96 protein-coding genes and 1 tRNA gene (2 of these 97 cut by a window edge) are annotated in these 113549 nt (G+C 71.8%); 49 read left to right on the top strand and 48 right to left on the bottom strand.

Features of this window, described 5'->3' with window-relative positions; all coding sequences use genetic code 11:
• Window positions 1-357, bottom strand: partial view of a Glu/Leu/Phe/Val dehydrogenase gene (locus AB0K18_RS19290; protein ID WP_364915641.1) — the start only. It extends 921 nt beyond the left edge of the window; the window shows 357 of its 1278 coding nt (coding positions 1-357); it begins with the start codon at window positions 355-357; the stop codon falls past the left edge of the window.
• A gap of 214 nt (window positions 358-571) precedes the next feature.
• Here AB0K18_RS19290 and AB0K18_RS19285 point away from each other — a divergent pair, with 214 nt between their 5' ends.
• Both AB0K18_RS19285 and AB0K18_RS19280 read left to right on the top strand, forming a co-directional pair.
• Window positions 572-2122: an alkaline phosphatase D family protein gene (locus tag AB0K18_RS19285; RefSeq protein ID WP_364915639.1), complete on the top strand. Its 1551-nt coding sequence runs from the start codon at window positions 572-574 to the stop codon at window positions 2120-2122.
• A 16-nt stretch (window positions 2123-2138) separates the two neighbouring features.
• Window positions 2139-2855, top strand: coding sequence for a class I SAM-dependent methyltransferase (locus tag AB0K18_RS19280; RefSeq protein WP_364915637.1), 717 nt, complete (start codon window positions 2139-2141; stop codon window positions 2853-2855).
• A gap of 40 nt (window positions 2856-2895) precedes the next feature.
• On the opposite strand, the gene rocD is transcribed toward AB0K18_RS19280, so the two are convergent.
• The 3 genes from rocD to AB0K18_RS19265 form a co-directional block, all read right to left on the bottom strand.
• Window positions 2896-4113: an ornithine--oxo-acid transaminase gene (gene rocD, locus AB0K18_RS19275; protein WP_364558159.1), complete on the bottom strand. Its 1218-nt coding sequence runs from the start codon at window positions 4111-4113 to the stop codon at window positions 2896-2898.
• Window position 4114: 1 nt separating this feature from the next.
• Window positions 4115-4912 (bottom strand): dimethylargininase, encoded by a 798-nt coding sequence (gene ddaH / locus AB0K18_RS19270; protein WP_364915635.1) that lies wholly within the window; start codon window positions 4910-4912, stop codon window positions 4115-4117.
• 125 nt (window positions 4913-5037) lie between these two features.
• Entirely contained in the window at window positions 5038-5523 is a 486-nt protein-coding gene (locus AB0K18_RS19265; protein WP_345399260.1) for an Lrp/AsnC family transcriptional regulator, read from the bottom strand.
• Window positions 5524-5616: 93 nt separating this feature from the next.
• On the opposite strand from AB0K18_RS19265, the gene AB0K18_RS19260 reads away from it, so the two are divergent.
• Window positions 5617-7971 carry a GH1 family beta-glucosidase gene (locus AB0K18_RS19260; protein ID WP_364915634.1) on the top strand — a complete coding sequence of 785 codons (2355 nt, stop codon included), beginning with the start codon at window positions 5617-5619 and terminating at the stop codon, window positions 7969-7971.
• Here AB0K18_RS19260 and AB0K18_RS19255 read toward each other — a convergent pair.
• Window positions 7968-8933, bottom strand: coding sequence for a 2-oxoglutarate and iron-dependent oxygenase domain-containing protein (locus AB0K18_RS19255; RefSeq protein ID WP_364915632.1), 966 nt, complete (start codon window positions 8931-8933; stop codon window positions 7968-7970). The genes AB0K18_RS19260 and AB0K18_RS19255 overlap by 4 nt on opposite strands.
• A 99-nt stretch (window positions 8934-9032) precedes the next feature.
• Here AB0K18_RS19255 and AB0K18_RS19250 point away from each other — a divergent pair, with 99 nt between their 5' ends.
• Window positions 9033-10217 (top strand): hypothetical protein, encoded by a 1185-nt coding sequence (locus tag AB0K18_RS19250; protein WP_364915630.1) that lies wholly within the window; start codon window positions 9033-9035, stop codon window positions 10215-10217.
• Window positions 10218-10255: 38 nt separating this feature from the next.
• On the opposite strand, the gene AB0K18_RS19245 is transcribed toward AB0K18_RS19250, so the two are convergent.
• From AB0K18_RS19245 to AB0K18_RS19225, 5 genes are all read right to left on the bottom strand, one after another.
• On the bottom strand, window positions 10256-11647 hold the full coding sequence (locus AB0K18_RS19245) for a glycoside hydrolase family 16 protein (protein ID WP_364915627.1): 1392 nt from the start codon (window positions 11645-11647) through the stop codon (window positions 10256-10258).
• A 157-nt stretch (window positions 11648-11804) separates the two neighbouring features.
• Complete coding sequence (locus AB0K18_RS19240) at window positions 11805-12521, bottom strand: vWA domain-containing protein (protein ID WP_364915624.1); 717 nt, start codon at window positions 12519-12521, stop codon at window positions 11805-11807.
• The gene (locus AB0K18_RS19235) at window positions 12521-13267 is read right to left on the bottom strand and encodes a hypothetical protein (protein ID WP_364915622.1); all 747 of its coding nucleotides are present in this window, start codon (window positions 13265-13267) and stop codon (window positions 12521-12523) included. The genes AB0K18_RS19240 and AB0K18_RS19235 overlap by 1 nt, the downstream gene beginning before the upstream one ends.
• Window positions 13268-13399: 132 nt before the next feature.
• On the bottom strand, window positions 13400-14119 hold the full coding sequence (locus tag AB0K18_RS19230; RefSeq protein ID WP_355419138.1) for a DUF5941 domain-containing protein: 720 nt from the start codon (window positions 14117-14119) through the stop codon (window positions 13400-13402).
• A complete protein-coding gene (locus tag AB0K18_RS19225) occupies window positions 14116-15672 on the bottom strand; it encodes a CDP-alcohol phosphatidyltransferase family protein (RefSeq protein ID WP_364915620.1) in 1557 nt (518 codons plus the stop codon). The genes AB0K18_RS19230 and AB0K18_RS19225 overlap by 4 nt, the downstream gene beginning before the upstream one ends.
• A gap of 151 nt (window positions 15673-15823) precedes the next feature.
• Between AB0K18_RS19225 and recO the strand changes: the two genes are divergently transcribed.
• Together recO and AB0K18_RS19215 are read left to right on the top strand one after the other, a co-directional pair.
• A complete protein-coding gene (gene recO, locus AB0K18_RS19220; protein ID WP_364915618.1) occupies window positions 15824-16558 on the top strand; it encodes a DNA repair protein RecO in 735 nt (244 codons plus the stop codon).
• A complete protein-coding gene (locus AB0K18_RS19215; protein WP_364915616.1) occupies window positions 16501-17328 on the top strand; it encodes an isoprenyl transferase in 828 nt (275 codons plus the stop codon). Before recO ends, AB0K18_RS19215 begins: the two co-directional genes overlap by 58 nt.
• A gap of 201 nt (window positions 17329-17529) precedes the next feature.
• Here the strand turns inward: AB0K18_RS19215 and AB0K18_RS19210 are convergent, their stop codons facing one another.
• Window positions 17530-18711: an XRE family transcriptional regulator gene (locus AB0K18_RS19210; protein WP_364915614.1), complete on the bottom strand. Its 1182-nt coding sequence runs from the start codon at window positions 18709-18711 to the stop codon at window positions 17530-17532.
• An 81-nt stretch (window positions 18712-18792) separates the two neighbouring features.
• Window positions 18793-19341 (bottom strand): CGNR zinc finger domain-containing protein, encoded by a 549-nt coding sequence (locus AB0K18_RS19205; RefSeq protein WP_364915612.1) that lies wholly within the window; start codon window positions 19339-19341, stop codon window positions 18793-18795.
• Window positions 19342-19433: 92 nt separating this feature from the next.
• Here AB0K18_RS19205 and AB0K18_RS19200 point away from each other — a divergent pair, with 92 nt between their 5' ends.
• Window positions 19434-20405, top strand: coding sequence for a DMT family transporter (locus tag AB0K18_RS19200; RefSeq protein WP_364915610.1), 972 nt, complete (start codon window positions 19434-19436; stop codon window positions 20403-20405).
• On the opposite strand, the gene AB0K18_RS19195 is transcribed toward AB0K18_RS19200, so the two are convergent.
• The 9 genes from AB0K18_RS19195 to AB0K18_RS19155 form a co-directional block, all read right to left on the bottom strand.
• Complete coding sequence (locus tag AB0K18_RS19195; protein ID WP_345399302.1) at window positions 20392-20781, bottom strand: transcriptional repressor; 390 nt, start codon at window positions 20779-20781, stop codon at window positions 20392-20394. The genes AB0K18_RS19200 and AB0K18_RS19195 overlap by 14 nt on opposite strands.
• The gene (locus AB0K18_RS19190; RefSeq protein ID WP_364377846.1) at window positions 20778-21650 is read right to left on the bottom strand and encodes a metal ABC transporter permease; all 873 of its coding nucleotides are present in this window, start codon (window positions 21648-21650) and stop codon (window positions 20778-20780) included. The genes AB0K18_RS19195 and AB0K18_RS19190 overlap by 4 nt, the downstream gene beginning before the upstream one ends.
• Window positions 21650-22429 (bottom strand): metal ABC transporter ATP-binding protein, encoded by a 780-nt coding sequence (locus tag AB0K18_RS19185; protein WP_364915608.1) that lies wholly within the window; start codon window positions 22427-22429, stop codon window positions 21650-21652. The genes AB0K18_RS19190 and AB0K18_RS19185 overlap by 1 nt, the downstream gene beginning before the upstream one ends.
• Window positions 22426-23361, bottom strand: a complete 936-nt coding sequence (locus AB0K18_RS19180) for a metal ABC transporter substrate-binding protein (RefSeq protein ID WP_364915606.1) — start codon at window positions 23359-23361, stop codon at window positions 22426-22428. Before AB0K18_RS19180 ends, AB0K18_RS19185 begins: the two co-directional genes overlap by 4 nt.
• Before the next feature lie 317 nt (window positions 23362-23678).
• Entirely contained in the window at window positions 23679-24551 is an 873-nt protein-coding gene (fdhD, locus tag AB0K18_RS19175; protein ID WP_364915604.1) for a formate dehydrogenase accessory sulfurtransferase FdhD, read from the bottom strand.
• A complete protein-coding gene (locus AB0K18_RS19170) occupies window positions 24544-25386 on the bottom strand; it encodes a 2Fe-2S iron-sulfur cluster-binding protein (RefSeq protein WP_364915603.1) in 843 nt (280 codons plus the stop codon). The genes fdhD and AB0K18_RS19170 overlap by 8 nt, the downstream gene beginning before the upstream one ends.
• Window positions 25383-27212, bottom strand: a complete 1830-nt coding sequence (locus AB0K18_RS19165; protein ID WP_364915601.1) for an NAD(P)H-dependent oxidoreductase subunit E — start codon at window positions 27210-27212, stop codon at window positions 25383-25385. Before AB0K18_RS19165 ends, AB0K18_RS19170 begins: the two co-directional genes overlap by 4 nt.
• Before the next feature lie 4 nt (window positions 27213-27216).
• Window positions 27217-29118, bottom strand: a complete 1902-nt coding sequence (locus tag AB0K18_RS19160; protein WP_364915599.1) for a molybdopterin-dependent oxidoreductase — start codon at window positions 29116-29118, stop codon at window positions 27217-27219.
• Between the two features lie 38 nt (window positions 29119-29156).
• A complete protein-coding gene (locus tag AB0K18_RS19155; protein WP_364915597.1) occupies window positions 29157-30134 on the bottom strand; it encodes a 2-dehydropantoate 2-reductase in 978 nt (325 codons plus the stop codon).
• Window positions 30135-30327: 193 nt separating this feature from the next.
• Here AB0K18_RS19155 and AB0K18_RS19150 point away from each other — a divergent pair, with 193 nt between their 5' ends.
• The 7 genes from AB0K18_RS19150 to AB0K18_RS19120 all read left to right on the top strand — a co-directional run bounded on the left by AB0K18_RS19150 (window position 30328) and on the right by AB0K18_RS19120 (window position 39770).
• Window positions 30328-31578, top strand: a complete 1251-nt coding sequence (locus tag AB0K18_RS19150) for a molybdopterin molybdotransferase MoeA (protein WP_364915595.1) — start codon at window positions 30328-30330, stop codon at window positions 31576-31578.
• Window positions 31579-31672: 94 nt separating this feature from the next.
• Window positions 31673-33346 (top strand): thiamine pyrophosphate-binding protein, encoded by a 1674-nt coding sequence (locus AB0K18_RS19145; RefSeq protein WP_364915593.1) that lies wholly within the window; start codon window positions 31673-31675, stop codon window positions 33344-33346.
• 15 nt (window positions 33347-33361) lie between these two features.
• Window positions 33362-34585: a formyl-CoA transferase gene (frc, locus tag AB0K18_RS19140; RefSeq protein ID WP_364915944.1), complete on the top strand. Its 1224-nt coding sequence runs from the start codon at window positions 33362-33364 to the stop codon at window positions 34583-34585.
• Window positions 34585-36699 carry an acetate--CoA ligase family protein gene (locus tag AB0K18_RS19135; protein ID WP_364915591.1) on the top strand — a complete coding sequence of 705 codons (2115 nt, stop codon included), beginning with the start codon at window positions 34585-34587 and terminating at the stop codon, window positions 36697-36699. The genes frc and AB0K18_RS19135 overlap by 1 nt, the downstream gene beginning before the upstream one ends.
• A gap of 79 nt (window positions 36700-36778) precedes the next feature.
• Window positions 36779-38269, top strand: a complete 1491-nt coding sequence (locus tag AB0K18_RS19130) for an Nramp family divalent metal transporter (protein ID WP_364915589.1) — start codon at window positions 36779-36781, stop codon at window positions 38267-38269.
• Window positions 38269-38757: a hypothetical protein gene (locus AB0K18_RS19125; RefSeq protein ID WP_364915587.1), complete on the top strand. Its 489-nt coding sequence runs from the start codon at window positions 38269-38271 to the stop codon at window positions 38755-38757. Before AB0K18_RS19130 ends, AB0K18_RS19125 begins: the two co-directional genes overlap by 1 nt.
• Before the next feature lie 8 nt (window positions 38758-38765).
• Complete coding sequence (locus AB0K18_RS19120) at window positions 38766-39770, top strand: TerC family protein (protein WP_364915585.1); 1005 nt, start codon at window positions 38766-38768, stop codon at window positions 39768-39770.
• Between the two features lie 73 nt (window positions 39771-39843).
• On the opposite strand, the gene AB0K18_RS19115 is transcribed toward AB0K18_RS19120, so the two are convergent.
• The 3 genes from AB0K18_RS19115 to AB0K18_RS19105 all read right to left on the bottom strand — a co-directional run bounded on the left by AB0K18_RS19115 (window position 39844) and on the right by AB0K18_RS19105 (window position 42276).
• On the bottom strand, window positions 39844-40020 hold the full coding sequence (locus AB0K18_RS19115; protein WP_345399337.1) for a hypothetical protein: 177 nt from the start codon (window positions 40018-40020) through the stop codon (window positions 39844-39846).
• 180 nt (window positions 40021-40200) lie between these two features.
• Window positions 40201-40938, bottom strand: coding sequence for a GntR family transcriptional regulator (locus tag AB0K18_RS19110; protein WP_345409626.1), 738 nt, complete (start codon window positions 40936-40938; stop codon window positions 40201-40203).
• Window positions 40939-41094: 156 nt separating this feature from the next.
• Complete coding sequence (locus AB0K18_RS19105; protein ID WP_364915582.1) at window positions 41095-42276, bottom strand: MFS transporter; 1182 nt, start codon at window positions 42274-42276, stop codon at window positions 41095-41097.
• A 161-nt stretch (window positions 42277-42437) separates the two neighbouring features.
• On the opposite strand from AB0K18_RS19105, the gene sucC reads away from it, so the two are divergent.
• From sucC to AB0K18_RS19075, 6 genes are read left to right on the top strand one after another with little or no spacing between them, the layout of a single operon-like run.
• Window positions 42438-43571 (top strand): ADP-forming succinate--CoA ligase subunit beta, encoded by a 1134-nt coding sequence (gene sucC, locus AB0K18_RS19100; protein ID WP_364915580.1) that lies wholly within the window; start codon window positions 42438-42440, stop codon window positions 43569-43571.
• Entirely contained in the window at window positions 43572-44459 is an 888-nt protein-coding gene (gene sucD / locus AB0K18_RS19095) for a succinate--CoA ligase subunit alpha (RefSeq protein ID WP_364915578.1), read from the top strand. It begins immediately after the preceding gene.
• Window positions 44456-45253: a TIM barrel protein gene (locus AB0K18_RS19090; protein WP_364915576.1), complete on the top strand. Its 798-nt coding sequence runs from the start codon at window positions 44456-44458 to the stop codon at window positions 45251-45253. Before sucD ends, AB0K18_RS19090 begins: the two co-directional genes overlap by 4 nt.
• The gene (locus AB0K18_RS19085; protein WP_364915574.1) at window positions 45250-46110 is read left to right on the top strand and encodes an NAD(P)-dependent oxidoreductase; all 861 of its coding nucleotides are present in this window, start codon (window positions 45250-45252) and stop codon (window positions 46108-46110) included. Before AB0K18_RS19090 ends, AB0K18_RS19085 begins: the two co-directional genes overlap by 4 nt.
• Complete coding sequence (gene gcl / locus AB0K18_RS19080; protein ID WP_364915572.1) at window positions 46107-47828, top strand: glyoxylate carboligase; 1722 nt, start codon at window positions 46107-46109, stop codon at window positions 47826-47828. The genes AB0K18_RS19085 and gcl overlap by 4 nt, the downstream gene beginning before the upstream one ends.
• Before the next feature lie 6 nt (window positions 47829-47834).
• Entirely contained in the window at window positions 47835-49388 is a 1554-nt protein-coding gene (locus AB0K18_RS19075) for an aldehyde dehydrogenase family protein (protein WP_364915570.1), read from the top strand.
• On the opposite strand, the gene AB0K18_RS19070 is transcribed toward AB0K18_RS19075, so the two are convergent.
• The gene (locus AB0K18_RS19070; RefSeq protein ID WP_364915568.1) at window positions 49385-49765 is read right to left on the bottom strand and encodes a DUF6703 family protein; all 381 of its coding nucleotides are present in this window, start codon (window positions 49763-49765) and stop codon (window positions 49385-49387) included. The genes AB0K18_RS19075 and AB0K18_RS19070 overlap by 4 nt on opposite strands.
• A gap of 59 nt (window positions 49766-49824) precedes the next feature.
• Here AB0K18_RS19070 and AB0K18_RS19065 point away from each other — a divergent pair, with 59 nt between their 5' ends.
• The 10 genes from AB0K18_RS19065 (at window position 49825) to ppdK (ending at window position 60745) form a co-directional block, all read left to right on the top strand.
• Window positions 49825-50166: an antibiotic biosynthesis monooxygenase gene (locus AB0K18_RS19065; protein ID WP_364915565.1), complete on the top strand. Its 342-nt coding sequence runs from the start codon at window positions 49825-49827 to the stop codon at window positions 50164-50166.
• Between the two features lie 97 nt (window positions 50167-50263).
• Entirely contained in the window at window positions 50264-51649 is a 1386-nt protein-coding gene (locus tag AB0K18_RS19060; protein WP_364915563.1) for a glycine--tRNA ligase, read from the top strand.
• 184 nt (window positions 51650-51833) lie between these two features.
• Entirely contained in the window at window positions 51834-51980 is a 147-nt protein-coding gene (locus AB0K18_RS19055; RefSeq protein ID WP_364558261.1) for a hypothetical protein, read from the top strand.
• Window positions 51977-52960, top strand: coding sequence for a MoxR family ATPase (locus tag AB0K18_RS19050; RefSeq protein ID WP_364915561.1), 984 nt, complete (start codon window positions 51977-51979; stop codon window positions 52958-52960). The genes AB0K18_RS19055 and AB0K18_RS19050 overlap by 4 nt, the downstream gene beginning before the upstream one ends.
• A complete protein-coding gene (locus tag AB0K18_RS19045) occupies window positions 52957-53910 on the top strand; it encodes a DUF58 domain-containing protein (RefSeq protein ID WP_364915559.1) in 954 nt (317 codons plus the stop codon). The genes AB0K18_RS19050 and AB0K18_RS19045 overlap by 4 nt, the downstream gene beginning before the upstream one ends.
• Window positions 53907-54851 carry a VWA domain-containing protein gene (locus AB0K18_RS19040; protein ID WP_364915557.1) on the top strand — a complete coding sequence of 315 codons (945 nt, stop codon included), beginning with the start codon at window positions 53907-53909 and terminating at the stop codon, window positions 54849-54851. The genes AB0K18_RS19045 and AB0K18_RS19040 overlap by 4 nt, the downstream gene beginning before the upstream one ends.
• A 425-nt stretch (window positions 54852-55276) precedes the next feature.
• Entirely contained in the window at window positions 55277-55924 is a 648-nt protein-coding gene (locus AB0K18_RS19035; protein ID WP_364915555.1) for a trypsin-like peptidase domain-containing protein, read from the top strand.
• A gap of 10 nt (window positions 55925-55934) precedes the next feature.
• On the top strand, window positions 55935-56603 hold the full coding sequence (locus AB0K18_RS19030) for a response regulator transcription factor (RefSeq protein ID WP_364377568.1): 669 nt from the start codon (window positions 55935-55937) through the stop codon (window positions 56601-56603).
• Entirely contained in the window at window positions 56600-57778 is a 1179-nt protein-coding gene (locus tag AB0K18_RS19025) for a HAMP domain-containing sensor histidine kinase (RefSeq protein ID WP_364915554.1), read from the top strand. Before AB0K18_RS19030 ends, AB0K18_RS19025 begins: the two co-directional genes overlap by 4 nt.
• Before the next feature lie 330 nt (window positions 57779-58108).
• Entirely contained in the window at window positions 58109-60745 is a 2637-nt protein-coding gene (ppdK, locus tag AB0K18_RS19020; protein WP_364915552.1) for a pyruvate, phosphate dikinase, read from the top strand.
• A 135-nt stretch (window positions 60746-60880) separates the two neighbouring features.
• On the opposite strand, the gene AB0K18_RS19015 is transcribed toward ppdK, so the two are convergent.
• Window positions 60881-61657 carry an alpha/beta hydrolase gene (locus AB0K18_RS19015; RefSeq protein WP_364915550.1) on the bottom strand — a complete coding sequence of 259 codons (777 nt, stop codon included), beginning with the start codon at window positions 61655-61657 and terminating at the stop codon, window positions 60881-60883.
• A gap of 57 nt (window positions 61658-61714) precedes the next feature.
• Between AB0K18_RS19015 and AB0K18_RS19010 the strand changes: the two genes are divergently transcribed.
• A complete protein-coding gene (locus AB0K18_RS19010) occupies window positions 61715-62176 on the top strand; it encodes a MarR family transcriptional regulator (RefSeq protein ID WP_364915548.1) in 462 nt (153 codons plus the stop codon).
• Between the two features lie 82 nt (window positions 62177-62258).
• On the opposite strand, the gene AB0K18_RS19005 is transcribed toward AB0K18_RS19010, so the two are convergent.
• From AB0K18_RS19005 to AB0K18_RS18990, 4 genes are all read right to left on the bottom strand, one after another.
• Complete coding sequence (locus AB0K18_RS19005; protein ID WP_364915546.1) at window positions 62259-62801, bottom strand: GNAT family protein; 543 nt, start codon at window positions 62799-62801, stop codon at window positions 62259-62261.
• A 74-nt stretch (window positions 62802-62875) separates the two neighbouring features.
• On the bottom strand, window positions 62876-64243 hold the full coding sequence (locus AB0K18_RS19000; protein WP_364915544.1) for a DUF4832 domain-containing protein: 1368 nt from the start codon (window positions 64241-64243) through the stop codon (window positions 62876-62878).
• Between the two features lie 141 nt (window positions 64244-64384).
• The gene (locus AB0K18_RS18995) at window positions 64385-65062 is read right to left on the bottom strand and encodes a hypothetical protein (RefSeq protein ID WP_364915542.1); all 678 of its coding nucleotides are present in this window, start codon (window positions 65060-65062) and stop codon (window positions 64385-64387) included.
• A gap of 115 nt (window positions 65063-65177) precedes the next feature.
• Window positions 65178-66677 (bottom strand): M48 family metallopeptidase, encoded by a 1500-nt coding sequence (locus AB0K18_RS18990; RefSeq protein ID WP_364915540.1) that lies wholly within the window; start codon window positions 66675-66677, stop codon window positions 65178-65180.
• Between the two features lie 80 nt (window positions 66678-66757).
• On the opposite strand from AB0K18_RS18990, the gene AB0K18_RS18985 reads away from it, so the two are divergent.
• Together AB0K18_RS18985 and AB0K18_RS18980 are read left to right on the top strand one after the other, a co-directional pair.
• A complete protein-coding gene (locus AB0K18_RS18985; protein ID WP_364915538.1) occupies window positions 66758-67978 on the top strand; it encodes a deoxyguanosinetriphosphate triphosphohydrolase in 1221 nt (406 codons plus the stop codon).
• A 70-nt stretch (window positions 67979-68048) separates the two neighbouring features.
• Window positions 68049-69206, top strand: a complete 1158-nt coding sequence (locus tag AB0K18_RS18980) for an FAD-dependent oxidoreductase (protein WP_364915537.1) — start codon at window positions 68049-68051, stop codon at window positions 69204-69206.
• On the opposite strand, the gene AB0K18_RS18975 is transcribed toward AB0K18_RS18980, so the two are convergent.
• Entirely contained in the window at window positions 69172-70089 is a 918-nt protein-coding gene (locus AB0K18_RS18975) for a M23 family metallopeptidase (protein WP_364915535.1), read from the bottom strand. The two genes, AB0K18_RS18980 and AB0K18_RS18975, sit on opposite strands and share 35 nt — an antisense overlap.
• Before the next feature lie 208 nt (window positions 70090-70297).
• Between AB0K18_RS18975 and dnaG the strand changes: the two genes are divergently transcribed.
• Together dnaG and rpoD are read left to right on the top strand one after the other, a co-directional pair.
• Complete coding sequence (gene dnaG / locus AB0K18_RS18970; RefSeq protein ID WP_364915533.1) at window positions 70298-72139, top strand: DNA primase; 1842 nt, start codon at window positions 70298-70300, stop codon at window positions 72137-72139.
• Window positions 72140-72460: 321 nt separating this feature from the next.
• A complete protein-coding gene (gene rpoD / locus AB0K18_RS18965; RefSeq protein WP_364915941.1) occupies window positions 72461-73597 on the top strand; it encodes an RNA polymerase sigma factor RpoD in 1137 nt (378 codons plus the stop codon).
• Window positions 73598-73641: 44 nt separating this feature from the next.
• Here rpoD and AB0K18_RS18960 read toward each other — a convergent pair whose 3' ends face one another.
• Genes AB0K18_RS18960 through AB0K18_RS18930 form a run of 7 tightly spaced genes read right to left on the bottom strand, consistent with a single transcriptional unit; the run spans window position 73642 to window position 81899 of the window.
• Window positions 73642-74448: a transporter substrate-binding domain-containing protein gene (locus AB0K18_RS18960; RefSeq protein ID WP_364915531.1), complete on the bottom strand. Its 807-nt coding sequence runs from the start codon at window positions 74446-74448 to the stop codon at window positions 73642-73644.
• Complete coding sequence (locus AB0K18_RS18955; RefSeq protein ID WP_364915529.1) at window positions 74445-75827, bottom strand: hypothetical protein; 1383 nt, start codon at window positions 75825-75827, stop codon at window positions 74445-74447. Before AB0K18_RS18955 ends, AB0K18_RS18960 begins: the two co-directional genes overlap by 4 nt.
• A complete protein-coding gene (locus tag AB0K18_RS18950) occupies window positions 75824-76480 on the bottom strand; it encodes an FHA domain-containing protein (protein WP_364915527.1) in 657 nt (218 codons plus the stop codon). Before AB0K18_RS18950 ends, AB0K18_RS18955 begins: the two co-directional genes overlap by 4 nt.
• Window positions 76480-77766 carry a VWA domain-containing protein gene (locus AB0K18_RS18945; RefSeq protein WP_364915525.1) on the bottom strand — a complete coding sequence of 429 codons (1287 nt, stop codon included), beginning with the start codon at window positions 77764-77766 and terminating at the stop codon, window positions 76480-76482. Before AB0K18_RS18945 ends, AB0K18_RS18950 begins: the two co-directional genes overlap by 1 nt.
• Window positions 77759-78598: a protein phosphatase 2C domain-containing protein gene (locus AB0K18_RS18940; protein WP_364915522.1), complete on the bottom strand. Its 840-nt coding sequence runs from the start codon at window positions 78596-78598 to the stop codon at window positions 77759-77761. The genes AB0K18_RS18945 and AB0K18_RS18940 overlap by 8 nt, the downstream gene beginning before the upstream one ends.
• The gene (locus tag AB0K18_RS18935) at window positions 78598-80724 is read right to left on the bottom strand and encodes a tetratricopeptide repeat protein (RefSeq protein WP_364915520.1); all 2127 of its coding nucleotides are present in this window, start codon (window positions 80722-80724) and stop codon (window positions 78598-78600) included. The genes AB0K18_RS18940 and AB0K18_RS18935 overlap by 1 nt, the downstream gene beginning before the upstream one ends.
• Window positions 80724-81899: a hypothetical protein gene (locus AB0K18_RS18930; RefSeq protein ID WP_364915518.1), complete on the bottom strand. Its 1176-nt coding sequence runs from the start codon at window positions 81897-81899 to the stop codon at window positions 80724-80726. The genes AB0K18_RS18935 and AB0K18_RS18930 overlap by 1 nt, the downstream gene beginning before the upstream one ends.
• Before the next feature lie 176 nt (window positions 81900-82075).
• On the opposite strand from AB0K18_RS18930, the gene AB0K18_RS18925 reads away from it, so the two are divergent.
• Genes AB0K18_RS18925 through AB0K18_RS18915 form a run of 3 tightly spaced genes read left to right on the top strand, consistent with a single transcriptional unit; the run spans window position 82076 to window position 84011 of the window.
• The gene (locus AB0K18_RS18925) at window positions 82076-82234 is read left to right on the top strand and encodes a hypothetical protein (protein ID WP_364915516.1); all 159 of its coding nucleotides are present in this window, start codon (window positions 82076-82078) and stop codon (window positions 82232-82234) included.
• A 29-nt stretch (window positions 82235-82263) separates the two neighbouring features.
• Entirely contained in the window at window positions 82264-83541 is a 1278-nt protein-coding gene (locus AB0K18_RS18920) for a hypothetical protein (RefSeq protein ID WP_364915514.1), read from the top strand.
• Complete coding sequence (locus AB0K18_RS18915) at window positions 83538-84011, top strand: hypothetical protein (protein ID WP_364558334.1); 474 nt, start codon at window positions 83538-83540, stop codon at window positions 84009-84011. The genes AB0K18_RS18920 and AB0K18_RS18915 overlap by 4 nt, the downstream gene beginning before the upstream one ends.
• Window positions 84012-84143: 132 nt before the next feature.
• Here the strand turns inward: AB0K18_RS18915 and AB0K18_RS18910 are convergent, their stop codons facing one another.
• The gene (locus tag AB0K18_RS18910; protein WP_364915513.1) at window positions 84144-84461 is read right to left on the bottom strand and encodes a YtxH domain-containing protein; all 318 of its coding nucleotides are present in this window, start codon (window positions 84459-84461) and stop codon (window positions 84144-84146) included.
• Window positions 84462-84587: 126 nt separating this feature from the next.
• Between AB0K18_RS18910 and AB0K18_RS18905 the strand changes: the two genes are divergently transcribed.
• The 4 genes from AB0K18_RS18905 (at window position 84588) to AB0K18_RS18890 (ending at window position 87475) form a co-directional block, all read left to right on the top strand.
• Window positions 84588-84662 (top strand) — tRNA-Asn (locus tag AB0K18_RS18905).
• 165 nt (window positions 84663-84827) lie between these two features.
• Window positions 84828-85241 carry a hypothetical protein gene (locus AB0K18_RS18900; RefSeq protein WP_364915511.1) on the top strand — a complete coding sequence of 138 codons (414 nt, stop codon included), beginning with the start codon at window positions 84828-84830 and terminating at the stop codon, window positions 85239-85241.
• Between the two features lie 262 nt (window positions 85242-85503).
• Window positions 85504-86658 carry a nitric oxide synthase oxygenase gene (locus AB0K18_RS18895; protein ID WP_364915509.1) on the top strand — a complete coding sequence of 385 codons (1155 nt, stop codon included), beginning with the start codon at window positions 85504-85506 and terminating at the stop codon, window positions 86656-86658.
• Window positions 86659-86698: 40 nt separating this feature from the next.
• Window positions 86699-87475, top strand: coding sequence for an enoyl-CoA hydratase-related protein (locus AB0K18_RS18890; RefSeq protein WP_364915507.1), 777 nt, complete (start codon window positions 86699-86701; stop codon window positions 87473-87475).
• A 104-nt stretch (window positions 87476-87579) separates the two neighbouring features.
• Here AB0K18_RS18890 and galK read toward each other — a convergent pair whose 3' ends face one another.
• Window positions 87580-88695, bottom strand: coding sequence for a galactokinase (galK, locus tag AB0K18_RS18885; protein WP_364915505.1), 1116 nt, complete (start codon window positions 88693-88695; stop codon window positions 87580-87582).
• A 43-nt stretch (window positions 88696-88738) separates the two neighbouring features.
• Here galK and AB0K18_RS18880 point away from each other — a divergent pair, with 43 nt between their 5' ends.
• On the top strand, window positions 88739-89578 hold the full coding sequence (locus tag AB0K18_RS18880) for a pyridoxal-phosphate dependent enzyme (protein ID WP_364915503.1): 840 nt from the start codon (window positions 88739-88741) through the stop codon (window positions 89576-89578).
• On the opposite strand, the gene AB0K18_RS18875 is transcribed toward AB0K18_RS18880, so the two are convergent.
• The 3 genes from AB0K18_RS18875 to AB0K18_RS18865 form a co-directional block, all read right to left on the bottom strand.
• A complete protein-coding gene (locus AB0K18_RS18875; RefSeq protein WP_364915501.1) occupies window positions 89512-90195 on the bottom strand; it encodes a DUF6766 family protein in 684 nt (227 codons plus the stop codon). The two genes, AB0K18_RS18880 and AB0K18_RS18875, sit on opposite strands and share 67 nt — an antisense overlap.
• Before the next feature lie 67 nt (window positions 90196-90262).
• Window positions 90263-90640, bottom strand: coding sequence for a hypothetical protein (locus AB0K18_RS18870; RefSeq protein ID WP_364915499.1), 378 nt, complete (start codon window positions 90638-90640; stop codon window positions 90263-90265).
• 40 nt (window positions 90641-90680) lie between these two features.
• A complete protein-coding gene (locus AB0K18_RS18865; protein ID WP_364915497.1) occupies window positions 90681-91226 on the bottom strand; it encodes a hypothetical protein in 546 nt (181 codons plus the stop codon).
• 121 nt (window positions 91227-91347) lie between these two features.
• Here AB0K18_RS18865 and AB0K18_RS18860 point away from each other — a divergent pair, with 121 nt between their 5' ends.
• The 3 genes from AB0K18_RS18860 to AB0K18_RS18850 all read left to right on the top strand — a co-directional run bounded on the left by AB0K18_RS18860 (window position 91348) and on the right by AB0K18_RS18850 (window position 99532).
• Window positions 91348-96291, top strand: a complete 4944-nt coding sequence (locus tag AB0K18_RS18860; protein ID WP_364915495.1) for a tetratricopeptide repeat protein — start codon at window positions 91348-91350, stop codon at window positions 96289-96291.
• A gap of 63 nt (window positions 96292-96354) precedes the next feature.
• Window positions 96355-97047: a helix-turn-helix domain-containing protein gene (locus AB0K18_RS18855; RefSeq protein WP_364915493.1), complete on the top strand. Its 693-nt coding sequence runs from the start codon at window positions 96355-96357 to the stop codon at window positions 97045-97047.
• Between the two features lies 1 nt (window position 97048).
• Window positions 97049-99532 (top strand): PEP/pyruvate-binding domain-containing protein, encoded by a 2484-nt coding sequence (locus AB0K18_RS18850; RefSeq protein ID WP_364915491.1) that lies wholly within the window; start codon window positions 97049-97051, stop codon window positions 99530-99532.
• 64 nt (window positions 99533-99596) lie between these two features.
• Here the strand turns inward: AB0K18_RS18850 and AB0K18_RS18845 are convergent, their stop codons facing one another.
• The gene (locus AB0K18_RS18845; RefSeq protein ID WP_364915489.1) at window positions 99597-100415 is read right to left on the bottom strand and encodes a hypothetical protein; all 819 of its coding nucleotides are present in this window, start codon (window positions 100413-100415) and stop codon (window positions 99597-99599) included.
• A gap of 350 nt (window positions 100416-100765) precedes the next feature.
• On the opposite strand from AB0K18_RS18845, the gene AB0K18_RS18840 reads away from it, so the two are divergent.
• From AB0K18_RS18840 to AB0K18_RS18830, 3 genes are all read left to right on the top strand, one after another.
• On the top strand, window positions 100766-102154 hold the full coding sequence (locus AB0K18_RS18840) for a glycoside hydrolase family 43 protein (protein ID WP_364915487.1): 1389 nt from the start codon (window positions 100766-100768) through the stop codon (window positions 102152-102154).
• The gene (locus AB0K18_RS18835; protein WP_364915486.1) at window positions 102151-105384 is read left to right on the top strand and encodes a hypothetical protein; all 3234 of its coding nucleotides are present in this window, start codon (window positions 102151-102153) and stop codon (window positions 105382-105384) included. The genes AB0K18_RS18840 and AB0K18_RS18835 overlap by 4 nt, the downstream gene beginning before the upstream one ends.
• Before the next feature lie 160 nt (window positions 105385-105544).
• Window positions 105545-107860 carry a hypothetical protein gene (locus AB0K18_RS18830; protein WP_364915484.1) on the top strand — a complete coding sequence of 772 codons (2316 nt, stop codon included), beginning with the start codon at window positions 105545-105547 and terminating at the stop codon, window positions 107858-107860.
• A gap of 9 nt (window positions 107861-107869) precedes the next feature.
• Here the strand turns inward: AB0K18_RS18830 and AB0K18_RS18825 are convergent, their stop codons facing one another.
• The 4 genes from AB0K18_RS18825 to AB0K18_RS18810 form a co-directional block, all read right to left on the bottom strand.
• Complete coding sequence (locus AB0K18_RS18825) at window positions 107870-108592, bottom strand: SDR family oxidoreductase (RefSeq protein ID WP_364915482.1); 723 nt, start codon at window positions 108590-108592, stop codon at window positions 107870-107872.
• Window positions 108589-109464 (bottom strand): oxidoreductase, encoded by an 876-nt coding sequence (locus AB0K18_RS18820; RefSeq protein ID WP_364915480.1) that lies wholly within the window; start codon window positions 109462-109464, stop codon window positions 108589-108591. The genes AB0K18_RS18825 and AB0K18_RS18820 overlap by 4 nt, the downstream gene beginning before the upstream one ends.
• A 114-nt stretch (window positions 109465-109578) precedes the next feature.
• On the bottom strand, window positions 109579-110397 hold the full coding sequence (locus AB0K18_RS18815) for a helix-turn-helix transcriptional regulator (protein ID WP_364915478.1): 819 nt from the start codon (window positions 110395-110397) through the stop codon (window positions 109579-109581).
• A gap of 109 nt (window positions 110398-110506) precedes the next feature.
• Window positions 110507-113549, bottom strand: partial view of a hypothetical protein gene (locus tag AB0K18_RS18810; RefSeq protein WP_364915476.1) — the 3' portion only. 1394 nt of this gene lie beyond the right edge of the window; the window shows 3043 of its 4437 coding nt (coding positions 1395-4437); its start codon lies off the right edge, out of view; its stop codon occupies window positions 110507-110509.

Below are 113549 nucleotides of genomic sequence, written 5' to 3'. Positions count from 1 at the left end.
GCCTTTGGCGCCGCCGTACGGGATGCCGACCAGTGCGCACTTCCACGTCATCCACATGGCGAGTGCGGTGACCTCGTGGATGTCGGTCGCCGGATGAAAGCGGATGCCGCCCTTGGCGGGCCCGCGCGAGACGTTGTGCTGGACCCGGAAGCCCTGGACGACGTCCAGGCTGCCGTCCTCGCGCCGCACCGGGACCGAGACGGTCAGCGAGCGGCGGGGCGTGGCCAGCATCGTGCGGAGCCCGTCGTCCAGGCCGAGGTGCGCGGCGGCCCGGTCGAGCTGGTGCAGGGCGGAGTCGAGGGCTTGACGGCCCGGGGTGATCAGGGCCGGCGTCGTTGACGGCACCATGATGCTCATGGAAGAAATTCCTCCTGTTATGTACGCCCTATTGCGGGAAAAGGCGCCATTGCCATTCCCTTTGGGCGTTGTTGTTACGATCATCCTAGAGCGGGTGGTTTGACCTTGCCTAGTTGTCGATGAGATCCAGGCCGGTGATCGAGATGCCGCGGTCGTGCCACTCTGGCAGGCTTACGAGCGCAGAGTGTGCCGAAACGTCGAATCGGGGGGTGACATGACCGCACTCGTGGTGGGGCCGATGCTCAGATACGTCGACTCCGTCAGCGCCTCGATCTGGGTGGAGACCGCCGAACCCTGCACGGTCGCCGTCGAGGCGGACGGCAGGACTTACCGGTCGCCTACCTTCACCGTGCACGGTCACCACTACGCGATCGTGGATCTCGTTGAGTTGTCCCAGGATATCGCGTCGTACACGGTCAGTTGCGACGGGGAGCAGGTATGGCCACCGGCGGGTCGCCCGCCGAGCCGCATCCGGCTGCTGCCCGCCGCGGGGGTGCGGCGGCTGGCGTTCGGATCGTGCCGCACCAGCGTGCCCCACGACGCCTTCCACGTGCGTACGCACGGTGACGACGTGCTGCGCGCCTACGGCGAGCACCTCGCCCAGGCCGGCGAGGACGAGTGGCCCGACCTGCTGCTGCTCCTCGGCGACCAGGTCTACGCCGACAGCCCGTCGCCCGACATGCTGGCCTTCATCCGCTCCCGCAGGGGCGACACCGAGCCCCAGGGGGAGATCGCCGACTTCGAGGAGTACGCCGAGCTCTACCGCCAGGCGTGGACCGAGACCGAGATCCGCTGGCTGCTGTCCACCGTGCCGACGGCGATGATCTTCGACGACCACGACCTGCGCGACGACTGGAACACCTCCCAGCCCTGGCGCGAGCAGATGGCCAGGACGCCGTGGTGGCAGCGCCGGGTCGTCGCCGGCCTCGGCGCCTACTGGGTCTACCAGCACCTCGGCAACCTCTCACCGGCCGAGCGCGCCGAGGACCCGCTGCTCGCCCAATTGATGGCCGGCGACGGGGGAGCGGCGCTCGACGCGTTCGCCGAGAAGGCCGACGCCGAGCCCAGCAGCAACCGCTGGAGCTACGCCCGCGACCTCGGCAGCGCCCTGCTGATCATGGTCGACACCCGGTGCGCCAGGCAGCTCACCCCCGGCGACCGTCGCATGCTCGACGCCGAGGAGTGGGCGTGGCTGGAGGAGGAGGTGCGCAAGCCCGCCGAGCGGCTCATCATCGGCTCGTCGATCCCGTTCCTGCTGCCCGAGGGCGTCCACGGCGTCCAGAACTGGAACGAGGCCCTGGCCGACGGCAAGTGGGGGCCGCTCGTCCGCCGCTGGTCGGAGACGTTCAGGCAGGCCATCGACCTGGAGCACTGGGCGGCCTTCCGCCGCTCGTTCGAGGACCTCGCCCGGCTGCTCGTCGCGCTCGGCAAGCCGGCCTACATCCTGTCGGGCGACGTCCACTACTCCTACCTCGCCAAGGCCGACCGCGGGCAGGTCTTCCAGCTCGTCTGCTCGCCCATCCGCAACCCGCTCAGCCGGATGCTGCGCTGGGCCAACGTCTTCACCCAGTTCTCCATCGCCACCCTGGTCGGCAGCCTGCTGGCGCGCCTGGCCGGCGTCCCGCGCCCGCCGTTCCGCTGGCGCATCACCAAGGGCCCCTGGTTCCAGAACGCGCTGGCCACGCTCGACCTGCCGAACACGGTCACCTGGTACGGCTCCACCGGCGAGGTCGTCGCACCCATCGACACCACCGAGCTGCGCTGACCCTAAGATCGGCCGCATGCTTGCCGATCCCTATGCCCCTGCCGTGCCCTTCTACGACCTCTTCCACGAGGACGGCCACGTGCCGGCGATCCGCGAGTCGCTGCCGCCGCTGCTCGCCGGAGTGCGGCGTGGCGTCCTGGAGATCGGCGCGGGCACCGGCCTGATCACCGAGGTCATCGCCCGTGCCACGCGGGGTGAGATCTACGCCGTCGAGCCGTCGCCCGGCATGCGCTCGGTGCTGGTCAACCGGCTGGCCCACGACCCCGAGCTGCTGCGCCGGGTGACCGTGCTGCCCTGCGGCGGGCTGGAGGCGAAGGTGGACGAGCCCGCCGAGGCGGTCGTGATGATCTCGGTGCTGCAGAGCTTCACCGCCGCCGAGCGGCCCGAGCTGTGGCGGGTGCTGGCCGGGCAGCTGGAGCGGGACGGGCGGCTGGTGTTCAACTGGCGTGACCGCGACCTGCCCAGGCCGGAGGACGGGCCGGGGGTCATGGGGTCGTACGCCGTGGGGCGGCACACGTACGAGGTGGCCGGGCAGGTGCTCGACGTCACCGGTGACAGCGTCACCTCGCGCTTCCTCTACCGGGTCAGGCAGGGCGGCCTGCTCCTCAGCGAGGACGAGGTGGTGAGCACCGTCCACCGGCCGGCCGGCGCGGTGCTGGCGGCCGAGCTGAAGGAGGCGGGCTTCGTCCAGGACGACGCCCCCGACGGCATGCAGGTGTGGCGCGCCTCCTGAGCGCGCGTGAGGGCCGGAGGCGTGACCTCCGGCCCCCGCGTCACCTGCTCTGCAGCTCGTAGACGGCGTCCACGAGCTGGTCGAGCGCCCAGTGGAGGTCGTCCTCCGAGACCACGATGGGCGGGGCCAGCCGGATCGTGGAGCCGTGGGTGTCCTTGGCCAGCACGCCGCGCTTCAGCAGCGCCTTCGACACCTCCCGCCCGGTGCCGACATCGGGGTGGATGTCCACGCCCGCCCACAGCCCGCGCCCGCGCACCTCGATCACCGCGCCGTGCCCCACCAGCTCGCGCAGCCTGCCGAGCATCAGCTCGCCCAGCTTGGCGGCCCTGGCCTGGAACTCGCCGGTGTTGAGTATCTCGATCACGGCGTTGGCGACCGCGCAGGCCAGCGGGTTGCCGCCGAACGTGGAGCCGTGCTGGCCCGGATGGATGACGCCGAGCACGTCGCGGTCGGCCGCGATGGCCGACACCGGCACCACGCCGCCGCCGAGCGCCTTGCCCATGACGTAGATGTCGGGTACGACGCCCTCGTGGTCGCAGGCGAACGTGTGGCCGGTGCGCCCGAGCCCCGACTGGATCTCGTCGGCGATCAGCAGCACGCCCTCGGCCGAGCACAGCTCCCGCAGCTCGGTCAGGTAACCGTCCGGCGGCACCAGCACCCCGGCCTCGCCCTGGATCGGCTCGACCAGCACGGCCACCGTCGCCGCGTCCATGGCCTCGCGGACCGCCTCGGCGGAGCCGTACGGGACGATGCGGAAGCCCGGCGTGTACGGGCCGAAGCCGTCGTGCGCGTCGGGATCGGTGGAGAAGCTGATGATCGTCGTCGTACGGCCGTGGAAGTTGCCGTCCATGACGATGATGTTGGCCTGGTCGGGCTCGACGCCCTTGACCTCGTAACCCCACTTGCGGGCCACCTTGATCGCGGTCTCGACGGCCTCGGCGCCGGTGTTCATGGGCAGGACCATGTCCTTGCCCGTCAGGTCGCCGAGCCCGGCGCAGAACTGCGCGAACTGGTCATGGTAGAAGGCGCGGCTGGTCAGCGTGAGCCGCTCGAGCTGCTCGCGCGCCGCCTCGATGATCTTCGGGTGGCGGTGGCCGAAGTTCAGCGACGAGTAGCCGGACAGGCAGTCGAGGTAACGCTTGCCCTCGACGTCGGTGACCCACGCGCCGTCGGCCTCGTGGATGACGACGGGCAGTGGATGGTAGTTGTGCGCGCTGCGGCGCTCGCTTATCTCGATCAGCTCTGCGCTGGTGATCATGTCAGTTGTCCCCCCTGATCTCCAGTGTGCAGCACTTGGGGCCGCCACCCGCCTTGCGAAGCTCCGACAGGTCGACGGGGATCACCTCGTACCCGCGCCGCTTGAGTTCCAACTGCAGGTCGGTCGCCTCGGCGTTGATGACCACGTTCGTGCCGTCGCTGACCGCGTTGAGACCGAGCACCTCGGCGTCCTGGGCGGTCGCGAGCACCGCGTCGGGGAACATGCGGCGCAGCACCGCGAGGCTCCCGGGCGAGAACGCCTCGGGGTAGTAGGCCACGTTGCGCCCGTCGAGCGGGAACAGCGCCGTGTCCAGGTGGTAGAAGCGCGGGTCCACCAGCGTCAGCGAGACGACCGGGCGGCCGAGGTACTCCTGCGCCTCCTGGTGGGCCACCACGTCCGTACGGAAGCCGGTGCCGGCCAGGATGACCTCGTCGAGGGTGAGGAAGTCGCCCTCGCCCTCGTTGACGTGCGCCGGCTCCATCCCCGGGTAGCCGCGCTCGGCGAACCAGCGCAGGTAGGCGGGCCCCTCCGCGGCGCGCTGCGGATAGGCGAAGCGGGCGCCGTAGACGCGGCCGCCCGCGACCAGCGCGCCGTTCGCGGCGAACACCATGTCGGGCAGGCCGTCGATCGGCTCGATCAGGCTCACCTCGTGCCCGAGCTCCTCGTACGCCGACTTCAGGCCCTCCCACTGCCGGACCGCGATGTCACGGTCGGCGCCCGCCTCAGGATGCATCCACGGGTTGATGGCGTACTCGACCGCGAAATAGTCCGGGCGACACATGAGGAAGTGTTTGGGCATGCAGCCCTCCATCGGCTCTCTAAGCAGGGAAAACTCCACGATGCGGAGATGAGGACAGCCTAAGAACGCCCATTCGGGCGGCCAAGGGCTTGACATTGCGCGTTCACGCGAATCCGTTGCTTGTCTCAGCCCATCAACGGGGATTCGTTGCGCGCCTCCGGCACCGAGGCGCCCGGTGGTGTGTCGATGAGCCGCGACAGCACGATCGCGCTCTTGGTCCGCACCACGAACGTCTCCGCCGCGATGCGCTCGATCACCCGCTCCACGTGCCGCACGTCGGTGGCCCTGATGTGCAGCAGCGCGTCGGCCTCGCCGGTGATCGTGGCCGCCGCCACCACTTCCGGGAACTTCGCCACCGCCAGCGCGATGTCCGACGGCTTGGTCTTGCCCTGGCAGAACAGCTCGACGTACGCCTCCGTCGTCCAGCCCAGCGCCTGCGGCGCCACCCGCGCGCTGAACCCGGTGATCGCCCCCGCCTGCCGCAACCGGTCGACCCTGCGCTTGACCGCCGAGGCGCTCAGCCCGACCCGGTGGCCGATCTCGGCATAGGTCTGGCGGGCGTCGTCCACGAGCGCCGCGATGATGTCACGATCGAGCCGGTCCAGTTCCACGCGCTCTGTATACCTCCTGGCCAGGCTGGCGCGCGACGAGGGGCGCGCGGGAGACTGGGCCGGCTGATCGTTGATTGGAAGGTATCCGCAGAAATGAGCACCGCAAGCTTCCCCGAGGGCTTCGAGTGGGGAGTGTCGACGTCGGCCTTCCAGATCGAGGGGGCCACGAACATCGACGGCCGCGGCCCGTCGATCTGGGACACCTTCTCCGTGGACCGGGTGGAGACGTGCGACCACTACCACCGCTATCCGGAGGACGTCCGGTTGATGCGGGAGCTGGGCCTCGGCTCCTACCGGTTCTCGATGAGCTGGCCGCGGATCTCCCCCGACGGCGGCGGCAAGCTCAACGCGGCCGGGCTGGACTTCTACGACCGGCTGGTGGACGAGCTGATCGGCGCCGGCATCAGGCCGTACGCGACGCTCTACCACTGGGACCTGCCGCAGGCGCTGGAAGATCGCGGCGGCTGGCCGTCGCGTGACACGGCGCTGCGCTTCGCCGACTACGCCGCCGCCGTGCACCAGCGGCTCGGCGACCGGGTGCGCACCTGGTTTACGCTGAACGAGCCGTGGGTGGCCGCCTTCCTCGGCTACGGCGCCGGCATCCACGCGCCCGGGCGCACGTCGGCCGCCGAGGCGTTCGCCGCCGCCCACCACATGCTGCTCGGCCACGGCCTGGCCGTGCGGGCGCTGCGCGAGGCGGGCGCCGCCGAAGTGGGCGTCGTGCTCAACATCTCGCCCGTCATGACCCCCGCCCAGGTCAGCGATCCCGGCCGGCGGGCGTCGGAGGAGGACGCGGCGGCCGTCGCCAGGATCGACACGCTGGTCAACCGGCAGTTCCTGGAGCCCATGCTGCGCGGGGCGTACCCGGAGGAGCTGCTGCCGGTCATCGAGCGGCACGGCGGGCTCGGCCACGTCCACGACGGCGACCTGGAGACCATCGGGCAGCCCATCGACCTGCTCGGCGTCAACTACTACGCGCCGCTCGTCGTGCAGGCCCAGCCCAGCGAGCCCGCCGACCCCGCCTACCCGGGCAGCGAGGGCGTGCTGTTCTGCACGGTGCCCACCGCCGTCACCGCCATGGGCTGGCCCATCGTGCCCGGCTGCCTGTCGCAGCTGCTGGGCCGGCTCACCCGCGAGTACCCCGGGCTCGAACTCATGATCACCGAGAACGGCGCCGACTTCGTGGACGTGGTGACCGGCGACGGCATCCACGACGTCGATCGCATCAGCTTCATCGAGGAGCACCTGCGCGCCCTGCGCGCCGCGCTCGACGCGGGCGCCGACGTACGCGGCTACCTCGCCTGGACGCTGCTCGACAACCTCGAATGGGTGGACGGCTACCAGCGCAAGTTCGGCCTCGTGCACGTCGACTTCGCCACGCAGCGGCGGCGGCTCAAGGACAGCGCCCTGTGGTACCGCGACGTCGTACGCCGCAACGGCCTGGCCGAGACCCCGCCCAAGCGCCCCACGCTGGAGACCGTGGCCGCTCGCGCCGGCGTCTCCCGGGCCACCGTCTCCCGCGTCGTCAACGGCGAGTCGTCGGTGAGCCCCGAGGTCAGGACCGCCGTCATGCGGGCCGTCAACGAGCTCGGCTACGTGCCCAACCTGGCCGCCCGCAGCCTCGTCACCCGCAGGACCAACGCGGTCGCGCTCGTGCTGTCGGTGCCCAGGCAGGGCGGCGGCGACGCGCTGACCGCGGCCGTCGTCCAATACGTCACCAGCCTGCTCGAAGGCGCCGGCAAGCAGATCACGCTCATGCTCGCCGACACCGCGGAGAGCCACCGGCGCATCGTCGCCCACGTGGAGGCGCGGCTGGCCGACGGCGTCGTGCTGCTGCCGCCCGACCGGGCCGACACGCTGGCCGAGCGGCTATCCCGCACCGGGGTGCCGGTGGTGCTGCTGGGCAAGCCGGAGATCGCGTCGCTGGTGCCGTACGTGGACGTGGACAACGCGGGCGGCGCGGCGGCGGCCACCGAGCACCTGCTGGAGCGGGGGCGGCGGCGCGTCGGCATGGTGTGCGGGCCGATGGACCTGGTGACCGTCCAGGACCGGCTGGCCGGGCACCGGGCGGCGCTTCGGCGGGCGGGCCTGCAGCCGCACCTGGCGCCCGCCGACGACCTCACCAGGGCCGCGGGCGCCGGCGCGATGCGGCGGCTGCTCGCCGACGACCCCGCGCTCGACGCCGTGTTCGCCGCGACCGACCAGCTCGCCATCGGCGCCATGCGGGCGCTGCGCGAGGCGGGGCGGCGGGTGCCGGACGACGTGGCGGTGGTGGGCTTCGACGACATCGACGCCGCCTCGGCCACCACGCCCGCGCTCACCACCGTCCGGGTGCCGGTCGCCGACCAGGCGCTGGCGCTGGCCCGGCTGCTGCTGTCGCGCCTTGAGGGCCGCCACACCACCTCGGTCGTGCTGCCCGCCCGGCTCGTCGTGCGCGAGTCGGCCTAGATCTGCCGCTCGAACAGCTCGGGGAAGACCTTCGACACCTTCGCCAGCAGGTACTCGCCGTACGTGCCGGTGAAGTCGACCTGGCCGTCCCAGCGGCGGCCCGGCGCGTACGGCAGGGGCGGCACCTCGCTGTCCCAGCCCGGGTCGAAGAAGAACGGGAAGCTGAGCCGCTCGTTGCCGCTGCGGTTGCGCACGCGGTGCGGCGTCGAGCGGTAGCGGCCGCCGGTGAGCTTGTCGAGCATGTCGCCGATGTTGCACACGAACGTGCCCTCCAGCGGCGGCGCCTCCACCCAGCCCGATCGCGTGTGCACCTGGAGGCCGCCGTTGGCGTCCTGGAGGAGGAGGGTGAGCAGGCCGTAGTCGGTGTGCTCGCCGACACCCCACGTGTCGGGGTCGTCCGGCGGGCCAGGCGGGTAGTGGAAGATCCGGAACAGGATGGTCGGGTCGGCCGTGTAGCCCGTACGGAAGTAGCCCTCGTCCAGCCCCAGGCTGAGCGCGACGCCCGCCATGACCGCCTGGCCGACCTCCGTCATCTTGTCCAGGTAGTCCAGCACCGCCGCGCGCAGCTCGGGCACCTGGGCGGGGAACAGGTTGGGGCCGTGCAGCGGGTGCGGCCCCGGCGGCTCCTCGGCGCCGAAGTAGACGCCCTCCTTCAGGTCGGGCCGGCCCGAGGTCAGCTCGCCGCCGACCGGGAAGAAGCCGCGCCAGGCCCGGCCGCCGCGCTCCATCGCGATCTCGTTCTTGACCTCGTCGGGCAGCGCGAAGAAGCGCCTGGCGGCGGCGTCGAGCCGGTCGATCAGCTCGGCCGGCACGCCGTGGCCGCGGATGTAGAAGAACCCGCTGTCGCGGCAGGCCGCGCCGATCGCCTCGGCCACGGCCTCCTTGCCCGCTTCGTTGCCCGCTTCCTCGCCGGGGCCTCCGGTGACGAGCGGGGACACATCGATGATCGACAATTCACTCACGCGGCTCATTGTTCCCCCATTTCGCCCATCGGCGACGGCATCAGGGGCCCGGGATTTAGCATCGGAGGCAGCACCCCTCGTGCCCGCTGGGGAGGACCGATGCGTCCCATCCGCCGCAACCGCCGCGTCGGTTCCCGCGTGCCCGGCCAGCCCGGCGACGAGGTCACCCGCATCGCGCCCGCGGTGGCGTACGACGGCGACCTCTACCGCATGCCCGACTGGGCGCAGCGCCGCCGCGCCGAACGCGAGCTGGGCCGCGCCCACGCCGCCGACGGCCAGATCGACACGCTCACCCTGCAGACCGGCAGCGTGCCGCGCTTCCACGAGCTGGAGGACGAGCGGCTGGCCGAGCTGGCCGCCATCGAGGAGCGCACGGAGCAGGAGATCCAGCGGGCGCGGGCCGAGTTCGAGGGGCAGAAGATCCGCCTCGCGGAGTCGCAGCGGACCTTCGGCGAGGCCAGGCAGGCCCTGGACGAGACCCGGCGCCAGGTCGCCGAGCTGGAGCAGCCCAGCCGCCGCCCCGGCGACGGCCGGCCCAGCTCGATCGCGATCTCCGGCAGCCGCTGGCCGGTCGTCCGCCGCTGGCTGCCCGCCGCGCTCCTGCTGCTGCTCCTGCTGATCGTCGAGGTGCCGATCCTCTACCAGGTCATCCTGAGCTGGGGCGACAGCGTCGCGATGACCGCGCTGCTCGCCGCGGGCGCCGCCCTGATCATGCTGGTGGCCCCCCACATGTACGGCCGCGCGTTCCGCTCCTGGCAGGAGCACGGAAGCCCGGCCAAGGGCCGCTGGCTGCTCATCCTCGCCGCGCTCGTGTGGCTCGGCCTCATCGGCGCCGTCGCCGTGCTGCGCCGCGACGCGCTCGTCCGGCCGCTGGTCGTGGACGGCGAGCAGATCGGGCCCGCCTCGGAGGGCGTCGGGCAGCTGCCCACCATGATCCTGCTGCTGGCCCTGCTGGTGGCGACCGCGCTCATCGCCGCCGACCTCGGCCGCCGCATGCACAACCCCAACGACCGGCGGCTGTGGGAGCTGCGGGCCAAGCGCGACGCCGAGGCCGCGGCGTGCGCCGCCGCGCAGGCCGCCTGCCAGCGGGACGCGAGTTACGCCGAGAGCATCGCCCAATACCTGCAAGGGGCCGAGCGGCGGCGGGACGGGCGGTTACGCCGGCTCGGCAGCGGCTTCGACAGCCTGGCCACGGCGTACCTGGGCGGCGTCGTGGAGGGGCTGCGGGACCCGGAGGCGGCGAGCTGGGCAGAACGGATCATCGCCCGCCGCCGCACCGCCTGACGGCCGCTGGGGCCCTTCCCGGGCCCCAGCGGCTGCGGTCAGGAGGTCGAGAACGTGAACCAGTTGACGTTGACGAAGTCGGCCGGCTGCCCGGAGGAGAAGGTCAGGTACACGGTGTGCGTGCCCGTCACCCCCGAGATGTTGGCGGGGATCGTCCGCCAGCTCTGCCAGCTGCCCGTGCCGGCCAGGGCGAAGTCACCGATGGGCGGCGCCGTGGGGCTGTCCAGCCTGACCTGGACGAGTCCGCTCACCCCCGCCGCCGCGCCCGACGCCACCCTGGCCTTGAACTGGGTGGCGGGCGTCGAGCCGAACTTCACGCCGTCGTAGCGCAGCCAGTCGCCGTTGGCGATGGCGCCGACGTTCTGGCCGCCGCCCGAGTCGGTGGTGGTCTCCACGATCGTGCCCGACTGGGCCGAGTAGCGCTCGGCCTGGATGGTCGAGCGGGCGTCGACGTCGCCGGGCGGGTCGGTCGGCGGGTCGGTCGGGTCGGTGCCGCCGCCACCGCTCTGCCAGACCGCCACGTAGTCGACCACCATCGGCCGGCCAGGCACGGTGGCCGCGGTCGGCGTCTGGCCGCCGAGCGCGTTCGGGAACGCGCCGCCCATCGCCACGTTGAGCAGCAGGAAGTAGCCGGCGTGGCCGGTCATGTTGTTCCACGTGGTGGCGTCGAACCTGGACTGGCTCAGGCTGTGGAACAGCTGGCCGTCCACGTACCAGCGGAGCTGGTTGGGGGAGACGCTGCGGTCCCATTCGAAGCGGTAGCTGTGGAAGGCCGACTGGCAGGTCGAGCCGGGGCAGGCGCGGCTGGCGCTCAGGCCGTTGGTCTCCTCGCACGGGCCGCCGGGGTTGACGCCGCAGTGGAGCACTCCCCAGACGGAGTTGAGTCCGTTGACGTTCTCCATGATGTCGAACTCGCCGATGGCCGGCCAGTTCCAGTAGTTCCCCCGGTACGGCGCCCCGAGCGCCCAGAACGCCGGCCAGTAGCCCAGGGCGGCCTGACCGGTCACGTTCGGCATCTGCAGGCGGCTCTCGATGCGCAGGACGCGGCCGTCGGCGGGCTTGAAGTCGGCGCGCCTGGTCTCGATGCGGGCCGAGGTCCACTCGCCCGACGAGCTGCGCAGCGGGGTGATGCGCAGGTTGCCTGAGCCGTCGAGGCTGAGGTTGGCGGTGCTGTCGGTGTAGCGCTGGATCTCGCCCGTTCCCCAGTTGCCGGGGCCGCCCGGGTAGCCGTGGCCGGTGTCGATGATCCAGTTGCTGGAGGAGGGGAGGGTGTTGGCCGGGCCGTTGAAGTCGTCCGCCCAGACCAGCGACCAGCCGGACGGGGTGGCGGGGACGGAGGCCGAGGCGCTGGTGGCCACCTGGACGAGCAGGCCGCCGAGTGCGGCCAGCGCCGCGGCGACCGCCGCCAAGCGGCGCCTGTGCCTGTTCACACGGGTCATCATCGCTCCATGGGGGTGCAGAGGGACGTGAGAGCGCTCTCTCCGCAGTGTGGACGCTGGGCTTACCTGCTGTCAACATTCCGCACCCGGCTCCTGACTGCGTGGTGAAAAGCCCATGGGCTGACGTGCGGAGAGCGCTCTCGCAGGTTCAGAGCAGGTCTACCGTGGTCGCGCCCGCCGCCTCGAACGCCTCCCGCCAGAAGCCCTCCAGCAGCGGGAACCGGTCGGGGCTCGACGTCTTCGCGCGCAGGAAGCCGTGCACCACCACCGAGTACCCGGACATGTCGGGCAACAGCCGGCCGTCCCGCAGCTCCTTGATCTTCTGCCGGCGGCCGTCCTCGCTCAGGTCCAGGCGGTTGACGTCCAGCTCGCCCCGGTTGTCGATCAGGTCGCTGAACACGATGACCTGGTGCGGCCGGTCCGGCTGCCGCCGCGCGTCGAGCTGCTTGACCAGGTAACGGAGCGCGCCCAGCACATCGGAGCCGTCGCCCTCCGTCGGGCAGCCGAACAGCGCCACCGCCCTCGGCAGCACCTCCCGCATCCTGTGCTGCCTCACCCGCTCCTCCACCACCGGGTTGTCGTTGGGGTTCTCCGCCCGGGTGGCCGCCAGGGAGACCGGGTCCTGGCGGCACGTGCTGCTCTCCGAGCTGCCGGTCACCGCCGCGAACCCGATCCAGTCGCACCCGCCGGCGAAGGCGGGGAGCTTCGAGGTGACGTCGTTCCTGGACGTGGCCGGGTCGGCGTACGTGGTGGAGTCCACGATCGCCCCGCACACCGCGCCGGGCTCCGTCCCGCACCCCGCCACCACCCCGCCCGCCAGCACCAGCCCGCCGAGCGCGGCCACCGCCCTCCGCATCCCGGCCATCAGTCGCGGTCCTCAGAGGTCTCGGGCGGGGGAGTGAGCTCGGGGGGCAGGACCTCGGCGTGCCAGGCGTCGATGCGCTCCTCGACCTCGCGCAGGATCCGCCCGATCTCCTCGCGCCCCGCCACCGCCGCCTCCCCGCCCCCCGTCATGGCGACGACCTCGCCCTTCCACAGGGAAGGGATCTCCTCCTTGCGCGGATGAGCGCGTAACACCCCGCTCTTGTACGCCGCGATCAGCAGCTCGGCCCTGGCGTGCACCGCCTCCACCTCGTGGTCCCGCTCGATCAGCGCGCTCTCCCACTCCTGCGTGAGGTGCTCGATGCGGGCGCGGGCCCGCTGCACGGCGGCGTCCGACTCCTCGACGGCCGTGCGCCGCCGCGCCTCCTCCCGCCGCGCCCTGGCCTCGGCGATCGAGATGAACGGGTCGGGGTCGTCGGGCGCGGGCAGGGCGTGCCCGTTGGGCGGCGGCGGCCGGGTGCCGGTCCTGCCCAGCTCGCGCAGGATCGTCTCCCGCTCGCCCAGCGCCCGCTCCAGCAGCGCCGTACGCGTGGCCGCCAGCCGCCGGTCCACCAGCGTGACCTCCTCGCGGGCCTGAGCCCTGACCTCGGAGACGTACGCGGGCTGGAACTCCGGGTCGGTGAACTCGCCGAGGGGGTGCAGGCGCGCGTCCCGCATCCCGCGGCGGCGCGCCTCCTCCCGCTCGGCCGGTGGATCGTGCCGCCTGAACAGCCGTGGCAAGAACGCCATCCGCCTCTCCCAGGCCCGAGGTGCTCCTCAACCCAGCCTAAGTGGCCGTAAGGCCCGCGTGACAGGAAAAAAGCCGCGGCGCCGCACCCGTGGGGTACGGCGCCGCGGCGGGAGCTGCGGTCGGGCGTCGGGTCAGCCCTTCTCCGCCTCTCCCGTGGCCTGCTCGAGGGCGTCTTCAGGGGAGGCCTCCAGGTCCTGCTCAGCGTCGGCACTGGCCTGGGCGGACGCCTTGTCCAGGCGCACCCAGCTCGTCACGCTCTCGACGGCGAACAGCACGAACAGGTACGCCGTCAGCACCGCGAGCACCGGCGTCACCGCGCCGAACGCCGCACCGACACCGATGATGGCCAGGCGCAGCTCCCAGCCGAGACCGGCGCGGAAGACCCAGGCGGGCGGCCAGATGCTCTGCCGGGTGCGGTAGACGGTGTCGTAGGTGTGGTAGCCGACGACGTAGACCAGCACGAACAGCAGCCACTTCGGCGCGTCCGCGGCCAGGCCGATCGCGATGATGGTGAAGAACTCGGCGCCGCGCACCAGCGGCGGGGTGAGCCAGTCGAAGCGGCCCAGGTGGTCGCGCGACGTCGTGGGCAGCACGAGCAGCAGCACGACGGCCACGGGCAGCAGGAGGATGGGGCCCGGCTCCAGCAGCCCGGCGACCGTGATGGCGACCACGGCGAGCAGGGCGACGAGCGTGGCGGGCACGGGTGGCAGGCCGGCCCCGATCCGGGTGGACAGGGCGTGGGCGAGCGGGCCGTCGTCCCGGTAGGCGACGAGCCGTGCGGTCTGGATGCGGCGGCGCTCCTCGTCGGGATCCGGCGTGGGGGTGGCCATGGCCTGCGGGTGGGTGATCATACGAGCGACCTCATGAGGCGTCCGGTGAGGGTGTAGGCGGCGGCGACGCAACCCCAGATCACCAGCGTGATGAAGGTGATCCGGGCGTCGAAGAGGGCGGCGGTGATCGCGATGGCCGCGAAACGCTCGCCGATGGGGAAGACGATCATCTTACGCGCCCAGTGGACAGCGCGGTACTTGCCCGCCTTCGTCCACATCTTGAGCATGCCTCGGACACCCTGGCTCCGCTCCACCTTACGGGTGGAGAGCGCCTGCCGCAGCTCGCGGTCGTCGGCGGAGTCGAGGGGGATCGAGGGGAGGGGGGACGGCGGCTTGCGGCGGCGGGCGGCGCCGAAGGAGAAGTCGAGCAGGTGGCGTACGGACTGCAGGCCGATCGCCGCGAGCGCGAGGATCCAGATCTCGTCGCCGTGGCCGGAGACCACCCAGCCGATCGCCAGGCCGGCGAAGACGACGTACTCCTTGAACCGGTCGAACGTGGCGTCCAGCCACGCTCCGAGCACGCCGAACTTCCGGGCGTAACGGGCGACCTGGCCGTCGACGCAGTCGAAGACGAAGGCGAAGTAGATCAGCACGCCGCCCGCCACCATCCAGGGCCGGTCGCCGGTCGCGAAACAGGCGGCGGCCGCCACGCCGAGCGTGATGGAGATCAGCGTGACCTGGTTGGGGGTCAGGCCGCGCCGGGCGGCCCAGCGGGCGATGTAGCGGGAGTAGGTGGAGACGAAGTACGTGGTGAAGAAGCCGTCGGCGCCCTTGACCGCGTTGTTGAGCCTGGAGCGGTCTTCGTCCATGCCGGCCATCTCGGCGCCGGCCTCGTTGATCTCCTCCTGGGTGGTGACCCGGCGGTAGAACAGGTCGCGGCGGCCGCGGATGCCGACCGACACGCCGTTGCGTACGAGGCCGAAGACGATGAGCTGCACCAGGTCGTCGTCGTCACCGAAGCGGTGGGCCATGTCGGCGAGCTCGCGGCACGTCTGCGCGAGCACCGGCGCGTTGCGCGCGCTGATGTGCAGCGGGCCGAGCACCACGCCATTGGGCCTGGTCACCGCGTGGTTGGCGGTGCCGACCGAGACGACGCGCGACTTGCCGATGCGTACCCGCACCGGCAGCCCTTCGACGCGGTTGAGCCCGATCTCCGGCTCGGCCTCGTCGATGGGGATGCGGTCTCCGGGACCTTCGTCCTCGGTTCCGGGCTCCTCCTGCCCGGTATCCTCCTGGCCGTTGTCCTCCGTCACCTCCGGGCGCGGCTCTTTCGCGACGAGCGCCAGCGCACCGCGCTTGGACTTGGTGATCTGGTAGATCAGCTCGTCGTGGACGACAGAGTTCTCCGGGATGAGGAACAGGCTCTCCGTTGCTGACTCGGCGACGTCGGCCACGGCGCGCAGAGCGGCGGCCACATCGCCCGTCTGGACCGTCGCGAAACGCGGGTCCATTGATGAGAGCTGGCCGCGCAGGCGCTCGGCGACGGTGGGATTACCAGGCAGCGCGGCCAGCCTCAGGCCGGTCGGAGAGATGTCGGGGCCGGGCGAAGCACCCAGCAGGACCACGCGGGTCATGACTCCCTTTCGAGGCGGTAGCGGGGGGTTGAACAACGGGTAATGCGGGGACAGGCGTCAAAGTCTAGTGAGAGTGACGCAAAGTCGCGTCACCAGAGCATGACCGTAACGTCTCGTCCGTCGGTATACAGGTCGGCCGTAAGATGTGCGAGTGAGTCTCTACCGTGACGAAGGCGTGGTTCTGCGCACTCAGAAGCTCGGTGAGGCCGACCGCATCGTCACCATCCTGGCCAAGCGCACCGGCAAGATCCGCGCGGTGGCGAAGGGGGTCCGTCGCACGACCTCACGCTTCGGGGCAAGGCTGGAGCCGTTCACGCACGTCGACCTGCAGCTTCACACCGGCCGGACGCTCGACGTCATCACCCAGGCGGAGACGATCAGACCCTACGGAGAGGCGCTGGCCGTCGACTACCCCCGCTACACCGCCGGCAGCGCGATGCTCGAGACCGCCGACCGGCTGACGCAGGGGGAGAAGGAGCCGGCGCTGCGGCAGTTCCTGCTGCTCGTGGGCGGGTTGCGCACCCTCGCCGACCGCGGCCACGAGGCCCGGCTGGTGCTCGACGCCTACTTCCTGCGCTCCCTGGCCGTGGCCGGCTACGCGCCCGCCCTCGACGCGTGCGCCAAATGCCAGGCGCCCGCGATCAGGGCGTTCGCCATCGTCGCAGGTGGCGTGGTGTGCGGCGGCTGCAAGCCGGCCGGCGCCGCGGTGCCGGCCGGTGAGACCATCGGGCTCATGACGGCGCTGCTGCGCGGCGACTGGGCCACCGCCGACGCTTCGGAGTCGCGCCATCGCAGTGAGTGCAGCGGCCTGGTCGCGGCCTATCTGCAATGGCACCTCGAACACGGAATACGCTCTCTCCGACACGTCGAAAGGGAGCCCGCGTGAACGTACGACCACCGTCCCCGCACCCGTCGGGGGCGACCCCGCCGCCCATTCCGCGAGAGCTGGTGCCCCAGCACGTCGCCATCGTCATGGACGGCAACGGCCGCTGGGCCAAGGCCCGTGGCCTGCCCCGCACCGAAGGCCACAAGGCGGGCGAATCCTCGCTCTTCGACGTCATCGAAGGGGCCCTTGAGCTGGGCGTCCCCTACCTGAGCGCCTACGCGTTCTCCACCGAGAACTGGAAGCGCTCGCCCGACGAGGTGCGCTTCCTCATGGGCTTCAACCGCGACGTCATCAGACGGCGGCGCGACGAGCTGCACGCCATGGGCGTACGCGTGCGGTGGGCCGGCCGTCCGGGCCGGCTGTGGAAGAGCGTCATCTCCGAGCTGCAGACCGCCGAGGAGATGACGACGGCCAACCACAAGCTCACATTGCAATTCTGTGTCAATTACGGCGGGCAGGCCGAGATCGTCGACGCGGCACTGAAGCTGGCCGCCGACATCGCCGCCGGCCGCGTCAAGCCCGGCAAGGTCAACGAGAAGGTCTTCGCCCGCTACCTCGACGAGCCGGAGATCCCGCCGGTCGACCTGTTCGTACGGTCGTCGGGCGAGCAGCGCTTCTCCAACTTCCTGCTCTGGCAGTCGGCCTACGCCGAGATGGTCTTCCTCGACCGCCTCTGGCCCGACTTCGACCGCCGCGACCTGTGGGAAGCCTGCGAGATCTTCGCCAAACGCGACCGCCGCTACGGCGGCGCCCTCCCCAACCCGGTCTGACCGCTGAGCCGATGGGAGCGCCGAGCCAGCCCTCGACCGCCAGCTTCTCCAGAGCGGGATAGAAGCGGGCGGATCGCTCCGCCTCGTAGGCGATCGCCTCCGTCCATCGGCCGCGCTCGCGGAGGATCCGTTGGAGGAGAGGCAGGCTGTCCACCGAGGCGAAGTTGCGCAGCACCGTGTTGTCGGGGAACCAGTACCAGGTCATGGTTGGAGTGGGGAGTCCTCTCTCATGCCGGTGATGGCCTGCCGCAACGTGTCGGTGTCGGCGCCGATCAGGCTCGCGAAGGGGCGGAGCGTCGCCTTTCCCTCTGCGTAGGCCTGGAACGTCGTGCGGACGAGTGCGCCCGGGATCCTTGGCCGTGAGGCGAGCTGGATCCACTCGCCGAGGGTTTCGACCGCGCCGGCCTGCCACGCCGCGTCCCAGGCGGTCATGGTGCGCAAGGAGTCGCATCGGCTCTTGTCGATGAGCTGGAGGTTGAACAGCTGCCACGCGAGGGTGCTGGGTGAGACCCACAGCTCGCAGGCCAGCCGGGCGAGCTCCGCCACCGACCGGTTCGTCCGCCGCACTCTGTCGCACAGCATCTCGGCGGGCAGGAGCAGCTCGGCGGCGAAGGCGTTCGCCCGCTTCTCGGAGGGTTGCCGCCGATGGTCGGCGGCGTGGATGTCGACGTCGAGGTGGAGCCCCTGATCGTCGCGTACGAGGAGATGGCCGAGCTCATGGGCGATCGTGAACCGCTGCCGGGCCGGCAACTCCGACGTGCCGACCACGATCAGCGCGGCGTTGTCATCGGACCAGGACAGCCCGTCGAAGCCCGGGGCGAGCGGGTGGATGCGGACGTCCACGCCGAAGGCCGCCTCGACCGCCCCGGCGAGATCCTGGCACCGCCACAGCTCGACGCCTTGGGCGGTGGCGTGGGCGGTGGCCTGGGCGGCGAGATCGCGGCCTTGACGCACGGACGCTCGTGAGGCGCCGCCGGTCGCGAAACGCGGGATCTCCTGCCGGTAGCCGAGGAAGGCGAGATCCGCACGGAACTGCGCCAGGCGTTCCGCCTCCTTCACGGCCGCGTCGGCGGACGTGAGCCGGACCGTGGCGCCGCTGTTCGTGGCGGTGTCGGTCGAGGTGACGTGGGTTGAGGTGGCGTGGGCCTCGGCGGTGCGGGCCGAGGTGGCGGGGGTGGGCTGGGCCACGCCGAGCAGCCAGTCGACGGACACGCCGCACAGATCGGCGATGCGCGCGAGGTCGAGCGAGGTGAATCTGCGGATGCCCGACAGCGACTTGGACATCTTCGGGGCGTCCAGCCCCGCTTTCGCCGCGAACTCGGCCTGGGTGAGGCCGCTCTGCTCGATCAGGTGGCGTACGCGTGCCGCTGTGTCCCCGGCCATGGGAGTAGCCTAGGCCGCCGTTGCGAAAATCGCAACGAGCGACTAGTGCGCGCGTTCGAGTCTCCCGTTCGTGTGGGGTCGTCAGGCGCGGCGGCGGGCGCGGTAGGCGGCTACGTGCATGCGGTTGCCGCAGGTGCGGCTGTCGCAGTAGACGCGGGAGCGGTTGCGGGACTCGTCGACGAAGACGCGCTCGCAGTCGGGGGCCGAGCAGGTGCGCAGGCGTTCGGCCTCGCCCTCGACCAGCAGGTGCGCCAGGGCGACGCCGCAGTCGGCGGCCACGTGTTCGGCCAGGCTGGCGTCGGCGGCGAAGTAGTGGACGTGCAGCGGGTGGCCGTCGTGCTCGGTGAGGCGGGGCGTGATGCGGGTCTCGGCGAGCAGGGCGTTGAGCGTGCGTACGGCCGTGGGCTGGTCGGGGGCGGTGAAGACGCGGTGGAACGCCTCCCGCACCATGCGGACCTGGCCGAGGTCGCGGGCGGTGATCTTGTCGATGCCGCTGACCTCGCGCGACTCCACGAACGCCTGGAGGTCGTCCAGGCCGGCCAGCCCTTCGTCGCCTCCGGTGGAAGGCGAGGTGTTGACCAGCTCGACGACGGTGGCCAATGCATGCACCATGTCATGGCCAAACGGCATGTTGACTCCTGTCCGCGCCGGGTTCTAGCGTGGTCGCAGCGTATCTCCTATACGGGACTCCGGGGGTTTCGGTGAGCGCACATCGCCGTATCGTGCTGATCGCGATCGCCGGAGCGCTCATCATCTCCACCTCGGCCCCCTTGGTCCGGCTGGCCGAGGTGTCGCCCGCCACCTCGGCGGTGTTCCGCTGCGCGTACGCCGTACCTCCGCTGCTGTTCCTCGCCTGGCGCGAACGGCGCAGGCTGGGGCCGATGCCGCGCAGGGCGTTGCCCGCGGCGTGGGCGGCGGGCGTGGCGTTCGCGTTCGACCTGCTGTTCTGGCATCACGCGATCGACTACGTCGGCGCGGGACTCGCGACCGTGCTGGGCAACCTCCAGGTGTTCCTGGTGGCGTTCGCGGCGTGGGGGCTGTTCGGTGAGCGGCCGTCCACCCGCCTCATGCTCGGTACGCCGGTCGTCTTCGCCGGCGTCGTGCTGATCTCCGGGGTGTTCGACAGCGCCGCCTACGGCAGCGACCCGCTCAAGGGGGTGCTGGCGGGGCTGGCGACGTCCGTGTCGTACGCCGTGTTCCTGCTGCTGATGAAGGGCGGTGGGGCCGATCGTGCGGCCGGGCCGCTGGCGCACGCCACCGTGGTGGCCACCGTCGTCATGGCGCTGCTGAGCCCCATGTTCGGCGGCGCCGACCTGGTGCCCACCTGGCCGGGTCACTGGTGGCTGCTGCTGCTCGCGCTGGGGCCGCAGGTGCTGGGGTGGTCGCTGATCACGTACTCGCTGCCGCGCCAGCCCGCCGCGCTGACCGCGCTGCTGCTGCTCATCCAGCCCATGACGACGGTGGCGATCGGCGCGCTCGCGCTGGGCGAGCGGCCGTCGGTGCTGCAGCTCGCCGGGTGCGTGGTGATCGTGCTGGGCGTCCTGTACGGCTCCCGCCGCACCCCGTCACCCGAGCAGGCGGGGAAACCTGGGCGAGCGGCCGGGCAGCCGGGTGCGGACGCGGTACAGGAACCGGACGCGGTGCCTGTGCGGGCGGCCGAGGAGCCTGGCGCGGGGCCGGTCAGCTCGACCTGACCGCCGTCGAGCAGCCCGCGCAGGTGCCGAACACCTCGACCGTGTGCGTGATCTCGGTGAAGCCGTGCTCGCTGCCCACCATCTCCGCCCACCGCTCGACGGCGGGCCCCGCCACCTCGACCGTGCGCCCGCAGCGGCGGCACACCAGGTGATGGTGGTGGGTGTCGGTGGCGCAGGCGCGGTAGACGGACTCGCCGTCGTCGGTGCGCAGCACGTCGACCTGGCCGCCGTCGGCCAGCGCCTGGAGCGCGCGGTAGACGGTGGTCAGCCCGATCTTGGCGCCGTGCAGGCGCATCTCGGCATAGACGTCCTGCGCGCTGCGAAACCCCTCGCTCCTGCGCAGGGTGTCGTGCACGGCATCGCGTCTCGTCGTCATGCGACCTCCTCGATGCGCAGCTTTGGCCGCTCGCTCAATGTCGACTCCTGGGTACGCCCTCGACGTACGAATTTACCGACACCGAGCGCCAGGACGAAGCCGGCGAGCGCAAGAAGCACGATCGCGGCCCCCGGCGGCACCTTTGCGGAGTAGGTGGAGGCGAGCAGGCCGCCCACGGAGGCGAGCACCCCGAACAGCATGGCCAGCCCCATCGTGGTACGGAACCCCCGGGTGAGCTGCTGGCTGGTGGCCACGGGGATCACCATGAGGGCGCTGACGAGCAGCAGGCCGACCACGCGCATGGCGATGACCACGGTGAGCGCGGCGGTGACGGCGATGAGCAGGCTCAGGAACCGTACGGGCAGGCCGCTGGCCTTGGCCATCTCCTCGTCCTGGCAGAGCACGAACAGCTCCCTGCCGAAGATCAGGACGACCGCGAGCACGGCCACGGCCAGCGCGGCGACGACCCAGATGTCCTCGACGGTGACGCTGGCGATGGCGCCGAACAGGTAGGAGTTGAGCTTGGCGTTGCTGCCGCCGGGCGCGATGGCCATGAGCATGACGCCGCCCGCGATGCCGCCGTAGAACATCAGCGCCAGCGCCACGTCGCCGCTGGTGCGCCCGCGCGCCCTGACCAGCTCGATGGCCACGGCGCCGGCGATGGACACGAGAACGGCGGTGAGCACGGGCGCGCTGCCGGTCAGGAACCCCAGCGCGACGCCGGTCAGCGCGATGTGGCCGACGCCGTCGCCGAGCAGCGCCAGCCTGCGCTGCACGATGAACGTGCCCACGGCGGGCGCGCAGAGCCCGACCAGCAGCGCCGCGATGAGCGCGAGCTGGAAGAGCTGTTCCTGCAGAAGTTCGAAGATCACCTTGGTTCCCCTTGCCACCCGGTCAGCGGGCCGCCGACGGGTTCGGCGGCGTGCGGGTGCTGGTGCTCGTGTCCCGGCCGCGCGCACTCGCCCTCGGGCCGAGGCGGCCGCCCGTCGTGGGCGACGCGGCCTTCGCGGATCACCACGCCGCGCGTGATGATCGGCTCCAGCGGGCCCAGCTCGTGGGCCACCAGGACGACCGTCTTGCCCTCGCGGACCAGCTCGCCCAGGGTGTCGGCGAGCAACTGCTGGGTGTCGGCGTCCACGCCGGCGGTGGGTTCGTCCATCACGTACGTGTCGGGCTCCCCGGCCAGCGCGCGGGCGATGAGCACCCGCTGCTGCTGGCCCCCCGACAGCGACTGGACGGGGTCGCCGGCCCGGTCGGCCAGGCGCACGGCCTCGAGGGCGCTCGCCACGGCCGCCTTGTCGGCCGCGCTGGTCCTGCGCAGCCGGCGCTGCCTGGCGACGCGGCCGGAGGCGACCACCTCGCGGACGGTCGCGGGCACGCCGCCGCCCACCTGGAGACGCTGCGGCACGTAGCCGATGCGCCACCAGTCGCGGAATTTGGCCGGCGGGGTGCCGTACATCAATGTCGTGCCGCCGGTCAGCGGCGTGAGGCCGAGCAGCGCGCGGACCAGCGTCGACTTGCCCGAGCCGTTGGCCCCGAGCAGGGCCACGACCTCCCCGGGACTGACGGTCAGGTCGATCCCTCGAAGGACGGGCTTGCCGTCGAAGGAGACCTGGCCGCCGGTCATCGCGAAGGCCGTTTCCGTCATGGCGTACACCCCAGTGCTGTTTGTAGGGTTTTGAGGTTATCGCGCATGGCTGAGACGTAGTCGCCCGAGGGCTTGCTCTCCAGCGGGTCCAGCACCGCCGTCTTGGCGCCGACCTGGCTCGCCAGCACCTCGGCCACCTTCGGGCTGACCAGGGACTCGGTGAAGATGGTGGTGACGCCCTCTGCCTTGGCCAGCTTGCCGACCTCCGACAGGCGGGTGGGGGAGGGCTCGGTCTCGGGGTCGAGCGTGATGCCGACCTGCTTCAGCTGGTAGCGGTCGGCCAGGTAGCCGAACGCCTCGTGCGCGGTCACCATCGTCTTGGTCCTGCACGTGCCGAGGCCCTTGGCGAACTCCTGGTCGAGGGCGCCCAGCGTGGCGGCCGTCTTGGCGGCGCGGTCCTTGTAGCCCTGGGCGTGCGCGGGGTCGGCGGTGGCGAGCCGCTCGCCGAGCTTGGTGGCGACGGTGGCCAGGCGGGCGGGGTCGAGCCAGATGTGCGGGTCGTACGCGACCTCGTGCTCGTGGTCGTGCTCTTCCCCGGCGTGCTCCTCCTCGTGCTCACCTGCGGGGATCGTCTGGACGGCCGTGGCGGCGTCGAAACTCGTCTCAGGGTCGACGGCGTCGTCCACGGCGGGCTGGATGCCCTTGATGTAGACGGTCAGTGCGGCGTTCTTCAGCTGGGTGACCTGCTGGATGCCCAGCTCCAGGTCGTGCGGCTCGACGCCGGGGGCGGTCAGCACGCTCACCTGGGTGTCGGATCCTCCGACCTGCTCGCTCAGCCACTGCAGCGGATAGAAGGCGGCGATCACTTCGGGCTTGCCGCCCTCGGCCCCGGCGGAGGTGTCCGCCGTACCGGAACCGCAGGCAGTGGTGGTGAGCAGCGCGGCTGTGGCCAGCAGGCCGACAGTCCACGACCGGGAAAATCCTGACATCATGTGAGTCAGTATGCGCCAAAATGAAAATGGTTGTCAAAATCCCCCGAGTCGGGACGCTTCCAGGGGGTGTGGCGACCTGGCCGGCGTCATCCGGCGACTTCCCCACCGCACGTGGTGCGGTCCCTTTGAGAAGGGGGGAAGTGACCCGCGAGGGAGCCGCCGTCGTCTGGAGGAGCGGCGGGAGCGGAGCGGCCAGAGCGGGGGAAGGCGGCGGCGTCAGGGGCGACCGAGCCCGCCGCACGGAGTGCGGCGATTGGACAGGGGGATGCCGGACGGCACGCGCTGGGGGCCCGGCGCGTGCCGTCGGCATCCCGTCATCACCTCGGTGATCGTGCGTCGGCAGAGCCGTTGCCGGCGCCCGAGGTGACGCTTGTACGGGCGCTCAGCCGGCGTTCACCCGTGTAGACGTTCATCGAGTTCCCGCGCAGGAACCCGATGAGCGTCAGTCCCTCGTCGGCGGCCAGCTCGACGGCGAGCGAGGACGGCGCCGAGACCGCGGCGAGCACCGGTATCCCGCCCATGACGGCCTTCTGCACCAGCTCGAACGACGCCCGCCCCGACACCATGAGGACGGTGCCGCGCAGCGGCAGCCGCCCTTCGCGCAGCGCCCAGCCGAGCAGCTTGTCGACGGCGTTGTGCCGGCCGACGTCCTCGCGTACGCACAGCGGCTCACCGTCGGCCGTGAACAGGCCGGCCGCGTGCAGGCCCCCGGTCCTGTCGAAGACCCGCTGGGCGGCGCGCAGCCGGTCCGGCAGGGCAGCGACAGTCGACTGCGCCAGCTCGACCGGGTCATCTCCCGCGTTCCAGCGAGCCACTGTGCGTACGGCCTCCAGCGACGCCTTCCCGCAGACGCCGCACGAGGAGGTGGTGTAGAAGTTGCGCGGCTCAGGCTCGGGCACGCCGGGGGCGAGCCGCACGTCGAGGACGTTGTAGGTGTTCTGCCCTTCGACGGTGGCCCCGGCGCAGTAGCGGATGGTGGAGATGTCGCCCGGCGACCCGACGGCCCCCTCGCTGACGAGGAACCCGGCCGCCAGGTCGAAGTCGTCGCCCGGCGTGCGCATGGTGACGGTCAGCGGGGTGCCGTTGAGCCGGATCTCCAGCGGCTCCTCGGCGGCCAGCGCATCGACCTTGCGCACGCGGGCGGCGTCCTTCACCCGCAGGATGCGCTTCTTGACGGTGACCCTAGACATACCCGTACCCGAAGCGCCCCTTGACGCAGAGGTTGCCCTTCGTGACGGGGTTGTCGTGCGGCGAGGTCACCTTGACGATCTTGTTGTCCTGGACGTGCAGGGTGAGGTTGCAGCCGACGCCGCAGTAGCTGCAGACGGTGGTGGTCTCGGCCTGGCGGGACTCGTCCCAGGTGCCGTCGGCGCGCATGTCGTACTCGGTCTTGAACGACAGCGCCCCGGTGGGGCAGACCTCGACGCAGTTGCCGCAGTAGACGCAGGCCGAGTCGGTGAGCGGGGCGTCGAACTCGGTGGAGATCTCGGCGTCGAAGCCGCGCCCGGCGACGGAGATGGCGAAGGAGTTCTGCCACTGGTCGCCGCAGGCGTCCACGCACTTGTAGCAGAGGATGCATTTGCTGTAGTCGCGGACGTAGAGGTCGTTGTCCACCTTGGCGGGCTGCTCGACGGTGGCGGCCTCGTCGCCGAACCTGGCGGGGTCGGCGCCGTACTCCTCGGTCCACTCGGCGGCGCGCGGCGTGGTGGACAGGTCGACCGACGAGCCGAGCAGTTCGAGCACGACCTTGCGGCTCTGGCGGGCCCGCTCGGTGTCGGTGCCGACCTTCATGTTCGGCTCGGCCTTCCTGGAGCAGGCGGGCGCCAGCGTCCTGGCGCCCTCCACCTCCACGACGCAGACCCGGCAGGCGTTCTTCGGGGTGAGCGTGTCGCCGTAGCAGAGGGTGGGGACGTCCTTGCCCGCCGCGTGGCAGGCGTCGAGGATCGTGGAGCCCTCCGGCACCCGTACGGTCTCGCCGTCGATCTCGACGTCGATGAGCCGGCGGGGCGGCTGGAGCGGGATCATTTGAACACTCCCAGACGGTCGATGGCCGATTCGACGGCGTTCCAGGCGGTCTGCCCGAGGCCGCAGATGGAGGCGTCGCGCATGGTCTGCCCGACCTCGCGCAGCAGCACCAGGTCGGGGTCGTCGGCCCGGCGCGGCTCGTTCGGGTCGACGCGGCGGGCGAGGCGGTGCAGGGCCTCCTCCTGCCGTACGGTGCCGACCCGGCAGGGCACGCACTGCCCGCAGGACTCGTCGCGGAAGAACTGCGCGATGCGCAGCAGCAGCGCCGCGAGGTCGACGGAGTCGTCGATGACGAGCACCACGCCGGAGCCGAGGGTGGCGCCCGCGTTCCTGGTGCCCTCGAAGGTGAGCGGGATGTCGAGGTCGGTGACGAACGCCCCGGCGGCGCCGCCGAGCAGCACGGCCCTGGTGGTGCCGGTGGTCCCGGCCAGGTCGAGCAGCTCGCGCAGGGTGGCGCCGAAGGTCAGCTCGTACACGCCGGGCCGTTCGACCGCGCCGGAGACGCAGAACAGCTTGGGCTCGGCCGCCGCGTACGCCGGCGCGCCGCGCTCCAGGATCGGCAGCACGTTGACCAGCGTCTCGACGTTGTTGACCACGGTCGGCTTGCCGAACAGCCCCTTCTCCACGGGGAAGGGCGGTTTGCTGCGCGGCTCGCCGCGCCGCCCCTCGATGGAGTTGAAGATCGCGGTCTCCTCGCCGCAGATGTACGCCCCCGCGCCCCTGCGCAGCTCGATGTCGAACGACAGCCCCTTGCCGAGGATGTCGTCGCCGAGCAGCCCACGGGAGCGGGCGGTGGCGATGGCGTGCTGGAGCCGCGCGGTCGCCCGCGGGTACTCGCCCCTGATGTAGAGGTAGCCCTTGGTGCAGCCGGTGGCGTACGCGGCGACGGTCATCGCCTCGATGAGCGCGTACGGGTCGCCCTCCATCACGACCCGGTCCTTGAACGTGCCCGGCTCGCTCTCGTCGGCGTTGCACACGAGGTAGTGGGGGTGGTCGGGCTGGCGCGCGGTGGCCTCCCACTTGCGGCCGGTGGGGAAGGCGGCGCCGCCCCTGCCGACCAGGCCCGACTCCAGCACCTCGCGGATCACCCCGGTCGGCCCGAGCTCGAAGGCGCGGCGCAGCGCGGTGTAGCCGCCGGCCGCCCGGTAGTCGTCCAGGCTGGCCGGATCGACCTGCCCGATGCGGCGCAGCAGCACCAGGCCGGGGTCGCCGGACTGCGGCACGGCCTCCTTGACGGGGGTCTCGCCGGCGACGTGCACGGCGGGCGCGTGGCCGTTGGTGCCCGGTGCGGTGCCGGTGATGGTGGTGATCGTGTCGGGGGTGGCGGGGGCGTACACCTCGGCCCGGTGCGGCACGCCGGCCTCCAGGGCGAGCGCGGCGGGGGCCCGCTCGCACAGGCCGAGGCAGGGGCTCTCCTGCCAGTCCTTGCCGGGCGGGCCGAAGCGCTCGCGTACGCGGTCGCACACGGCCTTGGAGCCCTTGGCCTGGCAGGCCAGGTCGGTGCAGACGTGCAGCACCCGCTTGGGCCGCTCCTCGACGGAGAGCAGCGAGTAGAACGTGGCCACCCCGTACGCCTCGGACGGCGGCACGTTGAGCCGGCGGCAGATGTAGTCGAGCGCGCCCTCGCTGATCCACCCGACGCGGTCGTTGACCGCGTGCAGCGCGGGCAGCAGCTGGTCGCGCGCCTCCTCGGCGCGGACGGCCATGCGCAGGTCGGCGTCGGTACGGCTGCCACCGGTCCACGCGGAGGCCGGCGGGCCGAGCAGGTCGTCGACCGCCGCGCGCTCCTCGTCGGTGGGCTTGGCGTCGCGGAATCTCAGATCCATGTGGTCACCCGGCCTTGACGAGCTTCTCGACCCTGACCGCGGCCGCTTTGAACTCCGCCGTCCCCGAGATCGGGTCCGTGGCCTCGATCGTCAGGGAGTTGGTGTCGACCTCGTCGGGGAAATGGAACGTCATGAACACCAGCCCGGGTCTCAGCCCCGGGTCGATGTGGACGGGCGCGACCACCGAGGCCCGCCGGGAGGTGATCCGCACCTCCTCGCCGGCCACGACGCCGAGCTTCTCGGCGTCCTCGGGGCACAGCTCGATCGTCTCGCCGCGGCGCAGCGGCGAGGCGAACCCGGAGGACTGCACGCCCGTGTTGTAGGAGTCGAGCCGCCGCCCGGTCGTCAGCCGCAGCGGGTACTCCTCGTCCACCAGGTCCACCGGCGGCGAGTGGCGCAGCACGGCGAACGGCGCCGGCACGCCCCGCTTGACCGGGTCGCTCTCCCACAGCCGGCCGTGCAGGTAGGGCGGCTCCAGGGAGTCCTCCGACGGGCAGGGCCACTGGATGCCCTGCAGCTCGGCCAGCCGCTGGTAGGACATGCCGGCGTGCTGGGGCGACAGCGACCGCAGCTCGTTCCAGACCTCCTCGGCGCCGTCGTAGTGCCAGTCGTGGCCGAGCCTGCGGGCGATCTCGCAGACGATCCAGATGTCGTCGCGGGCCTCGCCCGGCGGCTCCAGGGCCTTGCGCACCCGCTGGACCCGGCGCTCGCTGTTGGTGAACGTGCCGTCGGCCTCGCACCAGGCGGCGCTGGCCGGCAGCACCACGTCGGCCATCTGCGCGGTCTTGGTGAGGAAGATGTCCTGGACGACCAGGTGATCGAGCATGGACAGGCGCTTGATGCAGGAGAGCGAGTCGGCCTCGGACTGCACCGGGTTCTCGCCGATCATGTAGCAGGTGGTGAGCTTGCCCTCGCCCATCGCCTCCAGCATCTCGGTGAGGTTGTAGCCGTAACGAGGCTGGATGGCGCGGCCCCAGACGCTCTCGAAGCGCTGCCTGATGCCGGGGTCGAGGATGTCCTGGAAGCCGGGCAGGCGGTTGGGGATGGCGCCCATGTCGCCGCCGCCCTGCACGTTGTTCTGGCCGCGCAGCGGCGACAGGCCGGAGCCGTAGCGGCCGACGTGGCCGGTCAGCAGGGCCAGGTTGATCAGCGCCCGGACGTTGTCGGTCGCGTTGTGGTGCTCGGTGATGCCGAGTGTCCAGCAGAGCTGGGCGCGGTCGGCGCGGGCGTAGGCGTGGGCCAGTTCGCGGATCGCCGCGGCCGGTACGCCGGTCACCTGCTCGGCCGCCGACAGCGTCCACGGCTCGACGGACGCCTTGAACTCCTCGAAGCCCACGGTGGCCCGCTCGATGAACGCCTCGTTGTGCAGCCCCGCGTGGATGATCTCGCGGGCGACCGCGTGCGCGAGCGGGATGTCGGTGCCGACGTTGAGCCCGAGCCAGAGGTCGGCCCACTGGGCGGTGCCGGTGCGTCGCGGATCGACGGCGAACATCTTGGCGCCGTTGTGGATGCCCTTGAGCACGTGCTGGAAGAAGATGGGGTGGGCGTTCCTGGCCGCAGAACCCCACATCACTATCACGTCGGTGTCCTCCACCTCCTGGTAGGAGGAGGTGCCGCCACCGCTGCCGAACACCGCCGACAGGCCGGCCACGCTGGGGGCGTGGCAGGTGCGGTTGCAGGAGTCCACGTTGTTGGTTCCGACGACCACCCGGGTGAACTTCTGCCCGACGTAGTTCATCTCGTTGGTGGAGCGGGCGCACGACAGCATCGCGAAGCTGTCGGGCCCGTGTCGTTCTATGTTGCGGCGGAAGCCCTCCGCTGCTCGCTCCAGCGCCTCCTCCCACGACGCCTTGCGCAGCACGCCGTTTTCGCGTACCAGTGGATGGGTCAGGCGGTCATAGCTCATGATCCCTCCATTCAGTATACAATCTACGGTATTCCGGGCTATACCGCACGGACAAGGTTCGCGTTCAGCAGGTCGCTCACCGCGTGGATCGCCCTCAGCGTCGGCACCTCCGCTCCGGTCAGATCGGCCAGCTCGACCACCGCCGCGAGCAGCACGTCGAGCTCCAGCGGCTTGCCCTTCTCCAGGTCCTGGAGCGTGGACGTCTTGTGCTCGCCCGCCTTCTCCGCCCCGCGCAGGCGGCGCTCGATCGAGATCCCGGGATCGCAGCCCACCCGGCGGGCCACCTCCACGGTCTCCCGCATCATGGCGACGACCAGCTCCCTGGCGCCGTCGTGGCGGCAGATGCCGGCCATCGTCGCGCGGGCCAGCGCGCTGATCGGGTTGAAGGCGATGTTGCCCATCAGCTTGATCCACACGTCCCTGCGCAGGTCGCGCTCGACCGGGCACTTCAGCCCGCCCTCGACGGCGGCCCCGCTGAAGGCGAGGCAGCGCTCCGACAGCCGGCCGTCGGGCTCGCCGATGGAGAAGCGGGTGCCCTCAAGGTGGCGGATCACGCCGGGCTCCTCGATCTCCGTCGCGGCGTAGACCACGCAGCCGATGGCGCGGTGCAGGGGCAGCGCGGCCGTCACCGCGCCGCCGGGATCGACGCTCTCGATGCGGTAGCCCTCGTACGGGCCCTTGAGCCCGTGGAAGTACCACCACGGGATGCCGTTCTGCGCGGCGATGATGCTGGTCGTCTCGTGCAGGAGCGGCCGGATCATGGGGCCCGCCGCGGCGTAGCTGTTCGCCTTGAGGCCCAGGAAGACGTGGTCCACCGGGCCGACCTCGGCGGGGTCGGCGGTGGCATGGGGATGGGCGGTGAAGTCGCCCCTGGGGGTGAGCACCCGCACACCGGCACGGCGTATCGCCTCGAGGTGCGCGCCTCTCGCGATGAGGTGCACCTCGACTCCCGCCCTGTGGAGGGCGGCCCCCACGTACGCGCCGATGGCGCCGGCGCCAAGAACAGCGACCTTCATGTTGCGCTCCGTTCTTGCGTCGGATTGTAAGCACGGAGCCCCGTAGCTGCGGCAGTCGCTCGAAGGCGACCCGGCCGTAAGTTACGGGGCCCCGTGCTCGCGGTGGGATCGCCCTCCCACCGTGCATTCGGTATACAGTATGGAAAAACGAGGGTCAAGGAGTGTGCCTGTGACCGTTTTGTGGCATGGACCAGTGGTGGAAGCGATCTCATGGCCCGCCGCCCGGGCCCTCGCGGCGGGCGCGGCCTGCCCTTCGAAGCCCTCATCCGTGCCGCTGCGGGAGGCGCTCGGCTGCCGGCTGGCGGCGCCGCTGCGCGCGCTGGTGGCGGTGCCGGGCGTGGACGTCTCGGCGATGGACGGGTACGCCGTCGCCGGTTCCGGGCCCTGGCGGGTGGTGGCCCGGGTGCTGGCCGGGGGAGCGCCGTACGGGGGTGCGCTGCGGGCGGGCGAGGCCGTCGAGATCGCCACCGGCGCCCCGGTGCCGGCGGGCGCCGAGGCGGTCCTGCCGTACGAGCACGCGGACGGCGACTCTGTGGATGGAGTCGTGGGCGGGGTCGTCGTGCCCGGCAGGCACATCAGGCGCAGGGGCGAGGACATCGCCGAGGGAGCGGTCGTGCTGGGCGCGGGGACGGTGGTGACGCCGGTGACGCTCGGCCTGGCCGCCGCGCTCGGCCACGACGTGCTGGAGGTGCGTCCACGGCCGCGCGTCGCGGTGCTGGTCACCGGCGACGAGGTCGTGGACGCCGGCCTGCCCGCGCCCGGCCGGGTCCGCGACGCGATCGGCCCGTTCCTGCCCGGCCTCGTGGAGTGGGCCGGCGGCCGCGTCACCACCACCACCCGCCTCCCCGACGGCCCCGCCGCCCTCCGGGCCGCCCTCGCGGCCTGGCCCGAGCGCGGGCCCGCCGCCCTGGCCGGGTGGGCGGAGCGTGGGGCCGGCGGGGGATGGCCGGCGGGCGCGGACGCGCCGAGCGGGTGGCCGGAGTGCCGCGAGGACGTGGTCGTGGTGTGCGGGGCGTCGTCCAAGGGGCCGGCCGATCATCTGCGGGCGGTGCTGGCGGAGCTGGGCGCCGACGTGCTGGTGGACGGGGTCGCCGTACGTCCAGGGCACCCCCAGGCGCTGGCCCGCCTGGCGGACGGAAGGCTCGTGGTGGGCCTGCCGGGGAACCCGTTCGCGGCCCTCGCCGCCGCGCTGACGCTGCTCGCCCCGATCCTGCGCGAGCTGTCCGGCGTGCCCGCCGCGCGGGAGACGAGCGCGTTGTCGGGCGAGGTGCGCCCGCACCCGCGCGACACCCGCCTGGTGCCGGTCCGGAGGTCGGGCCGCGGCGCGGTCCCCGTGGGTCATGACCGGCCGGGATCGTTGTGGGGCGCGGCCCTGGCGGACGCGCTGGCCGTGGTGCCGCCGGGGTGGTCCGGTGAGCAGGTCGAGCTGATCGAGTTGCCGTAGGGGCCTAGACACGCCCTTCCGGAGAGAGTAACCATTGCGTTCATACGGTATGCAGTATGCGGAAGACAGCGAGCTCGTTCGCCAGGAAGGGTGCATGATGTCGGAAACGATCTCCGGTGGTCATCTCGTAGCCAAGGCACTCAAAGCCGAAGGCGTGGACGTGATCTACACGCTCTGCGGCGGCCACATCATCGATATCTACGACGGCTGCGTCGATGAGGGCATCGAGGTCATCGACGTACGCCACGAGCAGGTGGCCGCGCACGCCGCCGACGGTTACGCCCGCATCACCGGCAAGCCGGGTTGCGCGGTCGTCACCGCGGGGCCGGGCACGACCGACGCGGTGACCGGCGTGGCCAACGCCTTCCGCGCGGAGAGCCCGATGTTGCTCATCGGCGGCCAGGGTGCGCTGAGCCAGCACAAGATGGGATCCTTGCAGGACCTCCCGCACGTCGACATGATGACCCCGATCACCAAGTTCGCGGCCACGGTGCCGAGCACCGAGCGGGTGGCCGACATCGTCTCCATGGCCTTCCGCGAGTGCTACCACGGCGCTCCGGGGCCGTCGTTCCTGGAGATCCCGCGCGACGTGCTCGACGCGAAGGTGCCGGTCGAGAAGGCGCGCATCCCCAAGGCCGGCCACTACCGGGCCAGCACCCGGCAGCAGGGCGACCCCGAGGCCATCGAGCAGCTCGCCGACATGCTGGCGCACGCCGAGAAGCCGGCCATCCTGCTCGGCAGCCAGGTCTGGACCTGCCGGGCCACCGACGCGGCCATCGACTTCGTCCGGACGCTGAACGTCCCCGCCTACATGAACGGCTCGGGCCGCGGCACGCTGCCGCCCGGCGACCCGCACCACTTCCAGCTCAGCCGCCGCTACGCCTTCACCGAGGCCGACCTGATCATCATCGTCGGCACCCCGTTCGACTTCCGGATGGGCTACGGCAAGCGCCTGTCGCCGACGGCCAAGGTCGTGCAGATCGACCTCGACTACCGCACGGTCGGCAAGAACCGCGACATCGACCTCGGCATCGTCGGCGACGCCGGGCTCGTCCTGTCCGCGGTGGCGCAGGCCGCGAGCGGCCGGGTGGAGAACAGCGCGGCCCGCCGCAAGGAGTGGCTGGACGAGCTGCGCAACGTCGAGACCCAGGCGTACGAGAAGCGGCTGCCCCGCCAGCTGTCCGGCGCCCAGCCGATCGACCCCTACCGCCTGGTCCACGAGATCAACGAGTTCCTCACCGAGGACTCGATCTACATCGGTGACGGCGGCGACATCGTCACCTTCTCCGGCCAGGTCGTGCAGCCGAAGTCGCCGGGCCACTGGATGGACCCAGGCCCGCTCGGCACGCTCGGCGTCGGCATGGCCTTCGCGATGGCCGCCAAGCAGGCCCGCCGCGACAAGGAGGTGCTGTGCCTGTTCGGCGACGGCGCCTTCAGCCTCACCGGCTGGGACTTCGAGACCATGGTCCGCTTCGACCTGCCGTTCATCGGCGTCATCGGCAACAACTCCTCGATGAACCAGATCAGGTACGGCCAGGCCGCCAAGTACGGCCAGGACCGCGCCCGCATCGGCAACACCCTCGGCGACATCCGCTACGGCGAGTTCGCCAAGCTGCTCGGCGGCTACGGCGAGGAGGTCCGCGACCCCGCCGAGATCCGGCCGGCGCTGGAGCGGGCCCGCGAGTCCGGCAAGCCCTCGCTGATCAACGTCTGGGTCGACCCAGAGGTGTACGCCCCCGGAACCATGAACCAGACCATGTACAAGTAGGGGAAAACGGTGCAGATGAAGGCTCTCGAAGGTGTCCGCGTCCTCGACATGACCCATGTCCAGTCCGGCCCGTCGGCCACCCAGCTGCTCGCGTGGCTCGGGGCCGACGTGGTCAAGCTGGAGGCCCCGACCGGTGACATCACCCGGCAGCAGCTCCGCGACGTGCCCGGCGTCGACAGCCTGTACTTCACGATGCTCAACTGCAACAAGCGCAGCATCACCCTCAACATGAAGAGCGAGCGCGGCAAGGAGATCTTCACCGAGCTGGTGAAGAGCGCCGACATCCTGGTGGAGAACTTCGGTCCTGGAGCGGTGGACCGCATGGGCTTCTCCTGGGAGCGCCTGCAGGAGCTCAACCCCCGCCTCATCTACGCCTCGATCAAGGGCTTCGGCCAGGGCAGGTACGCCAAGTTCAAGGCGTACGAGGTGATCGCCCAGGCGATGGGCGGCTCGATGAGCACGACGGGCTTCGAGGAGGGCCCGCCGCTGGCCACCGGCGCCCAGATCGGCGACTCGGGCACCGGCATCCACGCGGTGGCCGGCATCCTGGCCGCCCTCTACCAGCGCACCCAGACCGGCCGCGGTCAGCGCGTACAAGTGGCCATGCAGCACGCCGTGCTGAACCTGTGCCGCGTGAAGCTGCGCGACCAGCAGCGCCTGGCGCACGGGCCGCTGCGCGAGTACCCGAACAAGACGTTCGGCGACGAGGTGCCGCGCTCGGGCAACGCCAGCGGCGGCGGCCAGCCCGGCTGGGCGGTGCGCTGCGCGCCCGGCGGGCCGAACGACTACATCTACGTCATCGTCCAGCCGGTCGGCTGGAAGCCGATCACCGGCATCATCGGCCGTCCCGAGCTGGCCGACGACCCCGAGTGGGCGACGCCGGACGCCCGGCTGCCGAAGCTGGACAAGATGTTCCAGCTCATCGAGGAGTGGACGATCCGCCACGACAAGTGGACGGTGCTCGACCGGCTCAACGCCGAGAACATCCCGTGCGGGCCGATCCTGTCCACCAGGGAGCTGGTGGAGGACCAGAGCCTGCGCGAGGAGGGCATCGTCGTCACCGTCGACCATCCGGAGCGCGGCGAGTTCGTGACGGTGGGCAGCCCGCTGCAGCTGTCCGACTCGCCGGTGGACGTCCGCACGCCGCCGCTGCTCGGCGAGCACAACCAGGAGATCTACCGCCAGATCGGCGTGAGCGCCGAGGAACTGGCCGAACTCAAGACGAACGGAGTCATCTAGTGCCTGCCAGGGACGTCATCGACAAGGCGCTGGCCGAGGGGCGTACGGCTCTGACGGCTCCTGAGGGCCGCGAGCTGTGCCAGGCGTACGGCATCGCCACCCCCGGCGAGGGCCTCGCGACCTCGGCCGACGAGGCCGCCCGGCTGGCCGGGGAGATCGGGTTCCCGGTCGTGCTGAAGATCGTCTCGCCCGACATCCTGCACAAGACCGACGCCGGCGGCGTGCTGGTCGGCCTGAAGAACGCCGACGAGGTACGCGAGGGCTACGCCACGATCCTGGCCAACGCCCGCGCGTACGACCCGGACGCCACGATCGACGGCATCCAGGTGCAGCAGCTCGTGGGCGGCGGCCACGAGGTCATCGTCGGCGCGGTCACCGACCCCACCTTCGGCAAGGTCGTGGCCTTCGGCCTCGGCGGCGTGCTGGTCGAAGTACTTAAGGACGTGACCTTCCGGCTTGCCCCGGTTTCGGGTGATGATGCGCTGAAGATGCTGGACGACATCAGAGCGGCGGACGTGCTCAAGGGCGCCCGCGGCGCGGAGCCCGCGAACCGCCAGGCTCTGGCGGCGCTCATCGAACGAGTCGGCCGGCTGGTCACCGACATCCCCGAGATCGTCGAGGTGGACCTCAACCCCGTCTTCGCCGACGCGAACGGCGCCGTGGCCGCCGACGTGCGGATCATCATCGGCCGGCCCGCCCCCGAGGTGGCGCGGCTGCCGCGCGAGGAGATCCTGCGGCAGATGAACCGCATCTTCAAGCCGCGCTCGGTCGCCGTCATCGGCGCCTCCGCCGAGACCGGCAAGATCGGCAACTCGGTCATGCGCAACCTCATCAACGGCGGCTACCAGGGGCAGATCTACCCGATCAACCCCAAGGCCGACGAGATCATGGGGCTCAAGGCGTACAAGAGCGTCGGCGACGTGCCGGGCGAGGTGGACGTGGCCGTCTTCGCCATCCCGGCCAAGTTCGTGGCGCCGGCGCTGGAGGAGGTCGGCGCGAAGGGCGTGGCCGGCGCGGTGATGATCCCCTCCGGGTTCGCCGAGACCGGCAACGTGGAGGGCCAGAAGGAGATCGTCGAGATCGCCCGCAGGCACGGCGTGCGCATGCTCGGCCCCAACATCTACGGCTACTACTACACGCCGGAGAACCTCTGCGCGACCTTCTGCACGCCGTACGACGTGCGCGGCAGCGTGGCGCTGACCTCGCAGAGCGGCGGCATCGGCATGGCCATCCTGGGCTTCAGCCGCACCACCAAGATGGGCGTGTCCGCCATCGTCGGCGTCGGCAACAAGGCCGACGTGGACGAGGACGACCTGCTGACCTTCTTCGAGCAGGACGACAACACCAAGGCCGTCGCCATGCACCTCGAAGACCTCAAGGACGGGCGCGGCTTCGTCGACGCCGCCCGCCGCGTGGTCAAGGAGAAGCCGGTCATCGTGCTCAAGGCCGGGCGCACCGCCATGGGCGCGCGGGCCGCCGGCTCCCACACCGGCGCGCTGGCCGGCGACGACAAGGTCTACGACGACATCCTGCGCCAGGCCGGCGTGGTGCGCGCCCCCGGGCTGAACGACATGCTGGAGTACGCCCGCGCGCTGCCCGTCCTGCCCGCCCCCAAGGGCGAGAACGTCGTCATCATCACCGGCGCGGGCGGCTCCGGCGTCCTGCTGTCCGACGCCATCGTGGACGCCGGGCTGACCCTCATGGACATCCCCGACGACCTGGACGCGGCGTTCCGCGCCTACATCCCGCCCTTCGGAGCGGCGGGCAACCCCATCGACATCACCGGCGGCGAACCACCCTCGACCTACGAGAACACGGTCCGCCTCGGCCTGAGCGACGAGCGCATCCACGCGCTGGTCCTCGGCTACTGGCACACGATCGTGACGCCGCCGATGGTCTTCGCCGAGCTCATCGCCCGTGTGGTGGCCGAGGAGCGGGCGAAGGGCAACACCAAGCCGGTCGTGGCGTCACTGGCCGGCGACACCGAGGTTGAGGAGGCCAGCGAGTACCTGTTCGAGCACGGCGTGGTCGCGTACCCGTACACGACGGAAAAGCCCGTGGCGGTCCTCGGTGCGAAGTACCGCTGGGCCAGGGCGGCCGGGCTGCTGGGCTAAGAGCCGAGCCACAGCAGCACCAGGCGAGGGGGCAATTCGGGGCGCAGAGGAAGGCAACAACCCCCCAGGAGGTCCGTAGGTGGACACATCGAACACACCACCGGCGACGGCCACGCCGCCGGTCGAGGACGATCGAGTATGGAAAGCGGGCCGGCTTGAGCCGATGCCCATCAGGAAGCTCCCCGACGCGCCTCCCTCGGTGCACCTCATCGGGCCGACGGTGTTCCTCGTCGCGCTCGGCGTGGGCATGGGCGAGTCGTACATGTGGCCCCGGCTGGTGCTGCTGTTCGGGCCCGAGATCAGGTGGCTGTTCCTGATCGGCGTCACCCTGCAGGCCGTGGTGATGCTGGAGATGGCCCGCTACGCCATGGCCACGGGGGAGAGCATCTTCTCCGGCGCGGCCAGGGTGTTCAAGCCGCTGATGTGGTTCTTCTTCGTGGTGGCGATCGCCGTCTACATCTGGCCCGGCCACCTGTCCGCGGGCGCGGCGGCGTTCGAGGAGATCACCGGAATACCCTGGATGGTGACCGCGATCGCCGGGTTGATCCTCGTCGGCGTGGTCTTCACCCTGGCCAAGGTGATCTACAACCTGCTGGAGAACGTGCTCTCCCTGCTCATCGGGGCGCTCGTGCTCGGCACCGCCGTGGTCGCCGCCATGGTCGGCTCCTGGGGTGACGTGGTCACCACCATCAGCGGCATGTTCTCCTTCGGCTACCTGCCGGCGGAGGCCATGACGGCCGCCTGGTTCCCCGTCATCGTCGGCGCCTGCGCCTTCGCCGGTCCGTCGGGCATGCAGCAGATGTGGTACACGCTGCACCTGCGTGACTCCGGCGCCGGCATGGGCGTGCACCAGCCGAAGGTGGTCGGGCTGCGGCACGCCTCCTCCGAGGAGGAGCGGCCGACCCGCGGGTACATGTTCGACACCTCCGACCCGGCCGAGATGGCCAAGTGGAAGGGCTGGCGGCGCTGGGTCACCTTCGACGCGCTGCTGCTCTTCTGGGGCATCACCATGCTGGTCACCATCTCCTTCACGGTGATCGCCCAGGCCGCGGTGCGGATCGACCCCGCCGTGCGTACGGCGATTCAGGGCGACGACCGGGAGGTGGCGCTGACCGCGATGTCGAACGCCGTCTCCTCGGCGGGCAGTTCGGTGCTCGGGGTCGTGTTCCTCGGGTTCATCGCCCTGATCGGCCTCAACGCGACGCTGGGCCTGTTCGACTCGTTCTCGCGCGGCCAGGCTGACATGACCTACAACTTCATCCCCGGCGCGAAGAAGGTGGGCATGTCCCGCCTGTACGGCATCTTCCTCTGGGGCGTGATCCTCTTCGGCATCCTGATCCTGCTGTTCGGCCCGGCCGACGGTCCCAGTGGGATCCTGGACACGCTGGCGTTCCTGTCCACGTTCGCCATGGGCGCGTACTGCGTGACCCTGCTCCTGGTGAACAACCGCATGCTGCCCAAACCGATCAGGCCCAAGTGGTGGTCGAACGCCATCATCGGCTTCGGCGCGGTGTTCTACCTGGGCATGCTCTTCTACAGCCTGGTCGCCTACGGCGTGGTCGTGGGCTGATGATCGGACGGCACAGTTTCGAACTCGCCCTGCCAGGGGCGTCGATCGGAGCCGTCGCCGGTGCCATGGCCGGTGGGCTGACCCTGCTCGCGGGGCAGCCCATCGGGATGGCCGCGCTGTCGGCCCTGGCGCTCGCCGCACCGCTCGCCCTCTTCGGCGGCATGTACGGCGTGCTCCTCGGCCACGGCGTGTTCCGGCCGGGCACGTTCGGGCCCGTCGGCCTCTACTGGATGGCGGCCTTCCCCCTCTCGCGGCTGCTTCAGGAGAGTGTGGCCGGGATCGGCATGGCCGACGGGGTGCCGCTGTTCCTGGCGTACCAGGCGATGATCAGCCTTGGCTTCGCCATCGGGTTCCTGTGGATGCACGAGCGGCTCATGCCGCACTGGCTGATGAGGGTGGCCGGCGGCAACCCCGTCGCCAGTGAGCTGCTGGAGCAGTACGTCCGCTACGCCCAGATGATGCAGGCGAGGAAGGGAGCACGTAGGTGAATCTGCCCATGTGGATCTGGTTGGCCACGATAGGCGGCTTCTGTGTCGTGCTCGCTGTCGACTTCTACCTCGTCGCCCGCAACCCCCACGAGCCCTCGTTCAAGGAGTGCGTGGGCTGGGTGAGCCTCTACGTCTGCCTGGCGGTGGCCTTCGGGGTGGGCCTGCTCGTGCTGTCGGGCCCGGCGCACGGCGGGGAGTTCTTCGCCGGGTGGATCACCGAGTACTCGCTCAGCGTGGACAACCTCTTCGTCTTCCTGCTGATCATGAGCAGGTTCCGGGTGCCGCGGGAGTACCGCCAGAAGGTGCTGCTCATCGGCATCGTGCTGGCGCTGCTCCTGCGGGGCGGCTTCATCGCGGCCGGCGCGGAGGCGGTGGCGCGCTTCGACTGGCTCTTCTACGTCTTCGGCGCCTTCCTCGTCTACACCGCGTGGAAGCTCATCGGGCACGAGGAGGACGACGCGGAGTTCTCCGAGAACATCGCGCTGCGCACGGTACGCCGGGTGCTCCCGACCACGGACACCTACCACGGCGCCCGACTGACCGTGCACCACGGCCGCAGGATGGTCACCCCGATGCTGATCGTGATGGTCGCCATCGGGACCACCGACCTGCTGTTCGCGCTGGACTCCATCCCGGCCATCTTCGGGCTGACGAAGGAGCCCTACCTGGTCTTCACCGCCAACGCCTTCGCCCTCATGGGGCTGCGCCAGCTGTTCTTCCTGATCGGCGGGCTGCTGGACCGGCTGGTCTACCTCAGCAAGGGCCTGTCGGTGGTGCTGGCCTTCATCGGCGTCAAGCTGATTCTCGAGGCGCTGCACCACGACGGCGTGTCGTGGGCGCCGGAGATCCCGATCCTGGTGTCTCTCGGGGTCATCGTCGGCACGCTCGCCGTGACGACGGTGCTCAGCCTGATCAAGTCGGCACGCGACGCCAAGGCGGAGCAGGCCACTGGAGAAGGCACCGAGAAGGCCGCTGAGAAGGAGGGGGAGCCGGAGCCGGCGGCGGAGCGCTGAACGCGCGGGGGCGGAGGCTGCTGTTCGAGGGTGGCCGCCCCCCTGTCGCGGGTCTGGCCGCGGTGCGTCCTGCTTACGGGCGGGGACTTTTGCGGACGTCGATGTCCTTGCTCCACTCGCGCAGGTGGCGGTCGGCGTCGTCCGCGGAGTAGTGCTTCTTCAGCGCCGCGCTCAGGCCGACGCCGATGGCTCGTCCGTCCGCCGCCTGGCCCAGCGGATCACCAAGGAGAAAGCGGAAGAACGCTTTCATGGTCGTGCACCTCCGTTCGGTGTGGCTCCATCCTCTACCCGAGGTGTTTCGGAGCATGTGGGCTTGTGTGAACGTCACGTCAACCCTGGCCGTTCGCGCAGGCAGGAGGACGTGACGGCATGACTCGGCCGCCCGGCCGACCCCGGAGGGGATCGGCCGGCGTGCCGGTGAGGGGGCCGGTCAGCCGGCCTGGCGGGTGCGGCGGCGGCGTACCGGCTTGGGCGCGGGCTCGGCCGGCTCGTTCTCGCGCTGCTCCATGTAGGAGGCGCGGGTGTGCTCGGTGTGCTCGCGCATGATCTTGGCCGCGCGCCGCTCGTCGCCGGCCTCGATGGCGTCGATGAGGGCGGCGTGCTCGTCCCACGAGGCCATGCCGCGCTGGCGGGCGACCGGCGTGTGGTACCACCGCACCCGCCTGGCCACCTGGGCGGCCAGCTCGGCGAGCACCTTGTTGCCCGACAGGTCGGTCACCAGCGCGTGCAGCTCGGAGTTGGTGGCCACGGCGCCGTCGACGTCGTCGGACTGCACCGCGGCGATGCCGCGGGCGCACAGGGCGCGCAGCCGCTTGACGCCCTCCTCGCCGGCCTGCTTGGCGGCCAGGCGCGCGGACTCGGTCTCCAGCAGCGTGCGCACGGCGAGCAGCTGGTCGGCCTCCTCCACGGTCGGGACGTGCACGAACGCTCCCTGGCCGGGAAAGAGATCGACCCAGCCCTCACCGCTGAGCTGCTGCAACGCCTCGCGAACCGGCTGCCTGGAGACGCCGAGCAGTTCGGCCAGCTCGCTCTCGACGAGGTGCTGGCCCGGCTTGAGCTGCCCGGAGACGATGAGCTCTTGGATAGCCTCGATGACGCTCTCGCGGAGCGTCGCGGGACGGGGGATCTTGGGGGCCGCCGTCTGACCGGCCTGATCCGACAGCAACATGGTCACGTCTCCAGGGCTGAATTTCGGTTTTTGGTCGACTGCCTACAGCATACCGTCCTAGGGTTCCGCCCGTCCGTGAGTCTCATCACAGTGCGTCACAGTGGGACGGGCAGGGGGACGGACGGGGGGACGGACAGTGGGACCGACAGGGGACGGTCACAGGGGGATGGTGGCGGGCAGTCCGGGGATGCGCAGACGGGGGGTCGCCAGCGCGGGCAGCGCCGCCAGGGCGGCGGCGGCCAGCAGCGCGGCGCCGGGGGCGCTCAGCGCGACGAACGCCAGCCCGGCCGCCACCGCGCCGGCCACGGCCTTGGCGCTGTAGACCACGGCGTGGATCTCGGTGGCCCGCTCGGCGCCGAACAGCTCGCGGACGAGGCTGGCCAGCAGCGGGTAGAACGCGCCGCCGCCGAGCCCCGCCGCGACCGCGCCGAGCCACAGCAGCAGCGTGCCGCCGGGCCGCTCGTGGGCGTTCTGCACGGCGACCGCCAGCAGCATCTGGCCGAGCGCGAGCGCGCCGAACACGGCGGCCAGCACCCGCCGGCGGCCGTACAGCTCCGACGCGCGCATGGCGGCCGACCTGCCCGCCCCGTTCAGCGCGACGAGCAGGGCCACCGCGCCCCACGCGCCGGTGCCCGCGACCACGATCACGTCGAGCACCGACACCGCGCCCGCGCAGACCAGCATCAGCGCGAGCGCCGGCAGCGTGCGGGTGCGCAGCGCCTGCGCGATGCCGAACTGCTTGACCGCCTCGGGCGCCGTGCGCAGGCGGGCCGCGTCGAGCGCGTGGCTGCGCGGGTCCACGTCCAGCGGCCACCACAGCGCGGGGGGCAGTCGCAGGTGCCGGGCGGCGGTGGCCAGCACGGCCGTCGCGACCGCGGCCATGACGAGGAACGCCGGGCCTGTCGCGGCGGGGAACAGGCCGGCCCACAGCAGCAGGGGCACGGCGCCGTAGCCGAAGGCGCCGGTGATGAGGCCGACGCGGGTGGCGGGGCGCTCGGGGTACCAGGAGGAGACGACCTCGCCGCAGACCCCGTACACCAGGCCCGCGCCGAGGCCGCCGAGGACGGCGTACCCGGCGAGCGCGGCGGGGGACATGCCTGACGTGAGCCCGGCGGTGGCCAGGCCGAGGCCGGTGAGCGCGGCTCCGGCCGCCAGGCAGGTCCGCACGCCGAGGCGCCGGCGGCGTACGAGGTGCAGCGCGGGCAGCGCGCCCGCGGCCTGGCAGGCGATCCAGACGGCGAGCAGCGTCAGGCCGCCCGCCTGACCCGTGTGCAGGGCGGCGTAGCCGTACTGGAGCGGGCTGATCACCGCCATCGAGGCCAGGGCCAGCCGGAACATGCGGACGCGGTCTGCTGGGACGGGCCCGGGGAGGTACGAACGCCCTCGCCAGTCCTTAATTGCATTCTCCATACTGTATGGAATATCCAGAAGACAGGTGCCTGTCGAGACCCTAGACGAGGAATACTCCATACGGTATACCGTCTACAAAGGAGGCTCGAATGGACCTGTACGAGTACCAGGCGAAGGAGCTCTTCGGGCGGCACGGGATCCCGGTCCCCGCGGGCCGGGTCGCGGCCACCCCGGCCGAGGCCCGCGCGATCGCGGCCGAGCTGGACACGCCCGTTGTCATCAAGGCCCAGGTGAAGACCGGTGGACGCGGCAAGGCGGGCGGCATCAGACCGGCGGCGGGGCCGGCCGCGGCCCAGGCGGAGGCCGAGCGCGTGATCGGCATGGACATCAAGGGACACACGGCGCACCGGGTGCTGGTGGAGGCCGCGACCGTGCCGTTCGAGGAGTATTACGCGGCCTTCCTGGTGGACCGTGCCGAAGGGGCGTTCCTGGCCATGGTGTCGGCGCAGGGCGGCATGGAGATCGAGGAACTGGCGGCCCGCGACCCCGACGCCATCGTGAAACTGCCGATCGACCCGGCGACAGGGGTGGACGCCGACACCGCGCGGCAACTGGCGGCCAAGGCGGGCCTGCCCGAGCAGACCGCAGAGGTGCTGGAGCGGCTGTGGCACGTGCTGGTCGCGGAGGACGCCCTGCTCGTCGAGGTGAACCCGCTGATCTGCACCACCGACCAGCGCGTCATGGCGCTCGACGGCAAGGTCACGCTCGACGACAACGCCGCCTTCCGGCACGACGGGGAGCGGTACGCCGAGCAGTCCGACAGCCTGGAGGCCCGCGCCAGGGCCAAGGGGCTCAACTACGTGAAGCTGGACGGCACGGTCGGCGTGATCGGCAACGGCGCGGGGCTCGTCATGAGCACCCTCGACGTGGTGGCGGGCGCGGGCGCGGACCCGGCCAACTTCCTCGACATCGGCGGCGGCGCCTCCGCCCAGGTCATGGCCGACGGGCTGGAGATCATCCTGGCCGACCCCGACGTACGGTCGGTGCTGGTCAACGTCTTCGGCGGCATCACGGCCTGCGACGCGGTGGCCAACGGCATCGTCACCGCACTCGAACTCCTCGGCGAGCGCGGCCAGGGCAGGCCCATCGTCGTACGGCTGGACGGCAACAACGCCGAGGTGGGCCGGCGCATACTCAGCGATGCCCGGCACCCGGCGGTCCGCCAGGTCTCCACCATGGACGGCGCCGCCGAGATGGCGGCCAGACTCGCGGCAGGTGCGTAAATGGCGATCTTTCTGACCAAGGACAGCCGGGTGCTCGTGCAGGGCATGACCGGCGCGGAGGGCCGCAGGCACACGGCCCGCATGCTCGCCGCGGGGACCGACGTGGTGGCCGGCGTGACCCCGGGCAAGGGCGGCAGCGCGGTGGACTTCGGCGAGCGGACGGTGCCGGTGTTCGGCTCGGTGGCCGAGGCCGTCGCCGGGACCGGGGCGGACGTGTCGGTCGTCTTCGTGCCGCCGCGCTTCACGGCCGGCGCCGTGGAGGAGGCGGTCGAGGCGGGCGTGCCGCTCTGCGTGGTCATCACCGAGGGCGTGCCGGTGCACGACGCGGTCCGGTTCCGTGCGCTGGCGCGCGGGCGTACCAGGATCATCGGGCCCAACTGCCCCGGGCTCATCAGCCCCGGGCAGTCGTCGGCCGGGATCATCCCCGCCGACATCACCTCATCCGGCCGCATCGGGCTGGTCTCCAAGTCGGGCACGCTGACCTACCAGCTCATGTACGAGCTGCGCGACCTCGGCTTCTCCACCGCCGTCGGCATCGGCGGCGACCCGATCGTCGGCACCACGCACATCGACTGCCTCCAGGCGTTCCAGGACGACCCGGGCACCGACGCCATCGTCATGATCGGTGAGATCGGCGGCGACGCCGAGGAGCGGGCCGCCGCCTACATCGCCGCCAACGTCACCAAGCCCGTCGTCGCCTACGTGGCCGGGTTCACCGCGCCGGAGGGCAAGACGATGGGGCACGCGGGCGCGATCGTGTCCGGGTCGTCGGGGACGGCGCAGGCCAAGAAGGAGGCGCTGGAGGCGGTCGGCGTCCGGGTGGGGAAGACGCCGTCGGAGACCGCCCGGCTGCTGCGCTCGGCCCTGTCCAGGGCGGCCGCCTCGTGACCCGCGTACCCGATGGCCTGGTCTTCGACGTCAACCTGTCGATCCTGTTCACCGACCTGCCGCTGCTGGAGCGCCCGGCCGCGGCGGCCAAGGCCGGGTTCGACGCGATCGAGCTGTGGTGGCCGTTCGACGGGCCCGACCCGAGCGGGGCCGAGCTGGCCGCGCTGCGGCAGGCCGTCGAGGACGCGGGCGTGCGCCTGGTGGGACTCAACTTCGACGCCGGTGACATGGCGGTGGGCGAGCGCGGGCTGCTGGCCAGGCCGGACGGCTCGGCCCGCTTCCAGGCGAACATCGACGCCGCCGTCCGCCTGGCCGGCGAGCTGGGCTGCACGGTCCTCAACGCGTTGTACGGCAACGGCCCAGGCACCGACCGGGACCTGGCCGTGGTCAACCTGCGCAGGGCGGCCGACGCGGCGGCCGGGATCGGCGCGACCGTCGTCGTCGAAGCCCTCAACGGCCACGAGAACCCGCGCTACCCGATCACCTCGTCACAGGCCGCCTTCGAGCTCATCGAGCAGGTGGACCGGGCGAACGTGGCCTTCCTCGCCGACCTCTACCACCTGCACAGGATGGGCGAGGACGTGCTCGCGCTCATCGACCGGCACGCGGACCGGTTCGGGCACGTGCAGATCGCCGACGACCCCGGCAGGGGAGCGCCGGGCAGCGGGCGGATGCCGTACGGGGAGATCTTCGCGTGGCTGGCGGCGGCGGGCTACCGCGGGCACGTCGGCCTGGAGTACCGGCACGAGCACCGGCACGAGGGGCCGGGCGCGTTCGACTGGAGGCGAGCTTGAACATCGGCTTCATCGGCCTGGGGATCATGGGCAGCCCGATGGCGGCCAACCTCCTCAAGGCCGGATTCGCGGTGACCGGCTACGACGTCAGCGCCGAGCGGATGCGGCGGCTGGCCGAGCTGGGCGGCAAGGGCGCGACGGGCGTGGTGGACGCGGTGGCGGGCGCCGACGTCGTGGTCACCATGCTGCCCGACTCGCCGCAGGTGGAGGAGGTCGCGCCGCTCGTCATCGAGTACGGCAAACCGAACCTGCTCTACGTCGACATGAGCACGATCAAGCCCGAGACCTCCCGCGAGGTGGCGAGGAAGGCGGCGGCCGTCGGCGTACGGGCGGTGGACGCCCCCGTCAGCGGCGGCGAGCGCGGCGCCGTGGACGGCACCCTGTCGATCATGGTCGGCGGCGCCCCCGAGGACGTGGAGGCGGCCAGACCGGTCCTGGAGCGCCTCGGCACGACCATCGTGCACGTGGGCCCGGCAGGGGCGGGACAGACCGTCAAGGCGGCCAACCAGCTCGTCGTGGGCGGCATCTACGGCCTCGTGGCCGAGGCGATCGTGCTGCTGGAGGCGTCGGGCGTCGATCCGGCGGCCGGGCTCGACGTGCTCGCGGGCGGCCTGGCCGGCTCGCGGATCCTCGACCTCAAGCGGCACACCATGGTCAAGCGCGAGTTCGCCCCCGGCTTCCGCATCGACCTGCACCACAAGGACATGGGCATCGCCCTCGCCGCGGCCCGTACCGCCGGGGTCAGCCTGCCGCTCACCGGGCAGGTCGCCCAGCTCGTCGCGGCGGCCAGGGCCCAGGGGCACGGCTCGCTCGACCACTCCGCCCTGCTCAAGGTGATCGAAAGGCTGAACGCATGAAGCGAATGCCCTGCATGGAGGCCGTGGTCGCGGTGCTGGAGTCGGAGGGCGTGGACACGGTCTTCGGCATTCCTGGCGCGGCCATCCTGCCGCTGTACGCCGCGCTGCAGCACAGCTCGATCCGGCACGTCACCGTACGGCACGAGGAGGGCGGCACCCACGCGGCCGACGGCTGGGCGCGGGTGACCGGCAACGTCGGCGTCTGCGTCGGCACGTCCGGCCCGGCCGGCACCAACATGATCACCGGCCTCTACACGGCGCTGGCCGACTCGATCCCGCTGATCTGCGTCACCGGCCAGGCGGTCAGCTCCAAGCTGCACCAGGAGGCGTTCCAGGCGGTCGACATCGTGGAGATCGCCAAGCCGGTGACCAAGTGGGCGGTGCAGCTCAAGGAGCCGGCGCAGGCGCCGTGGGTGTTCAGGGAGGCGTTCAGGATCGCCCGCTCGGGACGTCCTGGGCCCGTGCTCATCGACCTGCCGATCGACGTGCAGCGCGGCACCTGCCTGTACGACCGCGAGCTGGACGCGCCGCTGCCCGTCCCCGTGCCGGAGCCGCTGCCGCAGTCCGTGCGCGCGGCCATGGACCTCGTCGAGGAGGCCAGGCGGCCGATCATCCTGGCCGGCGGCGGCGTGATCATCGCCGAGGCGTGCGACGAGCTGCGCGCGCTGGCCGAGCACCTCCAGGTGCCGGTGCAGGTGACGCTCATGGGCAAGGGCGCGTTCCCCGAGGACCACCCGCTGTTCGCCGGGATGGCCGGCATCCAGACGCAGACGCGGTGGGGCAACGCCGCGTTCCTGGACAGCGACCTGGTGCTGGCCGTCGGCGCCCGCTTCGGCGACCGGCACACCGGCGACCTCGACGTCTACCGGCGCGGGCGGAAGTTCGTGCACGTGGACATCGACCCGCTGCAGATCGGCCGGGTCTTCGAGCCCGATCTCGGCGTCGTCGGGCACGCCAGGCCGGTGCTCGCCGCGTTACGCGACGAGGCGCGCCGCCGTGGAGCGCCGCGCGAGCCGTCCACGTGGGTGCGCAGGGTCGGCGAGCTACGCGGCACCCTGACGCGCAGGGACGACTTCGACGAGGTGCCGATCAAGCCGCCCAGGGTGTTCAGGGAGATCAACGAGTACTTCCCGCGCGACACCACGTTCGTCACCGCGATCGGGCTCTACCAGATCTGGTCGGGTCAGTTCCAGACGACGTACCTGCCGCGCCGCTACCTGGTCTGCGGGCAGGCCGGGCCGCTCGGCTGGGAGGTGCCCGCCGCCATGGGCGTCAAGCTCGCCCATCCCGAACGGCAGGTCGTGGCCGTGGTCGGCGACTACTCCTTCCAGTTCCTCATGGAGGAGGTGGCGGTGGCGGCGCAGTACCGGGTGCCGTTCGTCATCGTCATGATCAACAACGAGTACCTCGGGCTCATCAGGCAGGCGGAGCTGCCGTACGGGATGAACTACGCCGTCGATCTGCACTACGGGGAGGGCGGCATCGACCATGTCAAGGCGATGGAGGCGTTCGGCTGCCCGGCGCGCCGCGTGGAGCTGCCCGGCGACATCCGCGACGCCCTGGCCTGGGCGAGCGCCGAGGCGGCGCGCGAGCGGCTGCCGGTGCTGGTGGAGGTGATGGTGGAACGGGAGGCGAACGCCGCCATGGGGCCCTCGCTCGAAGCGATCAAGGAGTTCGAGCCGCTGCCCGAGCTCATCACCGCCGACTGGTCGGACTAGGGAGGGATGGACATGCGGCTCAAGCCGGGCACGTCGTGGCGGGAGGCGTACGAGCGGTGCTGCTCCGCCGCCCCCGAGGCCTTCCACGACGATCGCGTGCTGAACCACTGGGGCGGCATCTGGCACCGCGACGGGCGGCCGGTGCCCGGCTTCTCGCCCCTCGACGGCACCGCCATCGCGGGGCTGCCCAGACTCGACAGGGCGGGCGCCGGCCGGGCGGTGGCGGGCGCGGTCGAGGAGCACCGGCGCTGGCGGCACACGCCGCTCGCCGAGCGCAAGGCGATGGTGTCGGCGGCCGTCGAGTCGATGGCCGCCCACCGCGACCTGCTCGCCCTGCTGCTGGTCTGGGAGATCGGCAAGCCGTGGAAGACGGCTTGCGCCGACGTTGACCGCTGCCTGGACGGCGTGCGCTGGTACGTCGAGGAGATCGACCGCATGGTGGACGGGCGCACCCCGCTGCCCGGCCCGGTCAGCAACATCGCGAGCTGGAACTACCCGATGAGCGTGCTCATGCACGCCATGCTCGTGCAGGCGCTGGCCGGCAACGCGGTGATCGCCAAGACGCCCACCGACGGCGGCCTGTGCTGCCTCACCCTGGCCTGCGCGCTGGCCGTGCGGGAGGGGCTGCCGTTCACGCTGGTCAGCGGGGGAGGGGCGGAGCTGTCGCCGGTGCTCGTCGGCTCGACGTCGCTGGGGTGCGTGTCGTTCGTGGGCGGCAGGGACGCCGGGGCGAAGGTGGCGACCTCGCTGGCCGGGCTCAGGGGTCTCGGCCGGCGGCACGTGCTGGAGCAGGAGGGGCTCAACTGCTGGGGTGTCTGGGAGTACGGCGACTGGGACCTGCTCACGAGGCAGATCCGTGCCTCCTTCGACTACGGCAAGCAGCGCTGCACCGCCTACCCGCGCTTCGTCGTGCAGCGCTCGCTCTTCCACGAGTTCCTGGCCGCCTACCTGGAGGCGGTGGGGTCGCTGCGCTTCGGGCATCCGCTGGCCGTGGCCGATGCCGACGACCCGCTGCCGAACCTGGACTTCGGGCCGCTGATCAACGCCTCGAAGGCCAAGGAACTGGCCGACCAGGTGGACGAGGCGGTGGCCAGGGGAGGGGTGCCGGTCCACCGGGCATCGCTCGACGACGGACATTTCCTGCCGGGGCAGGATATTTCCGCGTATTTTGCGCCGACGGCGCTGCTCAACCCGCCGCCCTCCTCACCGCTGCACCACGCCGAGCCGTTCGGCCCCGTGGACACGATGGTGCTGGTCGACACCGAGGCCGAGCTGCTGGCCGCGATGAACGCCAGCAACGGCGCCCTGGTCGCCACCCTGTCGTGCGAGGAGGAGGCGACGTTCCGGCGGCTGGCACCCGAGGTGCGGGCGTTCAAGGTCGGTCACAACCGGCCGCGCTCGCGCGGGGACCGCGACGAGCTGTTCGGCGGGCTCGGCGCGTCGTGGCGCGGCGCGTTCGTCGGTGGCGAGCTGCTCGTCCGCGCCGCCACGAGCGGCCAGGACGGCGAGCGCCTGCCCGGCAACTTCCCCGGCTACACGCTGCTGCCAGGGGAGGGCTAGAACGCGCCGAAGCGGGTCGCCGTCAGCAGGACGAGGAACGTCAGCATGGCGACCCGCAACAGCTTCCCGCCGGCGCCCAGCGACGGCCACGACAGGTAGGCCAGCCAGCCGATGAACGCGATCACCGGCAGCACCGCCAGCCCGCCCAGCGGGTTGGTCACCGCGAAGCCGGCCAGCAGCAGGAGCACCATCAGCGCCGGCGCCACCCACCGGGGCAGCTGGGTGAACATCCAGGCCATCGGCACCGCGCTGCGCCGCTCCACCGCCTTGCGCAGGCCGGTCGCACCCGGCGTGAAGAACTGCTCGCCCGGCGGGAGCGGGCGCTTGCCGCCGGGGACGTCGTCGCGCTTGTCCGCGCGCCTCTTCTCAGGGGCCACGCCGCGAAGCCTACGGGAGTTCGCGCGACTCGTGGGGCCCGCGCCTCTAGGCTGGTCGGGTGCTCGCCGTGATCCGATACACCGTTCCAGAGTCCCAGTCGCAGGACTTCGTCAAGCAGGGCCACACCATCCTCGACACCTTCGCACAGCAGCCGGGCTACCAGCGCGGCCGGCTGGCCCGCTCGGTCGACGAGCCCAACCTGTGGGCGCTGGTCACGGAATGGGAGGGCGCCGGCTTCTACCGCAGGGCGCTGTCGGCCGCCAAAATGGTGATGTATCCGCTGATGATCCTCATGCTCAACGAACCCAGCGCGTTCGAGGACGTCTACACCCAGGACACCCAGGACACCCATGACGCACACGACGCTCATGAGGCCCGTGACACCCCGGACGGGACGTAGCGATCAGACGCGCGCGAGGGCGGCCGACCGTGCCCTAAGCTGGGAGCTCATCGAAATTTCTTTCGCCGACCTCCAGCCGGAAAGAGAACCAACCAAAATGGCACGACGCACCGACGTCATGGACACCATCGTCAGCCTCGCCAAGCGCCGCGGGCTCGTCTACCCGTCGAGCGAGATCTACGGCGGACTGCGCGCGTCGTGGGACTACGGTCCACTGGGCGTCGAGCTGAAGAACAACGTCAAGCGGCAGTGGTGGCTGTCGATGGTCCAGTCCCGCGACGACGTGGTGGGCCTCGACTCATCCGTCATCCTGGCGCCCGAGGTGTGGCGCGCGAGCGGCCACGTCGACACCTTCACCGACCCGCTGACCGAATGCCTGTCCTGCCACAAGCGCTTCCGCGCCGACCACCTCCTCGAGGCCTACGAGGAGAAGAACGGCAAGGAGCCCGAGGGCGGCCTGGCCGACATCACCTGCCCCAACTGCGGCAACAAGGGCACCTTCACCGAGCCCCGGCAGTTCAGCGGCCTGCTCAAGACCTTCCTCGGCCCGGTCGAGGACGAGTCGGGCCTGGCCTGGCTGCGGCCGGAGACCGCGCAGGGCATCTTCATCAACTACCTCAACGTGCAGCAGTCGGCGCGCAAGAAGATCCCGTTCGGCATCGGCCAGATCGGCAAGTCGTTCCGCAACGAGATCACGCCGGGCAACTTCATCTTCCGCACCCGCGAGTTCGAGCAGATGGAGATGGAGTTCTTCGTCAAGCCCGGCACCGACGAGGAGTGGCACCAATACTGGATCGACGAGCGCTTCCGCTGGTACTCCGATCTGGGCATCAACAAGGACAACCTGCGCCTCTACGAGCACCCGCAGGAAAAGCTGTCCCACTACTCCAAGCGCACGGTCGACGTCGAATACCGCTTCAACTTCACCGGCTCGGAGTGGGGTGAGCTGGAGGGCATCGCCAACCGCACCGACTTCGACCTGTCGGCCCACGCCAAGGCCTCCGGCGTCGACCTCAGCTTCTTCGAGCAGGACAGCGGCGAGCGTTACGTCCCCTACGTCATCGAGCCGGCGGCGGGCGTCGACCGCGCCACGCTGACGTTCCTGATCGACGCCTACAGCGAGGACGAGGCGCCCAACGCCAAGGGCGTCATGGAGAAGCGCACGGTCATGCGGCTCGACCACCGGCTCGCGCCGGTCAAGGCCGCGGTGCTGCCGCTGTCGCGCAACGCCGACCTGTCGCCGAAGGCCCGCGACCTCGCCGCGCAGCTGCGCCGCCGCTGGAACGTCGAGTTCGACGACGCGGGCGCGATCGGCCGCCGCTACCGCCGCCAGGACGAGATCGGCACGCCGTTCTGCATCACGGTCGACTTCGACACCCTTGAGGACGACGCGGTGACGATCCGCGAGCGCGACTCGATGCGCCAGGAGCGCATCTCCATCGACGGGGTCGAGTCCTACCTGCGCCAGCACCTCAACGACTGATCCACGAGGTCCCGGAAGGGCCGCTCGCCGTGCGGCGGGCGGCCCTTCGCGCTGTCCAGGGGGCTGCTGACCTGGGCTTTTTCACCGAAAAATCGTATAAAGGCGACGGTTACGCTGGTTTTCGCGGTGACTTGATGACATTCGTCCTAAGCCGATCACGGCCGATCCGAGGGACGAGGAATTCATGCGTACACCACGTTTCGCTCTTGTCTTGCTCGCCGCCGCCGCGCTGATGATGACGGGCGGCGCCGCGTTCGCCGACCCCGAACCGTCCGCCCTGGAGCTGCGCGTCGTCGTGGACGACTGCCTGCGCGGAAGCGTGCAGCCATGACCGACCCCACTCTCCTCGAACGCGCCCTGTTCGAGATCAAGCGCGTCATCGTCGGCCAGGACCACATGGTCGAGCGGCTGCTCGTCGCCGTCCTCGCCAAGGGGCACTGCCTGCTCGAAGGCGTGCCGGGCATCGCCAAGACGCTGGCCGCCGAGACCACCGCCACGGTCGTCGGAGGCACGTTCGCGCGCATCCAGTTCACCCCCGACCTGGTGCCCGCCGACATCGTCGGCACCAGGATCTACCGGCCCTCCAGCGAGACCTTCGACGTCGAGCTCGGGCCCGTCATGGTCAACCTGCTGCTCGCCGACGAGATCAACCGGGCGCCCGCCAAGGTGCAGTCGGCGCTGCTGGAGATCATGGCCGAGCACCAGGTCAGCATCGGCGGCACCACGTACGAGGTGCCCCGGCCCTTCCTGGTGCTGGCCACCCAGAACCCCATCGAGTCCGAGGGCGTCTACCACCTGCCCGAGGCGCAGCGCGACCGCTTCCTCATGAAGATCGACGTGGACTATCCCAGCGAATCGGAGGAGCTGGCGATCGTCTACCGCATGAGCGTGGACCCGCCCGCGCCCCAGAGCGTCCTCGGCCCCGAGGAGGTCGTCGCGCTGCAACGCAGGGCCCAGGAGGTCTTCGTGCACCACGCGGTCGCCGAGTACGCCGTCCGCCTCGTCTACGCCACCCGCGACCCCGACCGGTACGGCATCCCCGACGTGGGCCGGCACCTCGCCTTCGGCGCCAGCCCCAGGGCCACGCTCGGCCTGCTGGCCGCCGGCCGCGGGCTCGCCCTGCTGCGCGGGCGCGACTACGTGCTGCCCGAGGACGTACGCGACCTCGCGCACGACGTCATGGCCCACCGGCTCGTGCTCTCCTTCGACGCGCTGGCCGCCGGGGTCATGCCCCGCCAGGTCGTGGACCGGGTGCTGGCCGCCGTGCCGCTGCCGGTCATCGCTCCCCAGCAGCGGACGGACGCCGCATGAAGCCGTACCTGATGGCCGAGCCCGCCCTGCGCAGGCTCGAGCTGACGATCACGAGGAGACTCGATGGGCTGCTCCAAGGCGAGCATCTGGGACTGGTGCCCGGTCCTGGCAGCGAGCCGGCGGAGTCGCGGGCGTACCGGCCGGGCGACGACGTGCGGCGCATGGACTGGAACGTCACCGCGCGCACGAACGAGCCCCACGTCCGTGACCTGGTCGCGGACCGCGAGCTGGAGATCTGGGCGCTGCTCGACGCCACCGCCAGCATGGACTTCGGCACGGTCGCCATGGAGAAGCGCGAGCTCGCACTGTCGGCCCTGGCAGCGATCGGCTTCCTCACCCAGCGCACCGGCAACCGCATCGGCGTGCACCTTCTGCACGGCGGCGGGGTCAGGACGCTGCCCGCCAGGACGGGCAGGCCGCACCTGATGGCGCTGCTGCAGGCGGCGTTCGCGCTGCCGCGCACCCCGCCGGGCGTGGCCGAGCCGCTGCTCGGCGTCGCGGCCGAGCAGCTCGGCCGGGTCACCAGGCGGCGCGGGCTGGTCGTCGTCGTGTCGGACTTCCTCGACACGCCAGAGACCTGGGAGCCGCCACTGCGCCGCCTCACCGCCCGCCACCAGGTGCTGGCCGTGGAGGTGATCGACCCGCGCGAGCTGACCCTGCCGGACGTCGGCATCCTCACGCTGATCGACCCCGAGTCGGGGCGGCGGCGCGAGGTCGCCACCGGCAGCGCCCGGCTGCGCCGCAGGTACGCCGAGGCCGCGCTCGCGCAGCGGGACGCCGTCTCCGGTGCGCTGCGCCGGGCCGGGGCCGCGCACCTGCGGCTGCGTACCGACCGGGACTGGGTGCGCGACCTCGTCCAGCACGTCATGCGGCAGCGCAAGATGGCCTCGCTCGCCCCCGGCCCCACCCGGCACAGCGGGGCGCCCATGGGAGGAGGCGGGGTAGCGTGAGCCTCATCGCGCCCCTCTGGCTGCTGCTGCTCGTCCCGGTGGCGCTGCTCGCGGTCACGTACGTCGTCATGGCGCTGCGCAGCCGCACCTCCTACGCCGTCCGCTTCGCCAACTACGACCTGCTCGACAAGGTCGCGCCGCGCCGGCCCGGCTGGCGGCGGCACGTCCCCGCGGCGGCGCTGCTGCTCATGTTCGCGCTGCTCGTCATCGGCTTCGCCCGGCCGACCGCAGAGGTGCGGGTGCCCAGGGAACGGGCGACGATCATGGTGGCGTTCGACGTGTCCGCGTCCATGGGGGCCACCGACGTCGCGCCCAACCGGTTCGAGGCGGCCAAGGCGGCGGCCACCCAGTTCGTCCAGGGGCTGCCGGAACGCTTCAACCTCGGGCTGGTGTCGTTCTCCGGCTCGGCCTCCGTCGCCGTGCCGCCCACCACCGACCGGCAGGCCGTCCTGTACGCACTGGAGCGCCTCGGCACCGACTCGGGCACCGCCATCGGCGAGGCCGTCTTCACCTCGCTTGAGGCCATCGCGGCGCTCGACACCGAGGAGGAGGCGCCGCCCGCGCACATCGTGCTGCTGTCGGACGGCTCCAGCACCACCGGCCGCACGGTCGGCGACGCCGCCACCGAGGCGTCGTCCCGTGGCGTCCCCGTCACCACCATCGCGTACGGCACCGCGGACGGCGTCATCAGCCTGTCCGGCCGCGACGTGCCGGTCCCCGTGGACGGGCCCGCCCTGCGGAGCCTCGCCGAGTCCGCCGGGGGCGGCTTCTACGAGGCCGCGAGCGGCGACGAGCTGCAGGCCGTCTACGAGGACATCGGCACCTCGGTCGGCTACCGCACCGAACGTCAGGAGGTCTGGCAGTGGTTCGTGGCAGCGGGCCTGCTCTTCGGCCTGACAGCGGCGGTGACGTCGCTGCTCTGGTTCTCGAGGCTCCCATGAGGGGCCTCGGCACCCCCAACGGCCCCTCCTTCACCACCCCGCCCTCGGCCGGCACAGGACCCGGCGAGGCAGGAAGCACCGCCTCAGGGGCCACCGGCGCGAGAGGCGGACCGCGAGGAGGGCCCGCGGCCACAGGAGCGGGGCCGGGTGCGGGGGCCGGTGTCCGGGCGGGGCTGGGAGCGGGGCACCTCCTCAGCTCCGCCCGGACACCGTCCAGACACCGCGCCTCGGGGGGCTCCTCGCCCATGGGCAGGGTTTCCCATAGCGCGCTGCCCGCCGGGGGCTCGCCTGTGGCGGCGGGTGGGGCTTCTGGAGGTGTCCACGCTCGGGGGCGGGTGCTGGTGGCGGCGGCGTTGGTCGCTGTCGTCGCCGGAGCCGTGGCCGGGATGGCGGGTGGGGTGGCGGGGGGTCTCGCGGGGGCGCGGATGGGTGAGCAACCCGCTGCGCCGGCGGCGTTGCCCCGGGTGGCGCCCGCCCCCTCCGCGCCGCTCGCCGGGCTCAGCGAGACGGCGGCGCGGGTGCTGCCGAGCGTGGTGTCCATCGAGACGGGGACCTCGGGCGGGTCCGGGTTCGTGGTGGACGGCCAGGGGCACATCCTCACCAACGCGCACGTGGTCGCGGGCAGTACGCAGGTGACGGTGGTGCTCGCCGACGGGACCCGGCTCACCGCGCGGGTGGCCGGGGCGGACCGGGGCGAGGACCTGGCCGTCCTGGAGGTGGATCACCCCGGCGAGTTGACGCCCGCCACGCTGGGCCGGTCGTCCGAGCTGGCGGTGGGCGACCAGGTGCTGGCGATCGGGTCGCCGCTGGGCCTGTCGGGCACGGTCACGTCCGGCATCGTCAGCGCGCTCGACCGCGAGGTACGCCTGGGCGACTCCCGCCGTACGGCGGTGCAGACCGACGCCTCGATCAACCCCGGCAACTCGGGCGGCCCCCTGGTGAACGCCCAGGGCGAGGTCGTCGGCGTGAACACGGCGATCGCCGCGAGCCGGGGCGGCGGCAACATCGGCATCGGCTTCGCCATCCCGATCGACAGGGCGGCGCCCATCGCCGAACGCATCATCCGAAATTAGGGTGCAAGACATGCGACTGCTGGTGGTGGAGGACGAAGAGGACCTGGTCGACGCCATGCGCGTCGGCCTGGTCCGCGCCGGGTACGCGGTGGACGTCGCCTTCGACGCCCCGGCCGCCCACGAGAAGCTGCAGGTCAACACCTACGACCTGGTGCTGCTCGACCTCAACCTGCCCGGCGGCGACGGCTTCCAGCTGTGCCGGTCGGTACGCGCGGCGGGCCAGGGCGTGCGGATCATCATGGTGACCGCCCGCGACCGCCTGGACGACCGGGTGCGGGGCCTGGACGAGGGCGCCGACGACTACCTGGTCAAGCCGTTCGCGTTCCCCGAGCTGCTGGCCAGGGTGCGCGCGCTGCTGCGCAGGGACGCGACGGGCGGCACGGCGGTGCTGGAGGTGGGCGGCCTGCGCATCGACACGGCCCGGCTGGAGGTGTCGCTGGACGGCCGCGCGCTGGCGCTCACGCCGAAGGAGTACGGCGTGCTGCACTACCTGATGACCCGCCCGGGTCACGTCGTCTCCACGGAGGAGCTGCTCGAACACGTCTGGGACGAGCATGCCGACCCGTTCACCAACACCGTGCGGGTCACGGTCGGCAACCTGCGCCGCAAGCTCCAGGAGGACGGCCTGATCGAGACCGTGATCAGCCGGGGCTACCGGCTCAAGGAGCCGGCGTCATGATCCACACCATCCGCTTCAGGCTCACGGTGCTCTACTCGGGCCTGCTGTTCGTGCTGGCCACGCTGGTGCTCGGCGGCATCTACTTCGCCGTGTCGAAGACCACCGAGCAGCGCCCCGTCTCGACGGAGTTCGCGAAGACCTACAGCGGCGACCAGTACCTCGGCAGGCGCGAGGTGGTGTTCGTGGAGGAGGTCGAGAACGCGGTCAACGTCGAGACGATGGCGGCGCTGCGCAACTACTCGCTGCTCACCCTGGCCGGCCTGTACGTCTGCAGCCTCGGCATCGGCTGGGTGCTGTCGGGCCGGGTGCTGCGGCCGGTGCGGTCGATCACGCGTACGACGGAGGAGATCCAGGCCACCGACCTGAAGCGGCGCATCAAGCTGGACGGCCCGCGCGACGAGCTGAAGGACCTCGCCGACACCATCGACACGATGCTCGACCGGCTGGAGGAGGCGTTCAGCGCGCAGCGGCAGCTCATCGACGACGCCTCGCACGAGCTGCGCAACCCGCTGACCATCATCAGGGCGAACGTGGACGCCGTCCTTGCCGCCCCCGACGCCAGCGAGGAGGAGCGGGCGCGGGCGGTGGCCATCGTGGACCGCGCGACGACCCGGATGACGACGCTGGTGGAGGACCTGCTGGCGACGGCGCGGCGGCAGGGCACGGCGTTCGCGGACACGGAGGTCGACCTGGCCTGGGTGGCGGGGGAGGCGTGCGAGGAGTACGCGGCCCCGGCCGCCGCCCGCGACGTGACGATCGTCAGGGAGCTCGGGACGGGCCTGGAGATGATCGGCGACGCCGACGCGCTGCGCCGCTCGGTGGCGAACCTGCTGTCGAACGCCGTCCGCCTCTCGCCTCCGGGCGGCACGATCAAGGTGGCGGCCGGCCGCGGGGGCGGCTGGTTGTGGGCGGCGGTCCGCGACGACGGCCCCGGGCTGCGCGAGGCGGACCAGGCGCGGGTGTTCGACCGGTTCTGGCGCGGCGAGGCCAGCCGCCGCGACCGCCACACGGGGCTGGGCCTGGCCATCGTGCGGCAGATCGTGGAGTCGCACGGGGGCAGGGTGGCGGTGTTCTCCAGGCTCGGCCAGGGCGCCACGTTCGTGCTCTGGCTGCCGCCCCGCGAAGGCGCCGGCGACGCCCCACCGGAGATCAACCCCCTGAGCACCGCCGGGTGAAGCCCATCCGGTAGATGGCGAGCCGCCGGGCAAGGCCCGGTCGCCGGGTGAGCCCGGCGGCCGGGCCTTGCCGTTTTCCCGGCCTGGTGGGAGTGGCCATGGGGGCCTCCTGGTGGGGGTGTGACGTGATTCCGCACGGACTGCCCGCCTTTCTCAAGAATTGGTGTAAACCAATTGGTCTAATCCAATTTTCCGACTATGGGTCTTAAAATTGGATTAGACCTGTCGTACCGTGTTCACCAGCACAAACATCGACTTAACGGAGGGGTGCAGTTTCATCATCAATTTCACCGGTAGAGTCCGGTTCAGAGGCGTTCGATTGGAGCTGTGGTGGCCAAATACGTTTACGATTTCACCGAGGGCAACAGGAATCTCAAAGATCTTCTCGGCGGTAAGGGCGCGAACCTCGCCGAAATGACGAACCTCGGGCTGCCGGTTCCCCCTGGATTCACGATCACCAGCGACGCGTGCCGCCACTACCTGGCGGAAGGCTCCCTGCCGGACGGGCTGGAGCAGGAGGTCGCCGGGCACCTCGCGGCGCTGGAGTCGACGATGGGCAGGAAGCTCGGCCAGGCCGACGACCCGCTGCTGGTCAGCGTACGTTCAGGGGCGAAGTTCTCCATGCCGGGGATGATGGAGACGGTGCTCAACATCGGGCTCAACGACGAGTCGGTGCACGGCCTCGCCAAGCAGGCGGGCGGCAACGACCGCTTCGCCTGGGACTCCTACCGCAGGCTCATCCAGATGTTCGGCAAGACCGTGCTGGGCATCGACGGCGACCTGTTCGAGGGCGCGCTCGACCGGCTGAAGGGGCGGCGCCAGGACACCGACCTGGACGCGGGCGAGCTGCAGCAGCTGGTGGAGACGTACAAGGGGATCGTGCGCGAGCAGACCGGCGCGGACTTCCCCGCCGACCCGCGCGAGCAGATGCGCCTGGCCGTCATGGCCGTCTTCGACTCGTGGAACGCGCCGCGCGCCATCCTCTACCGCCGCCAGGAGCGCATCCCCGCCGACCTCGGCACCGCCGTCAACATCATGGCCATGGTCTTCGGCAACTACGGCGACGACTCCGGCACCGGCGTCGCCTTCACCCGCGACCCGGGCTCCGGCCAGCAGGGCATCTACGGCGACTACCTGCAGAACGCCCAGGGCGAGGACGTCGTCGCCGGCATCCGCAACACCATCCCGCTGCAGGACCTCGAACGCATCGACCCGAGCTCCTACCGCGAGCTGCTCGCCATCATGGAGACGCTGGAGAACCACTACCGCGACCTGTGCGACATCGAGTTCACCATCGAGCGCGGCAAGCTGTGGATGCTCCAGACGCGGGTCGGCAAGCGCACCGCCGCGGCGGCGTTCTGCATCGCCACGCAGCTCGTCGACCAGGGCCTGATCACCATGGACGAGGCCGTCACCCGGGTCACCGGCGACCAGCTCGCGCAGCTCATGTTCCCCCGCTTCGACGGCGGCGCCGAGAAGAAGAAGATCGCCAAGGGCATGAACGCCTCCCCGGGCGCCGCCGTCGGCAAGGCCGTCTTCTCCTCCGAGCGCGCGGTCGAGCTGGCCGAGCAGGGCGAGGACGTCATCCTCGTCCGCCGCGAGACCAACCCCGACGACCTGGCCGGTATGATCGCCGCCAGAGGCATCCTGACCAGCCGCGGCGGCAAGACCTCGCACGCCGCCGTCGTCGCCCGCGGCATGGGCAAGACCTGCGTGTGCGGGGCCGAGGAGCTGGAGGTGCTCCCCGCCGAGCGGCGCTTCACCGCGCCCGGCGGCGTCGAGGTCTGCGAGGGCGAGGTCATCTCCATCGACGGCCGCACCGGCGAGGTCTTCCTGGGCGAGGTGCCGGTCGTGCCGTCGGCCGTGGTCGAGTACTTCGAAGGCGCCGCTGAGCCCGCCGACGACCTGGTCAAGGCCGTGGACCGGATCATGCGGCACGCCGACGGCGTCCGCCGGCTCGGGGTGCGCGCCAACGCCGACACCCCCGACGACGCCGCCCGCGCCCGCCGCTTCGGCGCGCAGGGCATCGGGCTCTGCCGTACGGAGCACATGTTCCTCGGGGAGCGGCGGCAGCTCGTGGAGGACCTGGTGCTCGCCACCACCGACGAGGAGCGTCAGGTCGCGCTGGACGCCCTTGAGCCGCTGCAGAAGTCCGACTTCATCGGCATCTTCCAGGCGATGGACGGCGTGCCCGTGACGATCCGGCTCATCGACCCGCCGCTGCACGAGTTCCTGCCCGACCTGGTGGAGCTGTCGATCAAGGCCGCCACCCACGAGGCCACCGACAAGGACCGGCGGCTGCTGAGCGCCGTCAAGCGCCTGCACGAGCAGAACCCGATGCTGGGACTGCGCGGCGTGCGGCTCGGCCTGGTCATCCCCGGGCTGTTCGCGATGCAGGTCAGGGCCATCGCCCAGGCCGCCGCCGAGGTGCCCGGCGCGCGTCCCGAGATCATGATCCCGCTGGTGGCGGCGGTGCAGGAGCTGGAGTCCGTACGCGAGGAGGCCGTGCGAATCCTCGCAGAAGCCGGCGTGGAGGCGCTGATCGGCACCATGATCGAGGTGCCGAGGGCGGCGCTCACCGCGGGCCAGATCGCCGAGGCCGCCGAGTTCTTCTCCTTCGGCACCAACGACCTGACCCAGATGGCGTGGGGCTTCTCCCGCGACGACGTGGAATCCTCGTTCTTCCACCGCTACCTCGACCTCGGCATCTTCGGCGTCTCGCCGTTCGAGAGCATCGACAGGGAGGGCGTCGGCCGCCTCATGGAGATCGCGGTGGCCGAGGGCCGCGCCGCCCGCCCCGACCTCCACCTCGGCATCTGCGGCGAACACGGCGGCGACCCGGACTCGGTCCACTTCTGCCACGACGTGGGCTTGGACTACGTCTCCTGCTCCCCGTTCCGCATCCCGGTGGCCAGACTAGAAGCCGGCCGCGCCGCCCTTGCGGAAAACGAGTCCGACACCCGCTGAAACCACCGGCACCGCCGCCCGCCCTTCCCCGTCTGACGACCGGGGAAAGGGCGGGCATCGGACCACGTCGTGAAAGGGGCCCCTACTTCCTCCTCATCCAAGAAGCCGCACTCTCGCGCCCGGTGAGCGGGTGTCTCAGAGGGAGTTGAGGAAGTCCTCCAAGACCTTGTTGTAGGTGTCGGGGCGTTCCATGTTCGGGTGGTGGGCGGCGCCGTCGATGGTCACTGAGCGACCGTTGACGACGGTGGTGGCGAGGCGTTCGGCCATGGCTATGTGGTCGGGGGAGTCGGCGGCGCCGTGGATGGCCAGCACCGGGATCTCGAGCTCCCTTATGCGGTGCCAGGTGTCCTTCACCGGTATGACGTGGTTGGGTTCGTCTGCCGTGTGCTTGCTCATCGTGGCTCGCGCCATCGCCCGCAGGCGTCGCGGCACCTCCGGGTCGAGCTCTGAGAGGTCGCGGGACGGGCCCAAACCGACCGTCAGGAAGCCCTCGATCGAGCCTTCCAGATCGCCGGCGGCCATTGCGGCGTGCCAGACGGTCATGGCCTGCCGGGTCCACGGATCCTCGAAGTACGGCTCGCTCGTTCCCGCCCCCGTCACCACCAGGGCGCTGACCAGCTCAGGGTGCTCCAAGGCCGTGTCCACCGCGAGTCCCGCCCCCATGGAGACTCCCACCAGCACGGCAGGCCCGGTGCCGAGGTGCCGCAGCAGGGCGGCGAGGTCGTCGGTGAGCCGGTACGGCCCCGTGGCGTTGGCGGAGCGGCCGTGGCCGCGGGCGTCGTACGCGATGACCCGGTAGCGATCGGAGAGCGCCGAGATCTGGTCGTTCCACATCGTGTGGTCGAGGAAGCCGCCGTGCAGCAGGACGACGGGCTTGCCGGTGCCGTTCTCGGTCCAGAACAGATCCTTCATGACAACCAAGGTGTCATGTTGGCGCGAGAATGACAACTCAGGTGTCATTATGGAGGAGTGAGCGAGACACGAGGAACGCCACCGACCGACCGTCTCACCGAGGTCTTCGATCTGGTGGGCCCCCTCTACCGGCGCGCCCAGCGCAAGGTGGAGCAGGACGCGCCCATCGAGGGGCTGTCGGTCGGGGTGCGGGCGGTGCTCAACATGCTGCGCGAGCACGGCCCCATGACCGTGCCGCAGATGGGCAGGGAGCAGGCGCTGAGCCGCCAGTTCGTCCAGCGGATGACGAACGACGCCGCCGCGCGGGGCCTGGTCGAGACCGCGCCCAACCCGGCGCACAAGCGTTCGTCGCTGATCCGGCTGACGGAGGAAGGGAAGGCCGCCATCGAGGCGGTGATCGAGCGCGAGCGTACGGTGCTCCGCCAGGCCGGCGGCGACCTCACGGAAGCCGAGATCGAGACCTGCCTGCACGTCCTGTCACGGCTGCTCAGGCTGCTCGACGACATCGACATGGACTGAAACGCACGCCGCCCGGAGACTCGCAGGGTCGCCTCTGGGCGGCGCCGAAAGCGGACCGGCTCGTCCTCTCAGAACGGGCGGGTCAGCGTCGTACGGGCTCGTCGTCCCAGACGAGCGGGGTCACCGTGCCGGAGACCCAGTCGCGGCGCAGGATCGCGTAAGCGATCGAGTCGTGGGCCGACCCGTCGGGCGCCGGCCACGCCTCGCGGTAGTGGGCCTCCTTGACGTAGCCGCACGCGCGGAAGACGGCCCGCATCGCCACGTTGTCGCCCCGCGTCTGCCCCTCGACCCGCTGGATCTGCGGGAAGGCGTCGAAAAGGTAAGCCGTCAGCCAGCGCACGGCGTCCTTGCCCAGCCCGCGTCCCCGGAAGCGGGGCAGGATCCGCAGGTCGAACATGGGCGTCGGGTCGCTGAGGTCGTTCAGCCTGACGAGCCCGGCCCGCTCGCCGTCGGCGATCTGCCAGAACGTACGGTTGTCATCGTCGTCGTAGACCCCGTCCGCGACCCGCTTCCTGATCGCCTCGGGATCCTGCACCCCGGCGTGGAACGGCCAGGGGTCGGCCGTCAGGAAGGCGACCAGCGCCTCGGTGTCGTCGGGGGAGAGCCGCACGTACTCGATCTGCATCCGGTCATCGTCCTGACCTCTCGGACGCCCGGTCAACCGAATAAACGCGCCGCCCTCCCCGTCACAGGAGGGCCTCAGCGCACGGTGACCGTGTGCAGGAGGTTGTTGAGGCCGCTCGACGCCTCCCAGGTGCCGTCGTTGGCCAGGCGGATCGCGTACTCGGCCCGCGAAGGCCGCAGGGGATCGGGCAGGCCGAGCAGCAGCGCGTAGCTGCCGGCCGGCAAGGACGCGGGCAGCGTGACCGTCTGTGCGACAGTCGTCGTCCCGCCCGCCTGCCACTTGCGCGGGTCGGCGGTCAGCGGGATGCGGGTGACGGCGGAGGTGGCGGTGTTGCGCAGCACCAGCTCCAGGTCGCGCGGGTTGACGGGGGCGGCGTACCCGTCGTTCCTGACCGTGATGCGGACGGGGAGCCGCCCGCCGCGGGTGGCCGTGCCCGGATAGGTGCCGGAGACGAGCGCGAGGCGGTAGCCGAGGCTGCGGCTGACCGCGGCCCGGCAGCCGCCGGTGCTCCAGCTCTCGAGCACGCCGGTGTGGTAGTCGGCGTTCAGGTACGACCAGTGGAAGCGCGCCAGCTCGTCCTGGGCGGTGGGGCAGTCGGAGCGTGGCGGGTTGGGGTTGCAGGTCTCGCCGCCCATGGCGACGTGGGCGGTGTCGGAGGAGAGGTACGGATACTCGACCGAGGCGTCCTCGTACGTGCCGTAGTCGTCGGGGCTGGCGAGGAAGCAGTCGTTGTGGTGCCCGATCCGCGCCACGGCCGAGCCCCCGTGCGCCTGCCCGGGGGTGACCGGGGTGGTGGAGTAGAGGGTGCGCTTGAACTTGGGGGTGCGCAGTTGCACCATCCGCGTCGAGGGCAGGACGCTCAGCAGCTTGTCGACGACGGCCTTGCGGTTGGCCCAGTCGGCGGCGGTGACGTTCCCGGCGTTGCCGAAGTTCTGGGTGTAGTACCACTCGCCCCAGGCGCCGATGAAGCCGGCCTGCATGACATAGATGACGTCCTGGTTGGCCCGCAGGTAGGGGGCGAGCTGGTCGAGGTGGGCCAGCACGCGGTCCTTCGGCGCGTCGGCGCCGTCCTCCGAGGCGGTGTAGGCGAAGCGCAGGATCATCTTCAGCCCGGCCTGCCGTACGGTGTCGAACTGCTGCTGGAGCTGGGCGAGCGCGGCCTGGCTGAGCGGGCCGCCGGTGAACTCGGCGAGGTAGAAGACGCACATGACGAGCGAGATGTTCTCGTTCGTGCGGTAGCTCCGCAGGGTGCCGGCGTCGAAGTCGTTCTTGTCGCAGTCGCCGGTGTGGTGGTAGAAGCCGCGCTCGGGGTTGGCGACGTCGGCGCCGCTCTGCGCGTACGTCACCGTGGCCGCCTTACCGGTGGCCAGGGCCGGGGGCGCGGTGAGTAAGGACGCGCAGAGGAGGAGCGGGAGGGCGAGGGTGCGTGCGAGCTTGGGCATGGGGCTCCCTAGGCATGCCGGGGGGTCTCGGGCTTGCGCAACTAATCATGGAGTCCATGAGAATTAAGTCAAGACCTCGCCAACAGGAACCCAGGAAGAAGTCATGTGCTCCAATGCTTAACGGTGGACTCCCCGGTAATGTCAGTCGTCCGAAGGGACCACCAGCCGCATCGCCGCCCGGTCGTTCCCGCCGACGATCACCGCGCCGGGCCGCGCCTGCGCCACCCACGTGTCGGGCATGACGGCCGGCGCGAGCACCCGGTCGTACGGCGCCCGCTCGGGGCACCCGCGCGCCGTGTCACCGACGATCAGGTGAGGACGCACCCCGGCCGCCACCAGGTTCCGCCACGCCTCCTCGGCCACCGTCGCGTCACCCTCGACCGACGTCACGCTGCCCGACTCGCCCGTCAGCCGGCACAGCAGCGCGGTGATCCACCCGCTGCCCGTGCCCACCTCCAGGATCCGCTGCCCGGGACGCGGATCGAGCAGCTCAAGCAGATCGACGACGCAACTCGGCGCGAGCACCACGCAGCGGTAGGAGCTCGGGTCGCGGCTGCTCGGCGTGGCGATCGGCCGCCCGGAGTAGACGGCGTCCCACCAGGCCGTGGGGTCGTCGTCGCGGTCGATCGGCCGCGCGCCGTCGTCTTCGAGCACGAGCCCGCGCGAGGGCACGAACCAGTGGCGCGGCACCTTGCGCAGCGCCTGCTCGATCGCGCCCGTCGCGCGCGGCCTGCGCTCGGCGATGGCCGCGAGCATCTCCTCCAGCCGCCAGGCGATGTGCGGAAGCATCGCCCTGGCCCCGCCGTCCTGCCTGCTCACATGGCCTCCTCCAGGCCGTCCGTATGCTAACGGTGACCGTAAGGCCACGGATCGCAACCTGGCAAGGGATAGCCGATGTTTTCGTCCGCGTTCTCCCTGTGAGCGAGCGTCCTCGTCAGGACAGGGCGGCCGGGCTGGGCACGTCGAGCGGCACGTAGTCGTGGCGCATCCCGTGGTCGCCGAGCCACTGCCGCAGCCCCGCGACGGCCGCCGGGCTGGCCGCGACCTGGGCGGCGTACTCGGTCAGCGCCACCTCCTCGCCGTCGTCGAACAGCAGCCGCGCGGGCCCCGACCACGACAGCGTCCACCTGGCCTGGCCGAGCTGGATCAGCACCGCCTCCAGCGCCTGTCCGAGCACGCCCGACAGCAGCGTCGGGGACGGGTTCCAGCCCTGCTCCAGCAGCTTCGCCTCCAGCTCCGCCTGCCGGCCCCGCGCGATCGCCTCGAAGGCCGCGTCCAGGTATGGCCGCGAGGCCCCCATCACCTGCTGGCCCGCCACCGCCAGGTCGTGCAGGGCGTCGGCGTTGCGGCCCGCGTACATGCCGTGCGCGACCAGGTCCTCCCACGGCACGGGACGCAGCGTCGCCAGCGCCTCCTGGCTCCACATCGACTGCTCCACGGCCTGCACCGCCACGTTGGCGTCGACGAGCAGGGTCAGCGCCGAGCGCGGGTCGGGCACCTGCTGCGGCTCCGGCAGGTGCTCGATGGCCGTGAGGCGCTCGGACAGGCTGGGGTGGGAGTCGTAGGGCGAGACCTCCTCGGGCTGCTCGGCCAGCTTGGCGAGCTGCGACTGCCGCTCGGGGTCACTCATCAGCGCGTGGAAGCCGCCGAAAACGGTCGCGGGCCTGGCGCCGCCCGCGCCGGTCAGCACGAGGTAGTTGTTGACGTACAGGTCCCAGCCGGCAGCCGTAGAGTGGATCTTGCGCAGCGCGCCCGCCATGGCCTGCCGGCCGCCGATCGCCACCGCGAACTGGTCGGCCTCCAGCTCCTGCCGGCGCGAGACGGCCTGCGAGATGCGCAGGTAGAGCTTGGCGTACCAGGCGAACAGGCGCTGCACGAACGGGTGGTTGCGCAGCCCCTGGACGGTCGCGATCAGTGAGACCCGCCCGCGGTAGACCGGCGCGCCCAGCCGGGTGTGCGCGCCGCTGTAGTGGCCGAGCTCGTGGCCGAGCACCGCGCGCAGCTCGTCGACCGTGAGCGTCTGCAGCAGCGGCAGGCCGATGAACATGCGCCGCCTGGTCGCCTTCATGCCGAGGAACTTGGTGTCCTCGGACACCGCCGCGTTCACCTCGGGCACCAGCCTGATCTCGTCGGGCGGCGCCGTACGGACGCGCTGGGCCAGCTCCTCCACCGTCTGCCACAGCACCGGCTCGTGCTCGCGGCCGACCGCCACGCCCGGCTGCTCGCCGTCGCCGCGCCTGCTGACCATCACCAGCGCACGGACGAGCGCGCCCGCGGCCAGCGTGAACACGACCGCGAACTTGACCAGGTTGGCGTGGAAGTCCACCACGAGCAGCACGTCGAAGAAGACCGCGGCTGCCAGAATGAGGCCGACCAGCACGTAGAAGCCGGCGAGCAGGGTGAAGGCCAACACCGCTCGGAATGCTGTGGTCATGGGGGAGGGCTCCCGGGGAAGGGGTTCTCGCGAGGCTTGACACTAGCGGAGAGACGAAACTGGATAAAATCACCGCACAGATGCCGTACTACGACGAGCACGATCAGGAACGTTGGATTCCGGAACCACCCGGCAATCCCGAACGTTCCGCGTTCGAGCGTGACAGAGCACGCGTGCTGCACAGCGCCGCCCTGCGCAGGCTGGCCGCGAAGACGCAGGTCGTGGGCCCGGGGGAGACGCCGGGCGGCGGCCAGCACATCCCGCGTACCCGCCTGACCCACTCGCTCGAATGCGCCCAGGTGGGCCGCGAGATGGGCGCCACGCTCGGCGTCGATCCCGACCTGGTCGAGACCGCCTGCCTGGCGCACGACCTGGGGCACCCGCCGTTCGGGCACAACGGCGAGGTGGCGCTCAACGCGCTGTCGGCCTCCTGTGGCGGCTTCGAGGGCAACGCGCAGAGCCTGCGCCTGCTCACCAGGCTGGAGGCCAAGGTGCTCACCGAGGACGGCCGCAGCGCCGGCCTCAACCTCACCCGCGCCGCGCTCGACGCCTCCATCAAGTACCCGTGGACGTGCGACGTCTCGCCCAAGTTCGGCGTCTACGACGACGACCTGCCGGTGTTCGCGTGGATCAGGGAGGGCGCGCCCGAGGGCCGGGTGAGCTTCGAGGCGCAGATCATGGACTGGGCCGACGACGTCGCCTACTCCGTGCACGACCTGGAGGACGCCCTGGCCTCGGGCCACGTCACCCCCGAGGCCCTGCGGTCGCCGATCGAGCGCGCGGACGTCTGCGAGACCACCCGCACCTGGTACGCCCCCGGCGCCGGCCTCGGCGAGCTGGAGGAGGTCTTCGCCCGGCTGATCGACGACCCGCTGTGGCCGCGCCACTTCGCGGCCACCCTCGCCGACCTGGCCGGCCTGAAGGCGCTCACCAGCGGCCTCATCGGCCGCTTCTGCCGCTCGGCGCAGGCCGCCACCAAGGAGGTGTACGGCTCCCGCCACCGCGCCGACCTCGTCGTCCCGCGCGCCACCCGGCTGGAGTGCGCGCTGCTCAAGGGCGTCACCGCGCACTACGTGATGACCACGGAGGACCATCACGCCAAGCAGGCCAGGCAGCGCGACCTCATCACCGAGCTGGCCTCCCTGATCACGCTGGGGGCGCCGGAGACGCTGGAGCCCGCCTTCCGTCCCGCGTACCTGGAGGCGGCCGACGACGCAGCCCGCGTCCGGGTGGTGATCGACCAGATCGCCTCGCTCACCGACACCTCGGCCGTCGCCTGGCACCGCAGGCTCTCCCGCTGATCCCGGGACGCGGGCGGGCACCTGGCGCCATCCGCTTTTCCGGAGACCGCGCCGGGCGGATACTGCGCCCATGGCCACATTTGTGATCGTCGGAGCCGGGCTCGCCGGGGCCAAGGCCGCGCAGACGCTGCGCGAGGAGGGCTTCGACGGCGAGATCGTGCTGATCGGCGCCGAGGCCGAACGCCCCTACGAACGACCGCCGCTGTCCAAGGACTACCTGCAGGGCAGGAGCGAGCGGGAGAGCATCTACGTCCACGAGCCGGCCTGGTACGCCGACAACGACGTGGACCTGCGGCTCGGCCTGCGGGCCACCCGCATCGAGCCGGGTCACCACGTCGTACGCCTGGCCGACGGCTCCAGGCAGCCCTACGACAAGCTGCTGATCGCCACCGGAGCCGTCCCCAGGCGGCTGCCGGGCCCCGCCTACTACCTGCGTACGGCCGAGGACAGCGAGGCGCTCAGGCGGCGCTTCGCCGAAGGCGCGTCCGTGCTGGTCGTCGGCGCCTCCTGGATCGGCTTGGAGACCGCCGCGGCGGCGCGGGCGGCCGGCTGCGAGGTCACCGTCGTCGAGCCCGAGCCGACCGCGCTCAACCGGGCGCTCGGCCACGAGCTGGGCGAGCTGTTCGCCCGCCTGCACGTCAGCAAGGGCGTCGACATGCGCTTCGGCACCGCCGCCGCCGAGGTCACCGAGACCGGCGTGCGGCTCAGCTCGGGCGAGCGGCTCACCGCCGACCTCGTCGTGGCCGGCATCGGCGCGGCCCCCGAGGTCTGGCTGGCCCGCGACGCCGGGCTCGACGTCGGGCAGGGCATCCGTACGGACGCGGCGCTGCGCACCTCGCACCCCGACATCTACGCGGCCGGCGACGTCGCCGAGTCCTACCACCCGCTGTACGGCCGCCACATCCGCGTCGAGCACTGGGCCAACGCCCTGCACGGCGGTCCCGCGGCGGCCAGGTCGATGCTCGGCCACGAGGCCGTCCACGACCGCGTCCCGTACTTCTACACCGACCAGTACGAGCTGGGCATGGAGTTCTCCGGCGACGTCTCGGGCCACGACGAGATCGTCTACCGGGGCGACCCCGACGGGCTGGAGTTCACCGCGTACTGGCTGCGCGAGGGCCGGGTGATCGCCGGCATGAACGTCAACGTCTGGGACGTCGTGGCCGGCATCCAGGAGCTGATCAGGTCGGGGGTCACTGTGGACGCAAAGGAGCTATCGTCGGGTTGAGCGTGACGACGTCCTCCTCGCTGGTCGTCCTGCGCGGCTTGGGCTTCCTGGTCGGCTTCGGGGTGCTGGTGGTCGTCTGCGCCGGAGCCACCTTGCCCAGACACTGCACGGTGCAGCGCGGGGTCTCGCCCAGCTTGCCGCGCAGCTTCATGGTCTCCTCACGGGGCGAGAGCGTGCGGTTGCCCTTGCGCCAGGCGTCGAGATAGTCCCACGGCTCGACCATGCCCCTGCGCACCCACCAGTAGGCGGGGCCGGTCTTCCACGAGATCGCGAAGTACAGGTTCGAGCCGGTGTCGCGGGCGTTGCCCGACCTGCCCACCTTCCCCAGCACCTGGCCGCCCTTGACCTTCGTGCCGGGCTTGATCCCGCCGGCGACGGAGTCGAGGTGGCCGCCGAGGTAACGCACGCCGTCGGTGCCGATGATCGTGACGAACCTGCCCTCGCGCGCCGCTCCCGCGTCCGTGGCGGGCGACCACGTGTCGGAGGTGTTCACCTCGTCCACGACGCCGTCCACGGGCGCCACGAACGAGCAGCCCTGCTTGGCCCAGATCGTCGTCTTGGGCAGCACCAGCAGCTTGCGTTGGTAGGTGGTCTTACAGCCCTTCACCGGGAAGGTGTAGGTGTACTTCGACAGCTTCGGCGGCGGCACCTTGACCGGGTCGTCGCCCTCGGGCTTCCCGGCCGCCTGGCTGGGCGAGGGCGAGGAGGAGAGGGTCGGCGTCGGCTCGGCCACGCCGCCGCCCGCGGGGCCCGACGCCGGCACGGTGGCGGGTGCGACCGGCCGGTTCGCGCCGACTCCCGCCAGGCCGGCCTGGCTGCAGGCACCGGTCAGCAGCACGGCGCCCGTGACGGCCGCCCATCGTCCGATATGCCCCGATCGCATGTTCTCCACCCGTGTCACCGTTTCCACCGACAACCTTTACCTTTGTAGCCGACCGGGAGCCCCCGCATTGCCGCTTTCCTCCTTTAGCAGCCGCGCGGATACCCTCCGCTACCTCCCCGTTCCCCATTCCGTGTATCCATGCCGGGTACCCATGCCGGGACACCCGCGGTGAGCCGAACCGTCGGTGGGGCGGAATAGACTCACCGGCGTGGCTGGCCGGATCCGTGACGTCGACATCGCGCTCGTGCGCGAGCGTTCCCCCATCGCCGATGTGATCGGCGAGCACATCCAGTTGCGCAACGCCGGAGGCGGCAACCTCAAGGGGCTGTGCCCGTTCCACGACGAGAAGACGCCGTCGTTCAACGTCACCCCCGAGCGCGGCATGTTCTTCTGTTTCGGCTGCTCCGAGGGCGGCGACGTGATCACGTTCGTCGAGAAGATCGAGCACCTCACCTTCAGCGAGGCGGTCGAGCGGCTCGCCCAGCGCGCCGGCATCCAGCTCCAATACGAGCAGGGCGGCTACGCCCCGCGCCGCGACCACGGCGAGCGGGCCAGGCTGATCGAGGCGCACAAGGCGGCGGCCGAGTTCTACGCCGACAAGCTCATGAGCCCCGACGCGGCCCCAGGGCGGCGCTTCCTGTCCGAGCGCGGGTTCGAACGGGCCGACGCCGAGACGTTCGGGGTGGGCTACGCGCCGGCCGAGTGGGAGGCGCTGACCCGCCATCTCCTCGGGCGCGGCTTCACCGTCGACGAGCTGGTCAAGGGCGGCCTGTCCAGGGAGGGCAGGCGCGGCCCCATCGACCGCTTCAGGGGCCGGCTGATCTGGCCGATCAGGGACGCCACCGGCGATGTGATCGGTTTCGGCGCGCGGAAGTTGCTTGATTCCGATGACGGGCCGAAATATCTGAATACGCCTGACTCGCCGCTTTACAAGAAGAGCCAGGTCCTTTATGGAATCGATCTTGCGAAGCGCGAGATCTCCAAGCGCGCGCAGGCCGTGATCGTCGAGGGCTACACCGACGTGATGGCCTGCCATCTCGCCGGCGTGCCCACCGCCGTGGCCACCTGCGGCACCTCGTTCGGCGAGGAGCACATCAAGATCCTGCGGCGTTTCCTGCTCGACCAGGCCGAGTTCCGCGGCGAGGTCATCTTCACCTTCGACGGCGACGCGGCGGGCCAGAAGGCGGCGCTGCGGGCGTTCGCCGACGAGCAGAAGTTCGTCACGCAGACCTACGTCGCCGTGCAGGGCGACGGGCTCGACCCGTGCGACCTGCGCGTCAAGCAGGGCGACGCGGCGGTGCGCGACCTGATCGCGAGCCGCGAGCCGTTGTTCCAGTTCGCGATCAGGAGCACGATCTCCCGCTACGACCTGCGCAGCAACGAAGGGAAGATCGCCGCGCTCGACGCCGCCGCGCCCATCGTGGCCGGCATCAAGGACCCCGGGCTGCGCAAGCGCTACGCCATCGACCTCGACCGCTGGCTCGGGTTCATGGACGAGCGGTTCGTCATGCAGCGCATCTCCGAGGTCTCCGGCGCCCAGCAGGGCCGCCGCCAGCGCGCCCCGCAGGCGGCTCCGGTCGATCCGAGCATCCGGGTCGAGGGCGAGCTGCTCAAGCTCGCCGTGCAGCGGCCCGCGCTGCTCGGGCCGCGCTTCGACGCGCTCGACGCGCAGGCGTTCACCACGCCTGAGCACTCGGCGCTGCATCAGGTCATCGTGGCCGCGGGCGGCGTCGTCTCGGCCGGTCACGGCGGGCGCGAGTGGGTCGACCGTCTGATGGAGCAGGCCCACGAGGAGAGCACGCGCGCGCTGGTGACCAGGTTCGCGGTCGAGCCCATCCACGCCGACGCCCACGCCGAGCAGCGCTACGCCAACGACATCATGGCCGCGGCCGAGGCGATGCCGGTCGACCGGGCGATCGCCCAGGTCAAGTCCCGCATCCAGCGGCTCAACCCGGTCGAGGAGCAGCAGGAGTACAACAAGCTGTTCGGCGAGCTGGTCGCGCTGGAGCAGCAGCGCCGGGTGCTGCGCGACCGCGTCGCCGGCGGCTGAGCCCGGCTCACTCAGGTAACAGTTCGGCTGCGATCAACGCGCCGAAACAGGGTGGTTGACCAGGGAATGTGGCGCGGTCCAATGCCGGACAAAGCAGATGGACAACGTGACGAAGGCAGCGAAAGAGATGCGTCCGGCCAGACGGCGACGCCGGGCGCGAGATTCCAGACCGCGTAATTGACTTTACTTTCCTGATCAAACTCGGGCCAAACCTTATGGCGATCTCAATTCGGCAAAGACGATGGCCTTACCTTCGGTGACAAAAATGGGTCTGCCATTTGATGGAACCAATACTGCAGACTGTCCTTCGTGGGTGCATCGGTGCTGCCAAGTGGACCGCCATCCGTAGATCAGGTGGCGGACCTCGTCGCGAAGGGAAGGGAGCGCGGGAGCGTAACCGTCGATGACGTCGCAGCCGCGCTTGACCGATCCGAGTTGCCGTCCGACGCGCTGGAACGCGTCGTACGCATGCTCGCCGAGAACGGCGTGGAGGTCCTCGAGCCGCAGGGCGACGAGGAATCCCCCCGCGCCGATGAGGAGGACGTAGGCAAGCGGGCGCCGACCAGCGATCTCGTCCGTATCTACCTGAGGGAGATCGGCCGGGTGCCCCTTCTGACCGCTGAGGAGGAGGTGGAGCTCGCCAAGTCGATCGAAGCCGGTCTGTTCGCCGAGGACAAACTGGCCAACGGGGTCTCGCGTCTGGCCTTCCCTGAGTTCAGGGAGCTCGTCTGGCAGGGCACGCGGGCCAAACAGCGGCTCATCGAAGCCAACCTCAGGCTCGTGGTGTCCATCGCCAAGCGGTACGTGGGCCGCGGCATGTTGTTCCTGGACCTGATCCAGGAGGGAAACCTCGGCCTCATCCGGGCGGTCGAGAAGTTCGACTACACCAAGGGCTACAAGTTCTCCACCTACGCCACCTGGTGGATTCGCCAGGCGATCACGCGGGCCATCGCCGACCAGGCGCGGACCATCCGCATCCCCGTGCACATGGTGGAGACCATCAACAAGCTCGTCAGGGTGCAGCGGCAGCTCCACCAGGATCTCGGCCGCGAGCCGATCCCCGAGGAGATCGCCAAGGAGATGGACCTCCCGGTCGACCGGGTGGTCGAGATCCAGCGCATCGCCCAGGAGCCCGTGTCGCTGCAGTCGCCGATCGGCGAGGAGGACTCCGACCTCGGTGACTTCATCGAGGACGCCGACGCGGTCGTGCCGATGGAGGCCGCGGCCTTCATCATGCTGCAGGACCAGCTCGACGACATCCTGGCCACGCTCTCCGACCGGGAGCAGCGCATCATCCAGCTCCGCTTCGGCCTGGCCGACGGCCATCCGCGCACGCTGGAGGAGGTGGGCAGGGAGTTCGGCGTCACTCGGGAGCGCATCCGCCAGATCGAGTCGAAGACGCTGGCCAAGCTCCGCCACCCGACGCGCGCGCAGATGCTGCGGGACTACCTGGACTGATCACGGGTCAAAGGGGACGGCCACGGCCGTCCCCTTTCCCCTGCTCAGGAGCAGCCCTCGAACTGCGGCACCGCGACCGTGCCCAGCTGGAGCCCGGACTTGCCGAACCACTTCTTCAGCAGTTTCGCGGCGGTCCCGTCCTGGTACATCGCGGTGATCGCCCGGTTGACCGCCTCGCAGCCCGGCACGTCGCCCTTCGGCAGGCCCACCCCGGTGCGCTGCTCGTTGAACTGCGCGTTGTTCAGCCGCAGCCCCGAGCCGTCCTGCTCGGCCAGCCCGGCGAGGATCACGTCATTGGTGGTGACCGCGTCCACCTGGCCGCCCTTGAGCGCCGTCAGGCACTGCGCGTAGTCGCGTACCGGCACGACCCGCGCGGCCACGCCGCGCTCGGTCACGACCCGCTGGGCCGCGTTCGAGCCCTGCACCTCGCAGATGCGCCGGTTCTCGAGGTCGCGCACGTTCGCGATCCGCTCGTCCTTCCTGCTCAGGATGTCCTGGTACGAGATGTGGTACGGCCCGGCGAACAGCACCCGCTGCTTGCGGTCCTGGTCGATCGTGAACGTGGCCAGCACCATGTCGGCCCGCCCGTCGCGCAGCACCTTCTCCCGGTCGGCGGCCAGCACGCCGAGGAAGGAGAACTCCTTGCCCAGCTTGGCCGCGACGTAGCGGGCCACGTCCACGTCGAAGCCGTCGTATCCGCCTTCCGACGTCTTGAACCCGACCGACGGCAGGTCGGAGCGCACCCCGATGACCAGCTTGTCCTTGTCGAGGATCGACTCCTGCCCGTTCATCCCGCAGCCCGTGACCGCCACCGCGGCCAGGAGCAGCACCACCGCGAGCGCCCGCCTCACCGGTACTCCTTGAGTCGTGGCCACACCCCGGCGACCACCAGCAGCCCGATCGCGCCGATGGCGTAGGGGAGCAGCCGCCACAGGTTGTCCAGCGCGCCCTCGCCCGCCGAGATGGCCTGTCTGAACACCTTCTGATGGGTCTCGGTCAGGCCGACCAGCGCCTTGTCGTAGGCGTTGAACGCGGCCGTGACGGGCCCGATGCGGGCCTCGACGGCCTCGCTGGGCGTGGCGTGCCGGGCCAGCGTGCGGAACCTGTTGTCCTGCGCCTGGAAGGCCCGGTAGGCGTCGAACACCGCCGTCCCCTGGGAGCCGATCAGCTCGGGCCCCAGCAGGCCGAGGAAGTCCTTCGAGCCGGCGCGCATCTCGTCGTGGTAACCGGTCAGGTTGCCCACGTCGTAGTAGAGGACGGTCTGCGACTTGTCCAGATACGTGTGCTCGTAGGTGTCGGCCCGCTCCTCGTCCAGCAGGAAGCGGCTCTGGTCGCCCTGCATGCTGTTGCTGATCGCGCGCGCCTTGGCGAGCGTCAGCACCGAGTCGAACCCGGCCGACTTGGCCGTCCGCAGCGCCTGCTCGTCCTGGCCGAGCACGTGCACCCCGAACCCCAGCGCCACCGCGGTCGTCACGGTCGCCACCACCAGCGCGGGACCGAACACCCGGCGGAAGCGCCGCGCCAGGAACACCTGCATCCAGATCAGGCAGCCCAGCGCGACCAGCCCGGCCACCACGACCGCGACGCGCAGCAGCGGCACCATGACGGCCTTGTCGTCGTAGGTGGCGCGCACGATCGTGCCGCTCTCCAAGGTCAGGTTGTACGCCTGCGGCAGCAGCACCTGCCGCATGAGGTCGGTGGCCTGCCGGTAGGTTCGCACCACGTTCTCGGGCGGCGCCCCCGGAGCGTGGCCGGCCTGCTGGTCGAGCAGCAGCGCCTGCCCGGCGAGCCGCTCGTAGCGGCCGAGCCCGTCCAGCACGGACTGCACGGTGGTGCGCTCGGCCGCGTTGTCGCCCGACAGCTCGAACGCCTTCAGCAGCGCCTGCCCCGCCTCGGCCCGCCGCTCGTCGTAGCGGGCCAGCGCCGCCCGGCGTTGCTCGGGATACTCCTTGCCCATCACCAGCACGTTCGCGACCTGCGCGTCCATGTCGCTCAGCGCCAGATACAGCCCGGCGGTGGCGACGACCTGCGGGCCGGCGTCCCGGCCGATCACCCGCAGGCCCTCGCGGGCGGTGGAGCTGCCGACGGCGAGCGCGACGAACAGCAGCGCCAGCGAGGCGACCGTGACGCCGGAGATGACGCGGATGCGGCCGGGTACGCTGCGCCGCCGTACGGGCTTCGACGCGGTGACCGGCGCGAGCGCGCCCGGCGGGGTCTGCACCATCGTCATGGCGTGCCCTCCCTGATGGTGATCACCGTCCACGCGCCCAGGTGGATCCGGTCGCCGGGACCGATCCTGGTCGGCACGTTGACCTGGAGCGTGCGGCCGTTGACCTGGGTGCCGTTGGACGAGCCCGGGTCCACCAGCAGCCACGAGCCGTCGGGCTGCGCCAGCAGCACCGCGTGCAGGTGGGAGACGCCGGGGTCCTCGGGCGGCCCGGTCAGGTCGATCTCGGGCGCGAGGTTCCTGGCGCGGCTGCGCCGCCCGATGCGTACCTGGTCGCCGTGCAGCGGGAACGAGCGCTCGGGACAGTACGGCGGGAACGCCATCGCCGCGGCGTCGGGCCCGCCCTCGGCGACCACTTTCTCGTAGTACGTGCGGTCGGCGGCGGTCACGGCCTCCCACCTGACCCCGGTCACCGGCGCGGCCACGGGTGCGGCGCCGGTGAAGTCGTGGCCGCACACCTCGCAGAACTGCCCGGCCCGCGGCGTACGGCAGACCGGGCAGTCCTCAGCAGGCTGGGACGGGGACTGGGGCTGGGGCCGGGGTTGCGGCTGAGGGACCGGTCGGGACGCCGGCCGGGCCGGTCCTGCCATCTGGATGCCGCAGAAGTCGCAGTAGTCGTCGGCCCCCGACGGGTGCCCCTGCGGGCAGGTCGTCATCAGCTTCCTTCCTTGCGCAGCCGGCTCGTCCGCACCGACCCGGTGTCCAGCTCGATCTCGTCCGCCTTGTCCACGGCCCGCCGCAGCCGCGCGGTGCCGGTGGCCGGATCGACCTCCACCACCTTCTCCAGCAGCCGGGCGGTGTCCTCGCGGCCCGACTCGGCGGCCAGCCGGTGCGCCTTGGCCAGCCGCGCGGTGGCGGTGTCGGTGTCGCCCATCGCGCGGGCGCTCAGCCCGTCCTGGATCAGGTCGTGCAGCTCGGCCTGGCCGGTGTAGTGGGCGACCTTGCCGTTGATGCGGGTGGACTGCGCCAGGTCGTCCGTCCACTGCGCCAGCACGTTGCCGCTGGCCACGACCTCCTGCGTGTCGGGACGTACCAGCTTGACCCAGCCCGCCCTGATCTCCTGGCCGATCTGGCCCTGCGGCACCTCGACGCAGATGTGGTACTCGCGCTCCTCCTGCCCCCACGAGCCGGTCGGGTAGTCGCCGGTCAGCGGGTTGACGTCGGTGCGCTTGCCGGTCAGGTCGAGGATCGTGGGCGAGACCTGTTTGACGAACTTCAGCCGCGCCGCCTGCGGCACCCACACGCGCAGCGTCAGGTCGGGCACGGTCTTGCTCATCGAGGTCTGCGTGAGCCTGCGGAAGTACTCCGGCAGGTCCCCCTGGTCGCGTACGAAGTCGAAGGTGCCCAGCATCGCCTCGGCCACCTTGCGCAGCTCGGCCGGCACCCAGTCGTCGCCGACGCCCAGGCTGTCGATCACGAACTTGCCGCTCCAGGCCGCCAGCACGTCGGCGAAGGTGTCGTCGCTCTGGTTGTTCTGCCCGTCGGTCATCAGCAGCGCGTGCTTGATCGCCGAGGGGTGCGCGGTCAGCAGGTGACCGGCCAGCTTGATCCACTCGCCGATCGCGGTGCCGCCGCCGGCGCTCAGCCGGGAGATCGCCCGCTCCGCCTCGGCCCTGGTCGCCGGGCTCGCCATGGCCAGGTGGTCACCGGACGGGGGATAGACGACCTTGGCCCGGTTCGTCCCGGACACCACGGCGAAGTGCACCCCGTCGCGCAGCGTCTGCACCGCCGTCACCGCCGCCATCCTGGCCTCGCGGATCTTGCTGCCGCTCATCGAACCCGACGTGTCCACGATGATGACCTCGGCCGCCTCCGTCGCCGACGTCCGCACGGCCGCCGCGCCGGTCGCGCCGACGGTCAGGATCGCGTGCACCTCACGGCCGTCAAGAGACAGGTACTTGTTCTGGTCGATGGTCAGCGTGAAGGCCGGCTGGTCACTCATGGGGGTCTCCTAGAGGAATCACGACAATGGTCACGTTGTCCTGGCCGCCGGAGTCGAGCGCGTGGCGCAGCATCTCGCGCGCCATCTCGACCGGGGTGCCGGACGTGGGGAAGGCGTAGCCGTCCAGATAGCGCCACAGGCCGTCGCTGCACACCAGCAGCAGGCCGGGCCCCTGCGGGGTGCTCTGGGGGGTGAACGTGCGCATGTGCGGCGCCGCCGTGTCGGCGTCGGCCCCGAGCCAGGCGGTGATCTCGCCGGTCGGCACCACGTCGTCCTCGGTCAGCAGCTCGCCGCCGGGCAGCAGGTACGCCCGCGTGTCCCCGGCCCACGCCAGCCGCACCCTCCCGGCGGGCTCGGCCACGACCGAGACGTACGTACAGGCCGGGGCGTCGTCCAGCGAGGTCGCGAGCTTGGTCACCGCGCGCCCCGCCAGCGCGAACGCCTCCTCGTCCGGCAGCCCCCTGGCCAGGGCCGCCGCCGCGGTCTCGACGGCCACCGCGGACGCCTCGTCGGCCCTCGGCGAGCTGCCGACGCCGTCGCACACCACGCTCACGATCGAAGCGCCGGCTTCGCGCAGCGCCATCGCGTCCTCGTTGCGGGCCCGCCGCAGCCCCCGGTCGGTCACCGCCGCCGCGCCGCCGGGCAGCACCAGCTCGGCGTGGTCGCGGCCGGTCGGCTGGCGCACCCCGCACCGCTCGCAGTAGCCGTCGGCGTCCACCGCCGCCGCCCCGCACGCCGCGCAGGCGGGCGCGCCCAGCGGATGCCCGCACGCCTCGCAGTACGTGTCGCCGGCCACCACGGGCCGCTCGCAGACCGGACACCTCACGCCCATCACCACCACGTCCTCGGCCGCACGGAGTTGGCCAGGTCGATGAACGCGTGCCGCTCCTGCCGGGAGTCGGCCTGCACGGCCAGCCTGCGGTAGATCGACTCCAGCCGCCTGCGCAGCCCCTGCGCGGTGAACGGCGCCCCGCCGAGCCGCATGCCCTTCGGCGGTGCCGGCGGATCGGTCTCCAGCCAGGCCAGCGCGCCGCCCAGCAGCTCGGCGGTGAGGACGTCGCGGTGCCGCGCGTCCAGGCCCTTCTGGTTGCTCACCCGATCGACCGCGGCCACCAGGTCGGAGGGCTGCAGCCCGGTCAGGTCCGGCCGCCGTACGACCGAGGCCGCCAGCGCCACCTGTGCCGCCACCCGGTAGACCGACGTCGCGGGCACCTCGTCCAGCACCTCCATCCGGCCCGATCTGGCCAGCCCGAAGGCCGCGCTGACGTAGGCGCGGTCGGTGCGCCAGACGACGTCGTACCAGGTGGCCGCCGGCCGGCCCGCACACTCCAGCGCGAAGGCCAGCGCCAGCTTCGGCGCCGGCTCGCCGGGCAGCGCGGACAGGCAGGCGTCGAAGCACGCCACCGCCAGGTCCGCCTGGCCGGCGGCCAGCGCCAGCACCCCGCGGTACCAGGTGACCCGCCAGTCGCCGGGCAGCTCGCGCTCCAGCTCGTCCAGCACCGCGGGGGCCTCGGCGGACGCCTCCTCGGCCAGCAGCCGCACCCGCATCAGCTTCGTCTCCGGCGTCTGCGGCATGCCGGCGAGCTGCGCGATCAGCTCAGGCCCCTCGCTGCCGAGTAGGCCGGCCAGCGCGCCCGCCGCCGGGTCGCCGGGGTCCGTCAGCGGCACCGGCAGCGCCGCCGCGGCCGCCACCGGGTCGAGCGGCCCGAACACCCGCTCATCCGACTCCGCCAGCGCCGTGCCGACCGCCGTGCGCTCAGGCCCGAACAGCGTGGAAGGCGCCGGGTACGGCACCCCGTCCTCCAGCGCGCTGACCTCCCGCAGCACGCCGACGAGCTGCTCCTCCATCTCCCACGCGCTCTGGAACCTGGCCGCCGGATCCGCCGCCGTCGCCCGCCGCAGCAGCCGGGTGAACGACGGATGCCCGCAGTCCTCGGGCAGCGGGTTCGGCACGCCGCCCGACGCCGGGCTGAACCCCGAGATCGTCAGCACCGCCAGCGTCCGCGCCACCGTGTAGAGGTCGGAGGCCACCGACGACGGCCGCGACTCCAGCTCCGGCGCGTGATAGCCGGGCGTCACCCACGACGAGCCCACCGGCGAGCCGAACGGCTGCACCGCGCCCAGGTCGATGAGCTTGAGCCGCTTGCCGACCCTGATCACGTTCGCCGGCTTGAGGTCGCAGTAGACCAGGCCCTGCTCGTGCAGGTAGCCGAACGCGTGCAGGATCTCCCTGCCGTACATGAGGACCTCGCGCAGCGGCAGCGGCCCCTGGCGGCGCAGCTCGTGCAGGGACTGGCCGCCGACGTACTCCATGACGATGTAGCCGAGGCCGGCCGAGCGCTGGAAGTTGAAGATCTTGACGATGTTCGGGTGGTCGACCGTGGTGAGGAACTTCCGCTCGGCCTCCGCCGCCGCCAGCGCCTCCGCGTCCATCGTGTTGAGCAGGCCCTTGAGCACCACCCAGCGGCCGTCCAGGTTCTCGTCGGAGGCGAGGTAGATCCAGCCGAGCCCGCCGTGCGCCAGGCAGCCCAGCACGCGGTACTGGCTCGCCACCAGGTCGTCCTTGGCCAGCTTCGGGGTGAAGGAGAACTGCGTGCGGCAGTGCGGGCAGAACCCGTCCGTCAGCCCTGGACGTCCCTCGCGGGAGCGGCCCACCGGCTTGCCGCACGCCGGGTTCGCGCAATACCGCTTCTCCTCCGGCACCTGCGGGTCGGCCATCACCGCCGTCGCGGGGTCGCGGTAGGGGATCGACGGCAGGTCCGCGATCGTGGCCAGGACGCCCGCCCGCGACCTGCCGCTGCTCGACGGCGAGCTGACCGACCTGCTCACCGGCCTGGTCTGTAAGGGGACGGACGCGGGGCCGGTGGGAACGGGAGACGGGCTCTCCGCGGTGCCGCAGAGGTCGCAGTAGCCCTCCTCGATCGTTCCAGTGCAGCCGGGCTGCGCGCAGCGGCTCATCACTTACCTCCGTGGATCGCGCGCTGGTAGTCGTCGACGGCCGCGGCCGCCCTCGTGAGATCGCACGGGGCGCTCCAGAGCAGGGCGCGCGCCCGCTCGTACCGCTCTGCCGCCGCGGGGTCCTCGGCCAGCCCCTTCCGTACGGCCATCGCCTGGCACGCGCCGAGCCGCCCGCGCAGCTCGTCACGCCGGCCCACCAGGCCGTACAGGGCCTTGGCGGTGGTCCGCGCCCGCTCCTCGGCGGCACGGACGTCGCGTTCCAGGGCCGTCAGCCGCTTGGCCCGCAGCACCCAGGGGTCGGCCGAGACGTCCAGCGCGGCCAGCTCAGCCGCCAGCGCCTCGACCCCGCTGCGCGGCTGCGCCTGCGGCGGCAGGGCGATCTTCACGACGACCGCGCCGTGGGCCAGCCGCTCCTCGCTCTCCGCCGCGCGTACGTGGTCGAGCGCGGCCACCAGGTCCTCGCGGCGCACGGCGTACTCGGCCTTGACCACGATCGCCTGCTCGTGCTCCGCCCGGCCGGCGGCCAGCAGGCCCGACACCCGGTCGAGCTCAGGACCGGCGGCGCAGCCCAGCGGGTCCTCGACGACCGCCGGCCGCAGCCGCGCGAGCTCCGCCTCCTCGGCGGCGAACACCGTCTCGGGGTCCGCGCTCTCGCCCAGCTCGCGGGCCAGCTCCCTGACCCGGCGCAGGTCGGCGGCGGCCTCGTCGAGCCGGGGGAGTAACGCGTTCCACACCGCGTCGATGTCGTTGAGCGCGCCCGTGACCTCCTGGAAGGCGGCGTCCATCCGGCTCACGGTCGCGTCGAGCGTCAGCCGCTCGTCGGCCTCGGGACGCAGCGAGCGCCGCTCGACCGGCTTGGCCGCCGCGCGCAGCACCACCGACTCGCCCGCCAGCAGCTCGGTGAGCCGCGCGAGCTCGTCCGCGCCCAGCCGGCCGCGGCTCGCCCTGACCTGCTCCGCCTCGCGCAGCACGGCGCGGTAGGCGTCGTACAGGGACCACAGACCGGCCAGCGACTCCCGCGCCGCGGCCCAGCGCCGCTCGGTGGCGCCGCGTAACGACGCGTCCTTGAGCAGGCGGTAGGTGGTGTGGGATTCGAGGTCGAGCAGGTCGCCGGAGATGCGGTCGCGTTCGTCCGCGCGGGCCCGCAGGGCATGATCGGCGCCCTCGCGGCTCATTGGTGGTCCCAGGCTCATCACGCTCCCCGTGAGGAGGCCCCCCGATGCCCCGTTTATACCGCCCCAACGGCCGGTTCGACGGCTTTAGTTCCTTTAGCTAGGGGGACCCCTGACTTGTCCCTGATCTAACCCCATGTCGCCTGCAATCCACTTAACGATCTCTTAGCGTTTCAGGCATGGGACGTGTACTTCTGATCATCGCGGCCGTCGTCGCCGCGCTCCTGCTGCTCGGCCCCCTCGTGGGCTTCGTCTTCACCCTGCTCAAGTGGGCGCTCGTCATCGCCGCCGTCCTCTTCGGCGTCGCCTTCCTGTCGAAGATGCTCAAGAGGACATAGCGTCGGCGGGCTTCCGCGGTCATAGTTGGATGATGGAGGCGCGGCCGGCAGTCGACGACGCCGCGCTCGGGCGCGAGGCCCTGGGCGTGCTCGAGGCGAACTGGACGGGCACCGGCACCGTGCCCGCACCGGGGCTCTATCCCCACCAGTGGAGCTGGGACTCCGCGTTCATCGTGATCGGTCTGGCCAGGCACCGGCCGGACCGCGCCCGAGACGAGCTGCTCAGCCTGCTGCGCGGGCAGTGGGCGACCGGCATGGTGCCGCACATCGTGTTCCACACCCGGGAGGCGTACTTCCCCGGGCCGTCCGTCTGGCGCTCCCAGGAGCACGACGCCGCGCCCGGCGTGCTCACCTCGGGACTCACCGCGCCGCCCCTGCACGGGCTGGCGCTGTGGTGGCTCTACCGGCACACCGGTGACGCCGCGTTCGTCCGGGCGACGTACCCGGCGATCGCCGCCCAGCACGACTACCTCGCCGCCACCCGCGACCTCGGCGGCGCGGGCCTGGCCGCGATCGTGCACCCGTGGGAGTCGGGCATGGACGACAGCCCGGCCTGGGACGAGCCGCTCGCCGCCGTCCCCGCCATCCGGTACGGCAACCGCCCCGTCGAGATGGCGGAGCGCCACCCCGGCAGCGACCACGACCGCTACGTCTGGCTCGCCCTGCACTACCGCGACGCCGGCTACAGCGCCGGCTACCTGCGCGACGAGCATCCTTTCGCGGTCGAGGACCCGATGTTCAACGGCATCTGGCTGGCCTCCTGCCAGGCCATGGCCGAGCTGGCGCCGCTCGCCGGCGCCGACCCCGCGCCCCAGCTCGAACGGGCGGAGCGCATCAGGCGCGGGCTGCTCGACCGCCTCTGGGACGGCTGCTTCTTCGCCAGGGACCTGCGCGCCGACCGGCTCATCAGGGTGTGCACGGTCGGCGCGTTCGGCCCGCTGCTCGATCCAGAACTGTCCGCCGAGCACGTCCAGGCGGCCGTCGAGGTGCTCGAATCGGCCCGGTTCATGGGGGCCACCGGCTACCCCGTGCCGAGCTGCGAGATCCGCGCCACCCAGTTCGACCGCACCCGCTACTGGCGCGGCCCCTCCTGGGTGAACACCAACTGGCTGCTGCGCAGGGCGGCCACCGTGCACTCGCTCGACCACCTCGGCCGCCAGCTCGCCCAGGGCACCCTCCGCCTCGTCCGCCAGGCCGGGTTCCGCGAATGCTTCGACCCCTTCGACGGCAGCGGGCGCGGCTGCCGCGACTTCTCCTGGAGTGCGGCGCTCACCCTCGACCTGCTCGCGGATAACGTGGTGCAATGAGCCTTTTCCGCCGGTTGCCCGCCGACGTGCGCACCTCGCTGAAGACGGAGCGCGGCGAGCGGGTGCTGACCTTCGCCGCCTCCGCCGACGGCCACGTCGTCGCCACCAACCTCGCCCTCCACCTGTCCGACGGCACGCGGGTGCCGTACGAGGAGATCGACCGGGCGTCGTGGGACGAGACGGGCGTCAGCGTCCTCACCACCGGCGGCGTACGCCACGTCGAACACATCGCCGAACCGCGGCTGCTGCCCGAGACCGTGCGCGAGCGGGTCAACTCCACGATCGTGGTCAACAAGCACGTCAGCCTGCCCGGCAGGGGCGGGGTGCGGCTGGTGGCCAGGCGCCCGCCCGGCGGCGAGGTGCTCGGCTGGACACTCGTCTTCGACGACGGCCTCGACCCCACCGACCCCGGTCTGCGCGCCCAGGCCGAACAGGCTCTGGAGGGCGTACGGCGGAGCATGGGCGTCTGAACCCTTAGGGGTTCTCAGGGGTCCGCCGGTACGGGCATGGGCGAGCGGGGGTGTACGGCCTCACGCCCATGCCGTCAGTACGGCCGGCCTGATCGGCCTGATCTGGTCTCTCCGATCAGTCCCGAGGCCCGGTCAGTACGGGATGCCGCTCTCCCGGGCCTTCTGCTCGACGCCCTCCTCGTCGGGCCAGCCGGTGCCCGAGTCGGGCTGGTGGTCGTGCGAGCCGAGGAACGGGATCCGCTGCTGCAGCGTGTCACCCACCCTCGTCCTGGCCTTCCCGGCGACCTTCGACGCCTGCGCACCGACGATCCCGGCCACTTCCTGCACCCGGGGGTTGTCGGCGACGCGCTGCGCCGTCTGCTTGATCTGCTCGTAGCGCTCGCGGCCGGCCCGGCTGCCCAGCACGTAGCCGACCGCCAGACCAACAGCGAATGTCATCCGATAACGCATATTGCACCTCCGCTGTCACGGGCCTACCCCGCTCACGATGCGACACGCACTCCAGGAGTGCGCTAATCTATTCATGCGCACGGCGACGGGGCCCGAAAGCCCCGACGAAGTGGGCAAACGGTTCGATCCCGCGTAGCTCAACGGCAGAGCAGCCGGCTGTTAACCGGCAGGTTATTGGTTCGAGTCCAATCGCGGGAGCCACAGTGCGGGCCCTCTCACCAGTAGGTGAGGGGGCCTTCGCCGTTTCCTGGTGTCCGCTTGTGGTGGGCGGTGCCTGCCTGAAGATCGGTTTTGCTGGCTTCAGCGGGGCTTCAGGTGCGGTGGGCGAGCCTCGGAGCGTCACAACGCCTCGGGGAGGGAGACCCCATGTTGACGCGACGTCTCGCGATCGTCGTCACCGCCGCCGCGCTCGGGCTCGGTGGGATGGCCACGTCGGCGCTGGCCGACGACGGGCCGGTCCGGGTGATCGGTGAGCGGGTGGTGGACGGTGACCGCATTCTGCGCGGCGGGAAGCTGACGTGCTGGACGCGTGACGGCAGGAAGGTGCGCTTCTCCGACCGTGCCGTGGACGAACTGGTCGAGGTCGGTGACGTCGGTCCCGTCCGGGTCGTCGAGCCGGTGCCGGCGGACGGCGACGGCGAGGTGGTGGTCGTGCCGGAGGAGCGGCTGTCCATCGCGGTGCCGGCGCGGGAGCTGCCGAGGAAGGTCGCGGGGAAGCGGTGGCGGCAGGCGAGGGTGGTCCATCTCACCTGCGTGTGGGAGGGGCGTCCGCGCCGGTGACGGTCCCGGGGCGCCGGCGCCGGTGACGGCCCCTGGTCTGCGGAGGCCGCGGCCTATTTCACCTTATGTAGTGAGATGGTGACGGGATTTCGGGAAACGCGGGACAAGGCGTCCGGTGGGGCGGCAGGATGGCGGGGCCGGTCGGTACGGCCGGAGCCGCGGGCAGGAGTCGCGGAGGCGGGGAGAGGGCGCCTCCAGCAGGACGTGCCGCCGACCCGGAATCGGTGGGGCGATCCGATGACCGAGAAGTGCTGGTTGCCGCGTGTCTACCTGGATCAGGTCCCTTCGTCCCTTCGACGCGCCCGCCGTACGGACGGTGAACGGGTGCACCATCGACCTCCGCGAGGCGGAGCGCTTCATCAGGCTCTACCACGCCGAGCATCCCTCGGCCGGCGGTCTGCAGGCCAGGCTCCGTGACGTGGCCAGAGACGTGGCCCGTTACGGGACCTACACGCACACGTACGAGGAGCTCGAGTTCGGCGCCCGGGTGGCCTGGCGCAACAGCAACCGCTGCATCGGCCGGCTGTACTGGCGCTCGCTCAAGGTGCGCGACCGCCGGGAGGTGAGCACGGCCGAGGGGGTGGCGCTGGAGTGCGTGGCGCACCTGCGCGCGGCCACCGGCTCCGGCGCGGGTGCGCAGGCCCCCGCGGGGAAGGTCAGGCCGACCATCACCGTGCTGCCGCCTGACACGCCCGCGCTGCGCGGGCCGCGGATACTCAACGACCAGCTCATCCGGTACGCCGGTTACCGCACCAAGGACGGCGTCGTCGGTGACCCGGCGAACGTGGCGCTCACCGAGACCGCGCAGGCGCTGGGCTGGCAGGGCAGGGGCGGGAAGTTCGACGTGCTGCCGCTGATCATCCATCCGGGCCGGGGCCGGCCGCTGCTGTGCAACCTGCCGGGTGACGCCGTGCTGGAGGTGCCGCTGACGCATCCCGAGTACCCGTGGTTCGAGGAGCTGGGGCTGCGCTGGCACGCCGTACCGGCCATCTCGAACATGTGCCTGGAGATCGGCGGCCTCTGCTATCCGTGCGCGCCGTTCAACGGCTGGTACATGGGCACGGAGATCGGCGCCCGCAACCTGGCCGACGCGGACAGGTACGACCTGCTCCCCGTGGTGGCCGAGCGGCTCGGCCTGGACACCTCCTCCGAGCGCTCGCTGTGGCGCGACCACGCGATGGTGGAGCTGAACGTGGCGGTGCTGCACTCGTTCGAGCGGGCGGGGGTGACCATGACCGACCACCACACCGAGTCGCGCCGCTTCCTCACCCACCTGGAACGCGAGGAGAAGGCGGGCCGGGTCTGCCCGGCGGACTGGTCGTGGATCGTGCCGCCGATGTCCGGCAGCGCCACCCCGGTCTTCCACCGCTATTACGACACCCGCGTCCTCACCCCCGCCTTCGTCCACCACGACTGAACCTTGCCTTCCGCGCCTAGAACATGGTTCTGTTGGGGGCATGGCGGAACTCGTGCTCTCCACGCTCGACGACCAGGGCGTGCTGACCCTCACCTTCAACCGGCCCGAGACGCTCAACGCGTGGACCGGCGCCCTGGGCCGGCGCTACTTCGACCTGCTGGCGGAGGCGGAGGCGAATCCCGGCGTGCGGGTGGTGGTGGTCACCGGCGCGGGCAAGGGGTTCTGCTCCGGCGCCGACTTCAAGACGCTGAGCGCCATCCAGGGCGGCTCGTACGACGAGGTGCCCGACCCCCGCCCGAACACGTACCCGACGACGATCCGCAAGCCGATCATCGCGGCCGTCAACGGAGCCTGCGCGGGGCTCGGGATGGTGCACGCGCTGGTGTGCGACCTGGTGTTCACCGCCGAGGAGGCGAAGTGGACGACGGCGTTCGCGCGCCGGGGGCTGGTCGCCGAGTACGGGCTGTCCTGGGTGCTGCCGCGCGTGATCGGGCAGCAGCGGGCGATGGACATCCTGCTGTCGGGGCGGGTGTTCACCGGCGGGGAGGCGTACGAGCTGGGGCTGGTCAACCGGGCGGTGCCGGGGGAGTCGCTGATGGAGGAGGTGCTGGCGTACGCGGGGGAGCTGGCGGTGCACAGCTCCCCCGCGTCGCTGGCGGTGATCAAGCGGCAGGTCTGGCATGACTGGGAGGCCACGCTCGACGACGCGGCCAAGACGGCCACGCACGAGATGATGGCCTCGTTCGGGCGGCCCGACTTCGCGGAGGGCGTCGCCAGTTTCCTGGAGCGCCGCCCCCCGAACTTCCCGCCGCTCTGAAAGCCGCCCTGGAAGGCCGCCCTGGAAGGCCGCCCTGAAAAGCGGCCCTGAAAAGCGGCCCTGAAAAGCGGCCCTGAAAGCCGCCCCGAAGTCGCTGCGAACGGTCAGGCGATGCGGTGGGCGCCCTGGGCCGGGGTGGCCGGCAGGAAGCGCGGGGCCTGGTAGCCGCGCTCGGCGTAGGCGGCCGACACCGACTCCTGCACGCTCTCCAGCCGCTCGACCGGCACCAGCGCGATGGCCGAGCCGCCGAAGCCGCCGCCGGTCATCCGCGCCCCGCGCGCCCCGCCCTTGAGCGCGGCCTCGACGGCGACGTCGAGCTCGGGCGACGACACCTCGTACAGGTCCCTGAGCGACAGGTGCGAGGCGTTGAGCAGGGCGCCGATCTCCGTGACGGCGCCCGCCCGCAGCAGGCCGACGAGGGCCTCGACGCGGTGGTTCTCGGTGACGACGTGCTCGGTGCGCTTGCGCTCGTCGCCCTGCAGCCGCGCCAGCGCGCCGGGCAGGTCGGTGACGTCGCGCAGGGCGGGCACGCCGAGCTTGCGTGCCGCCGACTCGCACTCGGCGCGGCGCTTGGCGTATTCGCCGCCGGCGTGCTCGTGGTGCACCTGCGTGTCGATGATGAGCATGCTCAGGCCGTGGGCGGCCAGGTCGAGCGGGATGGACCGGCTGCCGAGCGAGCGGCAGTCGAGGAACAGCGCGTGCCCCTCCTCGCACAGGGCGGAGGCGGCCTGGTCCATGATGCCGCAGGGCATGCCGACGAAGTCGTTCTCCGCCTTCTGGCTGAGCAGGGCCAGCTCCATGGGCGTCATGCCGAGGCCGTGCACGTCGTTGAGCGCGGAGGCGACGGCCACCTCCAGGGCGGCGCTGGAGCTCAGCCCGGCGCCCTGCGGCACGTCGCCGTCGATGGCGATGTCGGCGCCGGCGACGCGGTCGCCGAGCATGGCGAGGACGCCGACGACGTAGCGGGTCCAGCCGCGCGAATCCTCGCGGGTCTCCATGACGACGGGCTCGCCGTCGGCGGACTGGAGGGACAGCAGGCGGATGACGCCGTCGGTGCGCGGGGTGAGCGCCGCCGTGACGCCCCACGGCACGGCGAACGGGAGCACGAAGCCGTCGTTGTAGTCGGTGTGCTCGCCGATCAGGTTGACGCGGCCCGGCGCACGCCAGACGGTCTGCGGGGACGCGCCGAAGGCGGCACGAAAAGCTTCAACAACGCGCATAATCCAACACTCCTCAACAAGGACCCGTCCGTAGACTAGCGCCATGGAGGAGTTCCTGGATCCAGCGCTCGGCCAGGTCCGGGTCTTCCTGCGGCACGACGACAACAAGCCGCGCAAGCTGAAGTACAACCTGGGGCACGCGCGGGTGCTGACGTTCGGGGGCGCGTACTCCAACCACATCAGGGCGGTGGCCGAGGCAGGGGCGCGCCACGGCGTCGAGACGATCGGCGTCATCAGGGGCGAGGAGCACCTGCCGCTCAATCCCGTGCTGGCCCGCGCCGCCGCCTGCGGCATGACGCTGACCTACCTCGACCGCGCGACCTACCGGCGCAAGCACACCGAGGAGGTCCTGGCGGGGCTGCGCGCGCGGTGGGGCGAGGACGTCGCGATCCTGCCCGAGGGCGGCAGCAACGCGGCGGCCGTACGCGGATGCGCGGAGCTGCCGGGCGAGATCGAGGACGACTACGACGTCATCTGCTGCCCCGTCGGCACCGGCGGCACCCTGGCGGGCATCGCGGCCGGGCTGCCCGAGGGGCGGCGGGCGCTGGGCTTCGCGGTGCTCAAGGGCGCGAAGTTCCTGGAGGACGAGGTGGCCAGGCTGCAGCGGGAGACGTACGGACGCGTCTCGGGCAACTGGTCGATCGACCTCGGCCACCACTTCGGCGGCTACGCCCGCACGACGCCCGAGCTGGAGGAGTTCGCCTCCCGCCACGGCTTCGAGCGGATCTACGTGGCCAAGATGATGTACGGCATCCTCGACCTCGCCCGCCAGGGCGCCTTCGCCCCCGGCACCCGCGTGGTCGCGGTGATCACCGGTCAGCCCTCCACGCCGGTCGAGGCGTGCGGCGCGCCCACCGGCTTCGACTCGGGTGAGCCGCGCTGACGCAGATAGATCGACAGCACCACCATCGACAGCACGGCCAGCAGCTCCGACTGCCAGTTCTGCAGGCTGCGGTCCCAGAACTCGCCCGAGGTGACGTACGAGCCCCACGAGACCGGGTCGCGCAGGTCGCCCAGCCGGTCGGCGTTGTAGACCGCCTGCCCGGCCACCGACTGCGCCAGCCACGACAGCAGGAAGATCAGCCCCATCACCAGCCCGAGCGAGTTGCTGAACAGCCACAGGCGCAGCCCCTTCGCCCTGGCCCAGCGCGGGGAGTCAGGATCCGCGTGGCGGCCGACGCGCTGGTCCTCGTCGGACTCGGCGCCCGCCCTGTCCAGCTCCTTCGACTCGGGCGAGCCCTTCTGCACCAGCCACACGGTGAGCATGATGAACAGGAAGAACTGCAGGTACTCCGACTGCCAGTTCTCGGCCACGTTCACGGCGTAGGACGAGGAGGCCACGTACGACAGCAGCGACACCGGCTCGCCGCCCTGGGCCACCTGCTCGTCGTTGTAGTGGAACATGCCCGCCACCGCCTGCCCCGCCACCGCCAGCAGGAACAGCACGAGGAACGTCAGGGCCAGTGAGTTCTCCTTGATCCACTTCACAGTCTCGACCACCCCAGGACGAAGAAGCAGGCCAGGCCGGCCGCGATCAGCAGCAGGGTCAGCGTGAACATCGTGCGCATCAGCCGTCCACCTCACAGTTGTACGGCCGGTCGCCGGCCGGTTCGCAGCCCGCCGCCTTGACCCGCCAGCCGTCCGCGTAGCGGTGCAGGAAGAGCGTGTCGCCACGCAGCCGTACCTGGGCCTCCTCGCCCCACACGCTCACCCCGGTGACCGCGCCGCCCGGGCCGAGCCGCAGCTCGCGCAGGGCGGTGGCGCAGCTCTGACCGGGGTCGGGCAGCTTCTCCGCCGTCTGTCCGGACAGCAGGGCGCACGCGGCCTCCTCCTGGTGGGCGGAGAGCGCGGCGTGGAACCGTTCGGCGGTACGCGCCGGGGCTGCCGTGTCCACGGCGCAGCCGGTCAGCCCCATGGCCAGCGCCAGCACGATCAGCATTCTCATGGCGTGCCGCTACCCACAGGAGGATCACGCATGCGGTGGGTCAGCCCAGCTGGTCGAGCACCGGGGCGACGAGGGCGTTGAGCTCGCGGGCCAGCACGGTCACCGCGCGGTGGGCGCGCCGCTCGACGTCGTCGTGCGGGCCCTCCGGCTCCGGCGGCAGGTCGTCGAGCGGCAGCGGCGCCTCGACCAGCAGGGACGCGCGCAGGAAGGGCACCCGGGCGAGGTCCTGCTGACTGGGCTCGACGTACTGGCCGAAGGTCTCCTGCCAGTCCGTCCAGCCGCGGTCGCGCCACCAGGCGCGGGAGCGGCGCAGCTCGTCGGGCAACGGGGAGACGATGCGGACGCGGGCGTAGAGGGTGCCGTCCCAGGTGTTGCGGTGGCAGGTGGCCTCGAGGACGCGGCGGTCCCAGCGGACGTAGCCGGGCGTCAGGGACGGCGGCGTGGCCAGTTCCCACGCCGTGCAGGCGAATCGTACGGGTGCGATGTCCCCCCATTCGAAGCCGTCGAGGTTCTTCCGCACGTGTACGGCATAGCGCCCATCACGGTCTCTGTCGAACTCCTGATCGATCCAGAACGCTCTGCCCATGAGCACTACGCTACGGCGCTGCCCGCCCTCCTCGCGGGCGGACCGGAGATCTCGAATCGCCGTGTGACGCCGGTGACACATGTGTAGCTTTTTCACATTGTCCGATGACCTTGGAGTGAATATGGCGTCAGAGCAGCTCGATGCGGCCATGAGCCACTGGAGAGCCGGAGATCTCGACCAGGCCGCCGTGCTGTTCAGGCAGATCGCGGCGACGGGCGATCCGGAGGCGTCCCATCTGCTGGCCGGTTTGCTGCAGGAGCAGGGGGATTTGGACGGCGCCGAGGCTGCGCACCGCTCGGTGATCCAGTCAGGGGACCCGGTGTTCGGGCAGCGTTCCGCGATGGCGATGGGGATGATGCTCATCAACGCCAAGGAGTGGGCGGCGGCGCACCGCGTGCTGATGATCGCCTCCGACGGCGCCGACTTCGAGGTGGCGGCGCTCGCCGACACGGCCCTGGTGCTGGTGTGCACGCAGCTCGGCGACGCGCCGGGCGCGCAGGAGGCGCTGGAGCGGGCCCGCAGGTGTGACAGCCCCGCCGTGGCCGAGCTGGCCGCCCGGCTGGAATTGCCGGAGATCCCCGTCGCGCAGGCGCCGCCGCACGAGCTGTACGCCGCCGCCGAGGACGAGGACGACTATCGTGCCCTGCTGACCTGCGGCGACCCCGAGGTGGTCTCGCTGGCCGCGTTCCAGCTCTATCGGATGTACGCCGACGCGGGCGACTTCGACCGGGCCCGCGCCGTCTGCGAGCACGCCATCGCCGTCGGCCACCCCGACCACCTCGCCATGGCGCACAACCTGCTCGGCGCGGTGCTGGTCGACCTCGGCGAGTACGCAGAATCGGCCGCCGCCTACCGCGTCGCCGCCGAGCACCCCGACCCCGACGTCCGGCTGCCCTCGCTCATCGAGCTGGCCAAGGTCACCGCCCAGCTCGGCGACGACAAGGAGACCAGGGCGATCTTCCAGCGGGTGATCGCCAGCGGCCATCGCGAGCACGCCATGCAGGCCCAGGCGTGCCTGGCCCAGCTGCACACCGAGGCGGGGGAGAGCGCCGCCGCGCTGGCCGCGATCAGGACCGTGCTGGAAGCGGGCGAGGGCGAGTGGTCCTCGGTCTGCGTCACGCTGCTCGGCATGCTGCTCGAACAGCAGCCCGAGGTGCACGACGAGGCCATGGAGCTGGCCCTGCTGGCGGCCGGGCACGCCGACCCCGACACCGCGTTCAAGGCCACGCTGCTGCTGGAGCACGACGCCAGGCGGCAGCCGCCCGCCGACCCGGTGACCGAGCAGGCGCTCAACGACGTCGACGACGGCCTGGCCCGGCTGCGCGACGGCGACCTCGCCGGGGCCCGGCTGCTGCTGCGCAGGGCCGCCGACTCCGGCGTGCCCGTCCAGGCGCCGCGCGCCATGGTCGCGCTGGCCTGCATCGAGCTGCGCGACGGTGACCCCGAGCAGGCCGACGAGCTGCTGATGTACGTGGCAGAAGGCGACGACGTGCCGCAGGGCTTCCAGGCGGCGGTGCTGCTCGAACTGCTGCGCGCGCCGGGCGACGAGCCGCATCCCGTGCTCGGCGCCCTGCTCGACCACCACTGGCTGGGCAGGGAGGAGGGCCTGCGCGCCTACCGGACCGCCACCGAGCACCTGGACCCGGCCGTCGCGGCGCTCGGCACCGCCGTGTTCGCGCACGTGCTGGTCTCCAGCGGGTACGACGCCTCCGACGCGGCCGAGCTGTTCCTGTCGGCGGCGGGTGGCGGCGAGCCGCTGGCGCTGTCGTACGCGGCCGTGCTCGGCAAGGAGGTGCTGAGCGACCGGCGGCAGGCCACCGAGCTGCTGGAACGCGCACTCGCCGAAGGGCATCCCGCGCTGGCCCCCTGGGTGGGCGCCACGCTCGGCGCGGTCGCGGCCGACGACGATCCCGGATCGGCGCGGGCGGCGTACGAGAAGGTGCTCGCGGGACCGCACCGCGGGCTGCGCGTCGAAGCGGCGCTCGCGCTGACCGAGATCTACGAGCGGCAGGGCGACCTGCTCGCCGCCTGCCGGCTGCACGAGCGGATGATCGCCGAGGGCGCGCCCGAGCACGCCGTGCTGCCGCTGGCCGTCACCCGGCTCAGGCTGGACGACCCGGCGGGCGCGCGGGCGGCGCTGGAGCACGGGACCGACCCGCTCAGCGCGTTCGGGCGGCTGGTGCTCGACCGGGACTTCGACGGCGCGGCCCGCGCGATGCCGGAGGGTGAGGCGTGGTCGGTGGCGACCCGGCTGGCCATCAGGTGCGCGAACGCCTGGCAGCACGCCAGGGAGGCCGAGGCGGCCGACGGCGTGCTGGCGATGGTGGTCGAGTCGGGGCATCCCGCGCTGCGCCGGTACGCCGCCTGCCTGCTCGGCGCGCTGCGCGTCGACGCGCGTGACCCGCGCGGAGCGGTCATGGCGTACCTCGCGGCGCTGGGGGAGGACGACGAGCTCGACCGGCTGGGGCTGCGCGAGGCCGGGGAACTGCTGCATGGCCTCGGCGAGCATGCCGACGCCGTGGAGGTGCTCTCCCGCCTGCCCGCCGACGACCGCGACGCGGCCCTTCTGCTCAGCCGGTCCCTCGTGGACGCCGGGCGGGTGCCCGAGGCCGTGGAACGGCTGACGGCGGCGTTCGGCGCGGACGGCCGCGTACTGGTGGCCCAGCGCCTGCACGAACGCGGCGACTCCCGAGCCGCCCTCGCCACCCTGACCGGCGCGGAAGAGAGGCACACGCCGGCCACCGCTTCCGTCGCGGAGGGGCCGCGGGTGCCGGAGACGGCTGAGGCGGAGCGGTTGCTCGGGGTGTTGCTGGCCGAGACCGGGGAGCTGGAGGCGGCCAAGGCGGCCTTCGAGCGCGCGGCGGCGCTCGACCCTGACTCCGAGCCGGAGACCATGCTGGCCGCCGGGCGCAGCCTGCGGGCGGCGGGGGACGACGACGCGGCGCGGTTCGCGCTGGAGCGGGCCGCCGCCGACGAGGACGGCCTGTACGGCGCGACGGCCCGCCACCTGCTCGGCCGGGCCGCCCCCGACGAGCTGCCGTGGGTGCTGGACGCCGAGGGCGACCGGCCCGGCGCGGAGGCGGCGCTGGCCGAGCTGACCGGTTCGCGGCCGCTGGCGGCGCTGCTGCTGGCGCTGCGGGACGGCGACGTGGCGCGGGTGCCCGGCCTGCTGGCCGCGTTCCCCGAGGGCGCCGAGCGCGACGAGGCCGTGACCCATGCCCTGGACGCGGCGGCGGAACTGGACGACGACAAGGCCGAGGTGCTGCTGCGCGTGCTGGCCGCCGAGGGCGACCCCAGGGCCGCGTTCGAGCTCGGCGCGCTGCTCGCCGGGAACGGCGACCCCAGCCTGTCCGAGGTGTACCTGCTGCGGGCCACCGAGCACCCGGACGCGGCGCCCGTCGCCTGGCACGACATCGCGGTCGTCCGCCACCACCGCGGCGACCTGGACGGCGCGGTCGAGGCCGCCATGGCCGGCCTGCCCGGCACCGGGCGGCTGGCCGCCGAGCTGCTCAGGGAGCGCGGCGAGCCGCGGCGGGCCCGCGAGGTGCTGGCCGAGGCGGCGGCGGGCGGCGACCTGGAGTGCCGCCGCAGGTTGCTCTCCACGCTGGTCCGTGAGGAGGACCACGACGCCGTGGAGGCCGAGGCGAGCCTGGCGATGGCGAGCGGCGACCCGGACACCGTGGGCATGGGCCACTGGGCGTTGGGCGCCTCGCTGGCGCTCAGGGGCCGCAGGGAGGAGGCCGCCGCCGTGTTCGCCAGAGGCGTCGAGGCCGCGCCGGACGGGCGGGCCGCCTCGATGCGGGTGGACCTGGCCGGCGTCCTGGAGGAGCTGGGCGACCGCGAAGGGGCCGAGCGCGAGCTGCGGCTCGCGGCCGGCTCGGGTCACGAGGCGGCGGCGGGCCGGGCGGGGATGCGGCTGGGCGTGCTGGCGTACGAGGACGGCGACATCGACGCCGCCGCCCGCGCGTTCGCCCCGGCGCTCGGCACTCCCGTGGACGATCTCGCCGAGGAGGCGCTGACCGGGCTCGCCCAGGAGGCGAGCGAGCGCGGCGAGCACGCCCAGGCCCTGCGGGTGCTCGCGCTGATGGGCGAGCGCGCCGCCGAGCCGGCCCGCGCGCTGGGCGGCCGGTGCGGCGACCCGGACGCGGTGCCCGGCTACTTCGCGCTGGCGGGGACGGGCCCGTACGCGGAGCTGGAGGCGGCCCAGCGGCTGGCCGAGCTGGGCGAGACGGGCCGGGCGCGGAAGACGTACGAGCGGCTGAGCAGGGACGAGGACCCCGACGTGCGGTTCCTCGCGGACGGCCGCCTGCTGGAGCTGCTGGACGCAGACGGCGACGCCGAGGCCGTCTACTCCCTGGCCGCGCGGCAGGCGGGCGACGCGGACAGCCCGGCGCGCGGCGTGTTCGGCGGGCTGCTCGGCATCCTGCAGGAGCAGCAGGGCGACATCGAGGCGTCGCTGCGCACGCTGGAGGACGCGGCGCGGGACGGCGACCTGACCGCGCTGACCCTGTACGCGCAGACGCTGGTGGAGTCGGGCCAGGTGGAGGCGGGCCGGCAGGTCTACCTCCAGGTCATGGAGGCCGGTGACGCCGACCTGGCGGTGCGGGCCATGCTCGCGCTCGGGCAGACGTACCACGACGAGGACGCGCTGCGGGCGCGCGCCTGGTACCGCAGGGCGGTCGAGGAGGGCGAGGGGCACAACAGCGCGCTGGGCGCGATGTTCCTGGGCGCGCTGGCCAAGCGCGAGCGCGACTATCCCGAGGCGCTGAACTGGTACCAGCGGGTGATCGACTCGGGCGACCCCGAGTCGGGGCTGGCCGCGGCGCACCTGGGCGAGCTGTGCTACTGGCTGGGCGACCGCGACGGCGCGCTCCGCTTCTACGAGCTGACGCTGGGGCTGAGCGAGCAGGACGAGCTGGTCGCCGAGGCCGCCTGCCGCATGGGCGAGATCCGGTACGAGCGCGGCGACCTGGAGCTGGCCCGCCGCCTGCTGGTCAGGGCGGTCGGGACCGGCGACCCGTCGTTCGCTCCTGAGGCGGAGGCGCTGCTGAGCAAGCTCGCCTGAGACTTGCCGTCAATTAAATGACTGTATAGCCTTATTTGGTCAAACAAATGAGGTGATTTCGGCATGGCCAGGACAGGGCGGCCACCGCAGGCCCCGGCGCGCCGGCTCGAACGGGCGCACCGGATCCTCGACGCCGCCACGGAGCTGATCCTGCGGTGGGGCTACGACAAGACCACGATCGACGACGTCGCCCAGCGCGCCGGCGTCGCCAAAGGCACCATCTACCTGCACTGGAAGGCCCGCGACGAGCTGTTCACCGCCCTGCTGCGGCGCGAGCGGGTGCGCCTGGTCGCCGAGGTGCGCGAGCGGGAGCCGGCCGCGCCGGGCGAGCTGTTCGGCCTGTTCGCGCTGGCGCTGCTGGGCCGGCCGCTGATGCGGGCCGTGCTCAGCGGCGACTCCGAGGTGCTCGGCAAGCTCACCCGCCGCAAGCACGACAGCGGGCCGCGGCTGCCGCTCGGCGGGCCGCTCGACGCGTACGCGGCGGAGCTGGCCGAGATCGGCGCCATCGACGGCGACCCGCGCGAACAGGTGGTCGTCATCACCTCGGTCGTCTACGGGTTCCTGTTCCTGCCGGGCGCCAAGCCGCCGGACGAGCGGATCGCCGAGCTGGTCGCCACCACCATCGAGCGGACGCTGAGCCCCGGCGGGCCGCTGCCGCCCGGCGGTGAGCAGGCCGTGGCGCGCGCCACCCGCCGCTTCCTCGACGCCATGACCGAGGCCGCCCAGCAGAAGCTGGCGCTCTCCCTGGAGGTATGACGTGCGTGCCGTGCTCCCCCTCGACGACCCCGCCGCCGACCTCGCCACCGCCGGGGGCAAGGGCGCGTCCCTGGCCCGGCTGAGCAGGGCGGGGCTGCCCGTCCCGCGCGGGTTCCACATCACCACCGACGCCTACCGGACCTTCGTCGCCGGGTTCCGCGACGAGATCCTGCGGGCCGGCGACCCGGACGCGATCCCCGCGCTGTTCGCCGCCCACGACGTGCCGGACGAGCTGGCCGGGCAGATCCTGCGCGCCTACGCCGGCCTCGGCGACGACGTGCCCGTCGCCGTGCGCTCGTCCGCCACCGCCGAGGATCTGCCCGGCATGTCGTTCGCCGGCCAGCAGGACAGCTATCTCAACGTCAGGGGCCAGGGCCTGCTCGACGCCGTACGGCGGTGCTGGGCCTCGTTATGGAACCCGCGCGCCATCGCCTACCGCGACCGGCACGGCGTGCCGCACGACGACGTGGCGCTGGCCGTGGTCGTCCAGGAACTGGTGGACGCCGACGCGGCCGGCGTGCTGTTCACCGCCGACCCGGTCACCGGCGACCGCGAGGCGACCGTGATCAACGCCTCGTGGGGGCTCGGCGAGGCCGTCGTCGGCGGGCAGGTCACGCCCGACGTGATCACGGTGCGCGGCGGCCGGGTGGCGGAGTCGCGTACCGGTGACAAGAAGGTCATGACCGTGCGGACCGCCACCGGCACCGAGGAGCGGCCGGTGCCCGAGCCGCGGCGCGACGCGCCCGTGCTCGACGACGCCGAGGCCGTGACGCTGGCCGGGCTCGGCGAGCGCATCCAGGCCCTGTACGGCGTCCCCATGGACGTCGAGTGGGCCAGGCGCGACGGCGCGTTCGCGATCGTCCAGGCCCGCCCCATCACCGGCCTCACCACGCCCCTGGAGGAATGGAACGACAGCCTCAAGGGCGACCACCTGTGGACCGGCGGCAACCTGGGCGAGGCCATCCCCGACGTGATGACCCCCATCACCTGGTCGTACGTCCGGCTGTTCATCGCCGAGGCCATGTCGGCCAGCACCCTGCCCGGCTTCCACCTCGTCGGCAACATCGGCGGCCGGTTCTACATGAACCTCAGCGTCGTCCACGCCGTCGCCGCGGCCATCGGCGTGAAGAGCCTGCTCGGCGCGGTCGAGCAGGTCTTCGGCAAGCTGCCGCCCGGCCTGGAGGTGCCGCTGGTCGGCCTGTCACGGTGGCAGATCGTCAGGCGGGTGCTGCCGGTGGCCGTGGGGATCAGGCTGAGGGTCCGCCGCAACCTGCGGCGCATGCCCGAGTTCCTCGCCGCCTCGCCCGCGCGGTGCGAGGAGCTGCGCGGCCGCGTGGCCGCCGCCGCGACCCCCGCCGAGCTGGCCGAGCTGTGGGAACGCGAGCTGCGCCCGCACGCCGTCACCGCCTTCCAGATGCTGGAGGCCGCCGGGCGGCAGGGCGGCGCCACCCTCGTCATGACCCGCCACCGCCTCTACAGGCTCGTGGGCGAGATCGACGCCGAGGCCATGCTGACCGGCGTCAACGCCGACGGCGAGCTGGCCAGCATGGGCCTGCTCACCGGCCTGTCCAGGCTGGCCGCGGGGGAGATCGGCAGGGACGAGTTCGCCCGCGCGTACGGGCATCGCGGCCCCCACGAGTTCGAGGTGTCCATGCCGCGGCCCGGCGAGGACTCCGCGTGGATCGACGCCCAGCTCGCCGGCGTGGGCGACCTGCGGGCGGGCACCGAGCAGCTCCTCGAACGCCAGCGCGCCGCCAGGGACGAGGCGTGGGCCCGATTCGCCCGGCGCCACCCCCGCAAGGAGGCCGCGATGCGGGCGCGGGTGCGGCGGTGGAACGCCGTCGTCCGTGACAGGGAGGCCGCCCGGTCGGAGTCGGTCCGCGCGTTCTGGGTGCTGCGCGCCTTCACCGTACGGGCGGGGGAGCTGACCGGCGCCGGCGACGACGCCTTCTTCCTCCATCTCGACGAGCTGCTCCGCCTCCTGCGCGGCGACCGGTCCGTCCTGGAGAAGGTGCCGGCCCGGCGGGCCACGCATGAGCGGTACGCCGCCCTGCCGCCCTACCCGGTGCTGATCGTCGGCGCCTTCGACCCCGTACGCTGGGCCGCCGACCCCGCCCGCCGCGCCGACCTCTACGACGCGCGCGGCCCCGCCACCCCCGTGAGCGACACCGTCACCGGTTTCCCCGGCGCGCCCGGCGTGGTGGAGGGCGTCGCCCGCGTCCTCGCCGGCCCCGAGGACGGCGACCGGCTCAAGCCCGGCGAGATCCTCGTCACCACGCTCACCAACGTCGGCTGGACCCCGATGTTCCCCCGCGCCGCCGCCGTGGTCACCGACATGGGCGCGCCGCTGTCGCACGCCTCCATCGTGGCCCGCGAGCTCGGCATCCCCGCCGTCGTCGGCACCGGCAACGCGACCATGCGCCTGCGCGACGGCGACCGCATCAGGGTGGACGGCGAACGCGGCACCGTCGAGCTGCTGGAGTAAAAGCTGGGCCTGCCGGAAACCGGCGCAGCGCGCCGAGGACCCGGACACGGCGACCTGACCTGGCTCAGGCGCTCTGTTCGTCGTGGTCCGTGGCGAGGACGGTGGCGGCGAGGTAGCCGGGGCCGTCTTTGATGACGTGGGCGAGCATGTCGTCTCTGAAGATCGGGTCGTTGGTGTTGAAGGTGTCCCTGGGTTGCTGGTGGCCGAGGTAGGCGGGCGTTGCCAGCACCTGGCTGTTCAGTTTCTCGTCGAACATGATCTCCGTGCACAGGGCTCGCTGGTCCTCGACCATGACCATCACGTGGACGTGCACCGTGCGGCCCGGGTACCAGCCTGGCCAGATGGTGGTGAAGCGGACGATGCCGTCGCGGTCGGCGAGCTGGACGCCGCGCAGGTAGCGGCGCCGGTCGGACGGGGTGAGGTCGGTGAAGACCGTTCCCGGCCTGACCCGGACCTTGTCGCCGCCCGTCAGCACGTCGCGTGACTGCGTCTCCGCGCCGGAGTAGAGGCCGCCCGCGTCGCAGTGCCAGACCTCGACGGCGGCGCCGGGCAGGGGCCGGCAGGTGCCGCCGTCCTGGACCTTGAGCGCCAGCCGCAGCCGTACGCCCTGGCGGTCCTCGCGCAGGTCGCTGCGGACGGAGCCGGTCTCGAAGTAGTACGGGCCCTGCTTGGTGCTGGGCGTCAGCTTGCACGTCTGCGCACTGGAGAGCAGCGCCTGCGCCTTGGCGTGCGTGTCGGAGTCGAACGCGGAGGCCGGGACGTCGGCCAGCGTGCCGGCGGCGCGGGGGTCGCCCGCGGTCAGGAGGCCGCCGAGGCCGAGCGAGCCGATGCCGGTGATGAGTCGTCGCCGGCTGACCCGCCGGTCCTGGTGATCGTGTGCCACGGGAAGTTCCTCAAGGTCAGGAGCTACTGTTCGGAACTTCTCACGACACGGGCGACTCGCCGGGCACGCCACGCGACCCGTTCCACCGCCTTGACCTGCGGAAACGCGCCGAACACCATCCCCGAGGACTCAAAGGGCTCGAAACCCTTTTCGGTGATATGAAAATGTGACCAAGCGTTCGCTACCTGATCAGTGTGCATGGCCGTCTTGGCCGAGCACGTCAGCGCACGTGCAGTACGTTGCAGCGGCCGATTGACAGCCTCGCTCGCCCGGTCTACTTTTCCGAAAACCTTTTAGAAGTCCTGAGTCCATGATGTTAGCGCTCACATGACAAAGCTAGGGGCCACCACATGAGACGACGATGGGCGGCGGCCGTCGCCGCGGCATTCCTGCTCCTCCTCACCACCGCGCGGCCCGCGCTGGCGGGCCCGCCGATCACCACCGCGATCTACACGGCCGACCCGGCCGCGCTGGTCGTAGGCGACACCCTGTACGTCTACACCGGCCACGACGAGGCTCCGCCCGGCGGCACGAACTTCGTCATGCGCGACTGGCACGTCTTCACCTCCTCCGACGCCGCCACCTTCACCGACCAGGGCGCCAAGCTGTCGATCGCGGACTTCTCCTGGGCCGGCGCGGACGCCTGGGCGGGCGAGGTCGAGCGCGGGGCCGACGGCCGCTACTACTGGTACGTCCCCGTCAACGGCAACGGCCCCGGCTGGATGGACATCGGCGTGGCCGTCGGGAACAGCCCGCTCGGCCCGTTCACGGACGCCAAGGGAGGCCCGCTGGTCAGCGACAGCACCCCCAACTCGTCCCCGCTCAACATCGACCCCACCGTCTTCACCGACGACGACGGCCAGGTCTACCTGTACTGGGGCTCCTACTACGGACTGCGCGCCGCCCGCCTCAACGCCGACATGACCACGCTCAACGGCCCGGTCGTCACCCCGAGCGGCGTGTCGAACTTCTGGGAGGCGCCCTGGATGTTCAAGCGCGACGGCGTCTATTACCTCGCGTACGCGGCCAACGACTCGGGCTGCGCGGCCCCCGGCCACGCCTGCGTCAGGTACGCCACCGCGAGCGACCCGATGGGCCCGTGGACGCACCGGGGCGTGGTGCTCGACCAGGTCAGCTCGACGACGAACCACCCGGCGATCATCGAGTTCAAGGGCCAGTGGTACATGGTCTACCACAACGCCGCGGCGCCGGGCGGGGGCGACTTCCGCCGCTCGGTGACCATCGACAAGCTGTCCTTCAACGCCGACGGCACCATGCGGAAGGTGGTGCAGGCGGGCGGCCCCGTGACGCCGGGCAACCTGGCGGCGAGCGCCACCCCGTCCACGTCGTACGTGTCGCCGTGGGAGACGCTGGGCGCGATCAACGACGGCCACACCCCGGCGAACTCGGCCGACCACAGCCACGGCGCCTACGGCAACTGGAACCACCAGGGCACCGAGTGGGTCGAGTACCGCTGGCCGAGCGCGCAGACGATCTCGCGTTCGGAGGTGTACTGGTTCGACGACGACCTGGGCATCGACCTGCCGGCGTCGTGCCGGCTGCAGTACTGGAACGGCAGCGCGTACGTCCCCGTGCCCGGCGCGTCGGGCTGCGGCACCGCCGCCAACGCGTTCAACGTCACCACGTTCACCCCCGTCAGCACGACCCGGCTGCGGCTGTCCATCACCTCCCGTACCGGCTACTCGACCGGCGTGCTCGAATGGAGGGCCTTCGCATGAGGCGCGTCCTGTCGGCCTTACTTCTGTCAGCGGCCCTGATGGTGGCGCCCGCCGCGTACGCGGACCAGACCATCGGCTACCCCACGTTCAGCGGCCCCGCCATCCCGGCGCCGCCCGGCTCGTACACGACCGGCGACCACATGCGGGCCATCTACGACGCCGAGAGCTCCGGCACCGACTTCTGGATGGACCGGCTGCTCGCCCGTCCGGGCAACGATCCGGCGGGCACCTGGCTGATGACGCGCGGGCGGGCGCTGTTCATGAAGACGCACACGCCGGGCACGCTGGGCTTCGCCGGGCAGGCGGCGTACTGGGAGAGCATCAGCAACGCGAGCGCGTTCACCGTCTCCGTCTCGCCCGGCACGTTCACCGAACAGGTGAGCAGCCGCTGGCAGGCGCCGAGCCACTGGAAGAGCCGGCACACCAGCGGCTCGATCACCATCAACCAGACCAAGTTCATCACCGAGAACAACGTGGCGGTGGCCAACCTGGCCATCACCAACGGCGGCTCGGGCTCGACGACCCTGCAACTGCGCGCCACCTCGCCATACGCCACGTCGGGCAGCGGCGACGAGCTGACCGGCCAGGTGAACGCCTACAACGACCTCACCACCCTCTACCCGCGGCTCACCGGTGACGGGTTCACGGTGTCGAGCGGCGGGCTGAACCGCTCGGTCGCCGTCGCGGCGGGCGCCACGGTGACGGTCAAGGTCGTCATGGGCTTCGTCGCCAACGAGATCCCGGCCTCGCGCACCGAGTACGACGCCTACGCCGGCTACTCGGCCGCCACCGCCTTCGCCACCCACGTGCGCGCGTACAACCGGTGGTGGGCCGACAACGTCCCCTACATCGACGTGCCGGAACCGGCCATCAAGAAGAACATCTACTACCGCTGGTGGCTGATGCGCTTCAACCACCTCGACGCCGACATCCCCGGGCAGACCTTCCAGTTCCCCACCTCCATGGAGGGCGTGCTGGGCTACAACAACGCGATCGCGCTCACCCAGCCCATGCACATCGACGACCTGAAGTACCTGCGCGATCCCGGCTACGCCTACGGCGACTGGCTCAGCGTCGGCCAGACCTCCAGGAACGGCCGCTTCGTCGACAATCCCGGCGACCCGGAGAACTGGTCGAACAGCTACACCCAGTACATCGCCGAGGCCGCCTGGAGGAGCTACCAGATCCACGGCGGCAAGCCCGCCGTCGCCGCCAACCTGGCCCGCTACGCCGAGCAGGACGTCAAGGGCCAGCTCGCGCACTACGACACCGACGGCAACAAGCTCATCGAGTACGACTGGGGCGCCCTGACCGGCAACGACGCCGACGCCGTGTCGTTCCACTGGAAGCCCGGCAGGATGGACAGGGCCGAGTCGGCCTACCAGTACAGCGGCGCGCTGGCCGCGGCCCAGGCGTACGAGGCGATCGGCGACAGCGCCAAGGCCGGCGAGATGCGCACGCTCGCCACCCAGATCCAGAACGCCATCGTCGGCGTCCTGTGGAACCCGAACAGGCAGCTCTTCGAGCACCGGCTGAAGTCCACGAACGAGTGGGTGCCGTGGAAGGAGATCAACAACTACTACCCGTTCGCGGTCGGCGCGATCCCGGACACGGCGACGTACAAGCAGGCCCTGCGCCTGTTCGACGACCCGGCGCAGTATCCGATCTTCCCCTTCTACACCGCGAACCAGGCCGACAAGGCGGCCTCCGGCACCGGCAGCAACAACTTCTCCACGATCAACTCGACCGTGCAGTTCCGCCTGCTGTCGTCGGTGCTGCGCGGCTACCCCAACGAGTGGATCGACGCCACCTGGTACAAGAAGCTGCTCTACTGGAACGCCTGGGCGCAGTACGTCGGCGGCAACCCCCAGTGGCCCGACGCCAACGAGTTCTGGGCCGACTGGAACGGCTCCGCCATCACCTACCGCTCCTGGATCCACCACAACATCCTGGGCAGCGGCAACTGGACCGTCATCGAGGACGTCGCCGGGCTGCGGCCGCGCAACGACGCCAAGGTGGAGCTGTCGCCGATCGACATCGGCTGGACCCACTTCACGGTCAACAACCTGCGCTACCGCAACGCGAACCTGACCATCGTCTGGGACGACCCCGCCGACGGCGTGACCCGCTACCCGGGCGTGCCGCAGGGCTACTCCATCTACGTCAACGGCACCCGAGCCGCCACCGTGTCGGACCTGGTGCCGTTCACGTGGGACCCGGCGACCGGCGCGGTCACCACCGGCGGCACCGTCACGCACAACGTCGCCGTCCCCGGTCTGCAGGCGCCGAACCAGGTCGTCCACACCAGCCAGCGCATGATCGACCTGCTCGCCAAGGCCGGCGTCGACCTGACCGCCGACCTCGCCGACCTGGCCTCCGGCGCGAGCGCCACCGCCTCGACGACCGCGTCCGGCAGCTCCACCTCCGGGGCCGTGGACGGATTCCCCATCAACGAGCCGTTCTGGGGCGGCACCGCCTCGGGCCAGGACTGGTACGAGCTGAACTTCGGCACCGCACGCACCTTCGACGAGGTGCGGCTGTACTTCAAGGACAGCCGGCCGGCCAGCGGCACCTACCGGGCGCCGGTCTCGTACGACGTCCAATATCACGACGGCAGCACCTGGGTCAGCGCGACCTCGCAGGTCAAGACACCGGCCACGCCGCGGGGCAACTACAACGTGGTGCGGTTCGGCGCCGTCAGCGCGCAGCGGATGCGGGTGCTGTTCACCGCCGCGCCGGGGGCTCGGACCGGGCTCACCGAGATCAAGGTGCACAACCGGGGCGGCGGCGTCCAGCCGTCCACCAACCACGCCCCGTCGGCCGTGCCCAGCGCGTCGTACACGTCGTCGTGGGAGAGCGTCGCCGCCGTCAACGACGGCATCGATCCGCCCTCCTCCAACGACACCGTCAACCCGCGCTGGGGCTGCTGGCCCGAGACCGGCCAGCAGTGGGTGGACCTCACCTGGCCGTCCGCCCGCACGCTGAACCGGGCCGAGGTGTACTTCTTCGACGACGACCAGGGCATCGACATGCCGGCGTCGTGGAAGCTGCAGTACTGGAACGGCAGCGCGTACGCGGACGTGCCGGGCGCGTCGGCGTACACGCTGGCGAAGAACGCCTACAACACCGTCACCTTCACCGCCACCGGCACCACCCGCCTGCGCGTGCTGCTGACCGGCAACGGGACGAGCTCCGTGGGCCTCCTGGAGGTCAAGGCCTACGGGAGCTGAGAGCGCGGGGGCGCGTCCAGGCCCGCGGCCGCGCCCCCGCTTTCACACCCGCGCCCCTCGCCGCGCCTGCCGTCCGCCCTTGACGCCACCCTGGCACGGGCGCACCATCTCCAGCATCGGAGTAGTGGCTTCCTTACTTTTGGTGACGGAGCGTGCCGTCATGGGGCAAGCTGCTGTCACACTCCCGGCCGGATGGGTGGCGATCACGATGGCAGGCAAGTGGCAGGCGGGCAATCTCCCACCCGAGCTGACCAGCCTGGTCGGCCGCCGCGCCGAGCTCGGCCAGGTGCTTACGGCCTGCCGGCGATCCCGCCTGGTGACGCTGACCGGCGTCGGAGGCGTCGGAAAGTCACGCGTGGCGCTGCGCGCGGCGGCCGAGCTGCGGGCCGAGTTCGGCGGCGGCGCCTGGCTGGTCGACCTGTCCACGCTGCGCGACGACGGTCTCGTGCCGCACGCGGTCGCCGGAGCGCTGCGGCTGTCCGACCAGACCGCGCGCCCCATGCCCGAGGTGCTGACCGAGCACCTGTCGGGGCGTGAGCTGCTGATCGTCCTCGACGGCTGCGAACACCTCGCGGGCCCCTGCGGCAAGGTCGTGGCCGCGCTGCTCGACGCCGTACCGGGGCTGCGCGTCCTCGCCACCAGCCGCCGCCCGCTGGAGGTGGCGGGCGAGACGCTGGTCGTGATCGAGCCGCTGGCGGTCCCGCCCGCCGATGCGACGGCGCTCGCGGGCGACGCGGTGACGCTGCTCGCCGAGCGGGCCGCCGAGACCGTTCCCGGCTTCGACCTGGGCAAGGAGAGCGAGGAGTCCGTCGTACGGCTGTGCCGCAGGCTCGAAGGCATCCCGCTCGCGATCGAGCTGGCCGCCGCCCGGCTGCGCACCCTGCCCCTCGGCTACCTCGCCGACCGGCTCGACGACCGTTTCGCCGTGCTCGGCGCCGGCCCCGCCCCTGATCCTGCCGCCCCTGACGAGCCGCCGTGGCACCAGGCGCTGCGCACCGCCGTCGGATGGAGCCACGAGCTGTGCGAGCCCGCGGAGCGGCTGCTGTGGGCGCGGCTGTCGGTGTTCGCGGGTGACTTCGACGCCGAGGCCGCCCGCCAGGTCTGCGCCGACGAGCGGTTGCCGGAGAGCGACGTCGGGCTGCTGCTCGACGCCCTGGCCGAGGACTCCGTGCTGACCTGGCTGCCGACCGGCGCGGGCGAGCGTTACCGCATGCTCGACACGCTGCGCGAGTACGGCGCCCGCCGGCTGCGCGACCTCGGCGAGGAGGAGCGCTTCAGGCAGTGCCACCGCGAGCACTACCTGGCGCTGTCCATCAAGGGCGCCGCCGGCTGGCTCGGGCCCGGTCAGCTCTCCTGGTACGACCGCATGGTGGGCGAGCACGACAACCTCCGCGCCGCCCTTGACGTCGCCCTGTCCGCCGGCGACGGCCGTCCCGCTCTGGAGCTGGCCGGCGTCCTGGCGTTCTTCTGGTACGGCTGCGGCCACGCCAAGGAGGGCCGCCACCACCTGCGCCAGGCCCTCGCTCAGGCCCGCCGCCCCGAACCCGCCCTCATCCAGGCGTTGTGGGCCGACGGCCTCCTGGCCGCCTCGCAGGGCGACGCGCGGAGCGCGGAAGAACGAGCCACGCAGATCGCCATGGTCGCCGGCGACCTGCACGCCACCACCCCTCCGGCCTCCGGCGACGTGCCCGTGGCTCCCGATGAGGAGCCCGCGGCCCATGGTGAGCTCTCCGCGGTGCACAGGCGTGCCGCTCCGGCCTCCGCCGGCGGGTTCGCCGCCCATGAGCGGGCCGGGCACGTCGAGATCTACGCCGCCGTCTGCGCCAGGTCGCTCCGGTCGGCGGTCGGGGTCATCCGCGGTGACCTCGCTCAGGTCCTGGCCGAGTCGGAGCCCGCCTACCGGGACCGGTGGAACGACGAGCCGCCCACCATCGCCGGCCTCCTGGCGCTGCTCTGCCGGGCGCACGCGCTGACCGTGGCCGGGCGGCTCGACGAGGCCGTCACCGTCCTCGACGACCTGCGCGGCCTGTGCGACGGGCGCGGCGAGCAGCTCATGCGCTCCCACGGCGACTTCCTGCGCGGGCAGGCCGAGCTGAGCGGCGGACGGCTGGCCGCCGCCGTCCGCTACGGCCAGGCCGCGTTACGGACCAAGCGGCGGCTGCACGACACGTTCGGCATCGGGCTGACCGTCGACCTGCTGGCGCTGGCCGCCGGCGCGGCCGGTCACTCCCTGCGCGCGGCCCGGCTGCTCGGGCTGGCCCAGCGGGTGTGGAGCAACCACGGGCAGGCGCAGGCCAGTGTGCCCGAATGGGTGGCGGCAAGGAGGGCGTGCGAGGCGCAGGCCAGGGCCGTCCTCGGCGACAACGCCTACGCGGCGGCGTACCGGACCGGCTATGACAGCGACGTCGACGCGGGCATCGCCTACGCACTCGAACCGGAGGGCGAGGGCCTTTCCAACAGCGGCCCCCACCCATGACCACAGGTCTCAGCGCTGGTGGGTCGGACGGATGATCAGCTCGTTGACGTCCACGCCGGGCGGCTGGCCGATGGCGTACGCGATGGCGCCCGCGACCGAGTCCGGTGAGATGGTGTGCGCCCGGTACGTGCGCATCTTCTCCCGCGCGCCCGGGTCGGTGATGGAGTCGGCCAGCTCGGACTCCACGACGCCGGGGGAGATCGTGGTGACGCGGATGGCGGGGTCCAGCTCCAGGCGCAGGCCCTCGGTGATGGCGCGGGCGGCGTACTTGGTCGCGCAGTAGACCGCGCCCGTCGGCACCACCTCGTACGCGCCGGTCGAGGCGATGGTGACGAAGTGGCCGGTGCCCTGCCGCTGGAAGTGGGGCAGCGCGGCGGCGATCCCGTGCAGCAGGCCGCGCACGTTCACGTCGATCATCCGGTCCCACTCGTCCACCAGCAGCGCATCCAGCCGGGACAGCGGCATCACGCCGGCGTTGTTGACGATCACGTCGAAGCGGCCGTACCGCTGGGCGACCTCGTCGGCGAAGGCGGCGACGTCCTGGCGGTCGGTGACGTCCAGCCGCCGCACGTCGGCCGTGCCGCCGTCCGCCTCGATGGCCTTCGCGACCTCGGCGAGCCGGTCCTCGCGGCGCGCGCCGAGCACCACGATGTGGCCGTCGGCGGCCAGGCGGCGCGCGGTGGCCTCGCCGATGCCGCTGCTCGCGCCGGTGATGAGAACGATCTTGCTCATGCTTCCTCCTTGGTGCCGGCCGGGTAGTCGGCCGGGTAGTCGGCGCTGAGCGTCAGCTCGCGCCAGGCGTCGAAGCCGGCCTTGAGCGTGGTGAGCCGGGCGGTGGCGACGTCGTAGGCGGCCTTGCCGAGCAGCAGCCGCAGCGGCGGCTCAGGCGACTCGACCGCCGTGATGATCGCCGCGGCGGCCCTGCCGGGGTCGCCTGGCTGGTGGCCGTAGGTGGCCAGGGTGGACGCGCGCCGGGCGCCGGCCGTCTCGTCGTAGTCGGCGATGCGGGTCTCGGACTGCCGCATCGAGGGCCCCGACCAGTTCGTACGGAACGCGCCCGGCTCCACGATCGTGACCTTGATGCCCAGCGGCCCCACCTCGGCCGCGAGCGACTCCGACAGCCCCTCCACGGCGAACTTGGTGGCGTGGTAGTAGCCGGTCGCTCCGAACGCGGCCAGCCCGCCCAGCGACGAGATGTTCACGACGTGGCCGTCTCGGCGGGCGCGCATGCCGGGCAGCACGGCCTTGGTGACGTCCACCAGGCCGTGCACGTTCGTCTCGAACAATGCCCTGACCTGGTCGTCCTCGCCTTCCTCCAGGGCGGCGAGGTAGCCGTACCCGGCGTTGTTGACCAGCACGTCGATGCCGCCGAACTCGGCCTCCGCCGCCTTCACCGCCCGCTCGACCTGGTGCCGGTCGGTGACGTCGAGGGGCAGGGCGAGGGCGCGGCCCGGGTGCGCGGCCACCAGATCGGCCACCTGCTCGGGCGAGCGGGCGGTGACGACGGCCCGGTGACCGCGGTCGAGCACGGCGGCGGCGAGCGACCGGCCGAGGCCGGTCGAACAGCCGGTGATGAACCAGACAGGGGTGTGATCGTTGCTCATGACAGGTGAGAACTCCGATGGTGTGTGGTGTCCCGGCGGGCGTGCGTCATCGCATCGCGGGCATGCCGGGATGGCGCGACGGCGGTCGCGCCGACGCGTACGTGGATCAGACGGTCAGGCGGTGAGGCTGCCCAGCAGCGAGAGGCGTTCCTCCGACGGGCTGCCAGGATCGGCCTGGTAGACGACGAGCTGCTGGCCGGGCGCGCTGTTCACGGTCAGCGACTCGTAGTGCAGGATCAGCTCGCCGACCAGCGGATGGCGGAAGCGTTTGGTCTCGTGGGTCTTCTGGCGGATGTCGTGGCGGGCCCACAGCTCGCGGAACGCGGCGCTCTTCAGCGACAGCTCACCGACCAGCTCGACCAGCTCAGGGTCGTCGTAGTCGGTGCCGATGGACGAGCGCAGCCCGCCCACGGTGTTGGCCGCGACCCTGTCCCAGTCGGGGTAGAACGTGCGCGCGTCGGGGTCGAGGAACACCAGCCGCATCAGGTCGTCGCTGTAGGCATGCCCGGCGAACAGCGCCTCGCCGAGCGTGTTGGCGGCCAGCACGGTCATGCGGCGCCCCAGCACCACGGCGGGCGTGCGCGGCCAGGCCGCCATCATGCGCAGCAGGGCGTCGCTCACCCGCTCGGGGCCCTGCGACGATCGGCGGCTCTCGATGGCGGGGTGGGCCAGCCGGTGCAGGTGGGCCGCAGCGTCGTCCTCCAGCTCCAGCGCCCTGGCCAGGGCGTCCACCACCTGAGCGGACGGGTGCCGCTCGCGGCCCTGTTCGAGGCGGATGTAGTAGTCGGTGCTGACCCCGGCCAGCCGCGCCACCTCCTCGCGGCGCAGCCCCGCCACCCGCCGGCGCGCGCCGACCGGCATACCGAGGTCTTCGGGCTGGAGCAGCTCGCGGCGGGCCCGCAGGAACTGCCCGAGCAGGTTCTCCGTGTCCATGTCCTCCAGGCTAGACCAGGAACCCGCTGTTCAGGGGCCCTGAGGGTGGGCGCGAAACTCCCACCCTCAAGAGCCTCCTCAGCTGCGGCAAGGGGTTGCAACCGGTTCTCTAGGGGCAGGGCGGGGTGTAGGGGCGGCCGGGAAGGTGGCGGGCCCATTCCTCGCGGGTGATCGACGTGCCGGCCGACTCGCAGACCCGGGCGCTCGCCTGCTCGGCGTTCAGCCCCCAGAGCTGCACGGCGCTGCCCGACGTGCCGGCCAGCACGGTGCCGTCGGGCCCCGGCACGGCGTCCAGCACCGGGCGCTGCCCCGCGAACACCGCCCACGGCGCGGGGCCGGCCGGATCGACGACGTCCCACACGCGCACGGTCCTGTCGTCGGAGGCCGTGACGAGCCTGCGGTCGTCGGCGGCGAACGCCACCGCCGCCACGTCGCCGTCGTGGCCGGTCAGCTCCGCCAGGCGGCGGGGGGAGGCGGGGTCGGAGACGTCCCAGAGCCGGGCCGTGCCGTCGGACGACGCCGTGGCCAGCGTCTCGCCGTCGTGGCTGAACCGCAGGCCGAGCACCTCGCCGGCGTGCGCGGTGAACGTGGCCGCCGCTTCGGGGCGGGCCGGCTTGGAGACGTCCCAGAGCCGTACGGACGAGGTGCCGGAGCCGGTCGCCACCAGCTTGCCGTCGGGGCGGAACGCGGCGGCCCGCAGCCGGGCGTCGGCGGGGCCGAGGTAGGCGAGGCGCACGGGCGCGGCCGGCGTGGCGACGTTCCACAGCGCGGCCCTGCCGTCGGCGGCGGTGGTCAGCACCGTACGCTCGTCGGCGCCGTACGCGGCCGAGCGGATGCCGCCGGTGATCGTGCCGAGCAGCTTGGGCGCGGCGGGCGAGGAGACGTCCCAGAGGCGGGCGGTGCCGTCGCGCGAGGCGGTGACCAGACGGCTGTCGTCGGGGCTGAACGCGGCCGTCAGCACCGGCTCGGTGTGGCCGGACAGCGTGGACTGCGGGGTGACGGCGGCCGGGTCGGAGACGTTCCACAACATGACGGTCTCGTCGTCGGAGGCGGTGGCCAGCGTGGTGCCGCCCTTGGAGATCGCCACGGCGTTCACCTCGCCGGTGTGCCGGGCGAGCCTGGCGCGGGGGGCGAGGCGGGCGGCGTCGGAGACGTTCCAGAGGCGGGCGACCCCGTCGGCCGAGGACGTCGCCAGCCGCCCGCCGTCGGGGCTGAACGCCACGCCCGTCACCGCGTCGGGGGCGCCCGCCAGGGTCGCCGCGAGCTCGGGTGCGGCCGGGTCCGCCACGCTCCACAGCCGGACGTCGGCGTCGTTCGACGCGGCGGCCAGCAGAGTGCCGTCGGGGGTGAACGCGACGTCGTGCACCGCCGCGCCGCTGCCCTTCGCGGTGCCGGACAGCTTCCCGGCGGCGACGTCCCACAGCTCGACCGTGCCGTCCGCCGTGCCCGCCGCCAGGTTCTGGCCGTCGGGGGAGAAGGCGACGCCGCGCACGCCGTCGTGCTGCGAGGTCAGCGTCGCGAGCGTGGCAGGCGTGGCGGGGGTGCGTACGTCGAGGATGGTGATCGTGCCACCGGCCGTCGCCAGCGCGGCCAGGCGGCCGTCGGGGCTGAAGACCGTCTCGGTGAAGTCGGCGTCCTGCCGGACCACCGACAGCGCCTTGGGCTGCTCCGTGTCGGCCGTGCTCCACAGCCGCGTCGTGCCGTCGGGCGAGGCGGTGGCGAGGACGTCGCCCTCCGGCGTGAACGCCACCGAGCCGACCGGCTCCTTGTGGCCCTTGAGCGTGGCCAGCGGCAGTGGGCGCGCGGTGTCGGAGACGTCCCACAGCCTGGCCGTGCCGTCGGCCGACCCCGTGGCCAGCACCTTCCCGTCGGCGGTGAACGCGACCGCGCGCACCCCGTCCGTGTGCCCCTCCACCACGCCCAGCGGCCTGGGCCGCAGCGGGTCGGCGACGTTCCACAACCGGGCGGTGGCGTCGCCCGACGCCGTCACGGCCACCCGGCCGTCGGGACGGTAGGCCACCCGCTCGACGGGCGCGGTGTGGCCGATCAGCCGCGCGCCGATCGGGCGCGAGAGCGAGCCGAGCAGCGCGCCGCGCGCCTCGGGCGTGGGGGACAGGCGGTAGGCCGCCAGCGCGAGCTGGGCGCCGAGCGAGGTGTCGCCCGTGCCGCTCGCCGCCGCCGCGACCTCCCGCGACAGCGCCTCGTCGCGCACCCTGGACGCCTCGGCCGCCCGCGCGTCGGCCCTGCCGCCCTGCACCACCGCGACGACGCCGCCCGCCGCCCCTGCCAGCACGAGCGCGCTGAGCACGGCGATGGCGCCCCGCGCCACCAGCTTCTTGCGCTCCTGCCGCCGCCGCGACGCGACGAGGAACTCCCCCTCCTCCGCACTCACCTCTCCCGATGCCGGCCCACCCGCCGCGACCCCCCGCGCGACCTTTCGAGCCGCCTTCCCCGGCTCCCGCCGGGTGCGGCCGACGACGGTCTCCGCGGTGGTGAGGCGGTCGTCGGTGTAGAGGTGGGAGGGGTTCCTGCCGTCCTCGCGCCACAGGGCGGCGTCCTCGGCCAGCCGGGCGCGGACGAGCAGACTCGCCCGCCGCGACTCCGCCCAGCTCGCCAGCCGGGGCCAGCCCCGCACCAGCGCCTCGTGCACCAGCCGCGCCTCGTCGCGCTCGACGACGACCAGCCGCGCCCTGGCCAGCTCGGCCAGCACCTGGCCCGGCACCGACTCCGGCCCCTGGCTCAGCTCGGCCACCGGCACCCGGCACGGCACCGCGCCCGCCCGCTCGTCCACCCGCACCAGCCGCTCCAGCAGCGCCCGCGCCACCGGCTCCGACTCGGTGCCGAGCCGCCGCAGCGTCTCCTCGCCGCTCATCGCGATCGCCCGCGCGACCCCGCCGGCCGCGCGGTAGCCCTCCATGGTGAGCACCCCGCCGGTACGCCGCCGCCACGTCGCCAGCAACGCGTGCGACAGCCGCGGCAACTGGTCGTCGGAGACCCCGCGCAGGTCCTCCAGGATCAGCTCGGTCAGCCCCGGCTCGACGGCGAGCCCGGCCCGCGCGGCCGGCTCCTCGACGGCCCTGCGCACCCCGGCGGGCGACATCAGCGGCACGATCTCCGGCCGCCGCATCGACCCGAGCAGCCCCGGGTAGGCC

This window comes from Nonomuraea sp. NPDC049421 (genome assembly GCF_040677005.1).
Classification (GTDB): Bacteria; Actinomycetota; Actinomycetes; order Streptosporangiales; family Streptosporangiaceae; genus Nonomuraea; species Nonomuraea salmonea.
The sequence above is the reverse complement of the archived record's forward strand: the minus strand, read 5'-3'. Positions and strand labels throughout refer to the sequence as shown.

Excerpts from the sequence above, each read along its gene's own strand:
- AB0K18_RS19030 (WP_364377568.1), top strand. The coding sequence starts at position 55,935 with ATGCGACTGCTGGTGGTGGAGGACGAAGAGGACCTGGTCGACGCCATG.
- AB0K18_RS19035 (WP_364915555.1), top strand. The coding sequence starts at position 55,277 with ATGGGTGAGCAACCCGCTGCGCCGGCGGCGTTGCCCCGGGTGGCGCCC.
- gcl (WP_364915572.1), top strand. The coding sequence starts at position 46,107 with ATGAAGCGAATGCCCTGCATGGAGGCCGTGGTCGCGGTGCTGGAGTCG.
- AB0K18_RS19280 (WP_364915637.1), top strand. The coding sequence starts at position 2,139 with ATGCTTGCCGATCCCTATGCCCCTGCCGTGCCCTTCTACGACCTCTTC.
- AB0K18_RS19050 (WP_364915561.1), top strand. The coding sequence starts at position 51,977 with ATGACCGACCCCACTCTCCTCGAACGCGCCCTGTTCGAGATCAAGCGC.
- AB0K18_RS19000 (WP_364915544.1), bottom strand. The coding sequence starts at position 64,243 with ATGCCCAAGCTCGCACGCACCCTCGCCCTCCCGCTCCTCCTCTGCGCG.
- AB0K18_RS19060 (WP_364915563.1), top strand. The coding sequence starts at position 50,264 with ATGGCACGACGCACCGACGTCATGGACACCATCGTCAGCCTCGCCAAG.
- AB0K18_RS18840 (WP_364915487.1), top strand. The coding sequence starts at position 100,766 with ATGAGACGACGATGGGCGGCGGCCGTCGCCGCGGCATTCCTGCTCCTC.
- AB0K18_RS19110 (WP_345409626.1), bottom strand. The coding sequence starts at position 40,938 with ATGTTGCTGTCGGATCAGGCCGGTCAGACGGCGGCCCCCAAGATCCCC.
- AB0K18_RS18825 (WP_364915482.1), bottom strand. The coding sequence starts at position 108,592 with ATGAGCAAGATCGTTCTCATCACCGGCGCGAGCAGCGGCATCGGCGAG.
- AB0K18_RS18900 (WP_364915511.1), top strand. The coding sequence starts at position 84,828 with ATGTTGACGCGACGTCTCGCGATCGTCGTCACCGCCGCCGCGCTCGGG.
- sucD (WP_364915578.1), top strand. The coding sequence starts at position 43,572 with ATGGCGATCTTTCTGACCAAGGACAGCCGGGTGCTCGTGCAGGGCATG.
- AB0K18_RS18865 (WP_364915497.1), bottom strand. The coding sequence starts at position 91,226 with ATGGGCAGAGCGTTCTGGATCGATCAGGAGTTCGACAGAGACCGTGAT.
- AB0K18_RS18935 (WP_364915520.1), bottom strand. The coding sequence starts at position 80,724 with ATGAGCCGCTGCGCGCAGCCCGGCTGCACTGGAACGATCGAGGAGGGC.
- AB0K18_RS18975 (WP_364915535.1), bottom strand. The coding sequence starts at position 70,089 with ATGCGATCGGGGCATATCGGACGATGGGCGGCCGTCACGGGCGCCGTG.
- AB0K18_RS19260 (WP_364915634.1), top strand. The coding sequence starts at position 5,617 with ATGAGCACCGCAAGCTTCCCCGAGGGCTTCGAGTGGGGAGTGTCGACG.
- AB0K18_RS18815 (WP_364915478.1), bottom strand. The coding sequence starts at position 110,397 with ATGGACACGGAGAACCTGCTCGGGCAGTTCCTGCGGGCCCGCCGCGAG.
- AB0K18_RS19170 (WP_364915603.1), bottom strand. The coding sequence starts at position 25,386 with ATGATCCCGCTCCAGCCGCCCCGCCGGCTCATCGACGTCGAGATCGAC.
- AB0K18_RS18930 (WP_364915518.1), bottom strand. The coding sequence starts at position 81,899 with ATGAGCCGCGAGGGCGCCGATCATGCCCTGCGGGCCCGCGCGGACGAA.
- AB0K18_RS19115 (WP_345399337.1), bottom strand. The coding sequence starts at position 40,020 with ATGAAAGCGTTCTTCCGCTTTCTCCTTGGTGATCCGCTGGGCCAGGCG.
- AB0K18_RS19285 (WP_364915639.1), top strand. The coding sequence starts at position 572 with ATGACCGCACTCGTGGTGGGGCCGATGCTCAGATACGTCGACTCCGTC.
- AB0K18_RS19145 (WP_364915593.1), top strand. The coding sequence starts at position 31,673 with ATGATGTCGGAAACGATCTCCGGTGGTCATCTCGTAGCCAAGGCACTC.
- AB0K18_RS19120 (WP_364915585.1), top strand. The coding sequence starts at position 38,766 with ATGTGGATCTGGTTGGCCACGATAGGCGGCTTCTGTGTCGTGCTCGCT.
- AB0K18_RS18855 (WP_364915493.1), top strand. The coding sequence starts at position 96,355 with ATGGCCAGGACAGGGCGGCCACCGCAGGCCCCGGCGCGCCGGCTCGAA.
- AB0K18_RS18985 (WP_364915538.1), top strand. The coding sequence starts at position 66,758 with ATGCCGTACTACGACGAGCACGATCAGGAACGTTGGATTCCGGAACCA.
- AB0K18_RS19075 (WP_364915570.1), top strand. The coding sequence starts at position 47,835 with ATGGACATGCGGCTCAAGCCGGGCACGTCGTGGCGGGAGGCGTACGAG.
- AB0K18_RS18830 (WP_364915484.1), top strand. The coding sequence starts at position 105,545 with ATGGGGCAAGCTGCTGTCACACTCCCGGCCGGATGGGTGGCGATCACG.
- AB0K18_RS18945 (WP_364915525.1), bottom strand. The coding sequence starts at position 77,766 with ATGAGTGACCAGCCGGCCTTCACGCTGACCATCGACCAGAACAAGTAC.
- AB0K18_RS18940 (WP_364915522.1), bottom strand. The coding sequence starts at position 78,598 with ATGGGCGTGAGGTGTCCGGTCTGCGAGCGGCCCGTGGTGGCCGGCGAC.
- AB0K18_RS18915 (WP_364558334.1), top strand. The coding sequence starts at position 83,538 with ATGAGCCTTTTCCGCCGGTTGCCCGCCGACGTGCGCACCTCGCTGAAG.
- AB0K18_RS19240 (WP_364915624.1), bottom strand. The coding sequence starts at position 12,521 with ATGGCCGGGATGCGGAGGGCGGTGGCCGCGCTCGGCGGGCTGGTGCTG.
- AB0K18_RS19005 (WP_364915546.1), bottom strand. The coding sequence starts at position 62,801 with ATGCAGATCGAGTACGTGCGGCTCTCCCCCGACGACACCGAGGCGCTG.
- AB0K18_RS19180 (WP_364915606.1), bottom strand. The coding sequence starts at position 23,361 with ATGATGTCAGGATTTTCCCGGTCGTGGACTGTCGGCCTGCTGGCCACA.
- AB0K18_RS18925 (WP_364915516.1), top strand. The coding sequence starts at position 82,076 with ATGGGACGTGTACTTCTGATCATCGCGGCCGTCGTCGCCGCGCTCCTG.
- AB0K18_RS18890 (WP_364915507.1), top strand. The coding sequence starts at position 86,699 with ATGGCGGAACTCGTGCTCTCCACGCTCGACGACCAGGGCGTGCTGACC.
- AB0K18_RS19225 (WP_364915620.1), bottom strand. The coding sequence starts at position 15,672 with ATGACCCGCGTGGTCCTGCTGGGTGCTTCGCCCGGCCCCGACATCTCT.
- AB0K18_RS18860 (WP_364915495.1), top strand. The coding sequence starts at position 91,348 with ATGGCGTCAGAGCAGCTCGATGCGGCCATGAGCCACTGGAGAGCCGGA.
- AB0K18_RS18980 (WP_364915537.1), top strand. The coding sequence starts at position 68,049 with ATGGCCACATTTGTGATCGTCGGAGCCGGGCTCGCCGGGGCCAAGGCC.
- AB0K18_RS18835 (WP_364915486.1), top strand. The coding sequence starts at position 102,151 with ATGAGGCGCGTCCTGTCGGCCTTACTTCTGTCAGCGGCCCTGATGGTG.
- AB0K18_RS19105 (WP_364915582.1), bottom strand. The coding sequence starts at position 42,276 with ATGTTCCGGCTGGCCCTGGCCTCGATGGCGGTGATCAGCCCGCTCCAG.
- AB0K18_RS19015 (WP_364915550.1), bottom strand. The coding sequence starts at position 61,657 with ATGAAGGATCTGTTCTGGACCGAGAACGGCACCGGCAAGCCCGTCGTC.
- AB0K18_RS19025 (WP_364915554.1), top strand. The coding sequence starts at position 56,600 with ATGATCCACACCATCCGCTTCAGGCTCACGGTGCTCTACTCGGGCCTG.
- rocD (WP_364558159.1), bottom strand. The coding sequence starts at position 4,113 with ATGATCACCAGCGCAGAGCTGATCGAGATAAGCGAGCGCCGCAGCGCG.
- AB0K18_RS18870 (WP_364915499.1), bottom strand. The coding sequence starts at position 90,640 with ATGAGAATGCTGATCGTGCTGGCGCTGGCCATGGGGCTGACCGGCTGC.
- AB0K18_RS18990 (WP_364915540.1), bottom strand. The coding sequence starts at position 66,677 with ATGACCACAGCATTCCGAGCGGTGTTGGCCTTCACCCTGCTCGCCGGC.
- AB0K18_RS18880 (WP_364915503.1), top strand. The coding sequence starts at position 88,739 with ATGGAGGAGTTCCTGGATCCAGCGCTCGGCCAGGTCCGGGTCTTCCTG.
- AB0K18_RS19230 (WP_355419138.1), bottom strand. The coding sequence starts at position 14,119 with ATGATCACCCACCCGCAGGCCATGGCCACCCCCACGCCGGATCCCGAC.
- AB0K18_RS19210 (WP_364915614.1), bottom strand. The coding sequence starts at position 18,711 with ATGGCCGGGGACACAGCGGCACGCGTACGCCACCTGATCGAGCAGAGC.
- fdhD (WP_364915604.1), bottom strand. The coding sequence starts at position 24,551 with ATGTCTAGGGTCACCGTCAAGAAGCGCATCCTGCGGGTGAAGGACGCC.
- AB0K18_RS19055 (WP_364558261.1), top strand. The coding sequence starts at position 51,834 with ATGCGTACACCACGTTTCGCTCTTGTCTTGCTCGCCGCCGCCGCGCTG.
- frc (WP_364915944.1), top strand. The coding sequence starts at position 33,362 with ATGAAGGCTCTCGAAGGTGTCCGCGTCCTCGACATGACCCATGTCCAG.
- AB0K18_RS18920 (WP_364915514.1), top strand. The coding sequence starts at position 82,264 with ATGATGGAGGCGCGGCCGGCAGTCGACGACGCCGCGCTCGGGCGCGAG.
- AB0K18_RS18955 (WP_364915529.1), bottom strand. The coding sequence starts at position 75,827 with ATGACGATGGTGCAGACCCCGCCGGGCGCGCTCGCGCCGGTCACCGCG.
- AB0K18_RS19195 (WP_345399302.1), bottom strand. The coding sequence starts at position 20,781 with ATGACGACGAGACGCGATGCCGTGCACGACACCCTGCGCAGGAGCGAG.
- AB0K18_RS19045 (WP_364915559.1), top strand. The coding sequence starts at position 52,957 with ATGAAGCCGTACCTGATGGCCGAGCCCGCCCTGCGCAGGCTCGAGCTG.
- AB0K18_RS18910 (WP_364915513.1), bottom strand. The coding sequence starts at position 84,461 with ATGCGTTATCGGATGACATTCGCTGTTGGTCTGGCGGTCGGCTACGTG.
- AB0K18_RS19205 (WP_364915612.1), bottom strand. The coding sequence starts at position 19,341 with ATGCCGTTTGGCCATGACATGGTGCATGCATTGGCCACCGTCGTCGAG.
- galK (WP_364915505.1), bottom strand. The coding sequence starts at position 88,695 with ATGCGCGTTGTTGAAGCTTTTCGTGCCGCCTTCGGCGCGTCCCCGCAG.
- AB0K18_RS19165 (WP_364915601.1), bottom strand. The coding sequence starts at position 27,212 with ATGGATCTGAGATTCCGCGACGCCAAGCCCACCGACGAGGAGCGCGCG.
- AB0K18_RS18820 (WP_364915480.1), bottom strand. The coding sequence starts at position 109,464 with ATGAGCAACGATCACACCCCTGTCTGGTTCATCACCGGCTGTTCGACC.
- AB0K18_RS19155 (WP_364915597.1), bottom strand. The coding sequence starts at position 30,134 with ATGAAGGTCGCTGTTCTTGGCGCCGGCGCCATCGGCGCGTACGTGGGG.
- AB0K18_RS19160 (WP_364915599.1), bottom strand. The coding sequence starts at position 29,118 with ATGAGCTATGACCGCCTGACCCATCCACTGGTACGCGAAAACGGCGTG.
- AB0K18_RS19185 (WP_364915608.1), bottom strand. The coding sequence starts at position 22,429 with ATGACGGAAACGGCCTTCGCGATGACCGGCGGCCAGGTCTCCTTCGAC.
- AB0K18_RS18950 (WP_364915527.1), bottom strand. The coding sequence starts at position 76,480 with ATGACGACCTGCCCGCAGGGGCACCCGTCGGGGGCCGACGACTACTGC.
- ddaH (WP_364915635.1), bottom strand. The coding sequence starts at position 4,912 with ATGCCCAAACACTTCCTCATGTGTCGCCCGGACTATTTCGCGGTCGAG.
- sucC (WP_364915580.1), top strand. The coding sequence starts at position 42,438 with ATGGACCTGTACGAGTACCAGGCGAAGGAGCTCTTCGGGCGGCACGGG.
- AB0K18_RS19215 (WP_364915616.1), top strand. The coding sequence starts at position 16,501 with ATGGCACCTCGAACACGGAATACGCTCTCTCCGACACGTCGAAAGGGA.
- AB0K18_RS19125 (WP_364915587.1), top strand. The coding sequence starts at position 38,269 with ATGATCGGACGGCACAGTTTCGAACTCGCCCTGCCAGGGGCGTCGATC.
- AB0K18_RS19250 (WP_364915630.1), top strand. The coding sequence starts at position 9,033 with ATGCGTCCCATCCGCCGCAACCGCCGCGTCGGTTCCCGCGTGCCCGGC.
- AB0K18_RS19235 (WP_364915622.1), bottom strand. The coding sequence starts at position 13,267 with ATGGCGTTCTTGCCACGGCTGTTCAGGCGGCACGATCCACCGGCCGAG.